Annotated in this window: 115 protein-coding genes and 1 riboswitch (2 of these 116 only partly in view); of the genes, 66 read left to right on the plus strand and 49 right to left on the minus strand. The window is 34.5% G+C overall.

All coding sequences use genetic code 11. From position 1 onward, the window contains the following. A protein-coding gene (locus U6A24_RS18950; protein WP_324181585.1) for a helix-turn-helix domain-containing protein crosses the window boundary here: on the plus strand, positions 1–1,650 show its 3' portion. The gene continues 51 nt to the left of window position 1, outside the view; the window shows 1,650 of its 1,701 coding nt (coding positions 52–1,701); its start codon lies beyond the left edge, outside the window; it ends in the stop codon at positions 1,648–1,650. A gap of 317 nt (positions 1,651–1,967) precedes the next feature. On the opposite strand, the gene U6A24_RS18955 is transcribed toward U6A24_RS18950, so the two are convergent. Beyond that, positions 1,968–2,240 carry a hypothetical protein gene (locus U6A24_RS18955; RefSeq protein WP_324181586.1) on the minus strand — a complete coding sequence of 91 codons (273 nt, stop codon included), beginning with the start codon at positions 2,238–2,240 and terminating at the stop codon, positions 1,968–1,970. 587 nt (positions 2,241–2,827) lie between these two features. On the opposite strand from U6A24_RS18955, the gene U6A24_RS18960 reads away from it, so the two are divergent. Both U6A24_RS18960 and U6A24_RS18965 read left to right on the plus strand, forming a co-directional pair. Beyond that, positions 2,828–4,528, plus strand: a complete 1,701-nt coding sequence (locus U6A24_RS18960) for a helix-turn-helix domain-containing protein (protein ID WP_324181587.1) — start codon at positions 2,828–2,830, stop codon at positions 4,526–4,528. A gap of 152 nt (positions 4,529–4,680) precedes the next feature. Continuing rightward, positions 4,681–4,878, plus strand: a complete 198-nt coding sequence (locus tag U6A24_RS18965; protein ID WP_324181588.1) for a hypothetical protein — start codon at positions 4,681–4,683, stop codon at positions 4,876–4,878. A 54-nt stretch (positions 4,879–4,932) separates the two neighbouring features. Here U6A24_RS18965 and U6A24_RS18970 read toward each other — a convergent pair whose 3' ends face one another. Then, a complete protein-coding gene (locus U6A24_RS18970) occupies positions 4,933–6,471 on the minus strand; it encodes a ribonuclease E/G (protein WP_324181589.1) in 1,539 nt (512 codons plus the stop codon). A 290-nt stretch (positions 6,472–6,761) separates the two neighbouring features. Continuing rightward, the gene (locus tag U6A24_RS18975) at positions 6,762–7,052 is read right to left on the minus strand and encodes an HU family DNA-binding protein (RefSeq protein WP_024768281.1); all 291 of its coding nucleotides are present in this window, start codon (positions 7,050–7,052) and stop codon (positions 6,762–6,764) included. 131 nt (positions 7,053–7,183) lie between these two features. Between U6A24_RS18975 and mutY the strand changes: the two genes are divergently transcribed. From mutY to U6A24_RS19000, 5 genes are all read left to right on the plus strand, one after another. Beyond that, complete coding sequence (gene mutY, locus U6A24_RS18980; RefSeq protein WP_324181590.1) at positions 7,184–8,236, plus strand: A/G-specific adenine glycosylase; 1,053 nt, start codon at positions 7,184–7,186, stop codon at positions 8,234–8,236. A 231-nt stretch (positions 8,237–8,467) separates the two neighbouring features. Then, positions 8,468–8,926 carry a single-stranded DNA-binding protein gene (locus U6A24_RS18985; protein WP_324181591.1) on the plus strand — a complete coding sequence of 153 codons (459 nt, stop codon included), beginning with the start codon at positions 8,468–8,470 and terminating at the stop codon, positions 8,924–8,926. Between the two features lie 24 nt (positions 8,927–8,950). Next, on the plus strand, positions 8,951–10,282 hold the full coding sequence (locus U6A24_RS18990) for a gliding motility-associated protein GldE (protein ID WP_324181592.1): 1,332 nt from the start codon (positions 8,951–8,953) through the stop codon (positions 10,280–10,282). Next, complete coding sequence (gene gldD / locus U6A24_RS18995) at positions 10,263–10,838, plus strand: gliding motility lipoprotein GldD (protein ID WP_324181593.1); 576 nt, start codon at positions 10,263–10,265, stop codon at positions 10,836–10,838. Before U6A24_RS18990 ends, gldD begins: the two co-directional genes overlap by 20 nt. Before the next feature lie 83 nt (positions 10,839–10,921). Continuing rightward, positions 10,922–11,797, plus strand: a complete 876-nt coding sequence (locus U6A24_RS19000) for a DMT family transporter (protein ID WP_324181594.1) — start codon at positions 10,922–10,924, stop codon at positions 11,795–11,797. A gap of 52 nt (positions 11,798–11,849) precedes the next feature. Here U6A24_RS19000 and U6A24_RS19005 read toward each other — a convergent pair whose 3' ends face one another. Beyond that, a complete protein-coding gene (locus U6A24_RS19005) occupies positions 11,850–13,913 on the minus strand; it encodes a M16 family metallopeptidase (protein ID WP_324181595.1) in 2,064 nt (687 codons plus the stop codon). A 14-nt stretch (positions 13,914–13,927) separates the two neighbouring features. Then, on the minus strand, positions 13,928–15,250 hold the full coding sequence (locus U6A24_RS19010; RefSeq protein ID WP_324181596.1) for a M16 family metallopeptidase: 1,323 nt from the start codon (positions 15,248–15,250) through the stop codon (positions 13,928–13,930). Positions 15,251–15,424: 174 nt separating this feature from the next. Between U6A24_RS19010 and U6A24_RS19015 the strand changes: the two genes are divergently transcribed. The 3 genes from U6A24_RS19015 to rpmA all read left to right on the plus strand — a co-directional run bounded on the left by U6A24_RS19015 (position 15,425) and on the right by rpmA (position 16,864). Beyond that, positions 15,425–15,898, plus strand: coding sequence for a DUF4199 domain-containing protein (locus U6A24_RS19015; protein WP_324181597.1), 474 nt, complete (start codon positions 15,425–15,427; stop codon positions 15,896–15,898). Positions 15,899–15,992: 94 nt separating this feature from the next. Then, on the plus strand, positions 15,993–16,553 hold the full coding sequence (gene rplU, locus U6A24_RS19020; protein WP_324181598.1) for a 50S ribosomal protein L21: 561 nt from the start codon (positions 15,993–15,995) through the stop codon (positions 16,551–16,553). 50 nt (positions 16,554–16,603) lie between these two features. Beyond that, positions 16,604–16,864, plus strand: a complete 261-nt coding sequence (gene rpmA, locus U6A24_RS19025; protein WP_324181599.1) for a 50S ribosomal protein L27 — start codon at positions 16,604–16,606, stop codon at positions 16,862–16,864. A gap of 69 nt (positions 16,865–16,933) precedes the next feature. On the opposite strand, the gene U6A24_RS19030 is transcribed toward rpmA, so the two are convergent. Then, positions 16,934–17,479, minus strand: coding sequence for a hypothetical protein (locus U6A24_RS19030; protein WP_324181600.1), 546 nt, complete (start codon positions 17,477–17,479; stop codon positions 16,934–16,936). Between the two features lie 150 nt (positions 17,480–17,629). Here U6A24_RS19030 and U6A24_RS19035 point away from each other — a divergent pair, with 150 nt between their 5' ends. Next, positions 17,630–17,956, plus strand: coding sequence for a hypothetical protein (locus U6A24_RS19035; RefSeq protein ID WP_324181601.1), 327 nt, complete (start codon positions 17,630–17,632; stop codon positions 17,954–17,956). Between the two features lie 57 nt (positions 17,957–18,013). Here U6A24_RS19035 and U6A24_RS19040 read toward each other — a convergent pair whose 3' ends face one another. From U6A24_RS19040 to ahcY, 3 genes are all read right to left on the minus strand, one after another. Next, positions 18,014–21,592, minus strand: a complete 3,579-nt coding sequence (locus tag U6A24_RS19040) for a M1 family aminopeptidase (RefSeq protein ID WP_324181602.1) — start codon at positions 21,590–21,592, stop codon at positions 18,014–18,016. A 17-nt stretch (positions 21,593–21,609) separates the two neighbouring features. Continuing rightward, positions 21,610–22,494: an ABC transporter ATP-binding protein gene (locus U6A24_RS19045; RefSeq protein WP_324181603.1), complete on the minus strand. Its 885-nt coding sequence runs from the start codon at positions 22,492–22,494 to the stop codon at positions 21,610–21,612. A gap of 187 nt (positions 22,495–22,681) precedes the next feature. Continuing rightward, positions 22,682–23,998 (minus strand): adenosylhomocysteinase, encoded by a 1,317-nt coding sequence (ahcY, locus tag U6A24_RS19050; RefSeq protein WP_324181604.1) that lies wholly within the window; start codon positions 23,996–23,998, stop codon positions 22,682–22,684. 137 nt (positions 23,999–24,135) lie between these two features. Here ahcY and U6A24_RS19055 point away from each other — a divergent pair, with 137 nt between their 5' ends. The 8 genes from U6A24_RS19055 (at position 24,136) to U6A24_RS19090 (ending at position 30,262) form a co-directional block, all read left to right on the plus strand. Continuing rightward, positions 24,136–24,786: a 4'-phosphopantetheinyl transferase family protein gene (locus tag U6A24_RS19055; RefSeq protein ID WP_324181605.1), complete on the plus strand. Its 651-nt coding sequence runs from the start codon at positions 24,136–24,138 to the stop codon at positions 24,784–24,786. Between the two features lie 68 nt (positions 24,787–24,854). Further along, on the plus strand, positions 24,855–25,115 hold the full coding sequence (locus tag U6A24_RS19060; protein WP_324181606.1) for a YkoF family thiamine/hydroxymethylpyrimidine-binding protein: 261 nt from the start codon (positions 24,855–24,857) through the stop codon (positions 25,113–25,115). Further along, positions 25,099–25,731: a nicotinamide riboside transporter PnuC gene (gene pnuC / locus U6A24_RS19065; protein WP_324181607.1), complete on the plus strand. Its 633-nt coding sequence runs from the start codon at positions 25,099–25,101 to the stop codon at positions 25,729–25,731. Before U6A24_RS19060 ends, pnuC begins: the two co-directional genes overlap by 17 nt. Continuing rightward, positions 25,692–26,273 carry an ATP-binding protein gene (locus tag U6A24_RS19070; RefSeq protein ID WP_324181608.1) on the plus strand — a complete coding sequence of 194 codons (582 nt, stop codon included), beginning with the start codon at positions 25,692–25,694 and terminating at the stop codon, positions 26,271–26,273. Before pnuC ends, U6A24_RS19070 begins: the two co-directional genes overlap by 40 nt. Further along, entirely contained in the window at positions 26,257–27,822 is a 1,566-nt protein-coding gene (locus tag U6A24_RS19075) for a DUF4301 family protein (protein ID WP_324181609.1), read from the plus strand. Before U6A24_RS19070 ends, U6A24_RS19075 begins: the two co-directional genes overlap by 17 nt. Further along, on the plus strand, positions 27,819–28,220 hold the full coding sequence (gene arfB, locus U6A24_RS19080; RefSeq protein WP_324181610.1) for an alternative ribosome rescue aminoacyl-tRNA hydrolase ArfB: 402 nt from the start codon (positions 27,819–27,821) through the stop codon (positions 28,218–28,220). Before U6A24_RS19075 ends, arfB begins: the two co-directional genes overlap by 4 nt. Positions 28,221–28,413: 193 nt before the next feature. Then, positions 28,414–28,743 (plus strand): hypothetical protein, encoded by a 330-nt coding sequence (locus U6A24_RS19085; protein WP_324181611.1) that lies wholly within the window; start codon positions 28,414–28,416, stop codon positions 28,741–28,743. Between the two features lie 172 nt (positions 28,744–28,915). Then, positions 28,916–30,262 carry a sigma-54-dependent transcriptional regulator gene (locus U6A24_RS19090; RefSeq protein WP_324181612.1) on the plus strand — a complete coding sequence of 449 codons (1,347 nt, stop codon included), beginning with the start codon at positions 28,916–28,918 and terminating at the stop codon, positions 30,260–30,262. Here the strand turns inward: U6A24_RS19090 and U6A24_RS19095 are convergent. Beyond that, positions 30,259–32,688, minus strand: coding sequence for an ATP-binding response regulator (locus U6A24_RS19095; protein ID WP_324181613.1), 2,430 nt, complete (start codon positions 32,686–32,688; stop codon positions 30,259–30,261). The genes U6A24_RS19090 and U6A24_RS19095 overlap by 4 nt on opposite strands. 400 nt (positions 32,689–33,088) lie before the next feature. On the opposite strand from U6A24_RS19095, the gene U6A24_RS19100 reads away from it, so the two are divergent. The 9 genes from U6A24_RS19100 (at position 33,089) to thiH (ending at position 41,970) form a co-directional block, all read left to right on the plus strand. Beyond that, the gene (locus tag U6A24_RS19100; protein WP_324181614.1) at positions 33,089–35,308 is read left to right on the plus strand and encodes a TonB-dependent receptor; all 2,220 of its coding nucleotides are present in this window, start codon (positions 33,089–33,091) and stop codon (positions 35,306–35,308) included. A gap of 65 nt (positions 35,309–35,373) precedes the next feature. Beyond that, a riboswitch (TPP riboswitch) is annotated at positions 35,374–35,475 on the plus strand. A gap of 68 nt (positions 35,476–35,543) precedes the next feature. Continuing rightward, entirely contained in the window at positions 35,544–35,744 is a 201-nt protein-coding gene (gene thiS / locus U6A24_RS19105) for a sulfur carrier protein ThiS (protein ID WP_324181615.1), read from the plus strand. A gap of 26 nt (positions 35,745–35,770) precedes the next feature. Continuing rightward, positions 35,771–37,630, plus strand: coding sequence for a phosphomethylpyrimidine synthase ThiC (thiC, locus tag U6A24_RS19110; protein WP_324181616.1), 1,860 nt, complete (start codon positions 35,771–35,773; stop codon positions 37,628–37,630). Between the two features lie 18 nt (positions 37,631–37,648). Beyond that, the gene (locus U6A24_RS19115; RefSeq protein ID WP_324181617.1) at positions 37,649–38,257 is read left to right on the plus strand and encodes a thiamine phosphate synthase; all 609 of its coding nucleotides are present in this window, start codon (positions 37,649–37,651) and stop codon (positions 38,255–38,257) included. Between the two features lies 1 nt (position 38,258). Next, a complete protein-coding gene (locus tag U6A24_RS19120; protein WP_324181618.1) occupies positions 38,259–39,029 on the plus strand; it encodes a hydroxymethylpyrimidine/phosphomethylpyrimidine kinase in 771 nt (256 codons plus the stop codon). Between the two features lie 55 nt (positions 39,030–39,084). Further along, positions 39,085–39,462 (plus strand): four helix bundle protein, encoded by a 378-nt coding sequence (locus U6A24_RS19125; RefSeq protein WP_324181619.1) that lies wholly within the window; start codon positions 39,085–39,087, stop codon positions 39,460–39,462. A 6-nt stretch (positions 39,463–39,468) separates the two neighbouring features. After that, complete coding sequence (locus U6A24_RS19130; RefSeq protein WP_324181620.1) at positions 39,469–40,107, plus strand: thiamine phosphate synthase; 639 nt, start codon at positions 39,469–39,471, stop codon at positions 40,105–40,107. After that, a complete protein-coding gene (locus tag U6A24_RS19135; protein ID WP_324181621.1) occupies positions 40,095–40,865 on the plus strand; it encodes a thiazole synthase in 771 nt (256 codons plus the stop codon). Before U6A24_RS19130 ends, U6A24_RS19135 begins: the two co-directional genes overlap by 13 nt. Beyond that, positions 40,858–41,970, plus strand: a complete 1,113-nt coding sequence (gene thiH, locus U6A24_RS19140) for a 2-iminoacetate synthase ThiH (protein ID WP_324181622.1) — start codon at positions 40,858–40,860, stop codon at positions 41,968–41,970. The genes U6A24_RS19135 and thiH overlap by 8 nt, the downstream gene beginning before the upstream one ends. 15 nt (positions 41,971–41,985) lie before the next feature. Here the strand turns inward: thiH and U6A24_RS19145 are convergent, their stop codons facing one another. Further along, entirely contained in the window at positions 41,986–42,423 is a 438-nt protein-coding gene (locus tag U6A24_RS19145) for a hypothetical protein (protein WP_324181623.1), read from the minus strand. Between the two features lie 120 nt (positions 42,424–42,543). Here U6A24_RS19145 and greA point away from each other — a divergent pair, with 120 nt between their 5' ends. The 3 genes from greA (at position 42,544) to U6A24_RS19160 (ending at position 43,944) form a co-directional block, all read left to right on the plus strand. Further along, a complete protein-coding gene (greA, locus tag U6A24_RS19150; RefSeq protein WP_324181624.1) occupies positions 42,544–43,020 on the plus strand; it encodes a transcription elongation factor GreA in 477 nt (158 codons plus the stop codon). A 120-nt stretch (positions 43,021–43,140) separates the two neighbouring features. Next, the gene (locus tag U6A24_RS19155; RefSeq protein ID WP_324181625.1) at positions 43,141–43,530 is read left to right on the plus strand and encodes an HIT family protein; all 390 of its coding nucleotides are present in this window, start codon (positions 43,141–43,143) and stop codon (positions 43,528–43,530) included. Between the two features lie 3 nt (positions 43,531–43,533). After that, the gene (locus U6A24_RS19160) at positions 43,534–43,944 is read left to right on the plus strand and encodes an acyl-CoA thioesterase (protein ID WP_324181626.1); all 411 of its coding nucleotides are present in this window, start codon (positions 43,534–43,536) and stop codon (positions 43,942–43,944) included. A 1-nt stretch (position 43,945) separates the two neighbouring features. Here U6A24_RS19160 and U6A24_RS19165 read toward each other — a convergent pair whose 3' ends face one another. Together U6A24_RS19165 and U6A24_RS19170 are read right to left on the minus strand one after the other, a co-directional pair. Then, positions 43,946–44,311: a hypothetical protein gene (locus U6A24_RS19165; RefSeq protein WP_324181627.1), complete on the minus strand. Its 366-nt coding sequence runs from the start codon at positions 44,309–44,311 to the stop codon at positions 43,946–43,948. 94 nt (positions 44,312–44,405) lie between these two features. After that, entirely contained in the window at positions 44,406–45,593 is a 1,188-nt protein-coding gene (locus U6A24_RS19170) for a sensor histidine kinase (RefSeq protein ID WP_324181628.1), read from the minus strand. A gap of 135 nt (positions 45,594–45,728) precedes the next feature. On the opposite strand from U6A24_RS19170, the gene U6A24_RS19175 reads away from it, so the two are divergent. From U6A24_RS19175 to upp, 4 genes are all read left to right on the plus strand, one after another. Further along, a complete protein-coding gene (locus U6A24_RS19175) occupies positions 45,729–46,604 on the plus strand; it encodes a flavin reductase family protein (RefSeq protein ID WP_324181629.1) in 876 nt (291 codons plus the stop codon). A 10-nt stretch (positions 46,605–46,614) separates the two neighbouring features. Beyond that, a complete protein-coding gene (locus tag U6A24_RS19180; RefSeq protein ID WP_324181630.1) occupies positions 46,615–46,995 on the plus strand; it encodes a DUF3127 domain-containing protein in 381 nt (126 codons plus the stop codon). A 235-nt stretch (positions 46,996–47,230) separates the two neighbouring features. Continuing rightward, entirely contained in the window at positions 47,231–47,869 is a 639-nt protein-coding gene (aat, locus tag U6A24_RS19185; RefSeq protein ID WP_324181631.1) for a leucyl/phenylalanyl-tRNA--protein transferase, read from the plus strand. A 6-nt stretch (positions 47,870–47,875) separates the two neighbouring features. Continuing rightward, positions 47,876–48,538 carry a uracil phosphoribosyltransferase gene (gene upp / locus U6A24_RS19190; RefSeq protein ID WP_324181632.1) on the plus strand — a complete coding sequence of 221 codons (663 nt, stop codon included), beginning with the start codon at positions 47,876–47,878 and terminating at the stop codon, positions 48,536–48,538. Between the two features lie 124 nt (positions 48,539–48,662). Here upp and U6A24_RS19195 read toward each other — a convergent pair whose 3' ends face one another. The 3 genes from U6A24_RS19195 to U6A24_RS19205 form a co-directional block, all read right to left on the minus strand. Beyond that, a complete protein-coding gene (locus U6A24_RS19195; RefSeq protein WP_324181633.1) occupies positions 48,663–49,118 on the minus strand; it encodes a nuclear transport factor 2 family protein in 456 nt (151 codons plus the stop codon). A 115-nt stretch (positions 49,119–49,233) separates the two neighbouring features. Beyond that, positions 49,234–49,644: a winged helix-turn-helix transcriptional regulator gene (locus U6A24_RS19200; protein ID WP_324181634.1), complete on the minus strand. Its 411-nt coding sequence runs from the start codon at positions 49,642–49,644 to the stop codon at positions 49,234–49,236. 66 nt (positions 49,645–49,710) lie between these two features. After that, positions 49,711–50,274: a DNA-3-methyladenine glycosylase I gene (locus tag U6A24_RS19205; RefSeq protein ID WP_324181635.1), complete on the minus strand. Its 564-nt coding sequence runs from the start codon at positions 50,272–50,274 to the stop codon at positions 49,711–49,713. A gap of 106 nt (positions 50,275–50,380) precedes the next feature. On the opposite strand from U6A24_RS19205, the gene U6A24_RS19210 reads away from it, so the two are divergent. Next, positions 50,381–50,989, plus strand: coding sequence for a thioredoxin family protein (locus U6A24_RS19210; RefSeq protein ID WP_324181636.1), 609 nt, complete (start codon positions 50,381–50,383; stop codon positions 50,987–50,989). Between the two features lie 7 nt (positions 50,990–50,996). Here the strand turns inward: U6A24_RS19210 and U6A24_RS19215 are convergent, their stop codons facing one another. The 9 genes from U6A24_RS19215 to U6A24_RS19255 form a co-directional block, all read right to left on the minus strand. Further along, positions 50,997–51,695: an energy transducer TonB gene (locus tag U6A24_RS19215; RefSeq protein WP_324181637.1), complete on the minus strand. Its 699-nt coding sequence runs from the start codon at positions 51,693–51,695 to the stop codon at positions 50,997–50,999. Positions 51,696–51,731: 36 nt separating this feature from the next. Further along, positions 51,732–52,439, minus strand: coding sequence for a tRNA pseudouridine(55) synthase TruB (gene truB / locus U6A24_RS19220; RefSeq protein ID WP_324181638.1), 708 nt, complete (start codon positions 52,437–52,439; stop codon positions 51,732–51,734). An 11-nt stretch (positions 52,440–52,450) separates the two neighbouring features. Then, positions 52,451–53,245, minus strand: a complete 795-nt coding sequence (locus U6A24_RS19225) for an undecaprenyl-diphosphate phosphatase (RefSeq protein ID WP_324181639.1) — start codon at positions 53,243–53,245, stop codon at positions 52,451–52,453. A gap of 99 nt (positions 53,246–53,344) precedes the next feature. After that, complete coding sequence (locus U6A24_RS19230) at positions 53,345–53,953, minus strand: hypothetical protein (protein WP_324181640.1); 609 nt, start codon at positions 53,951–53,953, stop codon at positions 53,345–53,347. After that, a complete protein-coding gene (locus U6A24_RS19235) occupies positions 53,937–54,422 on the minus strand; it encodes an RNA polymerase sigma factor (RefSeq protein ID WP_324181641.1) in 486 nt (161 codons plus the stop codon). Before U6A24_RS19235 ends, U6A24_RS19230 begins: the two co-directional genes overlap by 17 nt. A gap of 201 nt (positions 54,423–54,623) precedes the next feature. After that, a complete protein-coding gene (locus U6A24_RS19240; RefSeq protein ID WP_324181642.1) occupies positions 54,624–54,884 on the minus strand; it encodes a DUF3098 domain-containing protein in 261 nt (86 codons plus the stop codon). Next, a complete protein-coding gene (locus U6A24_RS19245) occupies positions 54,865–55,272 on the minus strand; it encodes a hypothetical protein (protein ID WP_324181643.1) in 408 nt (135 codons plus the stop codon). Before U6A24_RS19245 ends, U6A24_RS19240 begins: the two co-directional genes overlap by 20 nt. Before the next feature lie 2 nt (positions 55,273–55,274). Further along, on the minus strand, positions 55,275–56,099 hold the full coding sequence (gene lgt, locus U6A24_RS19250; RefSeq protein ID WP_324181644.1) for a prolipoprotein diacylglyceryl transferase: 825 nt from the start codon (positions 56,097–56,099) through the stop codon (positions 55,275–55,277). A 2-nt stretch (positions 56,100–56,101) separates the two neighbouring features. After that, positions 56,102–56,980, minus strand: coding sequence for a cell division protein FtsX (locus tag U6A24_RS19255; RefSeq protein WP_324181645.1), 879 nt, complete (start codon positions 56,978–56,980; stop codon positions 56,102–56,104). 199 nt (positions 56,981–57,179) lie between these two features. Here U6A24_RS19255 and U6A24_RS19260 point away from each other — a divergent pair, with 199 nt between their 5' ends. The 5 genes from U6A24_RS19260 (at position 57,180) to U6A24_RS19280 (ending at position 63,496) form a co-directional block, all read left to right on the plus strand. Beyond that, a complete protein-coding gene (locus U6A24_RS19260) occupies positions 57,180–58,109 on the plus strand; it encodes a ketopantoate reductase family protein (RefSeq protein ID WP_324181646.1) in 930 nt (309 codons plus the stop codon). 154 nt (positions 58,110–58,263) lie between these two features. Next, positions 58,264–61,095, plus strand: coding sequence for a leucine--tRNA ligase (gene leuS / locus U6A24_RS19265; RefSeq protein WP_324181647.1), 2,832 nt, complete (start codon positions 58,264–58,266; stop codon positions 61,093–61,095). An 89-nt stretch (positions 61,096–61,184) separates the two neighbouring features. Then, positions 61,185–61,445, plus strand: a complete 261-nt coding sequence (locus tag U6A24_RS19270) for a SemiSWEET transporter (protein ID WP_324181648.1) — start codon at positions 61,185–61,187, stop codon at positions 61,443–61,445. A 134-nt stretch (positions 61,446–61,579) separates the two neighbouring features. After that, a complete protein-coding gene (gene ald, locus U6A24_RS19275) occupies positions 61,580–62,695 on the plus strand; it encodes an alanine dehydrogenase (protein ID WP_324181649.1) in 1,116 nt (371 codons plus the stop codon). A 108-nt stretch (positions 62,696–62,803) separates the two neighbouring features. Beyond that, positions 62,804–63,496, plus strand: a complete 693-nt coding sequence (locus U6A24_RS19280) for a zinc metallopeptidase (RefSeq protein WP_324181650.1) — start codon at positions 62,804–62,806, stop codon at positions 63,494–63,496. Positions 63,497–63,555: 59 nt separating this feature from the next. Here U6A24_RS19280 and U6A24_RS19285 read toward each other — a convergent pair whose 3' ends face one another. After that, positions 63,556–64,020 (minus strand): Lrp/AsnC ligand binding domain-containing protein, encoded by a 465-nt coding sequence (locus tag U6A24_RS19285; RefSeq protein WP_324181651.1) that lies wholly within the window; start codon positions 64,018–64,020, stop codon positions 63,556–63,558. Between the two features lie 431 nt (positions 64,021–64,451). Here U6A24_RS19285 and U6A24_RS19290 point away from each other — a divergent pair, with 431 nt between their 5' ends. Together U6A24_RS19290 and U6A24_RS19295 are read left to right on the plus strand one after the other, a co-directional pair. After that, the gene (locus U6A24_RS19290; RefSeq protein WP_324181652.1) at positions 64,452–65,027 is read left to right on the plus strand and encodes a GDSL-type esterase/lipase family protein; all 576 of its coding nucleotides are present in this window, start codon (positions 64,452–64,454) and stop codon (positions 65,025–65,027) included. 97 nt (positions 65,028–65,124) lie between these two features. Continuing rightward, positions 65,125–66,228 carry an acyltransferase family protein gene (locus tag U6A24_RS19295; protein WP_324181653.1) on the plus strand — a complete coding sequence of 368 codons (1,104 nt, stop codon included), beginning with the start codon at positions 65,125–65,127 and terminating at the stop codon, positions 66,226–66,228. Between the two features lie 59 nt (positions 66,229–66,287). Here U6A24_RS19295 and U6A24_RS19300 read toward each other — a convergent pair whose 3' ends face one another. Further along, positions 66,288–67,658: a saccharopine dehydrogenase family protein gene (locus U6A24_RS19300; RefSeq protein ID WP_324181654.1), complete on the minus strand. Its 1,371-nt coding sequence runs from the start codon at positions 67,656–67,658 to the stop codon at positions 66,288–66,290. 137 nt (positions 67,659–67,795) lie between these two features. Between U6A24_RS19300 and U6A24_RS19305 the strand changes: the two genes are divergently transcribed. Both U6A24_RS19305 and pckA read left to right on the plus strand, forming a co-directional pair. After that, positions 67,796–68,194 (plus strand): DUF423 domain-containing protein, encoded by a 399-nt coding sequence (locus U6A24_RS19305; RefSeq protein WP_324181655.1) that lies wholly within the window; start codon positions 67,796–67,798, stop codon positions 68,192–68,194. A gap of 68 nt (positions 68,195–68,262) precedes the next feature. Continuing rightward, a complete protein-coding gene (gene pckA, locus U6A24_RS19310; RefSeq protein ID WP_324181656.1) occupies positions 68,263–69,876 on the plus strand; it encodes a phosphoenolpyruvate carboxykinase (ATP) in 1,614 nt (537 codons plus the stop codon). 105 nt (positions 69,877–69,981) lie between these two features. On the opposite strand, the gene U6A24_RS19315 is transcribed toward pckA, so the two are convergent. Together U6A24_RS19315 and U6A24_RS19320 are read right to left on the minus strand one after the other, a co-directional pair. Beyond that, positions 69,982–70,728, minus strand: a complete 747-nt coding sequence (locus tag U6A24_RS19315; RefSeq protein ID WP_324181657.1) for a uroporphyrinogen-III synthase — start codon at positions 70,726–70,728, stop codon at positions 69,982–69,984. A gap of 29 nt (positions 70,729–70,757) precedes the next feature. Then, positions 70,758–71,411, minus strand: coding sequence for a DUF4271 domain-containing protein (locus tag U6A24_RS19320; RefSeq protein ID WP_324181658.1), 654 nt, complete (start codon positions 71,409–71,411; stop codon positions 70,758–70,760). A 95-nt stretch (positions 71,412–71,506) separates the two neighbouring features. Between U6A24_RS19320 and U6A24_RS19325 the strand changes: the two genes are divergently transcribed. The 3 genes from U6A24_RS19325 to U6A24_RS19335 are packed head-to-tail and all read left to right on the plus strand — an operon-like array spanning position 71,507 to position 74,081. Further along, positions 71,507–72,238: a polyprenol monophosphomannose synthase gene (locus tag U6A24_RS19325; RefSeq protein WP_324181659.1), complete on the plus strand. Its 732-nt coding sequence runs from the start codon at positions 71,507–71,509 to the stop codon at positions 72,236–72,238. Positions 72,239–72,240: 2 nt separating this feature from the next. Further along, the gene (locus U6A24_RS19330) at positions 72,241–73,581 is read left to right on the plus strand and encodes a dihydroorotase (protein ID WP_324181660.1); all 1,341 of its coding nucleotides are present in this window, start codon (positions 72,241–72,243) and stop codon (positions 73,579–73,581) included. After that, positions 73,578–74,081, plus strand: a complete 504-nt coding sequence (locus tag U6A24_RS19335; RefSeq protein ID WP_324181661.1) for a DUF4296 domain-containing protein — start codon at positions 73,578–73,580, stop codon at positions 74,079–74,081. Before U6A24_RS19330 ends, U6A24_RS19335 begins: the two co-directional genes overlap by 4 nt. Here the strand turns inward: U6A24_RS19335 and U6A24_RS19340 are convergent. Continuing rightward, positions 74,056–75,066 carry an NAD-dependent epimerase/dehydratase family protein gene (locus U6A24_RS19340; RefSeq protein ID WP_324181662.1) on the minus strand — a complete coding sequence of 337 codons (1,011 nt, stop codon included), beginning with the start codon at positions 75,064–75,066 and terminating at the stop codon, positions 74,056–74,058. The two genes, U6A24_RS19335 and U6A24_RS19340, sit on opposite strands and share 26 nt — an antisense overlap. Positions 75,067–75,176: 110 nt before the next feature. On the opposite strand from U6A24_RS19340, the gene tyrS reads away from it, so the two are divergent. Beyond that, positions 75,177–76,472 carry a tyrosine--tRNA ligase gene (tyrS, locus tag U6A24_RS19345; RefSeq protein ID WP_324181663.1) on the plus strand — a complete coding sequence of 432 codons (1,296 nt, stop codon included), beginning with the start codon at positions 75,177–75,179 and terminating at the stop codon, positions 76,470–76,472. Between the two features lie 120 nt (positions 76,473–76,592). On the opposite strand, the gene U6A24_RS19350 is transcribed toward tyrS, so the two are convergent. Then, positions 76,593–78,989 carry a TonB-dependent receptor domain-containing protein gene (locus U6A24_RS19350; protein ID WP_324181664.1) on the minus strand — a complete coding sequence of 799 codons (2,397 nt, stop codon included), beginning with the start codon at positions 78,987–78,989 and terminating at the stop codon, positions 76,593–76,595. 285 nt (positions 78,990–79,274) lie between these two features. On the opposite strand from U6A24_RS19350, the gene U6A24_RS19355 reads away from it, so the two are divergent. Together U6A24_RS19355 and U6A24_RS19360 are read left to right on the plus strand one after the other, a co-directional pair. Beyond that, the gene (locus U6A24_RS19355) at positions 79,275–80,336 is read left to right on the plus strand and encodes a sensor histidine kinase (protein ID WP_324181665.1); all 1,062 of its coding nucleotides are present in this window, start codon (positions 79,275–79,277) and stop codon (positions 80,334–80,336) included. A gap of 25 nt (positions 80,337–80,361) precedes the next feature. Continuing rightward, the gene (locus U6A24_RS19360; protein ID WP_324181666.1) at positions 80,362–81,081 is read left to right on the plus strand and encodes a LytR/AlgR family response regulator transcription factor; all 720 of its coding nucleotides are present in this window, start codon (positions 80,362–80,364) and stop codon (positions 81,079–81,081) included. A gap of 170 nt (positions 81,082–81,251) precedes the next feature. Here the strand turns inward: U6A24_RS19360 and U6A24_RS19365 are convergent, their stop codons facing one another. The 3 genes from U6A24_RS19365 to U6A24_RS19375 form a co-directional block, all read right to left on the minus strand. Continuing rightward, positions 81,252–81,701 (minus strand): YHS domain-containing (seleno)protein, encoded by a 450-nt coding sequence (locus U6A24_RS19365; protein WP_324181667.1) that lies wholly within the window; start codon positions 81,699–81,701, stop codon positions 81,252–81,254. A gap of 121 nt (positions 81,702–81,822) precedes the next feature. Further along, entirely contained in the window at positions 81,823–82,803 is a 981-nt protein-coding gene (locus tag U6A24_RS19370) for a LuxE/PaaK family acyltransferase (RefSeq protein ID WP_324181668.1), read from the minus strand. A 132-nt stretch (positions 82,804–82,935) separates the two neighbouring features. Then, positions 82,936–83,283, minus strand: coding sequence for a T9SS type A sorting domain-containing protein (locus U6A24_RS19375; RefSeq protein WP_324181669.1), 348 nt, complete (start codon positions 83,281–83,283; stop codon positions 82,936–82,938). A gap of 291 nt (positions 83,284–83,574) precedes the next feature. Between U6A24_RS19375 and U6A24_RS19380 the strand changes: the two genes are divergently transcribed. Beyond that, a complete protein-coding gene (locus tag U6A24_RS19380) occupies positions 83,575–84,981 on the plus strand; it encodes an MATE family efflux transporter (protein WP_324181670.1) in 1,407 nt (468 codons plus the stop codon). A gap of 262 nt (positions 84,982–85,243) precedes the next feature. Here U6A24_RS19380 and U6A24_RS19385 read toward each other — a convergent pair whose 3' ends face one another. Both U6A24_RS19385 and U6A24_RS19390 read right to left on the minus strand, forming a co-directional pair. Next, the gene (locus tag U6A24_RS19385; protein ID WP_324181671.1) at positions 85,244–85,639 is read right to left on the minus strand and encodes an endonuclease domain-containing protein; all 396 of its coding nucleotides are present in this window, start codon (positions 85,637–85,639) and stop codon (positions 85,244–85,246) included. 189 nt (positions 85,640–85,828) lie between these two features. Then, entirely contained in the window at positions 85,829–86,209 is a 381-nt protein-coding gene (locus U6A24_RS19390; protein WP_324181710.1) for an endonuclease domain-containing protein, read from the minus strand. A gap of 664 nt (positions 86,210–86,873) precedes the next feature. Here U6A24_RS19390 and U6A24_RS19395 point away from each other — a divergent pair. After that, complete coding sequence (locus tag U6A24_RS19395; protein ID WP_324181672.1) at positions 86,874–87,521, plus strand: hypothetical protein; 648 nt, start codon at positions 86,874–86,876, stop codon at positions 87,519–87,521. 65 nt (positions 87,522–87,586) lie between these two features. On the opposite strand, the gene U6A24_RS19400 is transcribed toward U6A24_RS19395, so the two are convergent. The 5 genes from U6A24_RS19400 to U6A24_RS19420 form a co-directional block, all read right to left on the minus strand. Continuing rightward, entirely contained in the window at positions 87,587–89,500 is a 1,914-nt protein-coding gene (locus U6A24_RS19400) for a hypothetical protein (protein WP_324181673.1), read from the minus strand. A 16-nt stretch (positions 89,501–89,516) separates the two neighbouring features. Further along, on the minus strand, positions 89,517–92,369 hold the full coding sequence (locus U6A24_RS19405; protein WP_324181674.1) for a TonB-dependent receptor: 2,853 nt from the start codon (positions 92,367–92,369) through the stop codon (positions 89,517–89,519). A 506-nt stretch (positions 92,370–92,875) separates the two neighbouring features. Continuing rightward, complete coding sequence (locus U6A24_RS19410; protein ID WP_324181675.1) at positions 92,876–94,039, minus strand: multidrug transporter; 1,164 nt, start codon at positions 94,037–94,039, stop codon at positions 92,876–92,878. Between the two features lie 41 nt (positions 94,040–94,080). After that, positions 94,081–96,936 carry a TonB-dependent receptor gene (locus U6A24_RS19415; protein ID WP_324181676.1) on the minus strand — a complete coding sequence of 952 codons (2,856 nt, stop codon included), beginning with the start codon at positions 96,934–96,936 and terminating at the stop codon, positions 94,081–94,083. Positions 96,937–97,321: 385 nt separating this feature from the next. Then, positions 97,322–97,681 (minus strand): toxin-antitoxin system YwqK family antitoxin, encoded by a 360-nt coding sequence (locus U6A24_RS19420; protein ID WP_324181677.1) that lies wholly within the window; start codon positions 97,679–97,681, stop codon positions 97,322–97,324. Positions 97,682–98,169: 488 nt separating this feature from the next. Here U6A24_RS19420 and U6A24_RS19425 point away from each other — a divergent pair, with 488 nt between their 5' ends. From U6A24_RS19425 to U6A24_RS19435, 3 genes are all read left to right on the plus strand, one after another. Then, positions 98,170–100,566, plus strand: coding sequence for an inorganic phosphate transporter (locus tag U6A24_RS19425; RefSeq protein ID WP_324181678.1), 2,397 nt, complete (start codon positions 98,170–98,172; stop codon positions 100,564–100,566). Positions 100,567–100,710: 144 nt separating this feature from the next. Continuing rightward, positions 100,711–101,394 carry a response regulator transcription factor gene (locus tag U6A24_RS19430; RefSeq protein WP_324181679.1) on the plus strand — a complete coding sequence of 228 codons (684 nt, stop codon included), beginning with the start codon at positions 100,711–100,713 and terminating at the stop codon, positions 101,392–101,394. Beyond that, positions 101,394–102,473, plus strand: a complete 1,080-nt coding sequence (locus U6A24_RS19435; RefSeq protein ID WP_324181680.1) for a sensor histidine kinase — start codon at positions 101,394–101,396, stop codon at positions 102,471–102,473. The genes U6A24_RS19430 and U6A24_RS19435 overlap by 1 nt, the downstream gene beginning before the upstream one ends. On the opposite strand, the gene U6A24_RS19440 is transcribed toward U6A24_RS19435, so the two are convergent. Further along, positions 102,411–103,466, minus strand: coding sequence for a glycosyltransferase (locus U6A24_RS19440; RefSeq protein ID WP_324181681.1), 1,056 nt, complete (start codon positions 103,464–103,466; stop codon positions 102,411–102,413). The genes U6A24_RS19435 and U6A24_RS19440 overlap by 63 nt on opposite strands. 213 nt (positions 103,467–103,679) lie before the next feature. Between U6A24_RS19440 and trmB the strand changes: the two genes are divergently transcribed. From trmB to U6A24_RS19455, 3 genes are read left to right on the plus strand one after another with little or no spacing between them, the layout of a single operon-like run. Next, positions 103,680–104,354: a tRNA (guanosine(46)-N7)-methyltransferase TrmB gene (trmB, locus tag U6A24_RS19445; protein ID WP_324181682.1), complete on the plus strand. Its 675-nt coding sequence runs from the start codon at positions 103,680–103,682 to the stop codon at positions 104,352–104,354. Between the two features lie 13 nt (positions 104,355–104,367). After that, entirely contained in the window at positions 104,368–104,997 is a 630-nt protein-coding gene (locus U6A24_RS19450; RefSeq protein ID WP_324181683.1) for a LysE family translocator, read from the plus strand. Next, positions 104,988–105,326, plus strand: a complete 339-nt coding sequence (locus U6A24_RS19455) for an MGMT family protein (RefSeq protein ID WP_324181684.1) — start codon at positions 104,988–104,990, stop codon at positions 105,324–105,326. The genes U6A24_RS19450 and U6A24_RS19455 overlap by 10 nt, the downstream gene beginning before the upstream one ends. Positions 105,327–105,345: 19 nt before the next feature. On the opposite strand, the gene U6A24_RS19460 is transcribed toward U6A24_RS19455, so the two are convergent. Further along, positions 105,346–106,182, minus strand: coding sequence for a hypothetical protein (locus U6A24_RS19460; RefSeq protein ID WP_324181685.1), 837 nt, complete (start codon positions 106,180–106,182; stop codon positions 105,346–105,348). A gap of 195 nt (positions 106,183–106,377) precedes the next feature. Between U6A24_RS19460 and U6A24_RS19465 the strand changes: the two genes are divergently transcribed. Both U6A24_RS19465 and U6A24_RS19470 read left to right on the plus strand, forming a co-directional pair. Further along, entirely contained in the window at positions 106,378–107,517 is a 1,140-nt protein-coding gene (locus tag U6A24_RS19465; RefSeq protein ID WP_324181686.1) for an Mrp/NBP35 family ATP-binding protein, read from the plus strand. 4 nt (positions 107,518–107,521) lie between these two features. After that, positions 107,522–107,761 carry a NifU family protein gene (locus tag U6A24_RS19470; RefSeq protein WP_324181687.1) on the plus strand — a complete coding sequence of 80 codons (240 nt, stop codon included), beginning with the start codon at positions 107,522–107,524 and terminating at the stop codon, positions 107,759–107,761. A 44-nt stretch (positions 107,762–107,805) separates the two neighbouring features. On the opposite strand, the gene U6A24_RS19475 is transcribed toward U6A24_RS19470, so the two are convergent. The 5 genes from U6A24_RS19475 to U6A24_RS19495 form a co-directional block, all read right to left on the minus strand. After that, entirely contained in the window at positions 107,806–108,936 is a 1,131-nt protein-coding gene (locus U6A24_RS19475; protein ID WP_324181688.1) for an acyltransferase family protein, read from the minus strand. Between the two features lie 96 nt (positions 108,937–109,032). Then, positions 109,033–110,220, minus strand: coding sequence for a helix-turn-helix domain-containing protein (locus tag U6A24_RS19480; RefSeq protein ID WP_324181689.1), 1,188 nt, complete (start codon positions 110,218–110,220; stop codon positions 109,033–109,035). A 10-nt stretch (positions 110,221–110,230) separates the two neighbouring features. Then, positions 110,231–111,127, minus strand: a complete 897-nt coding sequence (locus U6A24_RS19485) for a metallophosphoesterase (protein WP_324181690.1) — start codon at positions 111,125–111,127, stop codon at positions 110,231–110,233. 100 nt (positions 111,128–111,227) lie between these two features. Continuing rightward, a complete protein-coding gene (locus U6A24_RS19490; protein ID WP_324181691.1) occupies positions 111,228–111,413 on the minus strand; it encodes a hypothetical protein in 186 nt (61 codons plus the stop codon). Positions 111,414–111,431: 18 nt separating this feature from the next. Beyond that, positions 111,432–111,701 carry a heavy-metal-associated domain-containing protein gene (locus tag U6A24_RS19495; protein ID WP_324181692.1) on the minus strand — a complete coding sequence of 90 codons (270 nt, stop codon included), beginning with the start codon at positions 111,699–111,701 and terminating at the stop codon, positions 111,432–111,434. A gap of 144 nt (positions 111,702–111,845) precedes the next feature. On the opposite strand from U6A24_RS19495, the gene U6A24_RS19500 reads away from it, so the two are divergent. From U6A24_RS19500 to U6A24_RS19515, 4 genes are read left to right on the plus strand one after another with little or no spacing between them, the layout of a single operon-like run. Next, a complete protein-coding gene (locus U6A24_RS19500) occupies positions 111,846–112,628 on the plus strand; it encodes an MlaE family ABC transporter permease (RefSeq protein WP_324181693.1) in 783 nt (260 codons plus the stop codon). Positions 112,629–112,630: 2 nt separating this feature from the next. After that, the gene (locus tag U6A24_RS19505; RefSeq protein WP_324181694.1) at positions 112,631–113,383 is read left to right on the plus strand and encodes an ABC transporter ATP-binding protein; all 753 of its coding nucleotides are present in this window, start codon (positions 112,631–112,633) and stop codon (positions 113,381–113,383) included. A 17-nt stretch (positions 113,384–113,400) separates the two neighbouring features. After that, entirely contained in the window at positions 113,401–114,381 is a 981-nt protein-coding gene (locus tag U6A24_RS19510) for an MlaD family protein (RefSeq protein WP_324181695.1), read from the plus strand. A gap of 11 nt (positions 114,382–114,392) precedes the next feature. After that, positions 114,393–114,881: a hypothetical protein gene (locus U6A24_RS19515; protein WP_324181696.1), complete on the plus strand. Its 489-nt coding sequence runs from the start codon at positions 114,393–114,395 to the stop codon at positions 114,879–114,881. Here U6A24_RS19515 and U6A24_RS19520 read toward each other — a convergent pair. Further along, a protein-coding gene (locus U6A24_RS19520; protein WP_324181697.1) for an LOG family protein crosses the window boundary here: on the minus strand, positions 114,878–115,343 show its 3' portion. It continues 290 nt past the right edge of the window; 466 of the gene's 756 nt are visible here — the last part of the coding sequence; its start codon lies beyond the right edge, outside the window; it ends in the stop codon at positions 114,878–114,880. The genes U6A24_RS19515 and U6A24_RS19520 overlap by 4 nt on opposite strands.

Here is a 115,343-nt window from a genome sequence, read left to right on the forward strand (position 1 = left end):
CAAGCCCAAAGGTTCACCATCCCAGATTCTTTGAAGGGAAAGAGTTATGAGGAGTTGTATCAGAATGTTTATGAAGCAAAAAATGATTCTACCTTAACTTTGATTTATATTAATACATATTTGGAAAAAGGAAAACAGGATAAAGATAATGTAGAAATTGCTTACGCCTATGGATTACTTTCACATTACCAGGAAGAAGATAAAGTAAAACTTCAATATTTAGATAGTGCAATAATGATAGGCAAAAATGCTGACCATTATTCTTTTCCTTCATTACCATACTCTCTAAAAGCAGGTTATTATTATCACAAGCTAAATTATGGAAAGGCACTTGAAAACTTGCTGTTCTCTTTGAAAGCTGCCGAAAAAAAGAAAAATGAAGCTCATATTAAGATGGCAAAACGTAATATTGCTGAGATTAAAAGTAAACTTGGTAAGTATGAAGAGGCAATGGAACTACATAGAAAAGTATTATTAAAAGATTCGAGAGTAGGGTTGGAGGGCGAAGTTGATACTATTAATTATTTATACCATGTTTTAAGAGTTGCGGAAGTTCATTCTAAAATGGGAGAAATTGATTCTTCATCTTTTTATATTAGAAGAGGAATAAAAATATCAAAGCTGGTAAAAGGATATGATTTATATCATAATTTTGTTCTCAAGGAGGGAGTGAATCATTACTATCGAAATAATTATCCTTTAGCGATTGATAGCATTAAGAAAACCTTGCCATTTCTTTCGAAATATATTGATAAAGATTATATTTTAAATGCCTACTTATACTTAGCAAAAGCACATAGCAAATTAGTTAACCGAGAAGAAGCTAAAAAATATTATCAAAAAGTAGATTCTATGGGGTTGGTTGAAGAAAATATGAGCCTAAACCTACGAGAAGCCTATAGCGGTTTAGCTAATTATTATAAAGACAAAGGTGATCTTAAAAACCAATTGGTCTATGTAAATAAACTTTTAAAATTCGATAGTATCTATCAAGAGAATTATAAACTCATGGATAAAAAGTTACTGGAAGAGTACGAGATCCCTAACGCTATCGCACAAAAAGAGGAAATTATAGCCACTCTAGAAGCAGAAAGAAGCACAAGTGCCACTCAAATTACCGTTATTTCTATGTTATTGGCACTTAGCTTAGGAGGGGTTGTGTATTACTATCGCAACCAACGGGTCTATAAAAAGCGGTTTGTACAATTGGTCAATACTACACAGCAAAAAACGGTAACTCCATCTGTAAAAGAAAATACAGTTAAAAATAAAACAGGTAGTACCGCCATAAGTGATGAAACTCGCAACCAATTGCTTGCGCAGCTCCAAAAATTTGAGGAAACGCAGGGCTATCTTAAACCCAAGATCAATGCCAAAGATCTGGCCAAGAGTTTTGGGTCCAATTCTAGTTACCTGTCTATTGTGGTGAATACCTATAAGCAAAAAAGTTTAAGTCAGTATCTTAATGATCTACGCATCGATTATGTGGTAGAGCGCTTACAGAGTGACACCAAATTCAGGAAATATACCATAAAGGCTATTGCCCAGGAGATTGGTTTTAATACCGCAGAGGCTTTTGCTAAAGCTTTTTGTAAAAAAACTGGGATTTATCCTTCGTATTTTATAAAGAAGTTGGAGGGGAGGAAATAAAGTAATGTAAGCTTGATAAAAGAAAATTTACGTCAGTCAGAGTGATTTTCGGTAGAAAATTGTATCGAAGACAAGTAAATTTTCTTTCAAAACTTATTCTCGATACTATTTTTTTCACGTTGTTTCAAAAAATCACTCGAATTGACGGTTTTTGATTTTCGATTTCTTTGCTTGCCCACCCTTCGGCTACGCTATTAGTTTAGCATTCTATATTTAGAGGAAGTTTAATCATGTTGAATTTCTGAAAAACCAGAAGGAAAAGGTGAACTATTTCGACTCTTAGATACTGCTCAGGAGAGGTCCGTCGAAGTGCAGGTTCACCCCACAAAAGGATTGATCTTATTGGGCTTCCTGTTTTTATGGTAAAACCCAAAGCTAAAGCCTACAGCTTCTTTATAAATAAAACTTTGCAGGCTTACATCATATACGATTGGGGCGTTTAATTCGCGCATAATGTTAAGGGCACGATATAATTTGGTTTTGGATATTTCTAATCGATGCGCCAATTCTTCCGGACTTCCAGTTGCCTGCATGCGTATCAATCGATCGATACGTTCGATAAGTTCGATTTGTTTGATTACAATGTTCATAATGAATTCCCTTACTTTTTTTAGTTTTTGTTTGCTGGTCGGGTCATGGTTCAAACAAATTATTCGGTTTTTGAGTGTGGGGTAAACCAAGACCTTTCATAGGATCAAATGTAGGGGGTAAACAGGGCAAAAAACAAGGCAAGAATGTCTGTTTTTATAAAATACGAGTCAAAAAATAAATATTAATAAATTGATAATCAAATAATTAATAAATATCACACCGAATTTGAGAGCCTATGTTTTTATAGGATAAAAAAGACGTCAAATCACTTGATTTTTGTTATTTATTATGAATTTTTCGAACCTTAATGGATTCAAAATTCTATCTAGTTTGTACGGGTGAAAACTTATAACCGGTCTAGAAAAAGATTAATAGTATATTTACTGCCTTTATAAAACTACCTTGCTTAAATCAACAAATACCAAGCTTGTTTTTAACACGTTTCAGGTTTGTGGGTTATTTAGGATGTTCTCGATAATCGAGATTTAAATGCTTCGAGGCTTGCGTCGAAATTAAAATTATTTTCCCACTTATGCGTTGAGGATTCACCTAAGGTAGTTTACTTTTTATATATGTTTAATGCAAAATGATGCACTATAAAAAATTATTTGTCTGTCTATTTCTCTTTCTGCTAGAGGGAGGTGTAGCCTTGGCTTTTCAGGATAATAATGAAAGTACCGATAAAAGCAGTTATGAATTCCTGGCCGGTGAGTTTTATAAAAACGAATCTGATTCTGCAAAGGCCGTAATCTATGCCAATGCCTATCTGGATAAAGCCAAAACCGAAAGAGATACCCTAAAGATGGCCGATGGGTATTATTTTTTGTCTTTCATTAATAAAGATGACGTGGCCCATGCGTATTATGATAGTATAATTGCTATTACTCAACATAAAAGTTCGGCCTATTATCCGCTGCATGGATATTATAACAAAGCCTACCTTTATTATTATGCTGGTGATTTTAAGCAGGCACTTGATTATTTACTTAAGACCAATAAAGAAGCAAAAAAACAAAACAACCGGGATTTTCAATATAAAAGTAAAAAGAGTATAGGGATTCTTAAAAGTAGAATAGGAGAACATCAAAGTGCGTTAAAAGCATTAAAAGAAAGTTATGAGTTTTATGCTCAAGATAAAGAAAGGAATCCATTTGGATATTTGACGACCCTTTTTGCATTGTCAGATTCGTATAATCTTAATAAAAAATTGGATTCGGCTTCCGTAATCAATAAACTGGGATACCAGGAGTCTATTCGTCTTAATAATGAGGATTATCGACATTACTTTGTCCTAAACGAAGGGATAAACCAATATAGCAAACAAAACTATGTTGTTGCCAAAGATAGCCTACAAAAAGCGATATCATTTATTCAAAATAATGATGATCAAGCCAATTTATCAATGGCATATTTTTATCTGGGCAAAACCCAGTCTTTTTTAGGAGAAAAAGTTGCTGCCATAGCTTCGCACAAAAAAGTAGATGACATATTTCAGGAGATTGGCGAAATCATGCCAAATAACAGGGAGAGTTATGAGATTTTAATAGATCATTATAAAAAAGCCGGTGATATCGATAACCAGTTACAGTATATAGAAAGGTTAATTAAAGTGGATAGTACATTACATACAAACTATAGGTATTTGATAAAAAATGTTGTACAACATTATGATACACCACAACTTCTTTCAGAAAAAGAAACGATTATCAGTTCCCTTGAAAAAAAGAAAAAATCATCATTTGCTACTATACTTATTTTGATTGTGATAAGTATAGTTTTGGGAACCCTATGGTTGCTCAATGAGCGAAAAAAGAAGATGTACAAAAAAAGGTTTGATGAATTGTATTTCTCTCAAACAACGAAAAAACCTGTGGTGAAAAAGAAATTGGACCCCAATGAGATTTATCAAATAGGAATTACTGAAGAAATGGTTCAGGATATTCTTGAGAAATTATCAGATTTTGAGCAAAGTAAAGGTTTCTTAAAACAAAACATTACTACAAATAGTTTGGCAAAAGAGTTTGATACAAATTATAAGTATTTATCCAAGGTTGTAAACGTATACAAGAACAAGAGATTTGGTATGTACATAAGAGACCTGCGTATCGAATATTCGGTAGAAAAACTTAAAACAGATCGTAAATTTAGAAACTATACCATACAGGCAATAGCCAAAGAATCTGGATTTAATACCGCCGAGGTATTTTCAAGATCTTTTCACAAGAAAAATGGAATACTTCCGTCTTACTTTATTAAACAATTAGAAAAACAAACCGCTGAAGGTTAAAACAGGTACTAGAGTTGACTGCAATGTATTTCTGAAAAACATTGTTTTATAATTGACTATTCTGGAAAACGGGTGATTACACGAGTAAAATCTATAGGTTTGGATAGAATAATTTCTAAGTTTGCCAATAGAAAACAAAAGTAAAGGACATCATGAAAAAAAGAAGCATTTCGAAATTGAGCTTTGAGAAGCTTACCATAGCAAAATTGTCTAACACCAATACTATTATGGGAGGAGCACCTATTCCTTTGACGAGTACAATTCCTGATGTGTGTACAGAAAAAACAGATCTTGAGAGAACGGGATCTGATAGGCCTACAGTTCCTCTCTCAGGTTTGTGTGCTGATTAAAAATTGTAATACCTATAAAAAACAAAAAACCCGGCTATTGGCCGGGTTTTATTTTTACTTTATCAATTCACCATCTTTATCGTGAAAATGATATTCTAAATACGTGTAAGCGTCTCTAGGTACAATCTTTACCCATCGTTTATGGTCAAAAAACCATTTTGATCGGGTAGATGGAAATCCTTTTGTTAAAAAAGCTGCAATAAAAGGATGCGCGCTTAGCGTGATCTTTTTATGATCTTTTTTGATTAATTTTTCTAATTCGACCTTTATTTTATCTACCAAAACAATAGGCGCCTCAATTTCGCCATTGATTCCGTTTGGATCTTCCTCTCGGGTTTTGATATTCATTTCTGGTCGCACGCGTTGTCGCGTGATTTGAATTAAGCCAAATTTACTTGGCGGTAAAATTTTATGCTTCGCTCTATCATCTTTCATCTCTTCTCGCAGATGATTAAAGAGGGTTCTTCGATTATCGGCGTTATTCATATCAATAAAATCGATTACGATAATACCTCCCATATCTCTAAGACGTAGTTGTCGAGCAACTTCAGTAGCACTAATAAGGTTAACCTCTAGTGCAGTATCTTCTTGATTTTTGGCTTTATTAGATCGGTTGCCGCTATTTACATCAATTACATGCATAGCTTCTGTATGCTCGATAACTAAATAGGCTCCCTTACTCATGGATACCGTCTTACCAAAACTTGTTTTGATTTGCCGTTCTATACCATATTTTTCAAAAATAGGCACTTTGGCATTGTGGAGTTTTACTATAGACTCCTTTTTAGGTGCAATTTCTTGCAGATACTCTCTGATTCTGTTGTAAAGATCTTCATCATCTACAACAATTGAAGTAAAGGTGTCATTAAATACATCTCTTAATATTGAAGATGCTCTATTCATTTCACCTAATACTTTTGATGGATGGTGTGCTTTATGTAATTTTTTACACATGGCTTTCCAACGATCCATCAGGTTTTGCAAATCTCTATCCAGTTCTGCTACTTTCTTGCCTTCTGCTACGGTACGAACAATAACTCCGAAACCTTTAGGTTTAATACTCTTAACGAGCCTTTTTAAACGTTCTTTTTCTTCTGATGATTCTATTTTTTGCGAAATAGAAATACGATTAGAAAACGGAACTAAAACTATATATCTACCGGCTATCGAAAGTTCTGAACTAATTCGAGGGCCTTTGGTAGAAATGGGTTCCTTTACTATTTGTACTAGCAGTGATTGATTTGATTTTAACACATTGGTAATAGTACCGTGTTTATCAATATCGTTCTCAAAAGGAAAATCCTTAAGAGAATAATTTTTTAATTTACCTGTGCTTACACGTTTAATGAATTTAAGTAAAGAAGATACTTGAGGACCAAGGTCATGATAATGCAAAAAGGCATCTTTTTCGTACCCTACATTAACAAATGCAGCATTAAGACCAGGGACAGATTTACGGATTTTGGCAATAAATATATCACCGACCGAAAAATTGCTGTCGTCTTCTTCCTTATGTAATTCAATAAGTTTTCCATCCTTTAATAAGGCAAAATCTGTAGAGGAACCAGATCTAATGATCAATTCTTTGTTCACTCTGATTAGATTTTTATCCCGGTTCCCTATAATTGAGGGGTGTCGGAATGGATTAAACAAATTTTTTCACAGGAATTTTTTATAATTCCATTGAAATAAAACAATTATATCGGTAGTAATGCTTGCTTTATTTCGATTTCAAAGAACTTAACTTTTTAAACAGAAAAAGTAGTTAGAAAACTACTTTTTCTTATGGCGGTTGGCTCTTCTACGCTTTTTACGCTTGTGCGTTGCTACCTTGTGTCTTTTACGTTTTTTACCACTTGGCATAGTGTTCTGTTTATTTATTATTATTTAACTTCTACGTTTGTTTTTACGCCTTCTACAAATACTTTAGCAGGCTTAAATGCAGGTATGTTATGCGCAGGAATCTTGATTGTCGTATTTTTTGAGATATTACGACCAGTTTTTTCTGCTCTAGTTTTGATGATAAAGCTTCCAAATCCTCTTAGATAAACGTTGTCTCCGCTCTCTAAAGAACTTTTTACTTCTTCCATAAATGTTTCAACAGTTGCTTGAACATCTCCTTTTTCTATTCCTAGCTTTTCTGAAATTTTTGCTACGATATCTGCTTTAGTCATTATATTACCTATTTAGGGGTTTCTAAATTTTCAAGGGGGCAAATATAAGAATTTAAATTCCAAAATATCAATACTTAAGATGAAATTATCTTCTTTATTCGCTTAATTTTACAAAACTAATCATTTTAGTTATGAAATTTCATAAAAAACTCATAACGTGGTACTTACAAAACAAAAGATCGATGCCATGGAGAGAAACAACCGACCCATATCGCATTTGGCTTAGCGAAATTATGTTACAACAGACCCGCGTAGCTCAAGGATTACCATATTATTTATCTTTTACCAAAACTTTTCCAACTGTTTTTGATCTGGCTAATGCAAAAGAAGATGAAGTGCTAAAATTATGGCAGGGATTAGGGTACTATTCAAGAGCCAGAAATCTGCATGCTACGGCAAAATATGTGGCTCATGAATTAGGAGGAGTGTTTCCTGATAATTATAAGGATCTTTTAAAACTGAAGGGAGTAGGAGATTATACTGCCAGTGCAATAGCATCTATATGTTATAATGAGGTTGTACCTGTAGTCGATGGTAATGTATATAGAGTGTTATCTAGATACTTTGGAGTCAAAACTCCAATTAATAGTACTGCGGGTATTAAAGAATTTAAAGAACTTGCAGTTACACTAATTGATCATAAAGACCCTGCGAATTATAACCAAGCAATTATGGAGTTTGGGGCCCTGCAATGCAAACCAAAAAAACCGTATTGTATCGTATGTCCAATCAATGAAGGGTGTGAAGCATTAAAAACTGGAAAAGTAGATGAGTTACCTGTAAAACTCAAAAAACAAAAGATTAAAAAACGATACTTTAATTATTTGGTTTTTTCTATCAATAACAACAAAACGATTATTCAACAAAGAACCGGGAATGGAATTTGGAAAGGACTATACGAGTTTCCTTTGATAGAAGATGAAAAACTGAGTATCGAGACCATTAAAACCAATTCGATTTTTAAAAACCTTCTGGTAAATAAAGATTTTGAAATTGTACCTTATTATGAAGAACCCTTGGTGCATAAATTGTCTCACCAACATTTGTATACCAGGTTTTACATCATAAAGCTACCTGAGGTCTCAGAAATTAATGGAGTACAAAAGACAGTAGATTTTCAGGAAGTGCATAAATATCCCGTTCCTATATTATTGGGTAATTTTATTGATGAGTTTTTTAAGTGATACTATGGTTTAAGTTTGTTTTAAAATAGCTTAACTCATATTTAACGTCATAAATAGTTTGATACCACAATCTGAAACTAAAATTTTTGTCAATTTTTTATTACATTTACTATATAGCAAAATTGATTTATAACACATTTTTGGAAAATAAGAAGTACTTAAATGGCGTTATCTAAAGGTTTATTATTTCTTTGCAAATTCTAAATCAAAAAAACAAACCAAAAGAATAGAATGTCTGGAACATTAAATAAAGTAATGCTAATTGGGCATACGGGAGATGAGGTGAAAATGCATTATTTTGAAGGAGGTAATTGTATTGGAAGATTTCCATTGGCAACCAATGATTCATATATAAATAAGAGCACCGGAGAACGTGTCACCACTACCGAGTGGCACAATATTGTTGTAAGAAATAAGGCTGCCGAAATTTGTGAAAAATACCTTAATAAGGGAGATAAGATTTATATAGAAGGTCGTCTCAAAACCAGGAAATGGCAAGATGAGCAAGGTAAAGACAGGTATAGCACCGAGATACAATGTACCGATTTCACCTTTTTGACACCCAAAAATGAGAACCAACCATCTGGGGCTACACCACAGAATACACCTCAAATGAATCCTCCTGCTGGCAATCCGCAGGGGAGTTCATCCGATACACCAGTAACCGAAGAAGATGATCTTCCGTTCTGATATGTTTAACTAAACAAAGATAATTTGGACCCTGATCCTGAACCGTTATATACTTCGTTATTAGTTTTTGATGTAATGCAAACCATTAACTTGATCATTTTGGTGGTTTTGTTGATTTTTTCTGCGCTTATTTCCGGTAGTGAAGTTGCCTTATTTTCTTTAACCTCAACAGACCTTAAGGACGAAGAAAATACTTCTAAAAGCCTTAGAATAATTTCTAGGTTGTTGGATAACCCCAAAAAATTATTGGCAACCATATTGGTGGCAAATAACTTTATCAATATTGCTATTGTATTACTGTTTGATTCTATTGGAGAAATATATTTTAAAGACCTTGATTATACATGGTTTGGATGGATTAACGTGCGATTTGTAGTCGAGGTCGGTGTAGCAACTTTTCTTATTCTGCTGTTTGGCGAGATTCTTCCAAAGATATATGCTAGCCGAAATAGAATAAAATTCTCAAAATTTATGGCCAAACCCTTGGCGATATTAGATTGGGGGCTTTCTCCGGTTAGCTTACCTATGAGAAAGATTACTGTTGGGATCCATAATCGATTAGGAAGGCAAAAATCAAATATTAGCGTCGATCAGCTGTCGCAGGCACTTGAGCTTACCTCTGATAAGGATACCACGGTCGAGGAGAAGAAAATACTTGAGGGGATTGTTTCGTTCGGAAATACTGATACCAAACAGGTCATGAAACCTAGAATGGACATTTTCGCCCTTAGCAATGCAGCTTCTTACAAAGAAATTCTTCCAGAAATTACAGAAAATGGGTATTCTCGCATTCCGGTGTATGAAGAAAGTATTGATAAAGTAGTTGGGATTTTATATGTAAAGGACCTTCTTCCGCATATCAATAAAACGAATTTTGATTGGCTTCCGCTATTAAGAGAGCCTTATTTTGTCCCCGAGAATAAAAAATTAGACGATCTGTTAAATGACTTTAAAGATAAAAAAAACCATTTGGCTATTGTTGTTGATGAGTATGGAGGTACAAGTGGATTGATTTCTTTGGAAGATATTATCGAAGAAATAGTAGGAGATATAAGCGATGAGTTTGATGATGAAGATTTGATATATTCCAAACTAGACGATAAAAATTATGTTTTTGAAGGTCGAACGGCACTCAAAGATTTTTATAAAGTTTTAAAGCTTGAAGATAATGGGATTTTTGAAGAAAAAAAGGGTGATGCCGAAACGATTGCAGGTCTTCTACTTGAGATATCAGGTAGTTTTCCGAAGCGAGGAGAAAAAATTGCTCTCGACCATTATTCATTTAAAATAGAGTCGTTGGATAATAAAAGAATAAAACAAGTGAAACTCACGATTAATGAAAAAGATAATGACTAGGTTTTTTATTTTGATTGGGCCCCTGTTACTACTATGCTCTTGCGGAGGTGAGGTGATTCCAAAACCGAAGGGAAAACTTCGATTAAGTTATCCAACGCCAAAATATATTGAAGTTGTGTCTGCGTGTCCATACACCTTCGAGAAAAATGATTTTTCTAAACTTCGAACGGCCCGAAGAAATAGAAGATGTTGGTACAATCTGGAGTACAACAAACTGAAGGCGACGATGTACATATCGTACTATGAAGTGCGAAACAATCTGGATTCATTATTACGAGATGCCCAAAATCTTACACAGGAACACGTTATTAAGGCTGATGGAATTTTACAGGAACCGTATGTCGACTCTGAAAATAAGGTATACGGAATGTTCTATGAGGTTACTGGAGATGCAGCTTCGCAATCGCAATTTTATCTTACCGATAGTCTAAAACATTTCATTGTGGGTTCGATATACTTTAATGTGAAACCTAACTATGATTCTATTCTTCCGGCAGCGGATTATCTTCGCAATGATATGAGACATCTTATGGAAACACTACGCTGGAAGGAATAAACAATAAATTATAGTTAATTTTTTTCCAAAAACATTTCGGCACAATAATAATTTTATAATTTTTGCAGCTCACGTAGAGGGAAATGCAAAACATAAAATTGAAATGGATTTATTTGATTATACTATCTCTTATATGGGGTAGTTCATTTATCCTTATCAAAAAATCTCTTATTGGTTTATCTCCATTGCAGTTAGGTGCTTTACGAACAGTATTCGCTGCTTTGTTTCTGTTTTCAATAGGATTTAAAAGTATTAAAACTATTCAGGGAAATGAGTGGAAATGGGTTGCTATTTCTGCTTTCGTAGGGACTTTTATACCAGCGTTTCTTTTCGCATTTGCCGAGACCGAGATCGACAGTGGTATCACTTCTATTCTAAATTCCCTAACGCCGCTAATTACTTTTGTGCTTGGAGTAGTTCTGTTTTCTATTCGGTTTAGCAAGAATCAGCTTATAGGAGTTATTATTGGGTTGATCGGTAGCATAGGACTTATTTGGGAAGGATCTATTATTAATCCACAACAAGATTATAGTTATGCTTTTTTGGTAATTATTGCAACTTTTGGATATGGGATTAATGTGAATATTATAAAGCGCCACTTACAACATGTTACTCCAATGGCAATTGCCAATGGTAATTTTATAGTTCTTGTTATACCGGCATTAATTGTATTGTATGCTTCGGATTTTTTTGCACTACGATTGTTTGTTGATCAAAGTGTGCAAAATAGTATTGCCTATATGGCAATATTGGCGGTACTAGGAACGGGTATTGCCAAACTCATGTTTAATAAGTTGATACAAATAAGCACTCCTGTATTTGCGAGTTCGGTTACTTATATAATGCCCATTGTCGCTTTAATATGGGGGTTATGGGATGGTGAGAAGTTCTCATTATACCAATTATTGGCTTCTTGTGTTATTATTTTTGGAGTTTATCTTACCAATAGAAATAAATAAAGGCCCGCTCTTTATTAAGAACAAGCCTCTATCATTATAAATTTGTTATTGTTTATTTGAAATCTTCGTCGGTTACCCCTTCATTGATTTTAATCTCTTTAATCTTAAATTCTAAAGCTTGAGGCCCAACAGTCATTTTGGTTACCTGCGGAAATTTAATGCCATTTACCTCTTTGTAATCACTATAAATTAATGTTGTAGTCATTTTTTGACCAGCCATTTCCTGAATAAGCTCATCTTTTATTTTTAAGCCACTTTCGGTATCAAAATAAGTAGTTTTTTTATCGCTCATTTTTAACTTATAGGCTTTTCCATCGCTGTAAGGCTCAACTCCTTCTAGAGTAGCTGTTGTGTTTTTTAACTCTGGAAACGGGAATACTTCTTTTTTAGCAGTATTCACTTGATCTTCGGTGTAATCAAGTTTTTGCCCTTGTTGCATGAAATAACCTTTACTTCCGTCAAAAACATTCTTACTCATAGAGTTTCCGTTAAACTGAACGTCGGTGATCGTTTGATTTTTACTTGTTACTTTCATCGTCATCATCAAAGCCATTCCATTCACAGAAGCATCAGAAGTTGAAAAGATAGATTTAACAGCTTCTAATTTGTCTTTACCCCCCATAGCTTTGAAGTAACTGTCAAGAACAGACTGTGCGGTTACCCCTTCTGGTGTTGCTGCATTATAATCGGGTTTTTCTGTTTTGTTACCGTACTTGTCGAAGTAGAAAACAGGTACTTTTTTTCCGTTGAAAGTAATCTTTTCAAGATTTTCGATCACATCACTTCCTTTGCCTGTTACAACCACACGTGCATTACTAGAGCTAAAATACTTTTGAGCTGCTTTTTGAACGTCTTGTGTAGTAATAGCATTTATATTTTCTAAATACTTTTTATAAAAATCTTTTGGTAGTCCTTCGGTCTCAATATTTAGAGCATATCTTGCAATAGTCTCTGGTTTTTCCAGATCCAGAACAAATCTACCAACGTATTTTGCTTTTGTATTTTTTAGTTCTTTATCTGAAACAGGTTCCTTGATGATACGGTCTACTTCTTTCAAAATTTCGACAACAGAACTATCTGTAACCATATTACGAACGCTTGCCGAAGCTCTGAATGTTGCTGGAGCATATTTGTCATCACCTAATCTAGAATATGATCCGTATGTGTATCCTTTATCTTCTCTTAGGTTTAAGAAAAGTCTGGCTTCACCACCACCCCCTAAAATCTGATTTGCCACGAATGCAGCAAGATAGTCTGGGTCCTTCATTTTAAGATCTACCAGATTTTGCACAGCAATTTCAGATTGTACTGCATTAGGAACATCAACAAAATTGATCTGTGTGTACTGAGTGTTAGCTGGTTTTGAAAAAGTAAAAGAAGGAACTGTTTTTTTGGTCCATGAAGTAAAGTTTTTGTTTATCAGTTTTTTTACTTCATCAAATTTTACATCCCCAACAATAATCATATAGGCATTGGTTGGCACAAAATAATTCGAATAGAATTTTTCTACATCTTCTAGAGTAACATTATTAACCGTCTCTTCATTAGTAAATTCTCCATAAGGGTGCTTTACTCCATAAGCTAAAACTCTTTGTACTCTAGAGGCAATTGATTTAACATCTTTCTCTTGGGTTTTTAGTCCGGTAAGTAGTTTTGCCTTCTCTTTTTCGAATTCTTCTTGAGTAAAATTAGGGTTAATAGCCGCATCTGCCATAAGTTCTAATATTCTTGGGAAATATTTTGATAAAGAAGATGCAAAAGCGCTTTGTGATCCAAAATTTATTCTAGCTCCTAGGAAATCTACCTCTTCATTAAAATCGTCTTTAGAAATTGATTTAGATCCGTTTCCTAAAAGACTCGAAGTTAGGATTGAAGTTCCGGACTTATCTCCTTCTAATATGGGTAAATTATCTATTTGTAATTGTACAGAAACTCTCGGAAGTTTATTGTTCTCTACAACTAGTACTTTTAATCCGTTGTCTAATTCAAAACGTTTTGCTTCTTTAAGATTTATTTCGGGAGAAGGTCCTGGTTTTGGCATCTTACTCCTATCTATTTGTGCATTTAGGTTTATGGTTATTAAAGCCAAAACCAATGTTATTATTATTCTTTTCATTTTGTTGATATTTCTTAGTTTTCAGCTTTTTTTCCTGGTAAATAATCGATAACGGCTCTTTGATTCGGTTTTAAATGTTTGTTTGCTACTTCTTTAATTTCTTCTCTTGTAATAGAACGATAAATGTCTATTTCTTTATTAATTAATGAAGTATCTCCGTATAACATATGGTATCTGGCCAATGAATTTGCAATTCCTTCAACGCTAGAATTAGAGTTTACGAACTGGTTTTCAAATTTGTTCTGTAATTTTTGATAATCTTTTTCAGAAATTAACTCATCTCTTACCTTTGCTACTTCCTCTTCCATTTCGGTCACCAAGGTTTCTAGTGGTACCTCTCCTACCGGGAGTGCAAAAACCAGATACATTCCATAATCTTCTTGTCCGATATTAAAAGCACCAACTTGCAGGGCTTGCTTTTGTTTATCGACCATCTTTTTATATAGTTTTGAACTTTTTCCGTCACTTAAATATGTAGAAATCATTTCTAATACATATGCATCTCGTTCTGTAAATCCAGGTGTTCTGTAAGCAATTGTTGCTGCTGGTACTTGTATATTGGGATCGTATGCCTTGGCATTAATTTGAGTTGTGATAGGTTCTTCTTTTGGATAATTTCGAACAATGTCTTCTCCTTTTGGGATAGCTCCAAAGTAGTCCTTAACAAGTTGTTTGGTTTTGTCAATCTCGATATCTCCAGCTACAACCAATACTGCATTATTTGGCACATAATACTTTTTATTATAAGCTATTACATCTTCTAGGGTTGCAGCATCCAAATCCTTCATGTATCCAATATTAGGATCCTTATAGGGGTGAACATTGAATAAATTTTTTCCTAAAACGGGCAAAATCTGACCGTATGGTGAGTTATCGTAACGTAGTCGTTTTTCTTCTTTTACAACTTCTTGTTGTGTGTCTACCCCTTTTTGGTCTATTACGGGATGTAGCATTCTTTCAGATTCCATCCACAAGCCAAGTTCAAGGTTGTTGGAAGGGAAGACTTCATAATAATAGGTTCTGTCTTGGGTTGTATTGGCATTGTTTTTTCCTCCATTAGAAGATACAATTTCAAACCATTTACCTCTTTCGATATTTTTCGTGCCTTCGAATAAAAGGTGCTCAAAGAAATGAGCAAATCCAGTTCTTCCTTCAGTTCGATCTTTTCCGCCTACATGATACATAACAGAAGTTGTTACTACAGGTGCAGTATTGTCTTGGTGCAAAATTACATGAAGACCATTATCTAGGTCGTACTCTGTATATTTTACTTCTTGTGCTCCTACAAATGCTGTCATCATAAGCCCACAAGCGATTGTGTAAAATTTATTTTTCATTAGTAAAATTTTGTTTTAGAAATATGTTTGTAAAGATCATACTTTGTTACAAATTTATCCAAAGAAATAATAAATTATGGATAGAAGACTGATAAACAATAAATTAACAAGCTTTTAAGGTTAAAAAACTCTTAATTTTCATACTTTTAATTGAGAATCTTTAAAGAAAAAATTATGAAAAAGTCTACTATCCCAGTAAAATATGGTGTTTTAATTGCTATCGGACTTATTGTTTATTTTTTAATTCTTTCACTTATTGGTGTTCAGACCAATCCTGTTTTCAGTTTAGGCAATGGTATTATAGTGGCATTTGGGCTTTATAAAGCTATGAAAGAGTACAAAAAAGAAAAAGGTAGTGATTTTGATTATCAAAAAGGGTTTATGGCTGGTTTATTTACAGGATTCAATGCAACTATTATATTCACAATTTTCTTTGCAATATATGTAACAAATATCAATACCAATTTTCTGCCAGAAATGCTGGCAAACTGGAGTTCTCATTATCATGTTGGCGTGGGAATAGTAGTATTTATTGCAGCAATTATGGGGTTTGCAACCACATTTGTACTTACCTTATCCTTTATGCAGTTATTTAAAGAAAGTTGGAATCCCAAAAAAAATCATAATTCTCCTCCTGTAGAAGCATAAAAAGATTTGTCTTTTAATTAATTAGCAGTATATTTGCACCCGCCTATTGAAAAATAGGAGATGTTCTAAAAAATAATTAATTAAACGTTACGCTATGTACGCAATTGTAGAGATAGCAGGGCAGCAATTTAAAGTTGCGAAAGACCAAAAAGTATTTGTACATCGTTTAGCAGGAGAAGAAGGAGACAAAGTTTCTTTTGACAAAGTTCTTCTTGCTGCAGATGGAGATAAAGTTACTTTAGGCGCCCCAGCTATAGATGGAGCTCAAGTAGGAGCGAAAATCACGAGACACCTAAAAGGTGATAAAGTTATTGTTTTCAAGAAAAAGAGACGTAAAGGATACCGTGTAAAAAATGGTCACCGTCAGGCTCTTACAGAAATCGTTATTGAAAGCATCGTAACTTCTGGAGCTAAAAAAGCTGCTCCAAAAGCAAAAGCTGTTCCAAAAGCAAAAGCTGAAAAAGAAGTGAAGGCTGCTCCAAAAGCAGAAACTAAAGCTGCTCCAAAAAAAGAAGCTGCTAAACCAAAAGCAAAAGCTGAAGATTTAAGCGCTAAAACAGTAGCTGAATTGAAGGAAATGGCTAAGGCTGCGGGAATTTCTGGAATTTCTTCTATGAAGAAAGCAGAATTAATCGAAGCTTTACAAGGAAAATAAAACAGCAACAGATAGCTCTGTTAGTATTAACAATATAAAACCTAAAGAAAATGGCTCATAAAAAAGGAGTTGGTAGTTCGAAGAACGGTAGAGAATCAGAATCGAAACGCTTAGGTGTAAAGATATTTGGTGGACAAGCTGCCGTGGCTGGTAACATCATTGTAAGACAAAGAGGTACAGCTCACAAACCAGGTGACAATGTTTACGCTGGTAAAGATCATACATTACATGCCAAAGTAGATGGTATTGTAAAGTTTACAAAAAAGAAAGATAATAAATCCTACGTTTCTGTAGTTCCTTTCGAGGCGTAAGGATCTTCCTTTGTAATATAAAAAAACCCTTTTCTACATTAGAAAAGGGTTTTTTTGTTGCTTAATTTCTTAATTGAAATCAATATCGCATATATTTTGTGTGGTATTCTTTTGATTTTCCAGTAATAGGTGATAGTTTTTTATGATGGTTGCCATTACACTTTTGTCACAATCTAACTCTTGGTTTTTTATAGTGCTCGATAATGTTTCTTTTCCTTCATAAGGTTGGTCGACAGATCTTTCGTCATAGGTTTTAAATAGGCATTTTATAGGTGTTTCATTATTAAAATAAACCCTATGTTCATCATAGGTCCAAATCTCGTTGGTAAAACCTTGATCTCGAGGTGTGCACTCATAATCCCAGGTCCAAGAGGTGTGTTCAAGGAAATAGAAAATTAATCTATTATCCCAGATATAGTAATGATAATTATAATTACTATGTCCTTGACTGAAGCTATAATTAATATATACTAAAGCATTATCGGTATAATAAAAACTCAGGTATGTTTCATGGAGTCCATTATCTTCACAATTGCCTTGAGTAATGATTTCACCAAGTTTCCTTTCTTCAAGTAATTCTGTAATAATGGCATACTTTTCTTTGATATCATTCATGCTGCCTTTTGTTTGGGCGCATAAAGGGATACTAAACAGAATTAATAGAAATAAATTTATGTTTAGTCTCATGTTCAAAAGTGTATTAAACGAATTTCCTAAATTTACAATACCAAATTCATAAATAGAATTAAAACCATGAAAACTTCAATGATCCATACACTATGGTGTACGCTTTTTTTTGTAGTTGTTAATTTTCAAGTTTCGGGACAAGAGATCCCTAAGTACGACTACCTTGAGGTAATTGTTATTCAAAAAGCAAACAATAGTGGAAAAGTGAAGAGAATAAAAGTCGAAGAACAACAATCTTTAGAAGGAAAACAAATTACGATTAAACAATTGGAAAAGTTAGGAAATACCTCTGATTTATTAAATTTCATGAATCAGGCCAACTGGGAGTTTGTAGACAGACAATCTATAGTCTCTGAAGAAAATGATCCTGTTTGGATGAGTTATATTTTTAGGAAGAAAAAGTAAAATAAAGCCCAAGATAGATAGAAACCTATCCTGGGCTTAAGTATAAAATTCAAGAATCTATTCTCCCTCTATATTTTTAATATTGTCGTCATAAACTCTATCGATAAGAAGTTTTCTGGGATCGATAGCTGCTTTTACAGGTAACGAATCTGTTTGAAAAGTGAATTTGGTCTGATTTTGATTTATTTTTACTCTCTTTTCATATATCAATTTTTCTTCGGCACCATCTGCGAAAACACCGATATCGATCCAGTCATTAATAGGTACCTTGGTCTCGTTTCCTAGGCTATCTGCTTTAATTTTATAGGATTCGATAGTCATGGATACTTCGTACTTTCCATTGTCCAGCTTCTTATAAGAAGATTCCTTCAAACGGTTATCATACAAGGTTATTTCTTTAAACCAATCTTTGATAAGATATTGTAGCGAATCAGGAACTTGGGGTTCTAAATACTCAAGAAAATCAAGTGAAGATGGATAAGGGGGATGTTGATATTTGTATTTATCAAGAAACTCTTTCATTGCAATATTTACTTTTTCTTCACCTATATAATCTTGTAATGCGTATAGAATTACGCTTCCTTTTCCGTAATGAATATAGGGTTGGTTTTCTACTTTGTATAATGGTAATTCTTTTTCTATTTCCCTACTACGGCCCGTTAGGTATCGATTGTGATCATACTTCAGGAACTCTCGCATTTTCATTGGGGTTTTGGCAATACTTTTTAAAGTCATAAGAGATGAATACTCTGCAAAACTCTCACTCATCAGGGTTCCTCCCTGCATATTTGCGCCAACCACCTGATGTGCCCACCATTGGTGACCCATTTCGTGTGCGATTACAGCGTCAACCACATTATTGCCGGTCTCATCTTCTAGATTAATTACAAAACCAATGGCTTCAGAATAAGGCATTGTTCCGGGAAATGCTTGGGCAAAACTGGCGTATCTTGGAAACTCTATTATTCTACATTGTTTATGATAATAGGGTCCAAAGTTTTTGGTGTAATACTCTAACGATCTTTGTACTGCATTCAACATCATTTCAACATTCCATGGGTGTTTAGAATCATAATAGACTTCAATATCAACACCGTTCCATTTTCTTGTGGCGATTTCATATCTGGCAGAGATGAAGGAATAAAAATTTTGAGATGGCTGATCTACCTTGTAATGATAATAATTTCTGTTGTTTTCTTTCCATTTTCGCTGTAATGAGCCAGGGGCAATTGCAACTTGATCATGTGCCGTAGAAATTATGGTTTCTACATTAATGTAATCCGAACGTCCATCGGTTAGATAATTGTTCATATGAAAATGATTAGGACCTTTCTGTAACTTGGGTGCTCTTGACTTGGGAGGTAAATCATATTTCTTACGAAGGTTTTTTTCAGATAATTCTATTCGTTCATTATAACCTAAAACAGGAAGTATTTCGAAATTGTTAAGGAATGTTCCGTTTTGTATAACTCTTGTATTTCCTCTGTTATTTTTAAAACCTTTGGTGGTATACTTATTATTAATTTCGATAGTAATAGTTTCTTTGGGAGCTAATGGTGTATCAAGTTTGTAAATTAGATACCCAAAATCTTTATCCTCAAGTACTAATTTGGACTTTGGAATGCTAAATGTGGTTTTCCATTCATCATCTATATTGAAATGTAATGAATCAATCGGAACGTCATTTTCATTAGTTAGCTTTATAATTGCTCTTGTATCTACATTTCTTTGATAAGGATAAATGTCTATGAAGTATTTTACATCTTTGACTTTTGGAAGTTTTATGTCTTTATACTTCTTGAACTTTTTCTCATAAGCTGCAGATAGCGCTTCTAGCTCATCAGATGTTTTATATGGATTTAATATCTGAGTATTGTAATACACAAATCCCGCAACGAGCATCCAAGCAAAAGTTGTAATCGCGATAGATAAGCGATATTTCTTAGGGACTTGTTTTTTGGCAATCTTTATTCTGTCTAGTAGTGAACTTGTTGCTCCACGGTTCCATAAAGCCCCTGCAACAAGAAGACATAGAAATGAGAATAATATCCAATAAATCCCGAACCAAAAAGCTCCTTTTACGCCAGGGCCAAACGCGTTCATATCAGAATATTCCAAAGAAGGTCTATCACCAATAGTAAGCATGTTTGTTTCAATATCAAAAATGCTTAATAGCAAGGCCAAAACGAAAATCATGAGGATTGATACAAAGTAACCAATGTACTTATTGTTAAGTAAGACTTGAATCATGATCATAACGCCACTCCAGACAATATAAATAGGTAGGTTGCTATAGATAAAATCTAGAAAATACACATCTAGTTCGATACGAGTATACCCGTTTACCACTTGATATATCACCCCGCATAAAATGAAGAAGATTTGTAAAATAACAGTAATTCCTACTAGAGATAGTGCTTTTGCTGCTAGCGAAATAAAGGATGTATGAGCGGTTGCGTCAATGACTTCATTAATCTTGCTTTCTCGATCTCTCCAGACCAATTCACCACTAAAAAAAACCAATATAATCACGGTATAGATAGCCGTATTATCATTAATTGAGTCAATTAATTTGTAAGTAAGAGGGTAAGATTTTAGTCCGAAGTATTCAAAACCTCCCGCAAGATCTGCAACCAAAATTATAGCACTAAATAAAAAAAGGATTTTGAAAGTTACGCTCTTTATAATACTTAGGAAATTTGTATAAAAGAAACTTCTGAACTGAATCCATTCTGTTTTTCCAGAGAATTGCGGGTTAATTTTTGGTAGCGAAAACACTTTCTTTTCTACAACGTCTTCTTTTTCTATCATTTTTACCTTCTTATTCTTTTCTTTAAATGAAAAAGTGAAGTAAGAAATCAAAAGAATGATAATACCAATTGTAGTCCATAATAGCCTATTTTGAACTAATATGCCATTAAAACCTGGACTAATCGTATTTTTTTCTGATGGTGTAAAGTATTTGGTATCTACCGAATAGGTTCTGATACCAAACATATCGGTAAGGGCAGCTATGGTTTCATTATCAATATCAGATGTAAGTGTTCCCGAGACAATATAGCCAATAATGATTATTAACGCGCCCACAAAGGAGATTACAGTACTTTTCCATTTATGTGCCATTGTATAAATTATGGTTCCGGCAAAAAACATATTTGGAAGAATAAATAATAGGTAATTATTTATAAAAGTTTGAAGGTGAAAATCACCAAATCGGTCAGCATCCATCCATCCTAAAGAAGGAGCAATTGCAGTTCCTATGATTGATCCTAAAAACACACCTAACATTGGTATGGTTGAAAGCAAAAGCGCGCCGAAGAATCTTCCAAAGAAATAACCCGGTTTACTTAAAGGTGTGCTAAATAGAATTTCATTAAAACCATTGTTGTGATCTCGTAAAGCGGCATTATTAAAAAATGCTGCAGCGATCATTAATCCAAAAATGGTCATAACTGAAGTATACAGCGTAATCGTGTAAGGGGAGTTTCTATAAATATTACCAATAGAACCGCCTATTTGTATGTTATCACTTGCTGTAGCTCCAAAAACCATTAAAGTCATCAATAATAGCATGATATACACCATAGGTTGTTTTAGTGTATATTTTAGTTCTGATATGAAGAAGTTTTTAAACATAATCTCGAATTTAATGGTTAAACGATAACATTATCTGTGTTGATTTTAGAAAAGAACACATCTTCGAGATTGGGCCTTACTTGTTCAAAACCATTAGCTGGATTAGAATCACTATAAACATGGATTAAAGGTTTTCCCCCGACCATTTTGTTCGAAATAATACTATATTCATTGGCATACCCTTCCAACTCTTCAAGTTTTATTATTTTTTGATATACTTTACCTTCTAATTCTTCTATGGCAGTATCCGGAGAACCTTGATATACTATTTCCCCAAAGTTCATAATTGCCATTTTTGTACAAAGTTCTCTTACATCGTCAACGATATGGGTAGAAAGAATGACGATCACATCCTTACCTACATTGGCCAAAAGATTGTAAAAGCGATTTCTTTCTCCAGGATCCAAACCAGCTGTAGGTTCATCTACAATAATTAACTTAGGATTACCAATAAGTGCCTGTGCGATCCCTATTCGTTGCTTCATTCCGCCAGAAAAACCTATTACACTTTTTTTGCGTTTATCATACAAATTAACCTTATCCAAAAGATATTTCACCATCTCTTTACGTTCACTGGATTTGGTAAATCCTTTAAGTATAGCTAAATGATCTAATAATTGCTCTGCAGTAATTCTTGGATACACTCCAAACTCTTGTGGTAAATATCCTAGTACTTTTCTAAGCTCTGCAGGCTGATTAATAATGTCAATATTATCAAGGGTTGCTGTTCCTGAGTCTGGTTCTTGTAACGTTGCCAGTGTACGCATTAGAGATGATTTCCCCGCTCCGTTTGGTCCCAACAATCCAAACATTCCATTTTCTAGTTCTATTGATACATTGTCTAATGCTTTTACTCCATTAGGATAGGTTTTGGAGAGATTTGTGATTTTTAGTGTGCCCATAAAATGTTACTTGTTTTTGATTGTTTTTAATATGACGATGTGTATGACATTTCGTTACAAGGTAATTTTTAGAAGTATGTGACTCAATATAAATACAAAAAAATGCATTCTGTCCATAAAGACAAGAATGCATTCTTTTAAAGCTAGTAAAGCAACCTAAAAACCTGAGATCACTTTATATATTATTTTAATATCGGTAATATTCTGGCTTGAATGGTCCTTCGACCGTTACACCAATATATTCGGCTTGTTCTGGCCTTAGCGTTTCTAATTCAGCTCCAAGACGTGCCAAGTGTAATTTTGCTACTTTTTCATCAAGATGTTTTGGTAGCATATATACTTCGTTTTTATAATTTTGGGAATTGTTCCAAAGTTCAATCTGTGCCAATGTTTGGTTGGTGAAAGAGTTACTCATTACAAAACTTGGATGTCCCGTTGCACAACCAAGATTTACCAAACGACCTTCTGCAAGAATAATAATATCTTTACCATCAATAGTATATTTATCAACTTGCGGTTTAATTTCGTCCTTTGTGTTTCCGTAGTTGTCATTTAACCAAGCCATGTCAATCTCGTTATCAAAGTGACCGATATTACAGACAATAGCTTTATCCTTTAACGCTTTAAAGTGTTGCGATTGTACAATATCTTTGTTACCAGTAGTTGTGATTACGACATCAGCATTTCCAATTACAGTATCCAATTTTTTCACTTCATAACCATCCATTGCTGCTTGCAGAGCACATATCGGATCAATTTCAGTAACAGTAACGATAGATCCAGCACCTCTAAAAGAAGCGGCAGTACCTTTACCCACATCACCATATCCACAAACAACTATTCTCTTACCAGCAAGCATAGTATCGGTAGCACGACGAATGGCATCTACAGCACTCTCACGACATCCATATTTATTGTCAAACTTAGACTTGGTTACAGAGTCATTTACATTAATTGCGGGCATTGGTAAGGTTCCGTTTTTCATTCTTTCGTATAAACGGTGAACCCCTGTAGTCGTCTCTTCAGATAAACCTTTAATATCATCTACTAATTCTGGATATCTGTCAAGTACCATATTGGTAAGATCCCCACCATCATCAAGGATCATGTTTAGTGGTTTTCTATCTTCACCAAAAAACAATGTTTGTTCTATACACCAATCAAACTCTTCTTCGTTCATACCTTTCCAAGCATAAACAGGGATACCTGCATCAGCAATTGCGGCAGCAGCCTGATCCTGAGTCGAGAAAATATTACATGAACTCCAGGTGACCTCTGCTCCTAGTGCGACAAGAGTTTCGATTAGGACTGCAGTTTGGATGGTCATATGAAGACAACCAGCGATACGTGCACCTTTAAGAGGTTGCTCGTCTTTATATTCTTCACGAAGCGACATTAGTCCAGGCATTTCGGCTTCTGCCAATTCAATTTCTTTTCTTCCCCAAGCGGCTAATGAAATATCTTTCACTTTGTAAGGAACATAAGGTGCTGTTTTGGTACTCATAAATAGTTTATTTTATGTTTATCAATTGTGCTCTAGTATTTGGCACTAATTTGTTCTAAATTCGTTTTTCTGAAAAATAAAGAATTATTTTCTCAAATTTCAGTTTGCAAAGGTACGTAATAACTTTAAGAATCTAAATGCCTCTTTACAAAACTATAACAGTAGATAAAGGTACTAATGTGTTGATTTGGAAGATCGAAGAAACCTATGAGTCACTTTGTAAGGGAATCGAACTTACACAACATTGCCAGAATCGTGTTGATAACATGAAATCAGAAATACATCGCCGGGGTTTTATGAGTGTTCGGCATTTATTAGGTGTCATGGGGTACACAGATCACGATTTGTTTTATGATGAATTTGGGAAACCACATCTTAAAGATGGGAAACATATATCTATAACTCATTCTTTTGAATTCGCAGGGATTATTATAAGTGATAAAGAAATTGGGATTGATATTGAAAAACAGCGTGAAAAAATTCAAATAATTGCGCACAAGTTTGTTAACAAGGCAGAAAGCAATTATCTAGAAGAAAATGATCTCGATAAAATCAGGGCATTAACGATTCTTTGGGGAGCCAAAGAATCGTTGTATAAACTATACGCAACACCTGGATTAAGTTTTGAAGAGCATATTTATATTTCGGCATTTAAGTTGGACTATCCTTTTGTTTTTGGGACAATTAATTACCAAGATAAAATTAGTCATTATGGTCTTGCTTTTATAGAATTTGAAGGATATACGTGCGTATATGCGATGCCTTCTTTAAATGATGATTTTACATAGTTAATAGATCCGAAACAGGCAATAACATTTATCTTCGTATATTTTTAACAGTTAATTTATTTTGCGATATGCAAGTATCAATAGAACTTACGCTGACACCTCTTCAAAATGATTATGAATCACATATTATCAGGTTTATTAAGCGTTTAAGAGCTTCACAATTTAAGGTATTAGAAAATCCATTAAGTACACAGATTTACGGCGAGTATGATGAAGTAATGTCTTTCGTTACTAAAGAAATAAAAACAGCCTTTGGGGATATGGATCATGTTTTGGTATATATGAAAATGGTAAAAAGTAATCGAAGTGACTATGAGCCACATTTTTGATTATCTTTTTGGTCAGTATGAAGCATACTCGACTATAGACATTTCTTTAGAAGTAATTGCTGTAATTTTTGGTATTACTAGTGTCTTATGTGCATGGTTCAACAAAGTTTGGGTATACCCGACAGGAATAGTGAGTACAGCTATTTATGTTTATTTGCTATTGAAATGGTCGCTCTTAGGGGATATGATGATCAATGCATATTATTTTATAATGAGCATCTACGGCTGGTACATTTGGACACGTAAAATAGATGAAACTCATGTAACTCCAATTACACGTACAACTACAATAGAAAAAATAGTAGAAGTATTAATTTTTATGGGGACACTAATTTTTGTTTATGTGGTATATATTACTTTTGATAAATGGAATGATTGGACCGCTTATGTCGATACAGTAACTACAGCAATATTTTTTGTAGGAATGTGGTTAATGGCTCGACGAAAAATTGAAAATTGGATATTTTGGATTATAGGCGATATTATTTCTATTCCCTTATATTTCTATAAAGGCTTTACATTCACAAGCCTTCAATATGTAATTTTTACTATCATGGCAATTTTTGGATATCTGGCATGGAAGAAAACCTTAGACAACAGAGTAGTAATTGCATAAAGGTCGTACTTTTTGGACCCGAATCTACCGGTAAAACAACACTGGCAAAGCAATTGGCGAAACATTATGAAACTAATTGGGTTCCCGAATATATGCGTGAATATCTTCAGGAAAAATGGAATAAGAAAAAAGAAGTTTGTACATACAGCGATCTTCTGCCTATTGCTACAGGTCAGATGAGTTTGGAAAACGAATATGCAAAAACGGTAGATAAGCTGTTATTTTGTGATACTAACCTTTTGGAAATAAAAGTATATGCCGAAGTATACTATCATGGCAAAGTGCCCGAAACCTTAAATAAAATTTCATTAGAAAATGTTTATGATTTGTATCTTTTAACTTATATTGACACCCCTTGGATCGCTGATGATTTAAGGGACAAACCCCACCATAGAGAAGAAATGTTTTCAAGATTTAAAGAATCTTTGGATAAACATGATATTCCTTATATAACTTTGAAGGGAGACAAAAACTCTCGATTACAAGAAGCAATAAAGATCATTGATCAATTAATAGAACAAAAAAGTGAACATAACAGATAAAGATATTAAGTTAATTAAGTCAAAAGGACTAACAGTAGATAAAGTACTTTCTCAAATTGAAATTTTTAAAAACGGAATTCCTTTTGTTGCCCTGCGAAGTGCTGCAACTTTGGATAATGGTATTTTAAAATTTACCGAACACTACCAGTCCGAATTAACCAAACTTTATGATGCCAGGGTTTCAAATTTGGAGACCATCAAATTTGTTCCGGCTTCTGGAGCAGCCACACGTATGTTTAAGGAGTTATTTAAATTTCTTGATAATTATGATTTTGAGAAAGAGAGTCTGAACTCATATACCAATCATGAAAAAGCGAATGCTATAAGACTTTTCTTAATAGGTCTTGAAAAGTTTCCTTTTTATGATACAGTTATGGAAAAAATAAAAAGTGCCTATCCTAAGTTCGAATCTTTAACTGAAGGTAGACAGTTGCATATTTTTGTTGAAATGATGCTCAAAGAGAAAGGGTTGAACTATGGTGATTTTCCAAAAGGGTTGCTGCCCTTTCATAAATATAGCTCTAGCACGGCAACTTCATTCGAAGAACATCTTTATGAAGCAGCGGGATATAACACAAATGATAAAGGAGAGTCGAAACTTCATTTTACAATTTCCAAGGACCATTTAAGTGGTTTCAAAGATGAATTTGAGCGAATTAAGAAAAAGGTAGAGGAAAAAACCAATACTCGATTTAGTATCACATATTCTTTTCAAAAAGCCGAAACCGATACAATTGCAGTTACCGAAGACAACGAACCTTTCAGAACAGAAGATGAGTCATTGTTGTTTAGACCAGGAGGGCATGGTGCACTTATCGAGAACCTTAATGACCTCGATGCAGATATAATTTATATTAAAAACATTGATAATGTGGTGGTGCGCAAATATCAAGATGAAGTTTCTGGTTATAAGAAAGTATTGGCAGGGAAATTACTCGAAACTCAAGATGAAGTATTTAGAATTTTAAATGCCTTAGACCAAAATAACCCTACAAATGCAGAATTAAAAGATATTAAGAAATTTTTGGTACAGCAGCTTAATGTTCGATTGCCGCTGGACTTTGATAAATTCTCTGAAAAATTTAAACTAGAATTTTTAAGAGAATCTTTGAATAGACCAATAAGAGTTTGTGGTATGGTAATTAATGAAGGAGAACCGGGAGGGGGTCCCTTTTGGATCAAAAAAGAGAATGGAAGATTGGTATTACAAATTATTGAGTCTCCTCAAATTAATAAAAGAGATAATCGACAAAGAGAGATATTAGCAAGCTCTACTCATTTTAATCCGGTTGATTTGATTTGTGGGGTTAGAGATTATAAGGGAAATAAATTCAATTTGCTAGATTATATTGATCCCGATGCAGGATTTATTACTAAAAAAAGTATGAATGGGAGAGTGCTTAAAGCATTAGAGCTTCCAGGTCTTTGGAACGGAGCTATGGCCAATTGGATTAGTGTATTTGTTGAAGTTCCTCTTACAACATTTAATCCTGTAAAAACGGTGAACGATTTACTAAAATCTGCACATCAGGTAAAACTCTTTTCGTGAATACTTCAAAAGTCATAAACGAGTTAAAATTTAAAGCGATAAGAAGCTCTGGAGCCGGAGGGCAACATGTTAATAAAGTGTCATCAAAAGTCGAGGTTAGTTTTGATGTAACAACCTCAAAAGGACTTACCGAAGATGAAAAGCTACTTCTTATACAAAAGTTGGCATCGCGATTAACCAAATCAGGAGTGTTGGTTATACAGTGCAGTGATACCAGAAGTCAACATCGAAATAAAGAATTGGTGTTACAAAGAATACTTGATACACTTTCTGCGAATCTTCAGAAACCTAAAAAAAGAATACCTACCAAACCCTCAAAAGCGTCAATCAATAAACGCCTGGAAGGCAAGCAAAAATTATCTCTCAAAAAAGCAAATCGTAAAAAACCACTTTGGTAAACTTAATTACCACACAAAAGTGTGTAGAAATTCTACGCTTTTGTGTAGAATCCACGGTTTTCAACACTTTATGAATTATTCGAATTAAAAATTAAAACATTGATTATCAATGTTTTATGTTTTTTACTATAAAACCATACGATTTGGAACAATTATTACTATTTATTATGTGTTGATGTAATTCAATAACCCAATGAAAAAGTTACCAATGATAGTAGCAATAGTAGTAAGTATCTTTTCTGCACAGGGTGCAATAGCTCAAGATGAATTGGCCATTAATAATGGTAGTAGGTATCTGGATTATGATGAGCAACATGAATATACTGAAATCAATACTGTAGATTTACCTTTGGCGTTACAAGAAGCAGCAGCCAGAGATTTTACAAAACTAAGAATAGCAGAAGCTTATATATCAAAGGACTATACATATAAAGTCTTTTTGAGAGATCATAACGATAATACAAAGATTGTATTTGCAAGCGCTAATGGCGAATGGATAGAGCCAAACGACAATAAATCTTAAATCTAGGGGTAGAAAAAGGATATCGTTTTGCAACCAAGGACGATATAAAGTTGTTTAGTGCTAAAAAAGAGACTCACTCCCAAGGGTCTCTTTTTTTATGTTTTTATCTATACAAAGTGTTTTTAAATTGTAATTTTATACTGTGGTTATTTGAGTAAATAAATTATAGGATATGTCTAAAATACTTATTATTGAAGATGACGTTGCTTTTTGTACAATGCTCAAGACTTTTTTGCAAAAAAAAGAATATGAAGTTGAAACTGCATTTTCTGGTAACGAAGCTATCCCTAAAATCAGACAAGACTTTTTTAATGTTGTATTAACCGATGTGAGATTACCAGACCATGACGGTATAACTTTACTAGAAGAAATATTAAAGCATAACCCCGGTACACAGGTAATTATTATGACTGGATATGCAGAGATTAATATGGCTGTTAATGCAATCAAACAAGGAGCATTTGATTATATATCCAAGCCATTTAATCCAGACACAATATTACAAACGATTGAAAAGGCCTTAGGGTCAAAAAGTAATACCACCGAGGTTAAAAAGGTAAAAACAGCTCCCAAAAAGACCAATAATGATAACCATTCGTTTGTGAGAGGAGTTAGCGATGCTTCCAAAAAACTTAATGAATATGTTGCCCTAGTAGCACCAACCAAGATGTCAGTTTTGGTTGTCGGTGATAGTGGTACAGGTAAAGAATATGTTGCCAGTAGTATTCACAAGGCCAGTAAAAGATCAGAAAAACCATTTGTAGCGGTAGATTGTGGTGCTGTACCTAAAGAAATAGCATCTAGTGAATTCTTTGGGCATATAAAAGGGTCCTTTACTGGTGCGGTAAATGATAAAGTTGGACATTTTGAAGCAGCCAATGGCGGAACCCTGTTTTTAGACGAGATTGGAAATCTAAGTTATGAACTACAGGTACAATTGTTAAGAGCGCTTCAGGAAAGAAGAATTAAACCAGTGGGTAGCAATAAAGAAATTGAGGTTGATATTAGAGTGATTGCGGCTACCAATGAAGATTTAAGTAATTCAGTAAAAGAAGGTGATTTCAGAGAAGATCTTTATCATAGACTTAATGAATTTACTATTAAGGTACCTCCTCTTAAAGATAGAATTGAGGATTTAATGCTTTTTGCTAATCATTTCCTTGAAGAGTCAAACATGGAATTAGATAAGAATGTAGTAGGATTTGCAGATGAAGTATTGGAGGTTTTTAAGAAGTATGAATGGCCGGGAAACCTGAGAGAGCTAAAAAACATTGTAAAACGTTCTGTTTTACTTTCACAAAAAGATATGATTACTCTCGATATTTTACCTAATGATATAGCCTATGCTACGCAAAATGCAAAACATACCTATGGGTTGTTTAAAAATCAAAATGAACAGGAACTTATTCTGGACGCATTAGAAAAAGCAAATGGAAATAAGGCCAAGGCTGCCAGAATGCTCTCTATTGATCGTAAAACATTATATAATAAGTTAAAACAATACGATATTAGCCTTTAGTGCTCTACTTTTAGTTTTCCGATTAGGTCTTCTATCTTTAATATCCCTTCTTTGGTTAACAATAGTGTAGATTTTTCATCAAGTTCATATTGATCCGGGTGTTCTAGTTTTTCTAATATAGGAACTACTTCTTTTGCTTTGATCTGTTTAAACATTGGAAGCATCTTATGTGCAATTTTTTTAATACTAAGAACATCTTTTTGTGAAATTCGGGTTTTTAACTCAGCCACGTTGTTAACGGTACTTTCATAAAATGTGTCCAAAATTGCGTATAAAGAGTCAGAGTCTCCATGTGCAAAAAGCATTAGATCACCAAGAGAATATGCTTGATTTGGGTCTTCCTCTTGAACATCAGCGTCCTGATATTTTACCAGATCTACGCTCAAAATATCGGCAATAAGGTCTATTAACTCTTTAGGGGCATACGGTTTTCTTAAACTTCCCGAAAACCCAGCTTCTTGGTATTCGGTAAAAGATGTATCGGTTCTTCCAGACAATGCAATTACAGGCAAATCTTTATAAGTAGTATTATTTTTTATTGCTTTCAGAAACTCAAAGCCATCCATTTTTGGCATCTGAATATCGGTAAGAACCAAATCATACATATTCTTTTGTAAAAGCGAAATAGCTTTAAGCCCATTTTCACAAACATCATAGGTTAATCCTGCAAGAGTGGCTACTTCACTTGTTAGTGCTAATTGACTAGGGTCATCATCTACGATAAGCACCTTTTTATTTGAGAAATTTTGTATTTCCAAGACTTCATTTTCTTCTTCTGGAGCTAAAGAATTTGAAAGTTTGATAGGAATGTAAATTGTAAATTCACTGCCAATGTTTGGCTCACTTTTCAGTGTAATTTTACCATTAAGGAGCTTTATTATTTTTTTTGTGATAGCAAGACCAAGTCCAAAACCTCCATACCTTTTCTCGGTGTCTTCGTCTCCTTGAGAAAACTCTTCAAAAATACGCTGTTGTTGTTCTTTTGTGATACCAATACCAGTGTCTTTTACCGCGATTACTAATTGCTTTTCTGCCAGTCCATTTTCTATTATTTTACTTTCGATAGTTATAGACCCTTCATCAGTAAATTTGTAAGCATTGTTTACAAGATTTGTTAATACTTGTTTAATTCTAAAAGGATCGCTTAGGTATTGCTTTTTTAATTGATCATCTGTATTTATAAAAACATCCAGATTTTTTTTGTCATTGATTGGAATGACACTCGAGATGGTGTTTTCAATTAACTTTTTAGGAGAAAAAGGTAGTTCTTCAATCACCATGCGACCAGCTTCTAATTTCGATAAATCAAGTAAGTCATTTACCAGGTGAAGGATATAATCTGATGATTTTTTTAAATGCCCCAGATAATGCTTTTGTTTGTTATTTAATCCCGTTCTTTCTAATAAATCCGAGTAACCAATAACAGTATTTAATGGCGAGCGTAAATCATGTGTTACGGTATTTATTAACGATTCACGCGTTTTTAATAGTGATTCTGTATACGTTTTTTCGGCTTCAAGTTCATTACGATATTTTTGGCTTTTAGAAACATCTTTGGTAATCAAAAACAAGAAAATGATTGCAATAAATAAACTTATTCCAGCTATAATGATGATAATATTCGAAGTAGTTCTTAATACTTCACTAGAGGCATCCAGACGTGCAAAATATTGATTTCTTTCATTACGTTCTATTGCAGCCAGAAGGTCCCTTAATTGTTTTGTAATGATTTGATCATTCTTAAGAAGATTGTCTTCTTTTATGGATATCTCACGTTTATACTTTTTATCTTTTTGTTCGAGTTCTGCCAGGACTTGTTTAACAGATGTAGCAAGCGAGTCAACGGTTTGATTGGTTAATCGTTGGGCATTATCTTTTTTTGTATATTCTAGAATATCGATAAGAGCTCTTCGGGTACGGGCATCATACTTTTTGAATCTTTCATCATAGTTTTCATATCCTCCAAAGCTTTTATTTACTTTTTTTAACTCTTCAATTGCAGTTTCATAAAGCCCTTTTTGTTTTCGTTGCTCATAGATTTTTATGAGGGCTTCAAGGTTGTTGTTTTTACTATCAATTAGAAACTTGATGCTATCGATTTTTTTAGTTTGCAAGGTGTCGTCAGAAATTTCTGAAACTTTATTAATCGTTTTGAGTATTGTGTCTATTTTTGTTTTATAGGTTTTAAATTTTGCAACGTCGGAAGTTTGAATGATGTTTCTGGTTAAACTTTCTGCTTCGTACAATCCTGTAATTGCTTCTCCCACAAGGAATAGCTTTTCATTATTTTCACTTTTTATTTCAGTGATTTGAGTATAATTAGTTATTTGTTTATAAATCACCCAAAAAGCAGTAACGGCGAGTACTCCTGCAAGAAGATAACCTGCAATAATTTTAAAAGTAATCGATCTTTTTGTGTTTTTCATTTCTTAAGGTCCTTAATACTATAACTAAAAAAACTAAAAAGCATTGTTTATAGGTTATTATAGCAAATAAATTTACGATAAATCAATAAAACATAGTATTTTTGCGCCCAAATCTCAAAGGGGTGCTTTTTTGCAGTTTTGAATTTTAAGTTAAAAGTGTTGAGTGTTTTACTTTAACATTTAAAACTTATCACTTAAGACTTTTAAGGGCTGAGATCATACCCGATGAACCTGGGCGGGTAATGCTGCCAAGGGAGGCCGAGCGTGAAGAAAATGTCCACCGGACATTTTTAGCGAAGGAGCCAGACGGCGCGTAGGCATGTTAAATGCTTATATTTTTATCAATTAATTTTTAACAGTAGAATAATTACCCCTTTTATTCGTAATACATTTTTTACGAATGAAACGTTTATTATTTTATTCAATGTTTTTCCTGGCGGGTGTTACAATGCAGGCTCAAGAAACACAAAAAGATTCTATTCCTAACGGAATTGAAAAACTAGATGAGGTTTTAGTGAAATCTGTACGGGTAGATGCCGATTCGCCTATTACACACTCTAACCTGTCCAAAGAAGAACTAGCAGAGCGTAATCTAGGCCAGGATATAGCTACCCAGCTTAATTTTCTTCCAGGGGTTGTGACCACATCAGATGCCGGTGCAGGAATTGGATATACCGGATTTAGAGTAAGAGGAACAGGAAACCAGGGAATTAACGTCACTATCAATGGAATTCCATACAACGATGCAGAAAGTCTTACCACCTTCTTCGTTAATTTACAAGATTTTACTTCTTCTATAGAAAGTTTACAACTGCAACGGGGCGTTGGAACCTCTACAAATGGTCCCGGAGCTTTTGGGGCTAGTCTAAATATTCTTACAGATGCAATTTCCGATGAAGCCTATGGTGAAACTTCTCACTCTATAGGGTCATTTAATTCACGAAGGCACAATGTAAAATTCAGTACAGGGCTTTTAAACAATCATATCGAAATATCAGGACGTTTATCACAGATCAAATCTGATGGATATATAGATCGTGCATCATCAGATCTAAAATCGTATTTTTTACAAGGTGCATACAAAGATGAAAACACCTTGATTAAAGCAATTAATTTTGCAGGATCTGAAATTACCTATCAATCCTGGTTTGGCATTGATGGCACAACTTTAGAAAGTAATCGTACGTTTAATCCGGCAGGAGCCCGCTTTGACGATCAAGGAAATCCAGAGGGATTTCACGAACATCAGGTAGATAATTATAAACAAGATCATTATCAGTTACATTGGAATCAAAAATATAATAACAATTGGAGCTCACAACTCAGTTTGAACTATACGTATGGACGCGGTTTTTTCGAAGAATATGTCGATGATTGGTTTGAACAAAATGTCAATTTCGGTAATGAAAGTACACTGGCATTTTACGGGCTCGAAGACGTTGAAATAGGTGGAGAAACCATTACTACATCAGATATCATTAGAAGACGATGGTTGGATAATGATTTTTATGTGATAAATGCAAATGTTAATTATAAAGATACTTCCTGGGATGTGACATCCGGATTTTATGCGAGTCGCTATGATGGAGATCATTTTGGAGAAGTCATATGGGCACGTTTTGCCAGTGATTCAGAGTTGGGCGATCGGTATTACTTTGGAACAGGTGATAAGAGAGAAATGTCTGTATTTGCGAAAGGAGATTATCGTTTAAATGATCATTGGCAGTTGTATCTGGACTTACAAGGAAGGTTTATTGATTATACCACTAATGGGATCAACTCGGATATAGAAGAATTTATCATCGACGAAAATTACAGCTTTTTCAATCCCAAAGTTGGTGCAACCTACAAATTAAATGATAAAAATCAGTTTTATGCATCCTATGCACGTGCTAATCGTGAACCGAATAGAACTGATTTTGAAAACGGAAGTCCAAGACCAGAGCGGTTGGATGATTTTGAACTAGGATGGCGTCATAATAGCTCTAAACTTAACCTAAGTGTAAATGCGTATTACCTAAATTTTACAGATCAACTCGTGCTAACAGGAGCATTAGATAATGTGGGTGCACCAATACGAGCCAATAGTGGGAAAAGTTATAGGGCTGGGGTCGAAATAGATGCCGCGGTATCTTTAGGATCCAAATTTAGTATAGCGCCAAATGTGGCAATAAGCACTAATAAGAATAGAGACTTCTTTTTTCAACGAGATGGAGTACTTACAAATTTAGGAGATACAAACATTTCGTTTTCACCAAACCTCGTGGCGGCAAATACAATACAGTATCAACCTATTGATAATTTGAGAATAGGGTTTTTATCAAAATTTGTAGGCGAACAATATATGGGTAATATCGATAGTGAAACTTCTAAACTGGATAGCTTTTTTGTTAACGATCTTAATATTATTTATGAAATTAAAAACCTTCCTGTTTTCAAATCTATTGTGCTAACAGGATTAGTAAATAATGTCTTTGATGAAGAATACGTGTCCAATGGATACTTTTTTACATTTGATGATGATTTTACGAACCCAGGGACAGTTACTACGGTTGAAGGGGCTGGTTTCTATCCACAAGCCGGAATCAATTTTTTATTAGGAGCTACACTAAAATTTTAAGTAAAAAAGAGGTTAAAAATGTTTTTTTAACCTCTTTTTTTATATAAGTTCAGTACTTTTATACACATAAACTTTAGGGGTGTCCTTAAACTTTGGTTTAGGTCTGAGAAATACCCTTTGAACCTGATGCGGTTAGTACCGACGAAGGGAAAAGTTATAATCACATTTTTTATTTGTGGTTTCTCTTCTCTATGTAGATAACACTACCTAAAGTTTATGGAAATAGTTTTAAAATATGACCATAAACGTAAACAATCAACCTCGATCAATTTCAGAAAATAGTTCTATATCCAGCATGTTGGATCAGCTTGATACAACTAAGAATGGAATAGCCGTAGCCATAAATAACATCGTAATACGCAAAGACCAATGGTTAGAAACTGTACTTAAAGAAAATGATCAAGTAACCATTATTCAAGCAACACAAGGAGGCTAATAAACATTAAGTCTAAAACTCATACTATGAAGAAAAAAGATACAGCACCACAAGAAAATGTAGTAACAACCAAACCATTTCCTAATTCAAAAAAAATATATGTGCAAGGAAAAATACATCCCCAGGTTAATGTGGCGATGCGCGAAATTTTTCTTTCAGAAACAGTGGATAGCTTTACAGGGAAAAGAACTCCAAATCAACCTGTGATCGTTTATGATACCAGTGGCCCCTACACAGATCCTTCAAAAAAGATTGATGTGCATAACGGGATAGATCGAATATGTGAGCAGTGGATATTAGATAGAAACGATGTAGAAGAATTGGATAATTTTACGTCTAAATATTGTAATGAACGATTAAATGATGAGAGTTTAGACCATTTAAGATTTAATCATATTCGCAAACCCAAACGTGCAAAAAAAGGAAAAAATGTTTCGCAGATGTATTACGCCAAGCAGGGAATCATTACTCCCGAAATGGAATACGTAGCCATTCGCGAAAATCAAAAAATACAGGAGGCAAAACGATTATCAAAGCAACATCCAGGACAAGATTTTGGTGCTAATATCCCAGATGTGATTACTCCAGAGTTTGTAAGAGATGAAATAGCCAGAGGACGAGCTGTAATACCTTCAAATATTAACCATCCAGAAAGTGAACCAATGATTTTAGGAAGAAATTTTCTGGTTAAGATTAATGCCAATATTGGGAACTCGGCTACCACATCAAGTATCGAAGAAGAAGTAGAAAAAGCAGTTTGGGCATGCCGATGGGGAGCAGATAATATTATGGACCTTTCTACAGGAAAAAATATTCATGAAACAAGAGAGTGGATCATTCGAAACTCACCAGTACCAGTAGGTACAGTACCTATTTATCAAGCCCTAGAAAAAGTAAATGGTAAAGCCGAAGACCTTACTTGGGAGATTTTTAAAGATACCTTGATCGAACAAGCAGAACAAGGAGTGGATTATTTTACAATTCATGCCGGAGTTCGACTGGCATATGTGCCAATGACAGCAAAACGTATTACTGGGATTGTTTCCAGAGGAGGTTCAATAATGGCAAAATGGTGTTTGGCACATCATAAAGAAAGCTTTTTATACACACATTTTGAAGAAATATGTGAGATAATGAAAGCTTATGATGTAGCTTTTTCTTTGGGAGATGGTCTACGCCCAGGGTGTATTGCAGATGCAAATGATGAAGCACAATTTGCAGAATTAGAAACTTTAGGAGAATTAACAAAAATAGCTTGGAAACATGACGTGCAAACCTTTATCGAAGGACCCGGACATGTGCCAATGCATATGATCAAAGCCAATATGGATAAACAATTAGAGGCTTGCGGCGAAGCTCCTTTTTATACTTTAGGACCATTAACCACAGATATAGCTCCAGGGTATGATCACATAACTTCTGGAATTGGTGCCGCTATGATTGGTTGGTATGGTACAGCAATGCTTTGTTATGTTACACCAAAGGAGCATTTAGGGTTGCCAAACAAAGAAGATGTAAGGACTGGGGTAATCACTTATAAACTGGCGGCACATGCAGCAGATTTGGCCAAGGGTCATCCTGGTGCACAACATCGTGATGATGCATTGAGCAAAGCAAGATTTGAGTTTCGTTGGGAGGATCAATTTAATCTTTCACTAGATCCCGAATTGGCTAGAGAGTATCATGATGAAACACTACCTGCTGAGGGAGCAAAAATTGCACATTTTTGCAGTATGTGTGGACCTAAATTTTGTTCAATGAAAATCTCTCAAGAGGTAAGGGATTATGCTGCAAAAAAAGAAATAGATGATCAAAAAGCCCTCGAGGAAGGAATGCAAGAAAAAGCACAAGAGTTTAAAGAAAAAGGAAGCGAAGTTTATTTATAAGAAATAAAAAGATTCACGATGTTAATCATACTTACTTCAGAACGAGCGATAGAAAATGAAGCTGAACTGATCAATTTACTGTTTTCAGAAGGATTAGAACGCTTACACCTGCGGAAACCTGAATTTAGCATCAATGGCTATCGCGGGCTTTTGGATCAGATTAAGGCACAGTATTATGACCGGATTATGTTACATGAACATCATGAACTATTGCAGGAATATTCGTTACGCGGAATTCATTTGCAAGAACAAGCAAGGTTGGATTTAGGTGATGCTTTAGAAGTAACGTTGAAAGTTTATGAAAACAAAGGATTAAAAGTGTCTAGCTCTTTTCATTCAAAAGAAGATATCGTGAAATGTATGGGTCATTTTGAATACGTTTTATTAAGCCCCGTTTTTGGATCAATTTCAAAAGCAGGATACAAAGGAAAAGGATTTGATGTTACAGATCTTGATGAATATGTAATAGGTATGGGAGGCATCAATGAAAACACATTACAAGCAGCATGCGATCTTGGTTTTAAGGGTGTTGGAGTTTTGGGAGGTGTTTGGAATTCTGGAGATGTTATAGAGAGTTTCAAGATAATTTATGATAAACTAATGCAGGTAAAAAAATCATTAACATAAAGTGAAAGATCGACCTTTTGTATTAACGATTGCTGGTTTTGATCCTTCTAGTGGAGCTGGACTTACTGCCGATATTAAGACTTTTGAGGCATTGAAAGTATATGGATTGTCGGTGTGTACAACCAATACAATCCAAAATGATATTGATTTTATAGCATGTCATTGGGTTGATATAAAAGTAATCAAAACGCAAATCGAAATTCTTTTTAGTCGTTTTGAAATAGATTTTGTAAAAATTGGAATAGTGAAGGATTGGCAGGTATTGAACACGATCATTAATGTACTTTTTGAGAAGAATCCCGATATAAAGATTGTCCTGGACCCTGTATTGAAATCTAGTTCTGGTTTTGATTTTCGGAAACCTAATTCAGATGCAAAACAAAAATTCAAGATTCAATTTGAAGAGATTTTAAACAAAGTTTATTTGTTAACACCAAATTTTCAGGAGATTGAGAAATTATTTCCAGAAAAAAGCATTGCAGAAACGATAAAGCATATTAGTAGTAAAACCAATATTTTACTTAAAGGAGGACATAGAGAAAATCAAATAGGAGTTGACGAATTGTTTGTGCAAAACGATAATCATTTCATGCTAAACCCTAATGGGAAAAATATATCTGAAAAACATGGTAGCGGTTGCATACTTTCTTCGGCAATAACGGCATATTTGGCTTTGGGCTTTCCTATTCTGAAGGCTTGTTATAGGGGAAAACGATATACCGAGAAAGTTCTTAGTTCTAATAAAACCCTTCTTGGGTATCATAGAATATAGGAGTTAAGAATACAGAAGTTATGAGTAGATGAGGTAAAAAGTTAAATGTAATACAATGAATACATCAAAATCTTTTGAAGATCTAATTGTTTGGCAAAAAACACATCAGTTTGTCCTGAAAGTTTATGAACTGACACAAAATTTTCCCAATTCTGAAGTATATGGTTTATCGAATCAATTTAGAAGAGCTTCAGTTTCTATCGCAGCTAATATTGCAGAGGAGGGATATAAAAAGAAGGGAACGAAAGATAAATTAAGATTTTTTAATATAGCTCAAGGTTCTTTGGAAGAATGTAGATATTATTTAATACTTACAAGAGATTTGTCATATCAAGAAAACATAAATGAAGAGGCTGATTTGTTAGTTGAAGTTAGTGAACTTCTTAATGCTTACTGTAAAAAGATTCTTAACTCATCTACTCTTAACTCCTGAATTTTTATGGAAAAATTACAATATATATCACAGGGAAAAACACCCGATGAGCATCTTCATAATATTGAAGAAGTCTGCAAAGCAGGAGGTAAATGGATTCAACTTAGACTAAAAGATATAGACCTTGCTACAAGTGTCAATACGGCAATTAGATGTAAGGAAATTTGTGATCAATTTGGGGCAATAATGATTGTAAACGATGAGGTCGATGTTGCTAAAATTGCACGAGCACACGGTGTTCATTTGGGTTTACAAGATATGAATCCGAAAGATGCCAGGGATATGCTTGGTGACAACTTTATTATCGGAGGAACAGCAAATAACGTTAACGATTGCTTAAAGCATATTGAAGCTGGAGTTGATTATATAGGCCTGGGACCATTTAGATATACAACTACCAAGAAGAACTTAAGTCCCGTTTTGGGAGTTAAAGGGTATGAGCAAATTCTTGATACGTTTCAAAATAAAAATCTAAAGGTACCTATAGTAGCTATTGGAGGTATCGTTGAAAATGACATAAATGCCCTAATACAAACTGGGATTTCTGGAATTGCTGTTTCTGGCTTGCTTACCAATACCAAAAATTTAGAAGAAACGATTAAAAATATAAAAAACGCTTTGAGCTCTCAAGAATGGATACACTAAAAATTGCAGACAAAGAATTCTCATCTCGTTTATTTACGGGGACCGGAAAATTTAGCTCTTCAGAAATGATGAAAGAAGCTTTATTAGCTTCAGAAAGCGAATTGGTAACGGTTGCTTTAAAACGAGTTGATGTTACCGATAAAAATGATGATATTTTAAGCCACCTTGATCATTCGCGAATCAATTTATTACCTAATACTTCAGGGGTACGTGATACCAAGGAAGCTATTTTTGCAGCACAATTGGCTAGAGAAGCTTTAGAAACAAATTGGATTAAATTGGAAATTCATCCAGATCCTAAATATCTATTACCAGATCCAATAGAGACTTTAAAGGCGGCAGAAGAATTGGTAAAACTCGGCTTTATAGTAATGCCTTATATTCATGCCGATCCTGTTTTGTGTAAACGCCTAGAAGAAGTAGGAACCCAATGTGTTATGCCCTTGGGAGCTCCAATAGGTAGTAACAAAGGCCTAAAAACCTTGGATTTTCTTGAAATTATTATCGATCAGAGTAATGTACCGGTAATTGTAGATGCGGGTATAGGTAGCCCATCACATGCTGCTCAAGCAATGGAAATAGGTGCCGATGCGGTTTTAATTAATACGGCAATCGCAGTATCTCAACAACCCATTGAGATGGCAAATGCGTTTAAAATGGCTGTCGAAGCAGGGAGAATAGCTTTCAAAGCAAAGCTTGCTCCAATAAAGCAACATGCCGAAGCCAGTAGCCCCTTAACAAGTTTTTTAAATGAATAGCTTTAAAGATATATTTGATCAATATAGCTGGAATGAAACACTTTTTAGTATTCTTTCTAAGACAGAAGATGATGTAATTAGTGCTTTAAACAACCAAAAACGTAATCTTGAAGATTTCAAAGCATTAGTTTCTCCTGCTGCAAAACCCTATTTAGAAGATATGGCCCGGCAAAGTAAGAGTATTACAAAAAAACGTTTTGGAAATACAATCCAGATGTATGCGCCTATGTATTTGAGTAACGAATGTCAAAATATATGTACATACTGCGGTTTTAGTATAACCAACAAAATTCCTAGAAGAACATTAACCAATGAAGAAATTCTAAAGGAGGTTGATTTCCTGAAATCCAAAGGATATAATCATATTCTTTTGGTTACGGGAGAAGCAAATAAAACTGTTGGAGTTGAATATATCAACAATGCTATTCAGCTTATACAATCAAAATTTGCGAATATCACGATAGAAGTGCAACCCCTGGATAAGGAAGATTATGAGTTATTAATAGAAAGTGGCTTATATGCTGTGTTAGTCTATCAAGAGACTTATCACAAGTCAGCATATAAAAAACATCACCCTAAAGGAAAAAAATCCAATTTCGATTATAGGTTAGAAACCCCCGATAGATTAGGTCGCGCAGGTATTCATAAAATAGGATTAGGAGCTCTTTTTGGACTTGAAGATTGGAGAGTGGATAGCTTTTATACTGCTTTACATCTTCAATACTTGCAAAAAACCTATTGGAAGACTAAATATTCTATATCATTTCCAAGATTGAGACCTTTTAGTGGGGGATTAGAACCTAAGGTTGAGATGACCGATAGCGATCTTGTTCAATTGATTTGCGCATATCGATTATTGGATGAGGATGTCGAATTATCGATATCAACTCGAGAAAGCGAAGTGTTCAGAGAAAACATTGTCAATTTGGGGATAACTTCTATAAGTGCAGAATCAAAAACAAATCCTGGGGGATATAGTGTGGAACCACAATCTTTGGAACAGTTTGAAATTTCCGATCAGAGACCAACAGAAACGATCGTAGAAATGCTAAAGGCCAAAGGACTTGAGGTGGTGTGGAAAGATTGGGCCCATAACTGGCAATAGATATTCGGTGCTGTATTAATTTGTGATTGTTAATACATTGCCACTTTTTGATATTCTATATGCTAATAAGGGGAACCCACCTTCACCTTGGATTTGCTGTCCAAATGAAGTGATTTCATAAATATTTTCATTCCCATCGCAATTAGAAGAAGCTCTAGAACCTTCAACAGTTAAAGTAGAACAAGACAGATTGGGATCTACATTAGGGTCACTAAGCTCATAAGCAAAAAACTGCCTGTCATCCTGGTTATAAATAATCACTCCTTTGATACCTCTACCTTCTGTTCTTTCTACAAAAATTCCTCCCGGAAACCCAAGGTTGTCATATTGAGGTAGGTTAAGGTTGATTTGAAAGTTTACAGATACATTTGGTAAAAAAGGATTGACCTGGCGATCATCACTACTACATGACAATATTAAAGTAATACATATCAAAAACACTATCTTTTTCATAACGCTGTTATTGTTTTGCCAAATTACGTAAATTTGTATTCTTCAGTAAATTTTTTGTTATCTTTGAATAACAAATCCCATTTCTATGGGATTTTTTGTATTTATATAAACGATGAAGTTATGAGCAAAGTATCTTATTACACTGCAGAGGGGCTAAAAAAATTAAGAGACGAATTAAATCATCTTAAAGATATTGAACGCCCAAAGGCATCACAGGCTATTGCCGAGGCAAGAGATAAAGGAGACTTAAGTGAAAATGCCGAGTATGATGCTGCAAAAGAAGCTCAAGGTCTATTGGAAATGAGAATTTCTAAACTTGAGGAAACATTGGCCGGTGCACGTTTAATTGATGAATCCCAATTAGATACTTCTAAAGTATTAATTCACTCTACCGTGAAGATTAAAAATCAAATCAATGGGGCAGAGATGACCTATAAGCTAGTGGCGCAAAGTGAAGCAGATCTCAAGACCGGGAAAATTTCGGTAGACTCGCCAATTGGTAAGGGTTTATTGGGGAAAAGCGTAGGAGAGGTAGCCGAGATTCAGGTTCCTAACGGAATTATGAAGTTTGATGTCGTAGAGATTACAAGAGAATAAAGATTACTTATCACTAATGTTAAAAGCCTTTTTTGTACCAAAAAAAGGCTTTTTTATGATTTTTTCTTACAAATAAATAAACTATATTTCGAGACTAATAATCCAACTAAACTTTATTAAATGCCTACCCTATTCACTAAAATTATTAATGGTGAAATTCCTTCTTATAAAATTGCCGAAGATGAGAATTTCTATGCCTTTTTAGACATTCACCCAAATGCCAAGGGGCATACCCTATGCATTCCTAAAAAGGAAGAAGATAAATTATTCGACCTTGATGACGAAACGTATCTTGGTTTAATGAGTTTTTCCCGGAAAGTAGCCAAAGCTATAGAAAAAACAGTACCATGTAAACGTGTGGGTGTTGCTGTTGTGGGATTAGAAGTGCCGCATGTGCACGTACATCTAATACCTTTAAACCAAATGAAAGAAATGACCTTTGAACATAAAATTTCTATGTCCGCTTCAGATTTTGAAGCATTAGCTTTAGAAATTCAATCGAATTTTTAGGAGATGCCAAATTCTGAATTTAAACTGTCTTTAACGCTTCGAATTGATTGGAGCGAAATGGATACTTATATGCATGTAAATAATGTGAATTTTATGAAATACATGCAAAGTGCACGAGTTCAGTTTTGGGACGTTACAGGATTGGCGAAGCTTTATGAAGAAACCAAAAAAGGACCTATGCTTGTTTCTACTAAATGTGATTTTAGACATCCTCTGTTTTTTCCTGGAAACGTAATAATAAAAACGAAAGTAGAGTTCATAAAAAACTCAAGTTTTGGGTTGTATCATAAACTTTATAATGATGAAGGTGTGCTTTGTGCCGAAGGACATGATGTGGCAGTTTGCTTTGATTTTAATACTGATAAGACGTTTAAAATTACATCTGAGTTGCGCGAGATAATGGAAAAATATTAATTTAAGAAGGTAACCCTAATAATTCTGGATGATATAAATAGATATATCCAGCAGCCAAAATTAGAATTACGACTATAACTAAGAAATAGGACAAACCAGTGAATTTTAATGATCCAGGAAGGGCCGTAATTGTTTTTTTGTGGTAGTCATAAACACGTTCTATGTCTGTTGTCCATTGTCCAGGGTAGATAGTGTTTTCGCATTTTCCACATTCAATACTTTCGAATACATTTTTTTTTGTCCTAATCAAAAGTTTTGACTTTTGTTTTTCTTGTTTAAATGAAAGCACCATTCCGTCATTAGAGTAGCACTCTGGACAATTATTGGTAAGTTTTGTTTCTTTTAAAATAATATATTCACTTTTCACAATATCTTAATTTGGCATCTCAATGAGATATAACGTGTGGGAAGAAATATTGTTATATTATTTTGGGATAAATAAAACGGGGTTAAAAAGGTGATCAAACAGTTGTGCCAGATTTACGAAAAGTAATCTGAAAGGTAGTGCCCTTATTAATTTCTGATCGTAATACTTTAATTCTACCAAGATGATATTCTTCAATGATTCTCTTTGCAAGAGATAATCCAAGTCCCCAACCCCTACTTTTTGAGGTATACCCGGGCTCAAAGATTTTCGTAAATTTTCCTTTCGGAATTCCCTTACCTGTATCTTTTATATGTATAAATACACGTTTCGCATCATCGGTAAGGTCAATTTTTAGGTCTCCTTTACCCCTCATAGCATCAATTGCATTTTTTACCAGATTTTCTATAGTCCAACTGTATAATTGAGAATTAAGCGATACGTAAATAGGTTTTTCTGGTAACTCGAGTGAAAAATTAATGAGCTTTGAACTTCTTGATTGCAAATAGGTGTATGCATCTCTAGTTTCCTGAACAATATCAATTTCTTCTAGATTAGGAATAGAACCGATTTTAGAAAAGCGTTCGGTAATTACTTTTAATCGTGCGATGTCTTTTTCTATTTCAGTAATATATTCTGGATTCACATTTTCGGCTTTTAAAATTTCGTTCCATCCGACCAATGAGGATAGTGGTGTGCCGATTTGATGCGCTGTTTCCTTGGCCATACCCGCCCAAAGCTTATTTTGCTCACTAGCTTTTGAGGTAGTGAAAAAGAAATATATCACCCCGATTAATAGGAATAGAATTAAAGCAATGGCCAGGGGGTAGTATTTTAGTTTATTTAAAATATCCGAATGGCCATAATATATATATTGAACAGTTCCTTTCAGATCTAATTCGATAGGTTTGTTTTCCGATTTTAGTTTATTAAGATATGATTTTAACTTTCTCTCATTTTCGATTAGAGTTTCAGATAAATTTTGAAAGTAACTAGGATCGGGTTTACCAATAGAATCTCTAATAAAATCACCTTGGGAGTCTGTAATAATAATAGGGATTGATCTATTTGTAGCTCCAATTAAAATAGATAATTCGAGATAGTCATCAGATTGTTCGCTGTTTAATGCCTTTTGTGATTGGGCCCATATTTCTATCTTGGTACGTTCATCATCTTTTAGACGTTGAAGAAACAAAGATGTGCTCCATAATACAAGAGCAGTGATTACTACAACGGCAATGATTATAAAATAACTAGAGAAATTACGCTCGTCAGAGAAATTCATAAAAGATGTTAATCAAATCTTAATTATAAACGGTTTTAAACAATTTTATTGTCTACAAAATATAACATTAAAACTTGTTTTCACCGTAATTGGGAGACCAAACTTTAATTATCTTTGTTCAATATAAAACAAATTATGGTTACAATTAACCCTTCAGAGGTTTCTACAGGAAAATTACATGGTCTTATGTTGGGCGCAATTGGTCCCAGACCTATTGCTTTTGCAAGTACAATAGATAGTAATGGTAATCCAAATTTATCTCCTTTTAGTTTTTTTAATGTGTTTAGTGCAAATCCGCCGATTCTTATATTTTCGCCAGCCAGAAGAGTAAGAGATAACACTACAAAACATACATTAGAGAATGCAGCAATTACCAAAGAGGTTGTTGTAAATATCGTGAATTATGATATTGTTCAGCAAATGTCATTATCCAGTACAGAATACCCAAAGGGTATTAACGAATTTGTTAAGGCGGGACTTACTATGGTGCCTTCAGAAAGGATTAAACCTTCTCGTGTGGGAGAATCTCCTGTTCAGTTTGAATGTAAAGTAAACGATATTGTTCCTATGGGCAAAGAAGGAGGTGCCGGTAATCTTATTATTTGCGAAGTAGTGTTGATGCATATTAACGAAGATGTTTTAGATAAAGACGACAGAATCGATCAACACAAGATTGATCAGGTAGCACGTATGGGAGGCAATTGGTATACAAGAGCTAACAAGGGGATGTTTGAGGTCCCTAAACCGCTTAGTACAATAGGAATAGGTATAGATTCGTTACCAAAAGATATTAAGAATAGTTCTGTTTTTACTGGTAATGACTTGGGGAAACTAGCCAATGTACAGGCAATACCAACAAAGACTGATGCTTTGAATTTTGTTAATAACCAAGGGGATATAAAGACGAAAATCGAGCAGGCAAACCAGATAGAAATTCATAAATTTGCAAAGCAATATCTAGATCAGGATGATATAGATGTGGCATGGAATATTTTATCAGCAAAATTATAATACAGTATAGATGGAAGTACAAGGTAAAGTAAAGATGGTAGGTGAGACTCAAACCTTTGGTAGTAATGGTTTTAGAAAAAGAGAGATCGTTGTAACTACAGATGAGCAATATCCACAGCATATTATGGTAGAATTCATACAAGATAAGTGTGATTTGCTAAATAATTTTCAAGTAGGACAGGATGTAAAAATCAGCATTAATCTACGTGGTCGTGAATGGGTGAATCCGCAAGGAGAAACCAAGTATTTTAATTCAATTCAAGGTTGGAGAATTGAAAGCCTGCAACCAGCTGCTCCTGCCGCTGCTGCAATGCCTCCAACGCCTCCTGCTGATGCTTTCGAACCAGCAACCGATTTTTCTGAAGAAGATCATGACGATTTACCATTTTAGGTAAATAATAAATGTCATCCTAAGCTCGTCAAAGTATTGTCGAGGTATAAAGTAAAAAGTCCGATAGAAATATCGGACTTTTCATATTGTGGTTTTAGGTTAACCTTTTAATAAAACTCAAAAAAGCAATGATGAACAAAATTTATCTTAAAAGGTCCTAACAAATATTGCGATTTTTTTGGTCAATTCAAACAACTGATTGATATTTAACGTTGTATACTAATAGACATAGGTTTTGTATATTCTAACAGATGTAATACAGTTTCCGCCCGCCGATCATGCTGATATTGATGGATTATTAGCGATAGGAGGAGATTTGTCTGTAAACAGGCTATTAGAAGCTTACAACAACGGTGTTTTTCCCTGGTATAGTTCTGATCAACCCATATTATGGTTTAGTCCCAACCCAAGAATGGTACTCTTTCCAGAAGAACTGAAGATTAGCAAAAGTATGCGTCAGCTCATTAGGAAAGAGCAATTTGAGGTAACTTTTAATAAAGATTTTGAGAAGGTAATAGATAATTGCGCCACTATTAAACGCACAGATCAGGAAGGAACATGGATAACAAACGAAATGCAAATGGCATATGCCGAATTGCATAAATTGGGTTATGTGATCTCTGTTGAGGTATGGGAAAAAGAAGAACTGGTTGGGGGATTATATGGTGTTTGGCTTGCCGATAAAAAAGTTTTTTGTGGTGAAAGTATGTTTAGTAGGGTGAGTAATGCTTCAAAATATGGTTTTATAAAATTGGTAGAATGGTTAATACAAAAGCAAGTAAAATTAATTGACTGCCAAGTGTATACAGAGCATTTGGCAAGCTTAGGGGCTAGAGAAATCCCAAGAGAAGAGTTTTTAAAGTTTTTAAAATAAGATGGCATGTTTATTCATAATTTAGGATTAGAAAATTCGGTTTTAAATCAATTTGTATTAGAACTTAGAGATGTCGAAATACAAAAGGATAGTATGCGTTTCAGAAAAAATATTGAGCGCATAGGAGAAATATTAGGTTATGAACTTAGCAAAACATTGCATTATAAAGACAAAATTATACAAACACCCTTAGGGGCAAAAAAAGTGTCTATTCCTGAAGAAGAGCTTGTACTGTGTTCAATTCTAAGGGCGGGATTACCTTTACATCAAGGGTTGTTGAATTATTTTGACAAAGCCGAAAACGCCTATATCTCGGCATATCGAGATCATAAAGATAGTGAAGGGGATGAGGACCATTTTGAAGTGGTGGTAAACTATTTGGCTTCTCCCTCGCAACAAGACAAAACCTTGATTTTAGCCGATCCTATGTTGGCAACCGGAAAAACATTAGAGAATACATATCGAGCAATGAAAGGGCATGGAAAACCAAAACAAATACATATCGTTTCGGTAATTGGATCAGAACAAGGAGTATCATATGCAAAAAATGTATTTCCAGAAAATACACACTTATGGATAGCTGCAATAGACGAAAAATTAAGTAGTCGTAGTTATATCGTTCCTGGGTTGGGTGATGCGGGTGATTTGTCTTTTGGAGTAAAGTTATAAGTAATATGTTTATTGTCTTTCGACAATCTTTTGAGTGCTAACGAATTAATTATGCGCTAGATTCGAAAAAATCAGTTTTCTTTTCAATTCGTTAGCACTATAATAATATAAAAAAACAGACTTTTTAGTTTTCAGTAAAAGATTGAGTTAATTTCTCTCCGTTTACACTTGTGCCGAGTGCTTCCATTGCGACTATTGGATTCCAAAAATCTATATAACTAAAGATTTTTCCTTCATCTGTCGTTTTTACAATTGAAATGTATTTTTGTTGATATGGATTCCCTGTAGAAAGTGCAATACCATTACTCTCAAATTCTGCTATTACCAAATTAGGGTTCGCTGTAGGATGAAAGAAAAGGTTTATAAATTCTACTTTGAAATGCTTTGGGAAATTTTTCATGTACTCATACAAGGCCTTTTTTCCTTCTATTTTTTTAGGAAATCCTTGTGGTCCGTAAGGAAATTCAAGAATTCCGTTTTCTGTAAATAAATTAACCCATTCTCTTATTTTACCACTAGAGAGATAGGTTAAGTGACTTCTAAATGTTTGCTGTGCTGTGTTTTGAATTTCTGTGTTCATTTTGCAATTTATTTCTTGTTTATATAAACAAAAATAAATCGCAAAGTGCTATAAAACAATAGGTTACTGCAAAGTAAGGTAGTTACCTTTTGGTTGGAATTTGTAATAGATTTAGTTAATCAGCTGATTTTTTTTTACTATTTTTTTCATAAAGATCTCGAATCGTAGTTTCATTTTCCAAAGACCATATAAACAGACTGTCCAAAGGGTTAATCAAAGTCTTACCAAATTCTGTAAGAGAATACTCTACTTTTGGAGGTACAACAGGGTAGATTTTCTTGGTAACAATTTTAAATGACAATAGTTTTTTTAATGTCTGGGATAAAACTTTAGATGAAATTCCTATGACTTCTTCTTGTATTTGGTGTGTTCTCTTTTTTTCCTTAATTAGGGACATAATTACTAATAATGTCCATTTGTTTCCAATCAACTGTAGTGATTGGTGTATAATACAGTTTTTGTCAAACCTTGATTTGATATCTACAGCTTTTTCGATGCGACTTTTCTTTTTTTCTTCATTGGTCATAATTCAAAAAAAATTTTTAATTTAATCATTCCCCAGTTTTTCTTCAATTCGGTATAATCACCTTTATTATACTTCATTATACCTAAAACAATCAACAGCATGATCATTTACCATTCCTATGGCCTGCATAAAGGCATACATGACTGTGGAGCCTACAAACTTGAAGCCTCGTTTTTTTAGATCTTTACTAATTTTATCAGAAATCTCTGTAGTAGCAGGATTTTCCTTATGATGTTTCCAACTATTCTTGATAGGTATACCGTTAACAAAACTCCAGATATAGGTATCAAAACTGCCAAATTCTTCTTGAATTTTGATAAAGTTTTGCGCATTGGTGATTGCGGCATTAACTTTTAGCTTATTACGAATAATACCAGCATTTTGAAGCAGTTCTTCTTTTTTTCCTTCGTCATATTGGGCAATAATCTTGTAATCAAAATTATCAAAAGCTAGTCTGAAATTTTCTCTTTTTCGTAAAATAGTAATCCAGCTTAATCCTGCTTGAAAGGTTTCTAAAACCAAAAATTCGAATAGAAGTTGTTCATCATGCAAGGGAACACCCCATTCGTTATCATGATAAGATTCATAAAGCGAATCACCAACACACCAACCACATCTGACTTTTGTCATAGTTTAAATTTAGAGGCATAAATATATTACTTTCGCAATCAAAATTATGGTTCGTAAGTTTTAAAAATAAAAAACGTCTTATATCATAACATTTATGAAAAGGTCTATGAAAACAACTACAAAAGTAAACGAGTTAATCGAGCAAGGAATCAACAAATCATATACATATCAAGAATACAAAACACTAGTTAGTAGTCTATTGTCTGAAGGAAAATCTACTGGACATGAGCAATCTGAAGCCCTTACAAACTATAGTATGCTTAATGATCGCCGAATGAAACGATTGGACAAAACCCTGAAAATTGATGAAAAAGTAAAAGAAGCCTTTTCTAATGTAAACACCAAAGTCACATGGTTGGTTTTATCTGAAGGTTGGTGTGGCGATGCTGCACAATCATTACCTGTGATTAATAAACTTGCAGAGTTAAATGAAGGTATTAACCTAAGAATTGTTTCAAGAGACGATCATGATGAATTAATGAATAACTTTTTAACCAATGGTGGAAAAGCAATACCGAAACTTATCGCGTATGACACAGAAAGTAAAAAAGTACTAAATTCTTGGGGCCCCAGACCTTCTGTAGCCACCAAAGCAGTAAATACCTATAAGGCAAAATACGGGAAACTTGATCCAGAATTTAAACAAAACTTACAAGTTTGGTATAATAAGGATAAAGGAGTGAATATAGCAGAAGATTTATTAGAATTACTATAACACTCGCTTAATTACTATAATTGAAATAATAAGTAATAGATCCTTCTTGCTCCTCTATGGTTGTTCTAGAAAAAAGTGCTTGTCTGGCATATTCCATAGCATTATCAAAAAGACATTCATTACGCGTTGTTGATGCTTTTTTATCTACTTTTGCATCGATAACATATCCGTTTTTATTCACCTCAATTTTCACAACAACTTTTCCGTTTCCATTGCAAGTATATACAGGATTGGGTAATTCAAGGGCTTTTCTTCCTTTTAGGTTATAGGTAAGTGAGCTATTTCTATTATTAGTTTCTTCTTCCTCTAACTCTTTTTCTTCTTTTTTGGCTTCTTCATTTTCCTTGTCTTCCAAAGGAACCTCACTGTCTTCATTGGTCAATGTTTCTTCGCTTTGTGCCAATTCTTCAGATTCCATTAAGGACTTTATTCGCTCCTCGATCTCATCATGATCTTCAAAATCTTCATTGTAGGCATTATGGGTTCTTTGGGATGGGTCAAGTTGTCTGTTTTCCTGGGCGATTAGTTCTTCTTCAGGTTGTTGCTCTTCTTCCTGTTCAGCCAGGAACTCCTCAGGGATTTCCATTAAGATTTCAGATTGCTCCTTTTGCTTCTTAATCATGTTGATATTGTACAAGCTAAGAACAAAAATACCCATTAACATAGATGTGATAATCAAGGCTTTATGTTTTTCTATAAACTCCATAAGTGAATGTATAACTACTTTTTTTAAACAATATTATTACGTAGTTTCAATTTTTGTTGGTAACTGCTTTTCAAAAGAAGTTATAGTAACAGCATTTTCAACAGAAAATGCTCCTATTTTGGTCCTTCGTAAAGCAGTTAAGTGCCCCCCACTTTGTAAAGTTTTCCCGAAATCGTGTGCTAATGATCGTATGTATGTTCCTTTACTACAAACTACTCTGAAATCTACCTCAGGCAATGCTATTCTGGTAATTTCAAACTGGTTTATAGTAATTTTTCGTGCTTTTATTTCTACTTTTTCGCCTTCTCTGGCATATTCATATAATCGCTTCCCATCCTTTTTTAATGCTGAAAAGACGGGGGGATATTGTTCTATCTCACCAATGAATTGAGAAGTAGCTTCTTTAATATTTTGTTCAGAAATATGATCAATAGGAAAAGTTTGGTCAATTTCTGTCTCGAGGTCATAAGAAGGAGTAGTAGCTCCAAGGGTAATGGTACCCGTATATTCTTTTATTTGTCCTTGAAATTCGGGAATACGTTTTGTGAATTTTCCAGTACAGATCACCAAAAGTCCAGATGCCAATGGGTCTAAAGTTCCAGCATGCCCTACTTTAATTTTTTTGATTCTGAAGTTCTTTCGAATAAGCCAACGAAGTTTATTTACAACCTGGAAAGAAGTCCATTGTAACGGCTTATCGATCAAAATAATTTGACCGTCTCTATAATCTTGTTCGGTTAACATTATGTATGGGGCTATTTAATAAAACCAAAACCGATGGCCAGTAAGCCAACAAGAATACAATATACGGCAAAATAAGTTAATTTGCTCTTTTTTACCAGAGAAATCATCCATGTACAAGCAAAAAGACCAGAAATAAATGCAGCGACAAAACCTAGAGAAATGGCAACAGTGTTTTCTGACGAAAAACTAAGGTCGCCGCTTAAGATATCTTTGGCGATCTTTCCAAAAATCAACGGAATAACCATCAAAAAAGAAAAACGTGCTGCCTTGGTTTTGTCATTACCCAATAGCACCGATGTAGAAATGGTAGCACCACTTCTAGAGATTCCTGGTAGCATGGCAATAGCTTGTGCAATACCAATCACAAAAGCATTTGAAAAGCTTACAGGTTTACGAGTGCTCATGGCTTTGTCGGCAAACCAAAGCAAAGCTGCCGTAATAATAAGCATAAAACCAACAAACATTATATTGCCTCCAAAGAGCTTTTCTAATTGTTCTTCAAAAAATAATCCAACAATTACAGCTGGAATCATAGAGATAATGATTTTGATAGAGAAAAGAGTCTCTTCGTTTTTTTTGAATTGTAATAATCCACTTATAATCTCCCAAATATCTTTTCTGAAGACAACTATGGTGCTTAATGCCGTAGCAAAATGAAGCACAACCGTAAAAAGTAAAGATTCCTCGGGGATGCTAGTATCACCTAGGATAGCTTTTCCTAATTCTAAATGACCGCTAGACGAAACAGGTAAAAACTCTGTAAGGCCTTGTACAATTCCTAAAATGATTGCATCAATGATTTCCATGTGTATCTATTCTCAAAATGAGCGACAAAAGTACTCTTTTGAAACTAAATTCAGAAAAAATATCTTTTTCGCTCTTTTTTGAGAATGATACTTCAAAAATTACTTTTGTAATTCTTCCAGATCGGAAATAATAGCATTCAGATTTCTTAGATAATTTCCATACATTAATTCTGTGGTGACCCTGTATATTGATGTAAATAATAATGAAACCATTAACAAACAGCCTATAGAAACCAGTAAGGTTTTACCAATTTCCTGGTTAGATATCATTTCTTGAAACCAGGGGACATCTTTGAAATATATAAGACATCCAATTGCTACTGCAAAGGGGGCTGCAAAAGCAAACACTTTGGTGTATGATTTTATAATATTCCTGATACAGTTTTTATAACTTACGAGATAGGTATAACTGCTGGTATTGAGTTCAAGTTTTTCTAAAGGATTCAAAGCTCTTTTGTTTAAATAAAAAAGTGATATCAGTAATAAAAATAAATAGGCACCCAATGCTATTTTACCAAAGTATAAACATCCTAGCAAACCAATAATCGCTATTGGTATAATGGCTTGGTTATCATTTTTATACGTTTGCTTGATTTTTTCTACCAAAAGCATGGATTTTTTATTGTACAATGCTTCAATTTTTGGAGCTAGAATTGATTCTTGATTCAAAAAGCCCTCTTTCCAAATGTTTTCAATTGATTTTTCCATCTAATAATTTTTTTAATCGTTCTTTAATTCTGTTAATTCTTACACCTATATTATTTGCAGTGGCGCCTGTTATTTCTGCAATTTCTTTATAGGATTTTTCTTCTAAATAAAGTAGGATAACTGCTCTATCGATTTCAGATAATTTTTTGATTGCAGCATACAAAATATTAAGGGACTCATTAGAAAAAAAGGCGTTCTCATTTTCATCGATTACTACAGGTAAGTCTGAAACATGCTGAACTTTTTTCTTTTTTTTGAGTAATGTAAGACAAACATTAAGTGTTAATCTGTATACCCAAGTCGACCAGGTGGATTGCCTCCTGAAATTATTTTTGCTTTTCCATATTTGAAGACAAACTTCTTGAAAATAATCTTCAAAATCTTCTTGAGTGTCTGTATAGGCTCTGCAAATTTTGACAATAATCCCTTCACAGGGAATAATTGATTGCTTGTAAAAATCGTTGCTCACTACTTTGTTTTATTGATTTAGTGGCAGAGAAGGAAGATTATTACACCCTACAACAATAAAAATTTATTGGACAAGGGGAATATGGGTGTAAGTAATTGTTTTTCATTGCTTTAAAATCAAAATTTTTTATTTAAAAGCCTTACAGAAAGTATTAGGGATATGAAATTTCCGAGGTTTTATATCCAAAGTGAGGTGCTTAACCTACTTTTTCTTATCAGGATCTAAAAGAATTGCATAGACTTCGATACCAAAACCTATTAGAACGATCATGGGTGCAAGTCGTATTCTTCTGAAATTATAAATTTCAGGATTAAAAACATTAGGATCATCACTGCCTCCACCTGCCATAAGAATAAAACCTAGTGCAATTACTGCGATACCGATAGCCATTACGATATAATTTTTCTTACCAAATACATAATCTGGTTTGAAAGGTGTATTTTTATTTTGTTGTTTGCTCATGAATATCGTTGTTTATCTCGTTAAACAGAACCTTATCTTCAATCATTAATTTAGAAACATGCCCCATGTTTCCATCTCGGGTAAAGATAGTCCATCTTTTAATAGAATACAAAGTTGTTTTTTTATTCAAGATTTCTCTTTGTAATTCTTCTACGGTTAAATTAAATTCTAGCCCTCTATTTATGTAATAATAATGATCGTCATTTTCTAATGTAATAGCAATATCAAAACCTGGAGCTTCTTTTATATCGACAACAATACCTTCAATTTTCATTACATCAGTAGGTTGTACATTTCGGACTGGTTTAAAAGTTTGTATGACTACTGTAAGAAATGCAAAAAAAAGAATAGAAGCGCATATAAGCCATATTTTACCTGCTTTCCCCATTTTTATACCGTTAATTTATTTTTTTGAATACCGTAGATCAAAAAAGCTATTCCGCAAAGAACAAAAGGAATACTGAGCCATTGCCCCATATTTAATGTCATTGTATCTTCAAATGCAACTTGATTTTCTTTAAAGAATTCTATGATAAATCGAGCAGTGAATACGATGGATAAAACAATTCCAAAAAGAGCACCTTTATAGTTTTTAAAATTTGTCTTTTTGTAGAGATACCATACTAAAGCAAAGATCAATAAATAAGAAAAAGCTTCATATAACTGTGTTGGGTGTCTAGGGATCAAATCGTCTCTCATAAAAACAACACCATAACTCCCATCTGTAGGTTTTCCGTAGATTTCAGAATTCATAAAATTCCCTAAACGAATAAAAGCACCTGTAACTGGAGCGACCATTGCTATTCTATCAAAAATCCAAAGAAGAGGTGTTTTGTTTTTAACCGAAAATAGAATGACTGCTAATATGGCTCCTATGCTTCCTCCATGACTTGCCAATCCTGTAAACCCTGTGAAACTCCATTTTCCATCAATGATTTGAAAAGGTAAAAACATTTCTAAGGGGTGTTTTGAGAAGTAATCAAAATCATAAAATAAGCAATGACCAAGTCGCATCCCTACAAAAATGCCTACAAAAAGATAAGTAGATAGCTTTTCAAGATCTTTTAAAGGAACCGACTCAGATTTAAAGACATGTTTTACAATGTTATATGATAAAATAATGCCACTTAAAAAGAGGAGGCCGTAATATTTTAAAGGAAAAATACCGAATAGTTTAATGATTTCGGGATCAACATTCCATTCCAAAGGTCCCATAATTAGTAATATAATTCGTCTGTTCTAAGGTTAAGAAATCTTTGCGTGGCAAAAAAGGTGCTGATCCAGGTGATGAGAACACCAATACCAAAAACACCTACAAATAATATTACTAATAATAAGGTGTCTTCCAATAAGGCTAGTTCTGGAAAAGTTTTATTAAGATAATACAGAACTACACCAACACCAATTAGTGCAACGATGGCACCAATCATTCCCAGTCGAACACTTTTCCATACGAAAGGTTTGCGTATAAATTTTTTGGTAGCGCCCACCATTTGCATTGTCTTTATAATAAAACGTTTCGAATATACAGACAGGCGAATGGAACTATTGATAAGTAATACCGCTATAAAAGTAAAAATCGCACTAATAAGTAATACCCAAAAACTTATTTTTTTGATATTGTCATTAAGTAATGAAATCAAAGGCTTATCATAAATCACTTCGTCTACAAAGTTCTTTCTAGTGATAGATGCTGAAATATCTTCAATTTTTGCGGGGTCGACAAAATCTGCCTTCAAGTATACATCAATCGAATTTTGTAATGGATTATACCCCAAGAATTCCATAAAGTTTTCTCCTATATCCTTGCTATGTTCCTCTGCAGCTTCGTCTTTTGAAATAAAAGTAGTAGACTTGGTGTATTCTGCCAGTGCCAATGTTTTTTCTAATTGTTTTATTTCAACCTCTTTGGCAGAGTCCTTAAGGTAGATTGTTAGAGCGATTTTTTCTTTAAAATGATCGGCAACTTTTTTGGTGTTTAATACCAAAAGCCCCAGCAAGCCCAGTAAAAATAATACCAACGAAATACTAATTACTACAGAAAAATAAGAAGAAATTAGTCGGCGTTTTTGATATTTTTCAAAAGATGAGCTCATATATAATTCAATTTTTGGTAAAAATAATAAAGTTCATGAGACTTTTTCTTCTAAAATGAAACACATTAAGAAGAAATTAGTCGAATTAATCCCACTAAAGAGAGGGAACTTTTCAATCTGTTTTGTGTTTTCGTTAACTTTGGTTTGTACAGGAATAACGTATACTTAAAAACAATCTTATTTATCAAAGAATTTTAATATGCACATAGTCATCATAGGAGTAGGAGGTGTAGGAGGATATTTTGGAGGAAAAATAGCTAACTCAGGACAAAAAGTTACCTTGATTGCAAGAGGAAAACATCTTGAAGCCATACAGAAAAACGGATTACAAGTTAAAAGTATTAACGGAGATTTTGTTGCGAAGCCTTACATGACAACTGATAATATAGATGAAGTAGAAAAAGCCGATTTGATATTGATTTGCACAAAATCCTGGCAGGTTGCAGAAGCTGCAAATAAAATTATCCCAATTCTTAAAGAAGATACTATTGTTATTCCTTTGCAAAATGGAGCAGATAATGTGGAAAAAATACAGTCGATAATAGATCCAAAACATGTTGTTGGTGGATTATGTAAAATTTATAGTAAAATTGAAGCCCCTGGGATTATCTCTCATTTTGGGTATGATCCTGAAGTAGTTTTTGGTGAGGTAAATAAAGAACAAACGAGTAGGGTGCATCTTATTAAAAAAATGTTTAATTATGCAGGCTTTCGTAATACAATTTCTAAAGATATTACCGCCGATATATGGAAAAAATTTATGTTTATTGCTACTGTTAGTGGTCTGGGAGCCTTAACTAGAGCAACTCTAGGAGAAATGTATCGCCATGGACTCGTTGAAATATTAGAAGAAACGGCTCAAGAAATTTATACTATAGCTATTGCTAAAAATGTAAACCTCCCTAAAAATAGTGTTGGAAACACTATTAAATTTATCTCCAAACAGCCGCATGATTCAACAGCGTCTACACAAAGAGATATTATTGAAGGAAGACCTTCAGAATTAGATAACTTCAATGGGTTTATTGTAAAAGAAGGTCAAAAATTGGGGATACCTACTCCAGTAAATAAGTTTATTTACAGTTGTTTACAGCCTATGGAGGCTAAGGCAAGATTAACCAAAAACTAAAACAAAAAAACATAGTAAACTACCTCAGTGCAAGCCTACGAGGTATTAGATTTAAAGATTGTTTTGATTTTGAGGTAAGCCCAGGAGTATTTAAATCTCGATTATCGAGTAAACTCACATAAAATCGTAAATTTGCAATCTTAATTTTAGATTGATGAGCTACGATTTTAGAGATATTGAGGCCAAGTGGCAAAAATATTGGGCAGACAACGCAACATTTACTGCAGAGAATAACAGTATTAAACCAAAATATTATGTGTTGGATATGTTTCCATATCCATCGGGTGCAGGACTACACGTTGGACATCCTCTAGGATACATTGCCAGTGATATTTATGCAAGATATAAGCGCCATAAAGGGTTTAATGTGTTGCACCCACAAGGATATGATTCTTTCGGATTACCAGCAGAACAATATGCTATACAAACGGGTCAGCATCCGGCTATTACCACAAAAGACAACATCGCTAGATATCGTGAGCAGTTAGATAAAATCGGATTTTCTTTTGACTGGAGTCGCGAAGTGCGCACCAGTGATCCAAAATTTTATAAATGGACACAATGGATTTTTATTCAGCTTTTCAATTCATGGTATGATAATAATGAAGATAGAGCCAGAAAAATAGAAGATCTTGAAACCATTTTCTCTGCTGAAGGAAATACCAATGTAAATGTAGTTTGTGATGAAGATGTAACTGAATTTACAGCAGAAGAATGGAACAATTTCTCATCAAAAGAAAAGCAAGAAGTATTGTTAAAATATAGATTGACCTATTTGGCAGAGACCGAAGTGAACTGGTGTCCACAATTAGGAACTGTTTTGGCCAATGATGAAATTGTAAATGGAGTTTCAGAGCGTGGGGGGTATCCTGTAGTACGTAAAAAGATGACGCAATGGAGCATGCGCATCTCTGCCTATGCACAACGTTTGTTAGATGGTTTGGATACCATTGATTGGCCACAACCGCTAAAAGATTCTCAAACCAACTGGATAGGTCGATCTGAAGGAGCAAGTGTTACTTTCAATGTTAAGGATCATGACGCAACGATAGAAGTATTTACAACAAGACCCGATACAATTTTTGGAGTTAGTTTTATGACATTGGCCCCAGAACATGAGCTGGTACAAAAGATAATTACCAAAGCACAAAAAGCAGAGGTAGAAGCCTATATCGAAGCTACGGCAAAACGTAGTGAGCGTGAACGTATGGCTGATGTAAAAAACATTAGCGGTGTATTTACAGGAGCTTATGCAGAGCATCCTTTCACCAAAGAACCCGTGCCAATCTGGATTGGAGATTATGTGTTGGCCGGATATGGTACAGGAGCCGTAATGGCAGTGCCTTGTGGAGATCAGCGGGATTATGACTTTGCAAAGCATTTTGATATCCCAATCCCAAATATTTTTGAAGGTATTGATATTTCTGAAGAAGCCTTTGCAGACAAAGACAATACCGTTATTGCTAATTCAGACTTCTTAAATGGTCTAAACTATAAGAAAGCTACCAAAAGAGCGATTTACGAATTAGAGCAGTTGGGTCAGGGAGAAGGAAAGATCAATTACAGACTTCGTGATGCGGTATTTAGTCGTCAACGCTATTGGGGAGAACCCTTCCCGGTATATTATGTAGACGGAATGCCACAAATGATCGAAGCAAAACATTTGCCGATTGAACTACCAGAGGTCGAAAAATATTTACCAACCGAAACCGGAGAACCCCCATTAGGTCGTGCCACAGTTTGGGCTTGGGACACGGGGAGTAATACAGTAGTCGATAATGATAAAATCGATCACAAAGCCGTGTTTCCTTTAGAATTAAATACCATGCCGGGCTGGGCAGGAAGTTCGTATTACTTTAATAGGTATATGGATCCAAATAATGAGGAAGAAGTATTCTCAAAAGATGCGATTAATTATTGGAAAGAAGTTGATCTATATATAGGAGGAAGCGAACATGCTACAGGGCATCTTTTGTACGCACGTTTCTGGCAAAAATTCTTATTTGACCACGGTATTGTTCCCGTAGATGAATTTGCCAAAAAATTGATCAATCAAGGGATGATTTTGGGTACAAGTGCTATTGTATATAGAATTAGTGGCACCAATCAATATGTTTCTAAAGGATTAAAAGATCAATACGAAACAGAAGAACTACGAGTAGATGTTAGTCTTATAAATAACTCTAACGAGTTAAATCTTGAAGGATTAAGGAATTGGCAGCCTCAATATAAGGATGCAGAATTTATATTAGAAGAGAATAAATATATTGTAGGTCGTGAGGTTGAGAAAATGTCCAAAAGATGGTTTAATGTGGTTAACCCTGATGATATTTGTAATGATTACGGGGCGGACACCCTACGTTTATATGAAATGTTCCTTGGGCCATTAGAGCAGGCAAAACCCTGGAACACGGCTGGAATTACCGGAGTGCATTCGTTCCTTAAAAAATTATGGAAGTTATACCATTCCCCCCTTGAGGGGGGACAGGGGGGTGTTTTCAGCGTAAGCGAAACAGAACCCACAAAAGATAACTTAAAGACCTTGCATAAAACGATCAAAAAGGTAGAAGAAGATATCGAGAATTTCTCGTTCAATACCTCAGTAAGTACCTTTATGATTGCGGTGAATGAATTAACTGCTCAAAAATGTAATTCCAGAACGATTTTGGAGCCTTTGTTGGTTCTCATTTCACCGTATGCGCCACATATTGCCGAAGAGTTATGGCAAAAGTTAGGGAACAAAGAGTCGATCTCAACAGCGGCATTCCCTGTTTTTGAAGAAAAACACTTAGTAGAAAGCACCAAGCAGTACCCGATTTCTTTCAATGGTAAGATGCGCTTTACCCTAGAGCTGTCTTTGGATTTAAGTAAAGATGAAATCGAAGCCGCAGTAATGGCACACGAAAAAACACAACAACAATTGAATGGTCGAGAACCCAAAAAGGTGATCGTTGTACCTGGTAAGATTGTGAATGTAGTAGGGTAAGTAAGGAGTATGGAAGAAAGAACAAAGAGAAAAGATTTTCTTAGCTTATCTTTCCTCTTTGTTCTATTCTCTTTTATCTCAAAGTAAACATGATCAATCCAATAGAAATTCTGGGACTAGTGGCTGCAGTTTTAACTACAGCAGCATTTTTACCACAAGTCTATAAAACTTGGAAAACCAAATCTACCGAAAGTCTATCCTTAACAATGCTATTAACTTTTGTTCTGGGAGTGCTTTGTTGGTTGATTTACGGGTTTTTGATAGATAGTTTACCTATCATTTTGGCAAATTTTGTTACAGCCATTTCTGGGTTTATATTATTGTATTTTAAGTTTCGATATAAAAGGTGATTCAAATTTTTATGGTTTCTAATTTTTTAACAAATTCAGTAGAAACCTGATAAAATTATTAATAAGATATTTTTACCTATTATTTTTTTGTTTTATTTCAGTAAAAAATCTATTTTCGACCAAAAAATAAGAATATGATAATTGGTGTTCCCAAGGAAATCAAAAATAACGAGAACCGAGTAGGTGTTACACCTGCCGGAACGATGGAACTCGTTAGACATGGTCATACTGTTTATATTCAGCAAGGTGCTGGTGTTCAGAGTGGTTTTGCCGATGATGAGTATGTTAGTGCTGGGGGTAAAATTTTACCTACCATAGAAGACGTTTATCAGACGGCAGAGATGATTATCAAGGTAAAGGAACCCATTGAGCCTGAATATTCTTTAATTAAGAAAGATCAATTAGTATTTACATATTTTCATTTTGCATCCAGTGAACCGCTTACAAAAGCAATGATTGACAGTAGATCTGTTTGTATATCATATGAAACAGTAGAGGATCCAGATCGTAGTCTGCCGTTATTAACTCCTATGAGTGAGGTAGCTGGTCGCATGTCAATCCAACAAGGTGCAAAATATTTAGAAAAGCCATTAAAAGGACGAGGGATTCTTCTTGGCGGTGTTCCCGGTGTAGCTCCGGCCAAAGTTTTGATACTTGGTGGTGGAGTCGTAGGTACGCAAGCTGCAAAAATGGCTGCCGGAATGGGTGCCGATGTTACCATATTGGATATTAGCCCTAAAAGACTTAAATATCTTGACGATGTAATGCCGGCAAATGTAAATACCGAATATTCAAACGAATATACAATACGTAAGCATATCAAGACATCAGATCTAATCATTGGAGGAGTATTGATTCCTGGAGCGAAAGCACCAAAATTAATTACTCGAGATATGCTTAAGGATATGCGTCCTGGAACCGTATTGGTTGATGTAGCTGTAGATCAAGGAGGTTGTTTTGAGACTACAAAACCTACAACGCATCAGGACCCTGTATATATTATTGATGATGTAGTGCACTATTCTGTGGCAAATATGCCAGGAGCTGTGCCATTTACATCAACAATGGCATTAACTAATGTCACTTTGCCATATGCCGTACAATTGGCAAATAAAGGTTGGAAAGCTGCTTGTGCAGATAACGAACCGCTTAAAAAAGGATTAAATGTTATTAATGGAGATGTCGTGTACCCCGCAATATCAGAGGCTTTTAGCCTTCCGTTAAAAGATGTAAATACGTATTTAAAGTAAACTCGACTTATTGGCTAACTCAAGTTTATTTAACCAGAGACCTCGCTATTATGGCGAGGTTTTTGCTTTTTATGTTGTACATTTAACAAACATAAAAAGTATAAAGTTATGATGGGATATTATATCATTGCAGGAATTATATTTTTGGTAAGTTCATTTGTGAGCAACAGGCTTAAAAGTAAGTTTAAGAAATACTCAAACTTACATTTGCAAAACGGAATGAGTGGAGCAGAAATTGCGACCAAAATGCTGCAAGATCACGGAATAAGAGATGTACAGGTAATTTCAACCGCTGGAATGCTTACAGATCATTATAATCCACTTAAAAAAACAGTAAATCTAAGTGAAGGAGTATATAGTCAACGTAATGCGGCAGCTGCGGCAGTTGCGGCTCACGAAGTTGGACATGCAGTGCAGCATGCAACCGCATATGGTTGGTTAACAATGCGATCTAAAATTGTTCCTGCTGTTGGTGTGGCTAGCAAACTTTCAAATTTGGTAATCATGGCAGGATTGGTATTATCAGCATCAGGAATGGTGTTTGGAAATACAATTTTCCTGGTCGGAATTTTACTATTTGGAGTAACAACACTATTTGCATTTATTACGCTTCCGGTAGAGTATGACGCCAGTAACAGAGCATTGGCATGGTTAGAAAATAATCGAATGCTTACCAATCAAGAACATGCAGGAGCAAAAGACGCTCTTAAATGGGCGGCACGCACCTATGTAGTTGCAGCCTTAGGTTCGTTGGCAACATTGCTTTATTTTATTTCGATCTTTTTAGGAAGAAGAGATTAAGAATTGGCTTCGTATAGTATAATATCCCCAAGGGTTTTTAAAACCCTTGGGGATATTTTTTAAATTTTTATTTGTCTGTCAATTTGTTGATCCAATGATATAAAAGTTTCAGTTCTTGACACTCCTTCTATAGCCTGAATTTGTTTATTAAGAACATTCATTAAATGCTCATTATCTTTACATAAAACCTTAATAAAAATAGACCAGTTACCAGTGGTATAATGACATTCTATCACTTCAGGAATATCTTTAAGTTGCCTTACCGCCTTGGGATTGCTTACCGCTTTATCTAAAAACACTCCTACAAAAGCCATTGTTTTGTATCCAAGCACTTTTGGATCAATAATAAACTTAGATCCCGCTATGAGTCCAGAAGCCTCTAATTTACGAAGCCGTTGATGGATAGCAGCTCCAGATATTCCAACTTTTCTTGCGATCTCGAGGATTGGTCTACGGGCATCTTCCATCAGATTGCGTAATATCTCTTTGTCAATCCCGTCAATTTTGAATGTTGCACTTTTCATAGGAAGCAAAGTTACAAATGTTAATTAAAAACGCAGTTACTCTTTTCAATTGAAATTAAATTAAAGATAAATTTTTAATTATAAAAGAAAGATGCAGAATAGATAATTAAAATTAAAGAAAGGAGAATTGTAAAATTATTAGAATGTAAATCTAATCAAACAGCTAAGTTTGAAAGCGATCGTTGGGGAGTATGGTTTCATTACTTATGATGAAGACAGATGTTCGAAATGTTTCCAATATTTAGAATAAATAATTTTAAATTGCGAAAATTAAAATTCTTGAAATTAATTCCGGAATACTTATTATGAAGAGATATTTGGTTTGTTTTTTTCTATCAGTTTTTTTGAGCGGTTGTGCTGGATTTAAAAATCGTTACCCTTCAGAAAAAAAAGTAATTGAATGTCATACAGATTGGGGAAAAAAACATTATTTGAAGCGGATCAGAAAATTTAGGAAACGCCCTTTGAATTATGGGGATATTGTTATGCTGGGTAATAGTATTACAGAAGAAGGCAGGGATTGGAAAGCGAAATTGGGTGTTCCAAATGCGAGAAATAGAGGTGCTTCGGGAGATGTGACAGAGGGAGTATTACTAAGGTTGAAAGAAATTATCCACTTTAAGCCTAAGATGATATTTTTAATGATAGGAATCAATGACTTGTCTAATAGGTGTTCTCATAAAGCAATGTCTTCACCTGAGTATGTGGGATATAATATTTTAAAAATAACCAAAAAAATACATCGAAAAATACCAGATACAAAAATCTATTTGCAAACCATTTTACCAACTTCTCATGAGTTTATGAAGGATGATATTGATGCGGTCAATTCAATAATAAAATCGAATGAAAAAAATGGAACATATGAGGTCATTGATTTAAATGCTGTATTTTTGGACGAAGAAGGATTGTTAAGAAGTGATTTGACATATGATGGAATTCATCTCAACGTAAAAGGTTATGAAACTTGGGTAGATGTTATAAAGCCTTTTCTTGATATAGAATAATTTGTTATGGGCCATTAAATAAACTGAGATTACCTTCTTAAAAACCTGAAAAAATACAATAGAGATGTCTATTTTATTTTCAATATAAGAGCTATTTGTGTCTAGAGGAGTAACAAAAATAAAAGTATTAGATGGGTTAAGAGGATATGCAGCACTGATGATAGTTTTAGCACATATCCCGCAAATTTCAGATACTTCAATTGGCTATTTATTTAAGCAAGCTATTTTGGCCTCTAAAATGGGCTATTTAGGGGTAGATATTTTCTTCGTTTTGAGTGGATTTCTTATCACTCGTATTTTGATTATGGAAAAAAAGGAAAATATTTTTTCTCTCAAAATATTCTACATTAAACGTGCATTACGAATTTTTCCTATATATTATTTGGCAATTATTGTATGCGGATTTTTGTTTTCCTGGGAAGGACTTGGGTATGTTTCTGTGTATTTGTCAAACTACTACTTTTCGTTTACTTCAGACCCTAATCCCTTAAGGCACACATGGTCCTTGGCAGTAGAAGAACATTACTATCTGCTTTGGCCGATTATGTTATATAGTTTTAGATTAGAACGGGTAAGAAAGATAATTCAATTTGTTGTCCCAATTCTTGTAGTCGCAAGTCTTGTCATCACTTATGTGATCTTTGATAATACAATAGCCGATAATTTAGTATATCGAGGAACACAATTTAGGATGCTTTCCTTATCGATAGGTTCTGTTTTTGCATTTTATGAACCACAAATAAGAGGATTAAGTAAATCACTGAAAATAAAACTGTGTATAGGATTTGTTTTTATTTATATTTTATCAATTTTGGTTCATAAAACAATTATTATTGATGCTTTCCCAAAAGCAGCAATTCTTTTGGTATTGTTTTCTATTTGTTCATCCTTATTCTTTATGCTGATATTGTTACAAGAAGGAAGAAAAAATTTAATTAATTACTTGTTTACCAATAAAGTGGTTGGATTTGTGGGTAGGATAAGTTATGGGGTATATTTATATCATTATATTGTTTTTTACTTTTTTGGAATTACAGACTTACAACTAAACGATACTTCTATTCCTGTTTCTGGAATTGTTTTACCTGTTTTTTTCGTTTTCTTAATATCCACATCGTCCTATTATATATTTGAGAGACCGCTATTGCGTTATAAATCGAAGTTAATGCGATATAGGACAGATCAAGCAAGTATTTCTTGAATTTGTAATTGCGATGATTAGGGCGGAGAAAACACTTGTGTTTGCCAAAGAAATCCTAATTATCCTTTTACGCCATCGGGATTATAGCCCATATAGTCGCATTCTTGTTCATGAAATACAATGCCGTATTCTTCAAGCTCCTTAAGAATCGGTTCATAAATTTCTTTGTGAATAGGAATCTGAACACCAGTGGAAGTAATTTGTTTATTTAATATTCGCAATGTAGCCATAGCAACGGGTAATCCAACAGTTCTGGCCATAGCTGTATAAGTTTGATCTTCTCCAATACTTACCATAGTGGCATCAATTTGTTTACGTTCCCCATTAAGTTCGTATCCAAATTTATGATACATAACAATCATATCTTTATCTCCCTTATCCAGGGTCCATTTATCCATTAAGATTTTTTGGAGAATTTGAGCTGGAGTAGCATTTGGGATACCTACTTTTTTATCGGAATTAAAAAGATCCAGTTCAAGCAGTTTATCCCACATGATATCATCCTGATCAATTTTCAGATAATGCCTTAATTTTAGTTCTACCGAATCTGATGGTGAATAAGCCAAAAACGAATTTGTGAAATCCCGATAACTCATATTCTCAGAATTCGTGATAGTATAATCGTCTGCAGTCATTCCTAATTGGACAAAGGTGTTCCATGCTCTAGAGAAGCCAACCCTGCGTATTGTTCCACGATAAAGGGTTAAGATATTATCTAATCCATAAATACTTTGATATTTTAAGGAGTTTCGGTTGGCATAGGCTTCAAAGCGCCCATAGCCTTCAACCTCTAGAAACTCGGTCCTTCTGAATAGTTTATGATAGGGAATGTATTTATAAGTTCCTTCCTGAAGAAATTCTGCTGCACCACCTTGTCCCGCAATCACTACATTTCTGGGATTCCAGGTAAATTTATAGTTCCATAGGTTGGTGTCACTTTCAGGAGCAACCAAACCACCTGTAAAAGATTCAAATAAAATAATTTTACCACCCTGATTTCTAATGCGATCTATTACCTGCATTGCACTCATATGATCAATGCCAGGGTCAACACCTATTTCATTCATAAACACCAGCCCTTTTTCTTGAACCTGTTTGTCTAGTTGTTGCATTTTGGGGCTCACATAAGAAGCGGTAACCATGCATTTACCAAATAACAAGCAATCTTTGGCTACTTCTATATGAAATCGAGCTGGAAGCATAGAAACCACTATGTCGGCTTCTTGAATAGCTTTCTCTCTAGAGTTTTTGTCAAATACATCAAGAAGAATAGCTTTGGTATTTGGGTGGTTATTGGCAAGATGGTTTGCATTTTCAATTGAAATATCGCCAATCGTTATATGAAGTTTTTCAGAAATAGATTTGTCCTGAAAATATTTAATTAAAACGGCTGTAGACTTACCTGCACCAATAACCAGAATCTTTCGCATACCTGCTTATATTTTGATAACTTTGATACGAAAGTAGTAAATACTATAAGAAATAGAGCTTTGATTCTATAGGATTAATTCCTTTTAAGCGGAAAAAGTGTCTAATAGTTACAATGTGGCTTTTTATAAAATCAAATATGAATAAAATTAAAGAAAATAAAACAATCTTGATTACTGGTGCTGTTTTGGGATTGTTGGCTGTGCTTTTTGGTGCTTTTGGTGCTCATGGTTTAGAGAAGTTGGTCGATGTCAAAAGTGTTACCTCTTTTGAGACGGGAGTGCGATATCAAATGTATCACGCAATCGTTTGCATTATTCTGGGAAACATGACGGTTTTGAATTCTACTTTTAAGAAGCGTATATTTTATTTTTTCTTGGGGGGAATAACCCTTTTTTCGGGGTCAATATACCTTTTGGCGATAGATGAAGTATTGGGAATTTCTTTATCAAGCCTTGGTTTTATTACACCTTTGGGAGGTTTTTTGTTAATTTTTGGGTGGATTCTCTTTATTATTGCACTTACCAAGATTAAGTAGGTATTTTGGCTGATAGTGTAATTATTATTTATAATTTTGCACGTACATAACAAACATGATATATTTTTATGGAACCACTGTATCCAATTACGAAAACGTTTTCGTTAAAGCATTACGGTATTAATGATGCTACAATGCGTTACCAATTATCTCCTAAGGAATTACAGGAAGAAGCATTGCAAAAAGGTCAAGGGCAACTTACAAATTCTGGAACACTCGCTGTTAATACTGGTGAGTTTACAGGTCGTTCTCCTATGGATCGATTTATCGTAAAAGACCATATCACTAAAGACAAAATTTGGTGGGGTGATATTAATATCCCTTTTGAACCTGCGGCATTCGATGCATTGTACGACAAAGTAACAGACTATCTTTCTGGAAAGGAAGTTTTTGTACGTGACAGTTATGCATGTGCAGATCCCGAGTACAGATTAAATATACGAGTAATTAACGAGTATCCATGGTCGAACATGTTTGCATACAATATGTTTTTAAGACCAACCAATGAAGAACTTAAGGATTTTGATCCAGAGTGGGTTGTGATCAATGCACCTGGGTTTATGGCAGATCCTAAAGTTGATGGTACCAGACAGCATAATTTTGCTATTCTGAACTTTGATAGAAAAGTTGCACTTATTGGTGGCACAGGGTATACAGGAGAAATCAAGAAAGGGATTTTTTCTGCATTGAATTTCATTCTGCCTGTTCAGCGTGATTGTTTTCCAATGCACTGTTCTGCTAATATAGGAGAAGAAGGAGATACGGCGATTTTCTTTGGACTTTCGGGTACCGGTAAAACAACGTTGTCTACAGATCCAAAACGTAGGTTGATTGGCGACGACGAACATGGTTGGACCAAAGAAAATACAATCTTCAATTTTGAAGGAGGTTGTTATGCAAAAGTGATTGATCTATCTGCAGAAAAAGAACCAGAAATTTATGGAGCTATCAAAGAAGGAGCAATTCTGGAAAATGTGATTATTAAAGATGGAGAAGTAGATTATGCTGATACGTCTATTACACAAAATACACGAGTAAGCTATCCTATTTATCACATCGAGAATATTCAAACACCTTCCATTGGTGAAAATCCAAAGAATATATTCTTTCTTACTGCTGATGCCTTTGGAGTAATGCCTCCAATATCAAAACTTACGCCTAGTCAAGCCGCATATCACTTTATTTCTGGATATACGGCAAAAGTAGCTGGTACCGAAGCTGGGGTCGTAGAGCCTCAACCTTCGTTCTCGGCTTGTTTTGGAGCACCATTTATGCCATTACATCCTGCCGAATATGCAGAGATGCTTATTAAGAAAATGAAAGATACCGGTGTGAATGTATGGCTAGTAAATACTGGATGGACTGGTGGTCCCTATGGTGTTGGGAGCAGAATCAAACTGAAATATACTCGTGCAATGATCCAGGCAGTATTAAATGGTGATTTAGGATTGTATTCTTATGATGATTATCATATTCACTCTGTATTTGGAGTAGCACAGCCAAGAACATGTCCAGGAGTTCCCGATAGTGTATTGAGTCCTAGAGCCACTTGGAATGATGATGAAGCATACTATAAAACTGCTTTTAAGTTAACAAATGCATTTAGAGAGAATTTCAAGAAATTCGAATCTTATGCCAATGAAGAAATAAGACGAGGAGGCCCTCAGCGATATGGTTTTTAAGGAAATTATATCTTCATAAAACAAAAAGGTCTAAACAAAACGTTTAGACCTTTTTTATTTTTGTAACAGTCTTCTTTTTCTTTTTTAAGTATTGATTAGAAAACTTTATTTCTTGTTTACTTCTTTGATATACTTTTGAAGTGCCATTGTCATCGATGGTGTCTCAGGTGTAGGAGCCTGTATATTAACCACTAGATTATGCTCTTCAGCAGCTTTAACGGTCGAATTTCCGAAAACAGCAATTCTTGTATCGTTTTGCTTAAAATCTGGAAAGTTCTCAAATAATGATTGTATTCCAGAAGGACTAAAGAAAACCAGGATGTCATAAAAAACATCTCTCAGATTCGATAGATCACTCACTACAGTTTTGTAAAACACTCCCTGTTTCCATTCAACTTTAAGGTTGTTTAAGGTGTCTGGAATTAAAGGTTTTAACTTGTCTGAAGAAGGTAGTAAGAACTTTTCGTTTTTGTATTTCTTAATTAATGGTGCAAGCTCTTGAAAAGTACGTTTGCCAACATAGATTTTTCTTTTTCGGTATACTACATACTTCTGCAGATAATACGCTACGGCCTCACTTTGACAGAAATATTTAAGTGTATCCGGAACTTTATAACGCATTTCTTCTGCAATTCTGAAGAAATGATCTACAGAGTTACGGCTTGTAAGAATAATAGCAGTGTATTGTGATAAATCCACTTTTTGTAACCTTACTTCCTTTGCGTCAACGCCTTCTACATGAATGAAGGGGATAAAGTCAATTTTTACTTTTTCCTTTTCTTCTAAATCAAAATAAGGTGAATTTTCCACTTTAGGCTCTGGTTGTGAGACCAAAATTGTTTTCACTTTCATATATATTCTTTTTGTAACGGTCCTACTAATTACTTAATAAGCTTATACAGTATAAAATAGGGTGCGATTTCAAGTGCGCAAAGATACAAAATAAAATAAAATAAGTGGTTTAAAATGACATTTTCATTTTTTCGGTAAAAAGAGATAAGTACTATTAGGTTTAAAATCAGCAGTAAAGCAAATAAGACAATAAATATGATTTTTGTAGGTTGTAGCGCATATACAAATACAATATTAATGGGTAATAATATAACTCCCATAAAATTACGATAAGATATTTTGTAAAATAAATACTCATCAATAATATCATCAATAGAAAAAATAGTGGCAACGATTTTTTCTACTAATAATTTAAACATAATAGTCACACCATAAACTATTGTGATTTTAAAAAACAAAGTAATCTCAAAGGAAGCTAATTCTAGTTCAAAAACATGTAAGCATAGAAATATAAAAAGAGAAGCAGAAGCAATTTGTAAAATCAATAATACCGCATTAAAAGGCGAAGAGAGTTTATTGGGTTTTTGATATGATATTATGTACTTATTATTGTTAAATAACATCATAAAATCAGAAAACCTTAGGCTATTCAGTCCTTTTGCTGTTACTAGTAATCCAAGACTTATTAAAAATAGAATGGTAAGCCAGTTTGTTGATAGTATTTCTCTTGTAATAATTTCCATACTCAATAGTGGCGATAAAATTACGATCAATTAACTCATAAAAACAAAAAAATCGCTATGATTATTTAGTTATATTTGCTTGAAAAATAACATCGATGGCAGAAGCCTTAGTCATTATTCCAACTTATAATGAAATTGAAAATGTAGAGCGCATCATTAGAAATGTATTTTCGCTTCAGCGTGATTTTCATATACTTATCGTTGATGATAACTCTCCTGATGGTACGGGAACTAAGGTTAAAGAGCTACAATTAGAATATCCCGAAGGCCTTTTTTTATTGGAGCGGGAAGGTAAATTGGGATTGGGAACGGCTTATATAGCAGGGTTTAAATGGGCTTTAGAACGGTCTTATGCCTATATTTTTGAGATGGATGCCGATTTTTCTCATAATCCCAATGATTTGATAAGATTGTACAACGCCTGTTCAAAAGGGACTTCACAGGTTGCTATAGGTTCAAGATATGTTACCGGGGTAAATGTTGTAAACTGGCCTATGGGGAGGGTTTTGCTATCTTGGTTAGCTTCAAAATACGTGAGATTTATAACAGGAATGGATATTCATGACACAACGGCCGGATTTATCTGTTATAAAAGAGAGGTTCTTGAAAAGATAAATCTCGATAAAATTAGATTTGTAGGATATGCATTTCAGATTGAAATGAAATTTAAAGCGTATTTATTAAAATTTAAGATTAAAGAAATTCCGGTGGTCTTTACAGATAGAACTAAGGGTAACTCAAAAATGAGTAAAGGAATAATCTCTGAAGCCGTTTTTGGAGTAATAACAATGAAACTTAAAAGCTTGTTTAAGCGTTACGAAATATGATTATGAATACTGTGCTAATAAAAAACGCAAATATCGTTAATGAAGGAACGATTTTTAATGGAGATGTTTACATCGAAAATGGTATTTTTAAAGAAATAGCGTCACAAATAACTGTCAAGTCTCCAAATGTTCAGATTATTGATGCCAAAGGTAAATATTTGTTGCCGGGAGTAATTGATGATCAGGTACACTTTAGGGAACCAGGTTTAACGCATAAAGCTACTATAGAAACAGAGTCCAGAGCAGCCGTCGCAGGAGGAATTACCTCTTTTATTGAGATGCCAAATACGGTTCCGCAGACAACAACAATAGAAAAGCTTGAGGATAAATTCGAGATTGCATCAAAAACAAGTTATGCCAACTATTCTTTTATGTTTGGTGGTACCAATGATAATCTTGATGAAATTTTAAAGGTTGACCCCAGGAAGGTAGCTGGACTTAAGTTATTCTTAGGATCTTCAACCGGAAATATGCTTGTAGATAATCCCGAAGTACTAGAAAAAATATTTTCTTCTACAGACTTGGTGATTTCGGTGCATTGTGAAGATGAGCAAACTATAAGAGATAATACAGCTAAATATAAAGCTAAGTATGGAGATGATATCCCGATAGAAATGCATCCTGTGATTCGAAGTGAAGAAGCATGTTATATTTCTTCGTCAAACGCTGTGGCACTTGCCAAGAAAACCGGTGCTAGACTTCATGTTTTTCATCTTTCTACAGCAAAAGAACTAGAACTGTTTAGCAATGATATTCCTTTAAAAGATAAAAAAATAACCGCCGAGGTTTGTATTCACCACTTATGGTTTTCAGATGCTGATTATAAAGAAAAAGGTACTTTAATCAAATGGAATCCAGCCGTAAAGACAGCCAAAGATAGGTCGGCTTTGTTTGAAGCGTTATTGGATGATCGATTGGATGTTATAGCAACAGATCACGCTCCTCATACAACCGAAGAAAAAGAAAATGTGTATACCAAAGCACCTTCTGGTGGTCCACTTGTGCAACATGCACTTCCTGCAATGCTCGAGTTTTATCATAAGGATAAAATTAGTTTGGAGAAAATCGTTGAAAAAATGTGTCACAATCCGGCAATTTTGTTTCAAGTAGAAAAAAGAGGCTATATTAAAGAAGGGTATCATGCCGATGCAGTTTTGGTGGATCTTAATGCACCGTGGACAGTAGACAAGGATAATGTTGCATACAAATGTGGTTGGTCTCCTTTTGAAGGAACCACGTTTACGTCAAGAATCACCCATACTCTTATTAATGGAAGTTTGGTTTACGAAGATTTTAAATTCTATGATGTTAAAAACGGACAACGATTAACTTTTGACAGATGATAAAAAAAAATATCTATTTCGTTATTGTTCTAATCGTCTTTTCTTGTCAGAGTATCGAAAAACCAGAAAAGCCCGAGGTATTTATCGAAGAGGATAAAATGGTAGAAATCTTAACGGATATGGCATTTATTAAGGCGACAAAAACCTCTTATAGGAAAGTGCTGGAAACCAAAAAAATAAACCCCGAGAATTATATTTTAAATAAGCATGATATAGATAGTGCCGTATTCTCACAAAACAATATTTGGTACACTAGTCAATTAGAGAAATATGAAGAAATTTTCAAACGTGTAAAGGCGAATTTAGAGACTTCCAAAAACAAATACGAGAAACTTAAAATAAAAGAGGACTCAATAAAAAAAGTCAAGGACTCTATTAAAAAAGCAAAGGATACTTTAAATTCTAAGAAAGAGAAAGTGTCTAATATAGAAAAAGGGATTAATGAAGAAATAGAAAAGGCAAAAGCCAAACGGTTTAAAAATTCTTCAGAAAACGAGTAGCCGTTTCGTTAATAGCAATATCAACTGGAGAGAATGTATAATTAAGCTCTTCTTTTACTTTATCATTTTTATAAAACGAATTTGATAAAGCGCTACGAATCGAAGATTTAAATATAGATCGTTTTGTTCTAAACAAGAAGTGACTTACCAATTGAAGATAATAAGCAACATACAATAAAAAAGACGTTGCTTCTTTTGTTGGAGCAGGTTTATTTAAGGCTAAAGCAATTTTTGTAAAAGCATCTTTATAGCTTAAGTTTTCTGCAACTACAATATATCGTTGGTTTTGGTGATTCCCAGTCATAAGTTGATGCATGATATTTATGACATCGGTTACAGCTACATAGCCTGTGGTACCCGTAGTGTAATATTTCATGCCGGCATGTATCTTCTTAAACATAAAACCACTGCCACCATTAAAATATCCCGGTCCAATAATAATTCCAGGATTTACAATGACTACTTTTAGATTTTCTTGGGTTCCACGCCAAACTTCCATTTCTGCACCATACTTTGTAATAGCATAAACAGATTTTTGGGTTTCAGGATTCCATTCTGCAGTTTCGTCAATAAAAGATACGGCTGGATCTTCTTCCAAAGTTGCGATGGAGCTTACATAACATAACTTTTTGACATGATGAACTAAACAAAGATTGACAATATTTGCGGTTCCTTCAATATTAACCTTTCGAAGGTTTTTGTAATGTTTTGCATTAAAGGTGATCCAGGCAGCACAGTGATATACATGAGTTACTCCTTCAAAAGCATCTGTAAGAGAAGGAATATCTGTAATATCTCCTTTTACCCAATCTATAGTATCAAAAACTGTTTGGTCCTTTTTTGCGAAGTAATAAGAAAATACTTCTCGGGCATGTTCTTTTTTAGTTTCAGACCGATATAGGGCACGAATTGGCTGTTTTTCCTGAACTAGCTTTACTAATAAGTGAGTTCCTACTAAACCTGTTGCTCCTGTAACTAATATCATGATTTATGTAATGCGTTACTAAAGTAAGTATATTTTGGATTTCTGAAGTATTCATAGCTCAATATTATTCAGATTTTTATCTTTGTCGCTTCTAAAGGAAATCGATAAAAATGACCAAGAATTTTATAGAAGAGTTAGGTTGGAGAGGCATGTTACACGATGCAATGCCAGGAACAGAAGAATACTTAATGGAGCAAATGAGATCGGCTTATGTGGGATTTGATCCTACGGCAGATTCATTACACATTGGTAACCTTGTGCCTATTATGCTATTGGCTCATTATCAAAGAGCAGGACACAAACCTTTTGCTTTGGTGGGTGGTGCGACTGGTATGATTGGGGATCCATCTGGAAAGTCGGCAGAGCGTAACCTTCTTGATGAAAAGACATTACGCCACAATCAAGAAGCTATAAAGGAACAATTATCAAGATTTTTAGATTTTGAAAGCAATGCTCCCAATGCTGCCGTTTTGGTGAATAATTATGATTGGATGAAGGAGTTTTCATTTCTTGGATTCATAAGAGATGTGGGTAAGCATATCACTGTAAACTATATGATGGCCAAAGATTCTGTAAAAAATAGAATTTCATCAGAATCATCTGAAGGGATGTCATTTACAGAATTTACATATCAACTTGTGCAGGGTTATGATTTTCTTCACTTATATCAAAACCATGACTGTACTTTACAAATGGGAGGTAGTGACCAATGGGGAAATATTACCACCGGGACCGAGTTGATAAGAAGAATAGGAGGAGGTAAGGGGTATGCACTTACATGCCCATTAATTACCAAATCTGATGGTTCAAAATTTGGTAAATCTGAAGGCGGAAATGTATGGCTAGATGCCAATAGAACTTCACCGTATAAATTTTATCAGTATTGGTTAAACACTAGTGATGAGGATGCCGAGAAATACATCAAGATTTTTACGTTCCTGAATAAAGAGGAGATTGAAAACCTGATAGCAGAGCACAAAGAGGCACCACATATGCGAATTTTACAAAAGAGATTGGCAGATGAGGTTACAGTGATTGTTCATTCTCAAGAGGATTTGGATAATGCAATTAAAGCTTCGAATATCTTATTTGGTAAATCAACTTCCGAAGATCTAAAACAACTGGATGAAGCTACCTTTTTGGATGTTTTTGATGGAGTGCCACAAGCCGAAATATCAAAAGAAGCAATTTCAAACGGATTGGATATTATTGGCGCATTGGCAGAGCATACAGGTTTTTTAAAGTCAAATGGAGAAGCAAGACGCGCTTTAAAAGAAAACTCTATTTCTGTAAATAAAGAAAAGGTAAAAGAAGGTTTTTCGATTACCAAAGATGACTTGATTAACAATCAATTTGTTCTTTTGCAACGTGGTAAGAAAAACTATTTTGTGATAAGAGTGGTTTAAGCCGTTATTTTAAACCAAAAACATTAAATCTCTTGAGATCTGAAATAAGATATTAAATCAGGAATCAAGAGATTTTTTTAATTAATAGAACAAAGTTTTTTGATTGATGAGTGCCTTCGGTTAATTCTCTATACGGTCTTGCTCATCTTCTAGACCCGATTTGCGCTGTTTTTTGGACTTAACGTCTTTGTTACCAAAAGAATGACTGATATAAAATTGCACGGTTCGACTATCATTACCACCTCTTCCATCAATAAAAAGATCTCCAAATTGGGTGGTTCCTCTCCAGGGAATGGTATATAAGATATCGTTTCCGGTAAGTTTGACTGTCCAATTGTCCCATTTCTTTTGTAGTCCAATATTTAAGGCTCCAAGAGAATCAGTATTATAGGTGCCACCCCAAATAGATGGGCTACTATACCAACCGCTCACCTCAAAAGTTAACCCTTTACCCAGCGTAAATGTACTTTGTGCATACCCACCATAGGTTGTCTGGTCTACTGCGATGAATGAAGGGTCTGTGGGTTTGAAATTACTGTAAAATACGTATCCACTCATATAAACGCTCCACCAATCATTAATTTTCTTAGGGTAAGAAATACTCAAATTAATAACCTCTTGATTGGCAACGTTACGAGTATTAATAAAGTTTCTGTTTTCACCTTCTGCTTCAGTCACTTGTGCAAAAAAGTCGTTTATAAAAGAATAGCTTAAGCTGGTTGTAAGCGTGTATTTGTAGGTATGAGATAACTTTAGGTTATCTGTGTACTGAGGTTGTAAGAAGGGGTTACCTCTTCTAAAACTTAATTCATCCAATTGAAATTCGAAAGGGTTTAATGCCTGGTAGTTTGGTCGTTGTATTCTACGGCTATATATTAAGGCTAGAGAATGATTTCTAGAAGCTTGATAAGTAAGGCCACCAGACGGAAACCAATCTGTATAATTTCGTTCTACAACTCTGTCATCATTTTGACTTGTGGCAGTAAGTTCTCCTTTAGAATCGGTGTTTTCCATGCGCAATCCTGCCTGTATCTTAAATTTATTAATTCCAAAATTATAATTTACATAACCGGCGGTAACGATTTCATCATATACAAAGGTATTGCTTCGGTTTTCATCCAAAGAACGAACTCCATTCTGGATGGTAAAGAAGTCAAACGTATTATCAGTTTTTACAAAAGAAAGCTTTGATCCAAAAGATAGTGTTCCTTTTCCTAAGGATTGTTCATAATCAGCTTTGGCTACATAAATGTCTATATCGATAGGGGTATCTTGTGCAGTAATATTTTCATTCAAAGGATTTCCTTCTGAGGTGACATAAAAGTTAGGCTGATTGTTAAAACGATCTCTTTCATAACGCCCATAGTTTAGATCAATTAGTAAGCTTCTGCCTAGTGTGTCTTTATAGCGGTAGTTAAGATTAGTGTTTAGGTTCAAGCTTTCATTTTTGTTGCTATTTGGTGCGAGTAATATACTGTCGATCACACCTGTATTTCTTTGGATGATTGGGGTTCTGGAATTTGTTTCCGAAGAAGCATCTCTCAAAGAGAGGTTGGCAGAAACCCCAATTGTATTTTTGGTATTGATTACATAATCTGCCGAGGCACGAATATTGTGATTGGTTACATCATTTTCAGAGTTAGAACGGGCATCAAAAATATTATCTCCTTGAATGCGATATAGATTAATAAAACTAGTAGACTTTCCAATAAAATTACTGTAGTTGGCATTTAGTGTCCACTTTTTGGTCTTTGTTGTAATTCCTATTTGACTATTATTTCTTAAAAAATCACCATAGGTTAACGTATTCGAAAAACTACCTACGGTACCTATTCCTTTTTCTCTCTTAAGGCGTATGTTGATGATTCCAGCATTTCCTGCAGCATCATATTGTGAAGAAGGTTGCGTAATGATCTCTATACTTTCTATTTCATCTGCTTGTAACGATTGTAAAAATGTAGTAAGATCATCACCCTGAAGAAAGCTCTGGCGGTCATCAATGTATATAAGGACTCCATTTTTGCCTTCTACTACAATATCATCATTATTATCAACACGAACCCCAGGAGCTTTGCGTAGCACATCCAAACTATTGTTCCCAGAAGATGTGATTGTTTCGGCTACATTAAATACTGTTTTGTCGGGCTTTACCTCTACAATAGGTTTTGTGGCAGTAACGGTAACTTCCTCAAGAGTTTCTGTGTTCTGTTCCAGGGTAATAGTTCCTAATGCTATAGCACTATTTGAAAAAGTAAAAGTTTTAGTATACGATTTAAAACCTATACTGCTAATTGTGAGTTGATAGGTGTTGTTTTTAATGTTTTTTAATATAAAAACCCCTTTCTCATTGGTAATACCGGCTTTGATTAGTTTTTGATTGGTATCTTTTAAAATAACATTGGCATATGGCACTGGTTGATTGGTAAAATCTTCAACACTTCCACTAATAGTTTGGGCACAAAGAAGATTAATAGTGCTTACTACTAGATAGATAAAAATAAATAACAATGATCTCATGACTTCTTAATTTCTAATTTTGATTCAAAGGTGAAGACTTTTAAAAACTGTTGAAAGAGGTTTTGGTCGAGTGGTCCAATAGATCGATCAATGGACCAGGGGCTGTTTAACTTCGTATAGGGCCACTCGTCTGGAAATTCTTGATCAGTATAAGGTTTACGAGTAGTTTTGTGAACACCCATGCGGGGATACTATCATTAGCTTTGGCAACTATCTATATAATGGTATCTTAGTTTAAAAGAATAGCGAAGTAATGCTACGTTCAATGTTGAAAGATCAAATACTATGTGGAACAAAACAGTTTACGGAATAAAAGTTGGCGAGATTGCAGCGGCTATAGGTTTGTATCTAATGCTATCCTTTGCCTACAGATTTACACTTTGGACAATTTATTGGGATAAACCAGATCGATGGGAAAGGCTATTTAGTTTATGGAAATGGTTTGATAACGGAGGACTTCAGTATAGCTTGATGTTTATGGCTACAGCATTGATTTGGTGGTTAGTTTTTAGGGTTTTTAGAAAATGGCCACTTCGGTATCGTTTCTCGTTACACTTTATCATGCTACCTTTTTTTATACTTGTCGCCTGGAAAGGATATTACTGGGTGTGTGAGCGCTTTGGCTTGATGCATTTAGAAGGTAACCCTGAAAAATGGGATATTTATATTCCGGCACTTATCTATATGATTCAGTTTGCTATGTTTCATGCATATGAATATTATACAAGTAATCAACGCAAAATTCGTTATGAGATTGAACTGAAGAATACGGCTTTAAAAAGTGAATTGAGTGCAATCAAGGCACAACTAAATCCTCATTTTTTATATAATGTGTTTAATACAATTAATGCTAGTATCCCTAAAGAAATGGAAGGCACCCGAGAAATGGTTGCCGATTTAGCAGATTTATTTCGATATCAGCTTCGTGCCAGTAGAGAAGACTTGGTTCCTCTTAAAGATGAGCTAGATTTTGTGCGAAAATATTTGGATTTGGAGCAGAAACGATTTGAAGACCGCTTACAAATCACTATTAATGTGGATAAGGATTTACTTTCAAGGCAAGTTCCTCCAATGTTGCTACAACCTTTGGTAGAAAATTCTGTGAAACATGGTATTTCTCCTCTTACCGATGGGGGGCGCATTGATATTACTATAAAAGAAAAAGAAAAAGGAACTTTATTATTTGAAATCAAAGATACTGGTGTAGGGGTTTCTGATAAAGCCTCTATTATGGAGACTGGTGTAGGCCTAAGTAACACACAAAAAAGATTGGAGAAAATGTACAACTCAGGGCTTTTTTTAATGGACAATCAGCCAAGAGGCTTAATAGTACAGTTTAGTATTTAGGAAAAACAGTAATAATTGTATACACGTGAAGAAAGTAGTTATAGTAGATGATGAAAAAGCAGGTCGAACCTTGATCAAAGAATATTTGGAATCGTATTCTGATTTGGTCTTGTTGGGAGAAGCTAATAATGGTGTTGATGCCATCAAGATTATTAATGAGTTTAAACCTGACCTGGTATTTATGGATATTCAAATGCCGGGGATGAACGGTTTTGATGTGTTGCAACACCTAGAAGAACTTCCGCAGATTGTGTTTAGTACTGCCTATGATCAGTATGCACTTAAAGCTTTTGAGGTGCACGCAGTAGATTATTTGCTAAAACCGTATACCAAGGATCGTTTTGATACAGCTATCTCTCGTATTGGAGAGATAAAACAAATTGTACCTTTGGCTGAGGAGCACATACAAAAAAAGCATGAATTTCCTGAACGAATCATTGTACAAAAAGGAACAAAGTATGTTACCCTGGCGACAAGTGAAATCTATCATATAGAAGCCTATGGCGATTATTCAAAGCTGCATACTGTATCAGATACTTTTATAAGTAATCATGGGATTAGTACATTGGAAGAAAAACTGGATCCGAAGCAATTTTTAAGAATTCACCGCAGCACTATTGTGCATCTGGATAAGATCAAAGAAGTGGCAAAATACGGTAAAAGCTATATGCTTATTCTCTTAAATCAGGAAAATGTAAAGGTAAGTAGGGGCTATGCCGATAAGATCAAAGCGTTGATGTTTTAAAATATTGTTGACCAGACCACTTAATTTGATATTAAAAGCTTAACAGGTATTTAATATTCTGTAATCACAAAAAATAAAGCCTACCAGGATGTATCCTATGTAGGCTTTATCAACTAACCAATCAATTATTGAAAAAACTTAGCATTCAAATACAGTTCGATGCAACTGTATTACTTTTTTATTTTAATTTTTTGCCAATTCGTATCTGCTTTTTCTTGCAATGTTTTTGGATCTTCTTTAATCCACTTTTCTAATGTATTTATTCCCCAAGAATTATAAAATAAATACAGTTTACCATTTCTTATTTCGAACGTTTTGGGGTTAATGTCAACTTTTTCATTATTCACCGCTATTGCATAAGCGCAATAACCTCCATACTGTGGTATAAATTGTTTAGGGTTACTTTTAAACTTTTCCAAGTTTTCTTTGCTGGCAAACTTATACTTTACATTATCATAGGTGGCTATAAATTTGCTATCTCCTTTTACCGTTTTATTATTAAAATATTCGGTTACATCATATCCTTCGGCAACAAAGCTTTTTTTGGTATTGTAATCAATTTGCTGTGCACTTATTGTACTTACGAAAACAAATAAAATTATGGCTAATCTTTTTCCCATCATATACTTTTATAATGTGCTTTGATAATTAAGTCGTAAAAAAATCTAATCATTACAACTTTAACACAATTATAAGAATTTAAGCAAGTTATAATAAAAAGACAGGCTTTTTTTGAAGATGTTACAGAGCCATCAAATTACATCCTCTAATATCACTATTGTCAAATCGACCTAAGATTTCAAAGTGGTCATTATCAATAATTTTCCCTAGATCTTGGGTGGCAATAAATGAACAAGAATTTGTATTGGCCAGATCTATAATATTGATCCCACCGGTTCTATTTGACCCTAATGTAGTAAGAGCATCTTCAGGATTTCTAATAACGACTTTCATCCATGGTGGACATTGAAATATTCCATCTCCTTTAGAATAAGCTTGGGATAATAACTCTGTCATTCCGTACTCACTATGAATAGAAGAAACGTTAAAACCTTTTTTTAGAATCTCATGAAGTTCTTGTCGAATCATTTCTTTTCTTCTTCCCTTCATCCCGCCAGTCTCCATAACGATAACATTATCGTTCAAAGTGAGCGAATGCTTTTCTACCAAGTCTAACAAAGCAAAGGAAACGCCTAAAAGAAGTACTTTTTTGTTTTCTGAAATACATTTTTTCAAGACAGATACCAATACTTCTGTTTCATTAAGATAGAAGCCACTTTCTGGGTGATTACTATCCTGTATTAACTTTTCTGCCATGTACACAAGTGAAGAGCCTTCTCTTTCTAGGTAAGATGGGAGTAATGCAAGAATGATATATTCTGAAACGTCTCCATAAAAATATTGAAATCCTAATTTGAAACTTTTTTCGTAAATGGATAGATCACTAACATAATGTTTGCTGGTAATGCTCCCTGTTGTGCCACTACTGGTAAAAATTTTGGATATAGAAGATGTCGTGCTCACTACCTTTTCTTGTTTAAAGAATTGTATAGGTAGGTATGGGATATCTTCAATTTTTTTAACAGAGGTTTTGGTCCTTCCCAGAAGATTACAAAATCTTTGATAGACTTTGTTGTTGATATATTGATGGTTAAAAACTCGCAGTGCTGCCTTCTCAAAATCAGAATCATTTTGAATAGAAAAAATAGTATGGGCAAGCATAAGAATTGTTCAACAAAGTTAGTAGAACAAAGGTATAAAAAGAGTTTTCTTTTTTACACAAGAATTCAAGGATAAAAAGAAAAGGAAATTGATTAAATTAGTTGAGAATAGGGCATACCAATCCTAGCAGTATTAACTTTTAATGAATTTTACAGTGGCAACTTTATTTCCTTCTTTGATTTTTGCCACATATACACCAGCATTTAGGCTACTGATATCTAGTTCTGTTCCAAAAAGCACTTCAAACATTACTTTTTTACCAAGTACGGTATAAATAGTGACTGTTTTGGTAAGTTGTTTTGCAGATGTAATATATAAAACATTTCTCGCAGCGGGATTCTGGAAAACACGCAATCCATCAATCTTGTGTTGTACGATTTTCTCTTGTTTTTGGGTTGTGCTAACTTGAGCCTGAATTCCTGAAGTGAAGGAAAAGCAAGCTAAACCAATAAATATGACTAGCAAGTAGATTTTTTTCATACAAAATTATTTTGGGGCAATAAAGATACAATATTAAAATTAAAAAAAATGAAAAATAGTAGCATACTTTTATGTTAAATTAGAATTTAAAGGTTGAAAGGTAAATAAATTACGGTTTTTACTTAAAGTATTACTTTGAAAATCAAAAATAATGCCGCATCTTTGTACCATTATGAAGTTATAAAGAATTATGTACATAATTGTGCAAATAATCACCCCCCGATTTAGAAGCTAAAGACTCCTTTAGCGATTTCCCTATTCATATTTTTCTAATTCATAATTCTTTACATAATGGCTCAAAATAAACTTACTTTAAGTCGCCTATTTTCTTATTTTAAAATCGCAGTTACCGGCAAGGAGCAGGAATTTACCTCGGGTAGTATTCGAAGAGCAATTTTTATGCTTTCTGTACCCATGGTTCTTGAAATGATGATGGAATCTGTATTCTTTTTGGTAGATGCATATTTTGTTTCCAGTCTTGGTGCCAATGCAATAGCTACTGTTGGTCTTACCGAATCTGTACTTACCTTGGTGTATGCCATTGCCATCGGACTAAGTATGGGTGTAACTGCAATTGTTGCACGCAGAGTTGGCGAGCAAGATATTCCAGGTGCTTCTCAGGCAGCAATACAATCAATATTTTTGGGAATTGCAGTTGCATTAATTATTAGCGTAATTGGTATTTTATTTCCTAGAGAGATTCTTGCACTTATGGGTGCCGAACCTGATTTAATAGCTGAGGGATATGGCTATACCCAGGTATTATTAGGGGGTAATGTAACCATCATGCTTTTGTTTTTGATTAATGCAGTTTTTCGTGGTGCTGGAGATGCTTCTGTTGCCATGCGGGTATTGATCTTTTCCAACCTGTTAAATATCGTTCTGGATCCCATGTTTATATTTGGCTTTGGCCCAATACCGGCATTTGGGGTACAAGGAGCCGCTATCGCTACAACGATTGGTAGAGGTAGTGCAGTGATTTTTCAATTATTAATACTCTTTTATGGTTGGAGTAAGATTAAAGTAACTTTCAGAGATTTAATCTTTCGAGCGAGTATTATGTTTAACCTAATTAGAGTTTCGCTGGGAGGGATTGGTCAATTCATTATCGGCACCTCAAGCTGGGTATTTCTTATGAGAATAATGGCAGAGTTTGGTAGCGAGGTATTGGCTGGTTATACGATTGCTATTAGGGTACTCATGTTTACCTTAATGCCTTCGTGGGGAATGAGCAATGCTGCGGCCACTTTGGTAGGTCAAAATTTGGGAGCACAAAAACCCGAACGGGCGGAAAAATCGGTATGGAAAACCGGGAAATATAATGCCTATTTTATGCTAGCGGTATCTATATTTTATCTATTGTTTGCAGAGCTGATTATAAAAATATTTAGTGATGAAGCGATGGTAATAGAATATGGCGCTTTAAGCCTGCGTGTTATTGCCGCAGGGTATGTGTTTTACGCCTACGGAATGGTGATTATACAATCCTTTAATGGTGCAGGAGATACCAAAACACCAACAATTATTAACTTCTTTTGCTTTTGGGTTTTTCAATTGCCTTTTGCATACTTGATGGCATTAGTGTTTGACTGGGGCGCTATGGGTGTATTTTTGGCGATAACCTTTGCCGAAGTACTCATTGCGATCATTGGTATTGCATGGTTTAGGAAAGGCAAATGGAAAGAAGTGAAGGTTTAGTTTGTAAGAGGTGAGTTAATGAGTTTTTGAGTATAGCTATCCAAAATTCTCCCCTTTATGGAGGGGAGAATGAATTGAAGTTTTCTTTGAAAACTTCAAGAAAGAAGGGTTCACTTACACGTGAAGTTTAAACATAGTACCTTCTATTTGATCAAGGTAACAGTGTTTGAGCATGTTTGAGAACCCTCCGACTATATGTTTTTTGCAAAAAACATATAGTCACCTCCCTATAGCTAAAGGAGGTGTTTTTAGGAATATAATATCATTTCTGTAAATTGAAATGATCCTGAATCTCGGATAATACAGAGGGTAGATGATCAAAAACCATTTTGTTCTCAAATCGAATTACTGTAAAACCTAAAGCATTTAATCGTGCAGTGCGTATTGTGTCTTTTTCGATAGCTTCAGGATGATTATGTATTTCACCATCCAATTCGATGATTAGTTTTTCTGAGGCGCAATAAAAATCTACTATATAGTATTCAATACTATGTTGCCGCTGAAATCGTCTTCCTTCTAGCTGTTTAGACTTCAAATGTTTCCAAAGAAAAGCTTCAGCAGGGGTCATGTTTTTTCGAAGTTCTCTACGGTAGTCTTGTAATTCTTTTTTAGTATGTATTTGTTTCTTTTTGATACATAAACATACTAAAAATACCATAAAAGGCTCTCCCCTTTATGGAAGGGGAGAATGAATTCAGATACTATGTTATCTGAAGAAAGAGGGGCAACTACATGTCAGGTTTAGGTTTTATAACTTCTTTTAATCAATACAGGAGTATTTAAACCTGTTTCAAACCCTCGGGCTTTATACTTTTCTTGGGAAAAGCATAAAGCTACCTCCCTTTAGCTAAAGGGAGGAACTTTTTTGAGGTTTATTTTTAATATTAAAATACTGTTGTATTGCTGATAGTACAGAGGGTAAATGATCAAAAACCATTCTGTTTTCAAATCGGATCACGGTAAAACCCAAGGTATTTAGTTGGGTAGTGCGTACCTCATTTTTTTCGACAGTTTCAGGATGGTTGTGTACCTCACCACCTAATTCGATGATTAGTTTTTTTGAAGCACAATAAAAATCCACAATATAATTTTTTATACTAGGCTGTCTCTGAAATCTCTTTCCATTCAATTTCTTTGATTTCAAATGTTTCCAAAGAAAAGCTTCAGCAGGGGTCATGTTTTTTCGTAAGATCCTTCTGTTTTCTTGCAGCTCTTTTTTAGTATGGATTTGTTTTTTTTATACATAAACATACTAAAAATACCATAAAAGGCTCTCCCCTTTATGGAAGGGGAGAATGAATTGAAGTTTTCAAAGAAAACTTCAAGAAAGAGGGGTTTACTTACACGTGAAGTTTAAACATAGTACCTTCTATTTGATCAAGGTAACAGTGTTTGAGCATGTTTGAGAACCCTCCGACTATATGTTTTTTGCAAAAAACATATAGTCACCTCCCTTTATCAAAGGAGAAAGCTTTTTTTATAAAAAATTCTCTCAGTCTCAAAAAATGAAACTGACACGTGATATCATTGTACAATGATAGTTTATCAGAAAGTATTTTTAACAGGCCAAAAAGTATTTGATAGAGAATGGAATCTCTTTTGACGAGATAGTTTGTTGCTTGAATACATGTTGTCGATATATTGATAGCAAAATAAACTTTTTGAATTTGATTCGGCGCTCCTTGGATAAGGTTAGATGACCTTTGGATACACTTGGTCGATCTTTGGATAAGGTTAGATGGTCTTTGAATGCATTTCGTCAATCCTTGGATGCGATTAGGTTAGGTTTGGATACACTTCGTCGATGTTTGAATGAAGTTGAGTTTTATTTGGATGAATAAAAAGTTAACTATTGTAAAAATCATTGTTTAATTAATTAAAAAGTAAATTTTATGAACAAAAATCAATTAAAGAATTACCGTATGTTTCTGGCGGTACAAAATACCTTGGATCACAATACCACGACATGGTGTGGCAACCCAAAGTTTACAGAAACCAAAAAAATGTTGGATATCGAGATCGATGGTATCGAAATATTAGGAGAAGAAGCCTCAAAGACTACCAAAGGAATGACGCGTGACAAAAACATGATTCGCAGTGCTCTTGAGAAAAAAAGTATCGCATTGGCTGGCACCATGTCTGCCCATGCATCAATTACCGAGAATGAAACCTTGAAAAGTATTTTAATTACCTCAAAAGGTGCTTTAGAGAATAAAAAAGAAACCGATTTGGTGGTGTACAGTAAGACACTTACAAAACATGCCGAAAGCATTCAAAAAGTACTGATGTCTGAATATGGAGTTACGAGTTCTGAGATCGAAGATGTTAACACAACCATTGCAGAGTTTCAACCTTTGATTGGTAATGCAAAGCCAGAGCAATCGGCTATCAATGCTGCTAAGCGTGATATAGACGACCATATAAAACAAGGGAAGTTTTTATTAAAAGATGTTTTGGATAAGCTCATGATACGATATCAATTTACTGATATTACTTTTTATAATGAATATCAGCAATCTAGAACGATTGTAGATGTTTAATATTGAAGGTAAAAAAAGCTGCCAATCGGCAGCTTTTAGGATGATATAAAAAAATTACTTAAGTCTTAATTAGTAGCCCAAGCAAAATCAGCTGCTTCAGTTGTTGAAGTGGTGTATGATGTAGCTTCATCAGCATTAGCACCATCTGCTTGTAAATTAGAAGCAGGAGCACTATCCCTGAAATCAAATTGAGTATCAAATCCTGTTAAAGTAAGTCCGTTAATAGTACAACCAGAATCATTTTTAATTTGAATTCCAGTTCCACCCATAGTAGACACTGCAGTAAAGTTAACTAGCGTAGGATTATTATTAACTCCATCTGCTTCGATAGCCGTAGAGAAATCTGCTATTGTAATATTTACAAATGCATTTGTAAGTGTTCCATTCCATCCTTCAGTCCAGTCTACAGCATCATCTTCTAAGTTCTCAGCATAGAAATTAGTTACAGATACGGTACCTCCGAAGAATTCAACTCCATCATCAGAACCTCCAATTACTGCTACGTTAGAGATAGTTGTTTCACTACCTACAGCATAAAGTGTCAAACCATTAAATTGTGAATCTGCATTGATCTGTGCTCCGGTATTTTTAAGGATAAGATAGTTGATGTTACCAGAATTATCATTATCGACATTTCCTCCATAAACAAGTCCACCTACTTCTGCAATGGCATCAACACCTTCGGTAGTAGTAGCATTACCACAAATAAGTAATCCACCCCAAGCTGCACCATCATTTGATTCCATTACTACCGGATCAGTCATGGTTCCCTGGATGTTTATAGAAGCTCCTTTTAATACTGCTACATAGTTTGCAGTTCCAGATTCAGATACAATTCTTGTACCTGCAGGAATAGTTAAAGTTGCGCCATTACTTACTAGTACAGGTCCGTTTACTATATACTCCACAGAAGCTTCAAGAGTAAGATCACTAGAAATAGTGGCTGGAAGTAATGTATCAGAACCGCTTCCTGCATTGATTACCCATGCAAATAAGCTAGCGTTTGTTGAAGATGAACTAAATACGGCATCTGCAGCAGTATCTGCATCTGCACCATCAATTTGAAGGTTAGAAGCAGGAGCGCTGTCTCTGAAGTCGAAAGATGTATCAAAACCAGTTAAAGTTAGGCCGTTGATGGTAGCTCCAGAATCATTTTTAAGTTGGATAGCAGTACCACCTGTAGAAGAGATTGCTGTAAAATTAACAAGGGTAGGGTTGTTATTGACACCATCTGCTTCTATAGCAGTCGAGAAATCTGAAATTGTGTTTGTCACATATCCGTTAGTAAGTGTACCATTCCAACCTTCGGTCCAGTCTACGGCATCATCTTCATTATTCTCAAGATAAATATTTGTTACAGACACTGTTCCTCCAAAAAATTCTACTCCGTCATCAGTACCATTAATGATACCAACATTATCAATAGTAGTTCCAGAACCAACGGCATAAAGGGTAAGACCATTAAACTGCGAATCTGCGTTAATTTGTGCACCTGCATCTCTTATGATTAAATAATCAATGTTACCAGAACTATCTGTATCATTGGTCCCACCATAAATAAGACCACCAACTTCGGCAACGGCATCTGTTCCTTCTGTAGTGGTTGCATCTCCACAAATTACCAATCCACCCCAAGCACCTGCCTGACCGTTAGAACGCATAATAACTGGGTTTGTAGCTGTTCCTTGAATATCTATATCGGCACCTTTTAATATGGCTAGATACTTATCTGTTCCTGTTTCTGAAACAATTTCTGTACCCGCAGGTATGGTAAGTGTTACTCCTGAGGCAACAGTTACAGTTCCGGTAATTTTATATTGGATACTAGGATCCAAAGTAAGATTGGCAGTAATAATACCAGAGAGTTCGTCTGGATTACCTCCTCCTGTATCAGGTCCGTTATCATCGTCATCACTACAGGATACAAAAACTAATCCCGTAATTAATAAAAGGCTTAATAATTTACTTAGCGTTTTCATCATTGTTTAATTTTAATTAAAATTTATAGCTTAAATTCAAAGAAGTTTCTACTCCTGTAGAATAGGATAATATGGCGCTTTCGAATTGGTTTCCACTTACTACTTCTTGTACGAACTGTGTTCGTTCTATTGTTGGGTTTAATAGGTTTTTAGCAGTCAAACCTAAGCTCCAATGGTTATTAATCTCTTTATTGATTATAAAGTCTAATGTTACAAAGCCTTTCTCGATAATTTCACCATTAAAGAAAACATCGGGTTGTTGTTGATTTCGCGGAGCACCTAATGCAAAAATCTTGTCAGAGGTATAATTGCCGGTAAGAGTAAATTCGTAGGGAAATTCTTTACCAGAGTTGAAAGTAAGAGAAAGGTTAGTGATCCAGTCTGATGCGCCTTCTAATCCAATTTCGGTTCTATCACCGTACTTAAAGGTTTGTTCAAGAATTCCATCAGGTCTGATCACATCTTTTAGATCTTGAATATGGTCCAGATAAGAAATATTACCACTTATGCGTAAATTAGGATAGGATTCTCGTTTCTTTATGATGTAAAGTCTTCCCTCAAGCTCAAAACCTATAATACGTGCTCTATCACCTGTATTGAAATAAGAAAAGATGTCTTCTCCTCCTCTTTGTAATCCACGATTGATAGGATCATTAATTCGCTTATAGAAGGCACTAAAAGATAATAATTCATCATTTTCTGGGAAAAACTCTACCTTGAAATCTATGTTGTAGTTTTGAGATCTTTCTACATCAGGATTACCTTGAAATACTTGCCCAACTTGAGAAACATATTGAAAAGGAGCAATTTCCTTAAATTCTGGCAATGTTTGACCCACGCTTCCAGAAAGACGTAAAGCTAACTTTTCGTTTACCTCATACTTTAGGTTAACATAAGGATAAAAATTATCGTAATCTTTGTTTGCCGATCCTATTCTTGCCAGACCTGTTTCGCGATCAACAAAGTTTCCTACATCAAAGTTAACGTCAATTTCGTCTTTTTGGTAGCGAACACCAACTTGAGCAGTGAATTTGTTAAACTTTCCTGTAAAGTTGGCAAACCCTGCATACGAAAGGAGCTCGGCATCATAGGTGTCCAGGGGTTGTATATTAAGTTGCAATAACCCATTGTCAAAATTTTGTTGTGTAAAGATATCTCCAATGGCATCTATAGATGGTGGATTGATATCTGAACCATTTCCTTCTTCGATACCGAAAAATTGAGATGAAAAATCTCTTGTTTTATTTCTAAAATCTCCACCAATATTTACAACAAAGATATCCTCTTCATCTTCGTTCTGCTTGAGAATTAGTTTGTCGGATAAACGAGCATTGATTTCCTCGTCTGTAATCTCTTGAACAGACTTTCTTTGTTGAAATCCACCTGTAAAACCAAGTTCAATAATTCCATCTTCGTTCTCAACTGTGTTTGGATTATCATTAAGAATATTTACCTCATTACGAATTCTGTTGGGCTCGTTGGCTACCAAATAATTGAACCCTGCTGCCCATTCTAATGTGTTCTTTTTGGATATATTATGCTCTCCGATAAGTTGTGTAGCAGATAATAAAGTGTTCTTTATATTTTGATCTCGTATAAATTGAGACCCTTCTTCAATGTTATCTAATTCTTCGAATATTTCTGTAGTACCTTCGCGTCCTGCTTCTAGAGTTTCTTCAGAAACCTTATTAATAACAAAAGAGTTGAAAGAGAGGCTATTGTTATCATTAAAGCTATATTGGCTATGTAACATTGCCGTTGTGTTAATGGTTCTTAACCAACGTCTTAGGTCATCACCTGGTACAAAATCTCTCAGGTTTCCTTGATCATATTCCCTGAATAAACCCTCTCTATATTCGTTGTCTAGAGATTGCCCTCCACTAAAATAGAGTTTTAGTTTTCTGTCCTCACCTAATATGCCTCCAATATTAAATCCAAATCCGTAATTGATAGGTGTAGAAATTTCTACCGGATTCCAGGATTGTTGTGTCAAAGCATTAACAAGATTCCCAGACTCATAGGCGCGACTATAAATTCCTAGTGAGAGATCTTCATTATTTGCAGTAGCCTTAAAATCGTTAAAAATATCACTATCGGTAACATTAGAGTTGACACCACTAGAAATGCTCAGACCGATATCTCTTCTTTTAGAAACTTTTTTTGATACAATATCTATATTTCCTGAAGATAGATCGGCCGAGTTGACAGGAGAAAATGTTTTACTTATGGAAACATTTCCTATAAATCTTGACGGGAATAACTCCAGATCAATATTTTTCTTATCAATATTATCTGATGGTATTGGCAACCCGTTAAGGGTAGTGCTTAAATAGCGATCCCCAAGGCCGCGTACATAAATTTGACCAGATCCTTCTGCTTTAGAAACCCCAGATATTTTTGTCGTTGCAGCAGAAGCATTTGAAACACCAAGTCTGGCTAGTTGCTCTGCACCAATACTTTCTTTAACAGTAACGGCTTCTTTTTGGTCCAACAGTAACGCTTCTTCTCGTTCCTTATTGGTAACTACTTTAATTACCACTTCTTCTAGATTGGCAGCAGTGGCCCCCATCGTAGCATCTACAACTGCAACTTTACCAGCTTCTACCAATACATTAGGTATTTCTACCGTTTGATATCCTGTAAAACTAAATTCCAAAGTGTAAGTTCCTACAGGAACATCTGTAATTTCATACAAACCATTAAAATCTGTAGAGGACCCCTTGGTGGTTCCTTTTACTAAAACATTGGCAAAAGGCAGGGGTTGATTGTTTGACTCTTTGTCTAATAATTTACCGGCAATGGTCCCGGTTTGTTGTGCATTGATAGCTCCTATCAATAGTAGTGCAAGTGCTGTAAAAATTTTTCTCATTTCCTATTATCAAAATCTGATACAAATAAATACGGTTTTACAGTAATTGATTTTATCCCACTATTATTCTTAGTTTAAGGGATTGTGATGTAGGAAAAACAAAAATTTGAGTAAAATTTGTAGCTCTTTTGGGGGAGTTATTCTCTTTTTTGAATGGATCAAATACGTTAAATATCCTTTTGTTTTATAATGTTTTAAGGTGGATATTTATAATTAGAATTGTGCTCAATCGATATCTTTTAGAGGATAGATAGAAGAAGAATAAATATTTTTTAAAATATTACAGAATTGTTATCTAATGGTTAAAAGGTGTATTCTCTTTAAATATCAGTTAACAATACCGTAAAGTAGAAGAGAGAGTTGTGAGGTTTTTGTGCTATTTTTCTTTAATTTTATAAGCTTTTAACTTGATCTTTAAGGATTTATAAATTTTCAAATATAAAAAATCACCAAAAAAATAAGCCTGACTATTAAGCCAGGCTCTTGTATTTCAGGGGTATATCGTATTAGTTACGAGTCCATCCAGAGTTCCATGAGTTGTAATCTGCGCCGGTACCGTTACCTATACCAGAGATTACATCGGCTTCTCCAAAAGTAGCTCCAGTATCGTTTTTAAGGTTAAGCGTGATATCTTCAAAAGTAATATCGGTTACAGAAGTTTCTCCATCTAAAACACCATTTCCAGTCTCAGTATCGTCAAGATCAAAACCTTCTGCAAATCCTTGTAAAGAAACATTGGTAAATACAGCTCTTGTTCCGGCACGTAGTCTAATAGCCTCATTCTGGTTAGAAGATCCGATTCCGTTAATAGTAAGGTTGGTTACTCTTGGAGCAGACCAAAACACCGGGTTAGAGTTGTTTCCTATATCAGTGTTAAACCCATCACCTTCTATTCCTTTATCATGAGTTTGTCTATGCTCGATATATACATTTGTTAATGTTCCTGTAAATCCTTCCGTCCAGTCTACAGAGTCATCTTGCGCTCCAACTACGGATATAAATGCAGCATCTACGGTTCCTCCAAAAAACTCTACTCCATCATCAGCTCCTTCAAAAGCTTGTATATACTCGATAGTAGTTCCGTTTCCTATCGCATAAAAAGAGAATCCATTATTTTCTGACGCTGCATCTGCTGCACCTCCAGAATACTCAATACGTACATATCTAAGGATACCAGAATTATCATCTACAACACTACCACCATATGGTAATCCTCCGATTTCAGAAGTAGAAGTAGCATCACCGCCTACAACAGAGTTTATGGGAGCTCTACCTAGGATAATCAAACCTCCCCAATCTCCAGGATTTGGAGTTGCTGTTGCAGAAGTAAATACAATAGGGTTTGATGAAGTTCCTTCAGCATTAATCATCCCTCCTTGTAATACTGCAATATATACATCAGATCCGGTAGCTGCTCTTACTACTACACCTGGCTCTACAGTAAGTGTAAAACCTTCAGGTACGATTAAAGCGCTAGTAAGCGAATACTCAGTTCCTGTTACCAAAGTTAAATCTTCTGTTAAGGTACCCCCTATCACTAAATCTGAAGGATCTACATTTGATCCACCATCACCAAGGTCAATATTAACATCTGCCGTGTCGTCATTTGCGCATCCTACAAAAAGCATAGCAATCGCAAATATGTTTAAAATGAATATGTTTGCTTTCATGTGTGTTATTTTTATTGAATTTTGTTCTTTTCTTAATTGGGTTAAAATGTGTATTTAAATTGTAATCCGATATTCACCCCTCTTTTATAACTAGAGAGTGCAAACTCATCTATTGGATTGATTTCATTATTTGCGTTCCTGGTAAATGGGATATTAAATGTAGTAAGTACATCTTCTGATATCGTAGCATTTTCTCTTACTCTTTCAATAGTAGGGTTTAACAGGTTTTTGACGCTTACATTGATTTCAAAATTGTCACGTACTTTATTTTTCCAAACAAAATCAAGTGTTGGCACTCCTTTTTCTACAATATTTCCTAATTGTCCAGCTCCTAATGCATCGATTCTATCAGAAAAATAGGAGAACACAAGGTTTGCCACCGGTTTATATCCCCCAAAAGTTGGAGTATAACTTACATCGGCGTTTACCAAGAATGGTGATGCTCCTTGCAATTCGTCGGAATCTCTATTAAAGTTTGTGTTGAAAGTTCCCGAAACCGTTTTTAAATCTTGTTTTGTAGAAGTATAAGTAACGTTTATACCTGCAGAAAGAAGACTTTCTTCTTCAGCGTCTAATAAAAGGGCTTTACGTGCTTCTAGCTCAATACCAAATACTTCAGCTTTATCACCGGTTCTAAAGAAACGCTGCGTTCCTGTAGCATCATTTGCAGATACTAAGTTTACAGGATCGTTAATTTGCTTGGCAAAGGCAGCTAGAGAAAATACCTGACCTCGTTCAAAGAACCATTCGTATTTTAAATCTAAATTGATAATTGAAGAGAACGCAGGATCATTTAATAAGTCTGGGTTACCACCTATACGATCGGTTACATTTTCATAAACAAAAGGTGCAACTTCTTTAAATTCTGGATTAGAAACTGTTCTACTGGCAGAAAAACGTATGTTTTGATCCTCGTTTAATGCGTATTTCACATTTAAACTAGGTAAGAAAAAAGTTTCACTTGCTTCATTACGTCCAGGATTATTAAAAACAAGGTTGATCACATCGTATTCGATACTTTGATTGAAAGATTCTACGCGTAATCCTGGCACAAATGTCCACTTTTCTCCAACCTTATAAACTGCATTGGCATACGCGGCATGGATATCAAGCTCTCCTGTATAAGTGTTTTCGGGAAGTCCAGGAAGGTTAGTGTCTCCTAATCCATTTGCAGGATCCAGAGGGTTTATAACAACCGTATTGTATACAACACCTAAATTATCTCTATTAAAAATGTTGTTTAGATTATTTACATCAGTAACTTCTGTTCTTGGTTCGATGATACTTAATCCAAAACGTTGGTTGTCGAATTCACGTTTTTTTATACGTCCGTTATATCCAAAATTGAAAGAAAGATTTTCTGAATGCTCATATGCTAGATTTATTCTACCGTTCCATTCTTCATCTTCAATATTTTGAAAATAACGTTGGTTATCAAAATCTACATTGCGAAAAAGGATAGGGTTGGTATTGGAGTCATTATCCAAGGCAAGATCAAACTGCTCTAGTGCAATACGCTTTCTGTCTGGTTGGCGTGCTAGCACATTGTTGAATCCAATCCCGTAATCTAACTTTATTTTATCATTAACTTTACTGGTACCAGATAGTTGGTTAACAAAGATCATATCTTGCTCAAACTGCACGTTTTGAGTAAAAAAACCAAAGTCGTCTATATCGGCAATTGTATTTCTGTTAAAACCATTTCCATCTATTCCGAAACGTCCTACTTCATCTGTAGCGTCATTAATAAATAAGGAAGTAAATTTTACTTTATGATCTGTATTAATGCGGTATGCAATATTTGCCATTGCCGTTGTGGTACGACTATATTCAAAGATTTCAGAATCTCTAAATATTTGATTCTCTGCAGCGGTTACATTTGCTGCCTGTCCTCTTTTATATTCGTAGTTACTTCCAAAAGAGGCGGTTGCAAACACACTCAATTTTGATTCTTCTCCTATTTCCCAGGATTTACCTCCTGTAATAGATCCAGAAAGACCTACAGGACCTTCAGATGAGATAGGATCTACACCATGAGATAAGATAACCGCAAATGGGTCATTACTATATCGGTTATAAAAACCAAAGAGTCCGGTTCCTTCACTCTTTAAAAAGTTTTTTCCGACAGAAGCAGTATTGATATTACTTCCTAGGTCTGCATCAATAAATGCATCTCCGCTATGTTCTTTTGCTATAATATCTACATTACCTGCCGCAAAATCTCCGTAAAAATTAGCCGCATAGGTTTTACTAACACCAATATTTTGAATAACATCAGACGAGAAAAGACTAAGATCTAAGTTTTTCTTATCTACATTATTTGCAGGAAGCGATAAGCCATTAAAAGTAGTGTTTAAGTATCTATCCCCAAGACCTCGTACATAAACATTACCTCCGCCTTCTTGTTTTGAGATTCCCGATATTTTTGTAACTGCTGCAGCGGCATTACTTACTGCCTTGTTTGAAAGTTCTTGGGCTCCAATACTTTGCTTTTGAACTACCGCATTTTGCTGGTCTAGAAGCAGTGCTTGAACACTTTCTTTCTTGGCGCTTGTTCCTTTAACAATCACTTCTTCTAATGCTGCCGCACTTGCACCTATAGATGCATTTACCGTTGTTGTTTGATCAGCCGTGATTATTACCTCTTTGTCTAGTGTTTCATAACCAACAAAGCTGAATTCTAACGTATAGGTTCCAGGTTCAAGGTTCTCGATCGTGTATAAACCATCAAAATCTGTGGTTGTTCCTTTTGTGGTTCCTTTTATTATAACATTGGCAAAAGGAAGGGGTTGATTACCAGATTCTTTATCCAATAATGTTCCGGTAACCGAACCGGTTTCTTGCGCCATAAGTATTCCAACAAAAAACAGCGCAAATAGGGTAACAATTTTTCTCATTTAATTTGTTCTCAAATTCCGGGCAAAGAACGAAACAGAGTGTTAAATGTGTGTTATTCCAAAATTAATTATGTGTGATTATAATGTTAGATAATTGTTACGGGGTATTGTTTATGGATTGTTTTCTTAACATTACCTAGTTGTTAAGGAGTTATTTAAGGTGTTGAAAATAAAAAAATAATAAGCACTATAACGATTTATTGTGCTAATAGTCTTTGAGTTAAGGAAATATTAATTGATAGTCGAATGTAAAAAATGTATTAAGCTGTTTAGTTTGTATAAAGTCAAGTTGGAGTCTAAGACTTTGAATTTTTTGCACCTTTTTTAAACAAAAAAACGCCTCAAGTATACTTGAGGCGTTTTTCCTATATTTTGTTGAGAAAATCTAATTATTATAGTTTACGACCACATTGTCTTTATTGGACCATGTAGTTACTTCTGCGATTTGGTTGTTTGAATAATTTACCTCAGAAAGTTTATCAGCCGCCCAGAAAAACCATTTTCCAGTTTTTACACCATTAGTGTATTGACCCATAGCGATTTTCTTTCCGGTTCTGTCATAAGATTTCCACTCACCATGTAGTTTTCCTTCTTTATTGTAGAAACCATACTGTCTTACAGTACCATCTTCATAATAATAGGTTCCTTTAATCTGATCTCCTTGTTTCTCGAAAGTAGGTTTTACTTCTTGAGCAAATATAGTTGCCGAAAACATCAGTGCTAATATCATTACTAAATTTCTCATATCTTCTATTACTTTTATTGGGGTTCTTGATAATTACCTTACAAAGGTAACATTAATTTTACTTTCAAACAACAATTAGGTAACATTTAATTAACATTAAAACTATAATATATTGATAATCAAATATATAACATTGTAAATTTTTGATAACATTAAGTCTTTCAATTTATTTAAAAAGAGCAGCTTTATCGGTATTGCTATTGAAAAATCGCAAGATTGAATTGATTTTAAAGTATTTTTTTATTCTTTTTGTTTTGTAATTATTTGATAATCAAAATAATAAGTAATCATTGCTTAAAAGGTGTTCTTAAAGCTGTTATGAAAAAGTAGTTAAACAAAAGGGGTTAATAGGGTGTGGTATTTATCAAATTTGAATTATGTAAGTGTATAGAATTAACCGTTAAAGAGGTGTAAAAAGATAACATTTCAATAACATATGACTTGAATTTTAGTAACATTTTTGTGGTCAATAAGTACGTAAGGAATATATGAGTGATATTTACATATGGATGATCGTTGCTTTGGCGGTTTTGGCTATTGCAGATCTTATTGTTGGGGTAAGTAACGACGCCGTAAATTTTTTGAATTCTGCTATTGGTTCTAAGGCAATTTCTTTTAGAACTATTATGATAGTTGCCAGTATTGGGATTGCTGCTGGTGCTATTTTTTCTAGTGGACTGATGGAGGTGGCCCGAAAAGGAATTTTTGTTCCGGGAGAATTCTATTTTGATGAGATCATGATCATTTTTATGGCCGTGATGATTACCGATATTTTACTTCTCGATTTCTTTAATACCCTAGGAATGCCTACATCAACTACCGTTTCTATTGTCTTCGAATTATTAGGGGCAGCGGTTTGTGTTGCACTTTTAAAAATATCTGCCGATGCTGATCTTTCGGTATCCGATCTGGGTCACTTTATTAATACCAAAAAAGCGGGCGAAATTATTGCTGGAATCTTATTATCTGTAGTAGTAGCATTTTCTATAGGTGCTATTGTGCAATATGTTTCACGATTGCTATTATCTTTTAATTTTGAAAAGAAGGCCAAGTGGGTTGGAGCTTTTTTCGGAGGAATTGCACTTACTTCAATTTTATATTTCATCTTTATAAAAGGAATCAAAGGAACCAATTATGCAAATTCTATAGTAGAAGTATTGTATGATGGTGGAGCAGAAGGACTTTTAGATTGGGCGAATGCTACTTTTAATAGTTCTTATGAAAGCACAAAAGAATTAATCAAAGCAAAAAAAGATCTATTTAAAATAAATGTAGAGTCGGGAACAGTAGCTTTAACACTCAGAGGTTTTTTAGAAACCAATGTATTGTTGATTGTTCTCGCTGGTTTTGCTTTTTTATCACTTTTATCATACCTAATTATTGCTGTATTTAAAACCAGTATTTATCGACTTATTATTATCGTTGGTACCTTTGCTTTGGCACTAGCCTTTGCAGGTAATGATCTAGTAAATTTTATCGGGGTTCCTATTGCAGCATGGCAATCATATGAAGCCTGGGCGGCATCTGGTGTTGCTGCAGAATCTTTTACTATGGGAGTTTTAGCTTCAAAAGTCGCAACGCCAACTTATTTACTATTAGCAGCTGGTTTGATTATGGTGCTAACACTATGGTTTTCTGCAAAGGCTCGAAATGTTGTTAAAACGTCTATTGATTTATCACGTCAGGGAGATGGAGATGAGAAATTTAGGCCTAATTTCTTATCTAGAGAAATTGTAAGACTTACTATAGTAACTTCAAATGCTATCACTGCAATTATGCCAAAATCCTTTAGGAAGTTGAGTGAAAATCAATTTGATGAAACTGAAGTGATGGCTGCAAATGCTTTTGTTAAAAAAGAAGATTTACCAGCATTTGATTTGGTTAGGGCAGCAGTCAATTTAATGGTAGCTGGTATTTTGATATCTATAGCTACTTCTATGAAATTACCTCTGTCTACTACCTATGTAACTTTTATGGTAGCCATGGGTACTTCTTTGGCAGATAGAGCTTGGGGCAGTGAAAGTGCTGTATATCGCGTTGCCGGAGTGTTAAATGTTATTGGAGGTTGGTTCTTTACTGCGATAAGCGCGTTTATCGCGGCAGCGACCATTGCATTTCTTATTAATATAGATCAACCAATTATGACGGGTGTTTTATTACTTGTCGCCCTATTATTATTAATAAGAAGTACAATAAAATACCGTAATAAAACTAGAGCAGAAAAGGCAGAAGATAGACTCAAGAAGTCTGAAAGCAGCTCTATACAAGGAGTTATCGAAGAAAGTGCAGATAACATCAAATCTTTTGTAAATCGTGGAAATAAAATTTATGGCAATACTATAGAAAGCTTGGCTAAATATGATTTATCGGCTTTGAAGAAAAGCAGAAAAGGAATTGCCAAATTAGAAAATGAAGTAGAAGAACTTAGGGATAGTATTTTTTATTTTATCAAAAACCTGGATGAGTCTAGTGTTGGGGCCAGTAATTTCTATATTTCAATTTTAGGATATTTAGAGGATATAACGCAATCATTAGAATATATATCCAAAGCGAGCCACAAGCACGTTAATAATAATCATAAAAGACTTAGATTCAATCAGATTAAGGATCTAAAAGAAATTGAAGACCAACTAGGTCAATTTTTTGCACATATTAAAGCTGTTTTTGATCAGAGAGAATTCAATACTCTCAATGGTATTATAAGTGAAAAACAAGAATTGTTCACATTGGTAAATGATAAAATCAATAAGCAGGTTGCCAGAACAAGAACCGAAGAAAGCAGCCCAAAAAATACTACTTTGTATTTTGGGTTATTGATGGAAACCAAGGATTTGATTACTGCCACGATGAACTTATTGGCAACCTATAGAGATCATCAGGATTAATCTTTGTAGCTGTTTTTTACAAGGTTAAGGAATTGTTATCCGTATAAGATTTTTACGTTAGATTATTGTTTCCTTGATAGATAGTGTTAAAATTTTCATTGTAACATAGTATATTTACCTGTCGTGATATAACTTTAGGAAAACATGAACAAAAAAGATATTACAATTTTATTGGTAGACGATGAACCAGATATTTTGGAAATCGTAGGATACAACCTTACTGCAGAAGGATATAATGTTATTACTGCAGAAAATGGAGTAGATGCCGTAAAAATTGCTAAAAAGAAAAAACCTCATTTGATAATTCTGGATGTTATGATGCCCGAAATGGATGGTATCGAAGCATGTGAGCAAATACGTAAGTTGCCCGATATGCAAAATACTATCATTACGTTTCTTACTGCCAGAGGCGAGGACTATTCTCAGGTAGCTGGTTTTGACGCAGGAGCAGATGATTACATTACAAAACCAATTCGACCAAAAGTATTGGTAAGCAAAGTAAAAGCATTATTGCGCCGACTTAAAGAAGAAGAGTCATCAGATAACGTTGTAAAGATTGGAACTCTTGTTATCAATAGAGACGAGTATAAGATTATTAAGGATAAAAAAGAAATCGTTTTACCAAGAAAAGAGTTTGAATTATTATCTTTATTGGCCTCTAAACCTGGTAAGGTATTTAAGCGAGAAGATATCTTGGATAAGGTTTGGGGTAACGAGGTTATCGTTGGAGGCCGAACTATCGATGTTCATATTAGAAAATTAAGAGAAAAAATCGGCGATACTAGTTTTAAAACTATTAAAGGAGTTGGATACAAGTTTGTAGTTTAATGGCAGAAAATTTTAAAAAGTCGTATCGGTTTGCATACCTTTCGTCTTTATACATAACGGTTTTATTAACGCTCGCTTTGAGCGTTTTTTTATACTTTCAGTCTGTACTTAACCCATTATTTATAATTGGTTTTGTTATAGTTTGCTACGCAATTTGTTTTTTGATCGTTCAATACAGGGTTGAAAAATTTATTTACCGTAGGGTACGTAGAATCTATGATGATATCGAAATGCTTGATGTCGAAAAGATTGGTGACAGTCCTGTTACTACAGATATGCGAACACTTATTAAGGAAGTCGAGAAATTTGCGCAAAAACGTAAAACAGAAATTGAAACCTTAAAGATTAGAGAAACCTATCGAAAAGAATTTATGGGTAACGTTTCTCATGAGTTAAAAACCCCTTTGTTTACAGTGCAAGGGTATATCCTTACGTTATTAGACGGAGCCAAAGATGATCCCAAAATTTTAGAGAAATATCTCAATCGAGCTAGCAAAGGTGTAGATCGCCTTATTTATATAGTAAACGATCTGGATATGATCACCAAGTTGGAAACAGGGGATCTTAATCTTAATTATACTAATTTTGATATAGTAGAATTGGTACAAAGCGTTTTCGATTTGTATGAAATGAAAGCCTCAAAAAAGAACATCGCGCTTACCTTTGATATGAATTATACAGACCCCATAATGGTCAATGCGGATAAAGAACGTATACAACAGGTACTTTCAAATCTAATTGTCAATTCTATTAAGTACGGAAAAGAAGATGGAACTACCGAAGTAAGTATTGAAGATTTGATCCGTAATAAGACTATTGTTAGAATTACAGATAACGGAGAAGGAATAGCACAAGCACACATCCCTCGACTTTTTGAACGTTTTTATCGTGTAGATAAAAGTGGTTCGCGCAAAGAAGGGGGGTCAGGTTTAGGGCTTGCGATTGTAAAGCATATTATCGAAGCTCACCACGAACGTATTTATGTAGAGAGTGATTATCGGGTGGGAAGCGAATTCTCATTTACCCTGGAAAAAGTGAAAAAGTTCCCCGTAGTCGATATCGGTACTAAAACTGCTTAGACCTCTATACATATTTAAATCTCGTAATTTTTTAAGTGTAAATTCATCTTGGTTACAACTGGGTACCAATTTATTCACCGTTAATCGTTGTGCCAAATATTCTTGTTCAAATTGACCCGGTGTTGGGATAAAGAAAGCTTTCTTTTTGAGCTTGGCCAAATCCATTACAGTAGTATATCCCGACCTTGAAATAATCAAATTACTGCTATTTATAGTGTCTTCTAGCTCTTTTCCAGTAAGATAGTTATGAATAGTAATGTTGTTTTTTACATAAGTCTTTTGAGTTTCTTCTATCAATCCGCGAACAAATACTATTTTCTTGTCGCTTTGTTCAAACTCCTGAAATAGCTTTTGTTCTAATAAAGTTCGTTGTGGCTCGGGTCCAGAAAGAAGTACCATAATATCATACTTTTTAGGAATGATCTGATATTCAAACCTGCTTAAAGGACCTAGGTATGTCACGGGGACACTACTTTTTTTGGGATGTCCTAATTCCCCACTTAAATTAGGATCATCTGCCATATCAGGAACCCAACATACATCAAACTTCTTGATGTATTTATTATGTAGTTTTGTGCTAAAAGATGTTGTATTGCCACTTAAAACAGTTAATTGATGGGTTATAAATACTGAAGGTACATTTTTGTGTCGCACTCCCATTCTGTTGTCAGAAATAATTCCACAATAGTTTTCTTCCTCGATAATCTTTTTGATGATCTTTTTTTCTGAACTAATTGCATGAGCAATTTTAGGGCTGTTTAACAACATCTTAAACTTAAAATTATTTGCCTTTTTGGAGTATTCGATATTATATGAAGGAAGTGTTTTAGTCTGAAGCTCTGGAAACTCCTTTTTTAATAAAGAAAGAGCAGCGCCATCAGAAGCGATAACAGGTTCTATACCTTGATCAATTAAAGCGTTAATAATTGGTATACAGCGTGTTGCATGTCCTAGGCCCCAATTCAGAGGAGCTACAAGTACTTTTTTGTCCAAATGTCCTAGTTTTTAGTTTGTTAGAGCGACTGACTAATTCATCATAATTATAAAATTAATCCTATTTCCTTGTGGCGATATTTCCTTAATTTTACCAAAAAATTATCTTTAGTGAAACTTGATGTAGAAAAGTATATAAGCATATAAGCATTAGGCAGTAATTGTAACAGATATAGATTTAAGAAGACTAGTATATAAGAAACAGAAGAATACGTGGGAAGCAAGAATAAGTTAAAGCGATTTAATGAAAATAAAACCTTTCATAATGTGGTGGAACCTACTAGAGATGAAGTGTTAACCAATGCATTAGGCTTAAAAGGAAAATGGAACGAAAAGTTCTTTAAAAATTCGAACCCGGTCGTTCTCGAATTGGGATGTGGTAAGGGTGAATATACCGTGGGATTGGCAGAAAAATATCCTGACAAAAACTTTATTGGTATTGATATTAAGGGTGCCAGATTCTGGCGCGGTGCCAAAACAGCCATAGAAAGTGAAATGAATAATGTTGGGTTTATAAGAACCCAAATAGAGCTTATTGAGCATATATTCAATAAAGGAGAGATTGATGAGATTTGGATCACGTTTCCCGATCCACAGATTAAATACAAGCGCACAAAGCATAGATTAACCAATCATCAATTTTTACAACGCTATAAAAAAATTTTAAAACCCGATGGGATTGTTCATCTCAAAACCGATAGCGAGTTTATGCATGGGTATACATTGGGATTATTGCATGGCGAAGGGCATCAGGTACTCTATGCCAATCATAACGTGTATCATAATGAAGGATCTCCGGAAGAAGTGACATCCATTCAAACTTTTTATGAAAAACAATATTTAGAAGAAAATAAACCTATAACTTACATCCAGTTTAAGATCTCTTAATTGCACCTCAATTTTGGAAACTACGAAACTTTTTCTAGTCACTTTTTTTGCTTCGCTGGTAGGGGTGATTCCTCCCGGACTGGTAAATATGACCGTGGCCAGAACATGTCTGGAAAGAGGTAAAAACAATGGAATTTTGGTAGCCATTGGTGCATCGATCATTGTGTTGTTACAATCATTAATAGCCATTCTTCTGGCCAAGTATATTTTTTTTAACCCTTTTGTGAAAAATATACTACTTAGAACCGGTGCCGTAATCTTTTTCCTCATGGCAATTTATTTCTTTGCCAAAGCAAAACAACGTGAGACAAAAATTAAAGTGTATCGAAATAATAATACTCGAAGTTTCTTTAAGGGAATGATGATGTCTGCCATTAATGTATTGCCTATACCCTATTTTGTGGCTATTGCAGCAGGGATGAGTGTAAGTGGCAAGATAGAGTATGATGCTCCAAGAATTATTGCATTTGTAATAGCAGCAGGAAGTGGAACTTTTGTTACACTTTATTTTTATGTGCTATCCTTTTTAAAAATTGAAAAGAAAACAGCCTCTATTACCAAATATTCTAATTATTTTATGGGAATTTTAATGTTAATTTTGGTAATCATTACCCTGGCAAGAATTGTATACACATGGGAATAAAAAAAGAAGAAGCAAATTTCTTTGATCGGGTCTATGAAGTGACAAGACGTATACCTTATGGTCGAGTTACTTCCTATGGGGCTATAGCCAAATATTTAGGTGCGGCCAGAAGTGCTCGTATGGTGGGTTGGGCGATGAATGCCTGCGATGGCCGTGAAGATGTTCCTGCCCATCGTGTTGTAAATCGAAAAGGTGTTCTAACGGGGAAGCATCATTTTCAAGGGACCAACTTAATGCAACAACTATTAGAAAGTGAAGGGATTGAAGTGATTGATAACCAAATTCAAGACTTTAATACTGTGTTTTGGGACCCTGCTACTAATTTATGATTTATAAAGGAATCAATAATTAAAAAGAAACCCCAACTCCTACAGAAAAGGTAGAAAGATCCAAAGAACCTATTTTTAAATGTTCATACCCTCCCGAAACTTTATAGCGATTTACGTGGTAGTTTAAAAGTATAGTAAATTTATTTACGGTTTCTTCATTAATAAAGGTTTGGTTAAAAGTAGTTTCCAGACTAAAAGGCTTTGTAAAAAACAACTCTGCTCCAAGCCCATAGGTGAATCCCCATTCATCTATTTCACCATCAACATAAGCCGCACCTAATCCCCACCAGGCATTAAAACGTTCTGTGCGTACGCGATGATATTTTCCTAGGGCCGTATATATAGCAAGAGAATTACTACCAAAATTGGTGTTTTCTTCCCACAGTTGTAGGTAATCGATTTCTAAACCGGCTCTTTGAAGAAATCGCATATCAAGATTCATATGATTTCCATACAATTTACTGTTTTCAGAAATAAACCTACTAGATAAAGTGGTTCTAAACACTTGTGTATCCTCACCCCATTCATAGGCATAGTTTCCTTTGGTAGCATTGAAATAGGGATATTTTGTAATTGATGCAGTACTTGCTGCGTATTCTGTTTCAATTGGTATTTCTATAATGGTATAGTAAGATGTGTACAAAACGGCTTCAACCAGCAGAGCGCCAAATGTTTCGGCAAGAAAATTATTTTCAGAAAAGTCATCATCATTATCATTATTTCCAGACCTTGAATTTCGATTATTACGCTGCTCTTTTTTGGCCAAACTTTCTTCTGCTTTTTCGAGTTTTCCTTGTGCCTGAGTGATGTTGAAACTTAAAACTAATGTTGTAAATAATAGAGTCGCCCTTTTCATGTTTGTTGATTGTAAAAATTCAAAATTGGGTAAGCACATAAATTGTACCAGATTTTGAAAAGGGGTTTATTATTAAAGACAATATTGGTATAAATCATTTCGATTTTCAGACTTTAGAATGTGAACTTTTCGACCTATCTTTGTATTTAGAATAGATTTATACAGATTTGTTCTTCAGAAAAAGAAAAAATACGCATGAAGCTAGAAAAATCAGATATATTAAAAGCACTAGAAACCATTACAGTTGCAGGAGAAGGAAAGAATATGGTAGAAAGTGGTGCAGTAAAAAATGTGATTACTTTTGGAGATGAGATTGTGGTTGATTTGGTATTGTCAACACCAGCATTGCACATTCGTAAACGTGCTGAAGTAGATGTTATGAAAGCGATCCATGATAAGGTTTATGAAAAAGCAAAGGTAACGGTCAATGTAAAAGTTGAAGCTCCGGAAACTCAAACACCAAAAAATGAAATAAAAGGGAAGCCAATTCCTGGGATTACCAATATAATTGCGGTAGCTTCAGGTAAAGGTGGTGTTGGGAAATCTACAGTTACTTCAAATTTGGCAGTGACTTTGGCCAAAATGGGTTTTAATGTTGGGCTTCTTGATGCCGATATTTATGGTCCTTCGGCACCTATTATGTTTGATGTTGAAACAGAAAGACCACTTTCGGTAAAGGTTGGTGATAAATCCAAAATGAAGCCTATAGAAAATTACGGAGTAAAAATCTTATCAATAGGATTTTTTACACAGCCAAATCAAGCAGTAGTTTGGAGAGGGCCTATGGCAGCCAAAGCATTAAATCAAATGATTTTTGATGCAGCTTGGGGAGAGTTGGATTTTCTTCTTCTAGATTTACCACCGGGTACAGGAGATATTCATTTATCGATTATGCAGTCCTTGCCAATAACAGGAGCTGTAGTAGTGAGTACTCCACAAAATGTGGCATTGGCAGATGCCAGAAAAGGGGTGGCAATGTTTCAGCAGGAAAGTATAAATGTACCTGTATTAGGTATTATCGAAAACATGGCGTATTTTACACCAGAAGAGCTTCCTAACAATAAATATTATATCTTTGGAAAAGAAGGTGCTAAGCATTTATCCGAGGATCTTGAAGTACCATTTTTGGGAGAGATTCCTCTTGTGCAAAGTATCCGTGAAGCTGGAGATGTGGGTAGGCCAGCTGCCCTGCAAACGGCCACAGCAATAGAAAAGGCATTTGAAGAGTTGACTAAAAATGTCGTTCAGGAGGTAGTGAACAGAAACGAAAATTTACCCCCTACTGAAGCAATTAAAATAACAACCATGGCAGGATGTTCTGCCATAAAAAAATAGAGAGATGACATCTGAAGAGTTAAAAGCAAATGTAGAAAAGGCTTTGGAAGAGATCCGACCTTTTTTAGAAAGTGATGGAGGTAATATCTCTTTGATCGCAATTGAAGATGACAAAAGAGTCAAAGTTCAGCTAGAGGGAGCATGTGTAGGTTGTAGTGTAAATCAGATGACCTTAAAATCGGGAGTTGAAATGACTATTAAAAAATATGCTCCGCAGATCGAAGAAGTATTAAATATAGCTTAAATAAAGCATTATACTTTTGAAGCCCTACAATCCTAGGAATAATCCTAGTGATTGTAGGGTTTTTTAATTCCAAAAAATGGATGCAATATTGGTATTCGTAGAATAATCAGATCATAAATAAGCCAACTTCCCAAGAAAGTTCCGACGGTTAAGATTAAAAACTTAGGTAAAAAAGCCCACTTAAGATTCATGATATAATATGCTATAACTATAGTAATGGTTTGATGCAATATGTAAAAAGGATATACTGCACGATTACAATATGCCAATAGGTTGCTTTTCTTGTTTAAGTACTTGGCTCCAAAACCAAAAATTACCAATATCCATGACCATAAGTTGGTTACTTTTATTAACCCCTCGGTTAAGTGAATATAAATATTATCTTTTCCTATGATCCAAATTATTAATTGCATGGTAAAAGTGGTAATTCCTATAAGTAAAGCGTTATTTTTTATTCGCTCTACGCTATTCCAAAATTCCTTTCCAGAAGCTATAAGTATAAATCCGAAGAAGAATAAAACAAGAGAATTGAAAAAATTGAACCAGTCATCAATTAATGCATGTGTCACTGGAAAAAAAGGCTCAACCAAAACTTCAAGAAAGTATAAAGGAATTATAAATAGATACAGGCCATAATGCTTTTGTGTTTTTTCTTTAATCCAATTCACAAATAGTGATGGTTTTCTTTTTAAACGAATAAATACCGGTGAAAGTAGTATTGAAAATATAAGGAGATAAGGTAAAAACCAAAGATGGTGCCAGCTTATATTACCTTTGGGGTATACACCAATAAAAGCTTGCGTTTTAAAATATGTAAAATAAGAGCCCACAAACTCGGCTTCATGTAGTCGCTCAAAATAAATTTGTGGCGGGACTATAAATATCATTCCAAAGATAAGTGGAATAAGCAATCTTTTGATTCGCTCCCCATTGAATTGCAAAGTGTTTCTATAAGAAAGAGCATAATATGTTCCCATACCAGAGATCACAAATAGAATAGGCAATCGCCATTGATTTAAAAATAACATGGGCCAACGAATCCATTCTACAAGAACGTTGTTTTTAAGGTGCCAGCCCCAGGGTACAAAAAACATACCCACATGATAAAATATTAACAATCCAAATACGATTACACGTAACCAATCTAGGTCATACCTTCGAATTTTCGCTTCCATAATTTTTTGGTTTTATGGAATCAAATTTGAATGTTTTCAAAAGAAAAAGCCTATAAAACAAGGTGAAGTATGTCCAAAATTACAATTTTGGACAGGTTATTCAGATACTATTCTGTCCTGAAGAGCGAGAAATGCCTTTGGAGACATTTTTACATGTTTTTTGAAAGCATTATAAAATGAAGATCTTGATTTAAAACCTACAGAGTTACCAATACCTTCTATAGTCAATTGTTGATAATTGGGATCCATTAATCTTTTTTTGGAAAGATCAATTCGGTAGGAATTAATAAAATCATTAAAGTTTAATCCCATAGAGGTATTGATAATTTGCGAAATATAATTTGAGGTTGAACCTAATGAAGTTGCCAGATTTTTTAACGAGGCAGACTCTGAAAGATAAAATTGTTCATGCTCGACAAAGTCCTTTATCTGTTGCATAGAGATACTATCAGGTTTAAAACGTGTGGTTTCATATTTATCTGCAAGCCAAGAATGTTCAAAGAATCTAGATTCCGAGAGCAGCACAAAGGATGTAATAGTTACTATTAAGGTATGAAATATAAAAATATAGTGATCTCCAGCATCATCTTCAAAATTCAGAAATACAACAAAAATCAATACAAAAGCACCCAAAAGAAGTAATAAGGTATTTCTTGAAAAGTTATATTTATTAAGCCTTAAATTTTCAGCATTGCTAATGTTGCGTGTAGAAGCATGTCTCCATATAATGCGTAAAGAAAGTAGAATATAAATAACAAAACTAAATAAGATAAACCATCGTAACTCATCTTTAACAATCAAATAGGTGTAATCGATATTATCGGGTACGCTTATGCGTTTAATATTTGGAAAGTATGCGCCTAGGTAAGCATTAATTTTTATTGAAATAGGTTGCAGATAATATTGTATTTGAGAAATAAAATACAAAATAGCTGGTAGTAGATGAATATATAATTTATTGAAAGAGATTGATTTTCGTTCTAATAAAGTATAAACAAATAAATATATAGACGGAGCCAGAAGAAGCACTAAAGGCTCGGTACTGTCATTTAGATGCGGGGCATATTTGATAAGACCTGTATAGCATAAAAAAACATCGGTAGCAATAAGGGTCTGAATAAGTAAGGACCACCCAAATATTTTAAAGGCAGTTCCTTTTTTTGAGGTTCTAAAAAGAATAACCGAACTTAACAAGAAACCTACAAAAATGCCCATAAAAATGAAGTATGATACTGCATTATGTCGTATAGGAATTTGATCTATTATACTTTGCACGGTTTCCATAATAATGGTATTATGATATAATAAAATCTGTAAGTTTTTTGGGTCCTACCAAAGGAGTTCTAATAATTTTAAGAGTACCATCTTCAATAGTAGATATATGCCATTTAATTAATGTGATATTGCCGTTTTCAATTTCCATTCCTGTAATACAACGAGGATGTACACAACTTCCGTCATTAAACAAAGGTAATTTTCCTGCTTCAGGAAATCTAGGGCGATGTGTGTGGCCAAAAATAGTGAGCAAGTTATTATTATTTGCGATCCATTTTTTAAGTCTACGCTCGACCCTAATCGTTTCTTTATAATTTTGAGCCGGACTAGTAGGATCGGATATACCTATTACTTGTAATGGTTTCCATAAAATACGAACCAAAAATCTATGAATACGCCATCCAGTATAATTCATAAAATCTGCCTGATGTCCGTGTAATAAAAAAACCTCCTGATGTGTGTCTTTATGCTTTAAAACGATGGCTTCTTCAAATTTAATATTGGGAAATAGAGGAACTTCTTTGTTTGTTTTGTGGTCCAAATAGTAGCTAAGATGCTTTCTTACGTATTTTGGATCCCTATAAACCATATCATGATTACCCCAAATCATCTCCAACCTATTCTCTTTATAAAATAATTGAAGTAATTCATACGCATTTTTGTGAGCCCTTAAAATCATATTAAAACTATGATTTTCCCAGAGTTCATCTCCATCTCCTAACTCACAATACGTAAAACCTTCATTATAATAGTGGGTAAGCGCATGAATGTAAATATTCCTGTTATTGGCAAATTCGTCGGCAAAGCTGTTATCCCCACGGTGACAATCACTAAAAAGTATAAACTTAGACTGATCATCAAACGGTATTATTTTGGCATTTTTATAAGCACGATCCAGACGGGATTGAGAGGACATATACTAGGTTTTTGGTAAATAAAGATACAATAGTATATGTTTTATTGAGAATAGTTTTTGAAAATTAGATAATAACCTGGTCAGGTAGTATCAAAAGGTATTATTGTACCCCAATGAATTTAAAAACTTCATACACCAAAATAGCTGGCCAGACAATCGCCTTGAGAACCCCTAAAACACCCATCCAGAAACTTGTGGCATTACTAATGAAATAAATAATTGCTCCAATACACCCAAGCCCATACACTTTACTGGAAGAAGCCTCTCTTTTTGCTGTTTCTTTCATGCTAAAATATTTCTGTGCCTACTTATTTATTCTTCCGATTGCACAACTTACATAAGATTTGGCCTTTGTGGTTAGGTTGTTTTTATCTCCATGAATAGGATACCCAAGTCTTGTGAGTTCTTTTTGCACAGTTTCTATACCGTCTTCAGTTTCATAATTAAATGAGACCGTGCAATCTTCAGTGTTTACTGCAATATTTTTTATCCCTTTAAGGGTATGAAGTTTCTTTGCGATGGTACTTTCACAACCACTACATTTTAAATTTTGTATTGTTACCGTTGTTTTCATTGTCTGGATTTTAAGAGCTAAACGTATTAAAATTTCATGATTTGGATTATGATAAATATCAGGAATAACAAATAATATAGCTGATTTATGTCATTTTTATTGGAGAAAGCTACTTCTATATTTGAGTAATTAAGAGAAAAAGCTATGACACAGTCACTTCGTATAGTAGAAAGAACAAAAGCTTTTTTTATAGAAGTTGGGGATTTGTCATTTTTTGCCGGACGCTTTTTTAAAGAAGTGTTTACCCGACCATTTGAGTTTCAGGAATTACTTCGGCAATGTTATCATATTGGTAATCGTTCTCTACTCTTGGTAGGTGTCACAGGATTTATTCTTGGTTTGGTGTTTACATTGCAATCCCGACCCACACTTATGGAGTTTGGAGCAGAATCATGGATGCCTTCTATGGTTGGAATTTCGATAGTAAGAGAGATAGGCCCCGTGATTACTGCATTAATTTGTGCAGGGCGAATTGGCTCGGGGATTGGTGCAGAATTGGGATCTATGCGTGTAACAGAGCAAATAGATGCTATGGAGGTTTCGGGTACAAACCCTTTCAAGTATTTGGTGATTACCAGGATTACTGCCACCACACTTATGCTGCCTATTCTTATCGTTTTTGGAGATACAATAGCATTGTTTGGATCTGCCATTGTAGAAAATTTAAAGGGTGCAGTATCCTATCAATTGTATTTTAATCAGGTTTTTGATGCTATCGAATACAGTGATGTTATACCAGCTACCATAAAATCATTCTTTTTTGGCTTTGCTATTGGATTGGTGGGTTGCTATAAGGGGTATCATTGTAAAAAGGGTACAGCAGGAGTAGGAGAGGCTTCAAATTCTGCGGTGGTCTATACTTCAATGCTTTTGTTTATAATTGATTTTATAGCGGTGTTTTTGGCAGATATATTTTTTGAGATTTAAATATGAATGAAAAAGGTAAGATACTTCCTGTTTTAGAAATCAAAGATCTAAAAAAGAGCTTTGGAGATAACCATGTGCTAAAAGGATTTAGCCTGCAACTGTTCGAAGGTGAAAATTTGGTAGTTATGGGTAAGTCGGGATCTGGAAAATCAGTAATGATAAAATGCCTGGTAGGTTTGATGCAGGCCGACAGCGGAAGCATCAGAATAAAAGATCATGACATTACCATTTTGGGACAGACAGAATTAGATCTGTTACGAACAGAAATCGGGTTTTTATTTCAGGGAAGTGCTTTGTATGATTCGATGACGGTAAGAGAAAATCTTGAGTTTCCTTTGCGAAGGCATAAAGAAAAACTGAATATGACCGAACATACTGAAGCCCTGATCATTGAAGCTTTGGAAAATGTTGGTCTCGAGGATGCTATCGATTTAATGCCTGCAGAGTTATCGGGTGGAATGCAACGTCGTGTAGCTCTTGCAAGAGCGCTTATTCTAAAACCTAAAATCATTTTATATGATGAACCTACTACAGGATTAGACCCGATTACAGCCAAAGAGATTATTCAATTAATGCGAAGCATTCAGAAAAAATACGGTACATCATCATTAATCATTACCCATGATGTAGATTGTGCAAGAGTGATCTCTAATCGAATCATTTTATTGGTGGATGGCGTTAATTATGCTGAAGGGAGTTATGAGGAGTTATCCACATCAAATGATCCACAGGTAAAAGCATTTTTTAAACATTAGAAAGAAAAACGATAACTATGAAAAAAACAGCTTCACAAAAATTAAAAGTAGGCGTTTTTGTTGTGGTAGGAACATTGTTGCTTATCGCAGCATTATACTCTATCGGAAATCGACAAAACCTTTTTGGTAGCAATATCAGGATACTTTCTGTGTTTACCAATGTTAATGGACTTGAGTTGGGTAATAATGTACGCTATTCCGGGATTAATGTAGGAACAGTAAGTAAAATTAAAATGGTAAGTGACCACCAAATCATTGTCGAAATGCTGATTCAGGAGCATATTGGGCAACATATTAAAAAAGATGCAGTGGCTACCATTGGCTCTGATGGTCTTGTAGGGAATATGATTGTAAATATCATCCCGAGAGAAAGTAAAAAACTACCCGTTGTATCGGGAGACACGATTCAATCATACAGTAAGATTGGCACCGATGATATGTTGACCACCCTGAATGTTACCAATGAAAATGCAGCTCTATTAACCGCAGATCTACTCAAAATTACAACTCAAATACTTGAAGGAAAGGGCACTCTGGGATTATTGATAAACGATTCGATCATGGCCAATGATCTGAAAAGAACTATTTATGAATTACGAAAAGCAAGCTCTGGCGCTTCAATGGCTATTACCGAACTTAATGATATTATTTCATCAATAAACAACAATGAAAGTGTTGCAGGAGTCTTGTTAAATGACAGTATATCCGGACAAAAAATGAAAACAATTGTTACCAATTTAGAGCAGTCAAGCATAAACATAACCGAAGTTAGTCAAAACTTGAATACCGTTGTAAATGATATTAAGGAAGGAGAGGGTGCAATAAATTATTTATCCAATAATCCTGATTTGGTAAAACAAATTGATGCAACTATGAGTAATATCGAAGCAGGAACTCAACGCTTTAATGAGAACATGGAAGCTTTGAAGCATCATTTCCTTTTCAGAGGGTATTTTAGGAAAATAGAGAAAGAAAAGAAAAAAGAAAACAAGAATTAAATTCAATGGCCATGAAAATAGAACATCTTGAAGAACGAGTAAGTGATTATCGAAACTCTATACAAACTGTGGTCGACAAGCGAATGCTTTGGAAAAATACGACCAAAAATGTATTGCTAAAAACCTTGAAAGAGATTGCAAAACAATATGATATTGGGTGGAAAGTTCAGGAATTAAACTGGATACGAAACAATGAAGCGGTCAATATTACTTTTGATTCTTTTCCGCCAGAAATGATAGATTGTACCAATTTGATTCCGGCATATCAGTTTTTACCTGGCGGGGCACTTATTTTTTCGCAATCATATAATGGTGATGTTTTTATCTTTATGATACTACCCGAGATTGAAAATACACCACGAGATAATAACCTCAAGGAATTGGGGCAGTATACTCCCGATATGATCACAGAAAAAATGATTGTAGAAAAAGTAGACGAGTTTTTAAAAGAGATGATTAGATGGGAAGAGCCTTCATTAAAAAACAAAGTAGGATATTAATTGTTGGAAAAACGTGCATGATTTTGTTCCCAGAGCCACCATTTTCTTTTATAAGTAACTTTTTTTAAGCCATATTTTTTTACCGAGTATGTTTTAAGATAGTCTACCATTTCTTCAACAGAATCAGTGATAAAAAGGGAGCTCAATTCTTCGGCAGAGATCATTTCCTTTGTTTTCATTAATTCAATATGTTCAAGAAGTTCTTTATGGTATTCCTTTCCGAATAAAATTACTGGAAACTCTTTAATCATTTTGGTTTGCACGAGTAGCAGAGACTCAAAGAACTCATCCATAGTTCCAAACCCGCCTGGCATGACAATAAAAGCATAAGAATACTTTACCAGTAATACCTTTCTAATAAAAAAATAAGGAATATTGATCCATTTATGAAGATATGGATTTGGTTTTTGCTCTTTTGGAAGTAAAATTTTACATCCTACAGAGTATCCTCCCGCTTCATAA

Source organism: Aquimarina gracilis (assembly GCF_035285365.1).
Taxonomy (GTDB): Bacteria; Bacteroidota; Bacteroidia; order Flavobacteriales; family Flavobacteriaceae; genus Aquimarina; species Aquimarina gracilis.

Bases quoted from the DNA above. Each gene is read 5' to 3' on its own strand.
- rpmA (WP_324181599.1), top strand. From the start codon at position 16,604: ATGGCTCATAAAAAAGGAGTTGGTAGTTCGAAGAACGGTAGAGAATCA.
- U6A24_RS19380 (WP_324181670.1), top strand. From the start codon at position 83,575: ATGGCTCAAAATAAACTTACTTTAAGTCGCCTATTTTCTTATTTTAAA.
- U6A24_RS19355 (WP_324181665.1), top strand. From the start codon at position 79,275: ATGTGGAACAAAACAGTTTACGGAATAAAAGTTGGCGAGATTGCAGCG.
- U6A24_RS19055 (WP_324181605.1), top strand. From the start codon at position 24,136: ATGCCTCTTTACAAAACTATAACAGTAGATAAAGGTACTAATGTGTTG.
- U6A24_RS19420 (WP_324181677.1), bottom strand. From the start codon at position 97,681: ATGAGAAATTTAGTAATGATATTAGCACTGATGTTTTCGGCAACTATA.
- upp (WP_324181632.1), top strand. From the start codon at position 47,876: ATGTTTATTCATAATTTAGGATTAGAAAATTCGGTTTTAAATCAATTT.
- U6A24_RS19480 (WP_324181689.1), bottom strand. From the start codon at position 110,220: ATGGAAACCGTGCAAAGTATAATAGATCAAATTCCTATACGACATAAT.
- U6A24_RS19125 (WP_324181619.1), top strand. From the start codon at position 39,085: ATGAATACATCAAAATCTTTTGAAGATCTAATTGTTTGGCAAAAAACA.
- U6A24_RS19485 (WP_324181690.1), bottom strand. From the start codon at position 111,127: ATGTCCTCTCAATCCCGTCTGGATCGTGCTTATAAAAATGCCAAAATA.
- U6A24_RS19115 (WP_324181617.1), top strand. From the start codon at position 37,649: ATGTTAATCATACTTACTTCAGAACGAGCGATAGAAAATGAAGCTGAA.
- U6A24_RS19490 (WP_324181691.1), bottom strand. From the start codon at position 111,413: ATGAAAGAAACAGCAAAAAGAGAGGCTTCTTCCAGTAAAGTGTATGGG.
- U6A24_RS19030 (WP_324181600.1), bottom strand. From the start codon at position 17,479: ATGAATGATATCAAAGAAAAGTATGCCATTATTACAGAATTACTTGAA.
- U6A24_RS19365 (WP_324181667.1), bottom strand. From the start codon at position 81,701: ATGGGAAAAAGATTAGCCATAATTTTATTTGTTTTCGTAAGTACAATA.
- U6A24_RS19510 (WP_324181695.1), top strand. From the start codon at position 113,401: ATGAAAAAAACAGCTTCACAAAAATTAAAAGTAGGCGTTTTTGTTGTG.
- ahcY (WP_324181604.1), bottom strand. From the start codon at position 23,998: ATGAGTACCAAAACAGCACCTTATGTTCCTTACAAAGTGAAAGATATT.
- thiH (WP_324181622.1), top strand. From the start codon at position 40,858: ATGAATAGCTTTAAAGATATATTTGATCAATATAGCTGGAATGAAACA.
- U6A24_RS19415 (WP_324181676.1), bottom strand. From the start codon at position 96,936: ATGAGAAAAATTGTTACCCTATTTGCGCTGTTTTTTGTTGGAATACTT.
- U6A24_RS19460 (WP_324181685.1), bottom strand. From the start codon at position 106,182: ATGAAAAGGGCGACTCTATTATTTACAACATTAGTTTTAAGTTTCAAC.
- greA (WP_324181624.1), top strand. From the start codon at position 42,544: ATGAGCAAAGTATCTTATTACACTGCAGAGGGGCTAAAAAAATTAAGA.
- U6A24_RS19170 (WP_324181628.1), bottom strand. From the start codon at position 45,593: ATGAATTTCTCTGACGAGCGTAATTTCTCTAGTTATTTTATAATCATT.
- U6A24_RS19425 (WP_324181678.1), top strand. From the start codon at position 98,170: ATGAGTGATATTTACATATGGATGATCGTTGCTTTGGCGGTTTTGGCT.
- U6A24_RS19005 (WP_324181595.1), bottom strand. From the start codon at position 13,913: ATGAAAAGAATAATAATAACATTGGTTTTGGCTTTAATAACCATAAAC.
- U6A24_RS19255 (WP_324181645.1), bottom strand. From the start codon at position 56,980: ATGAGCTCATCTTTTGAAAAATATCAAAAACGCCGACTAATTTCTTCT.
- U6A24_RS19455 (WP_324181684.1), top strand. From the start codon at position 104,988: ATGGGAATAAAAAAAGAAGAAGCAAATTTCTTTGATCGGGTCTATGAA.
- U6A24_RS19180 (WP_324181630.1), top strand. From the start codon at position 46,615: ATGGAAGTACAAGGTAAAGTAAAGATGGTAGGTGAGACTCAAACCTTT.
- U6A24_RS19475 (WP_324181688.1), bottom strand. From the start codon at position 108,936: ATGGAAGCGAAAATTCGAAGGTATGACCTAGATTGGTTACGTGTAATC.
- U6A24_RS19010 (WP_324181596.1), bottom strand. From the start codon at position 15,250: ATGAAAAATAAATTTTACACAATCGCTTGTGGGCTTATGATGACAGCA.
- U6A24_RS19395 (WP_324181672.1), top strand. From the start codon at position 86,874: ATGAACAAAAATCAATTAAAGAATTACCGTATGTTTCTGGCGGTACAA.
- U6A24_RS19315 (WP_324181657.1), bottom strand. From the start codon at position 70,728: ATGAAAGTGAAAACAATTTTGGTCTCACAACCAGAGCCTAAAGTGGAA.
- U6A24_RS19205 (WP_324181635.1), bottom strand. From the start codon at position 50,274: ATGACAAAAGTCAGATGTGGTTGGTGTGTTGGTGATTCGCTTTATGAA.
- U6A24_RS19070 (WP_324181608.1), top strand. From the start codon at position 25,692: ATGGAAGAAAACCTTAGACAACAGAGTAGTAATTGCATAAAGGTCGTA.
- U6A24_RS19040 (WP_324181602.1), bottom strand. From the start codon at position 21,592: ATGTTTAAAAACTTCTTCATATCAGAACTAAAATATACACTAAAACAA.
- U6A24_RS19210 (WP_324181636.1), top strand. From the start codon at position 50,381: ATGAAAACAACTACAAAAGTAAACGAGTTAATCGAGCAAGGAATCAAC.
- U6A24_RS18975 (WP_024768281.1), bottom strand. From the start codon at position 7,052: ATGACTAAAGCAGATATCGTAGCAAAAATTTCAGAAAAGCTAGGAATA.
- U6A24_RS19370 (WP_324181668.1), bottom strand. From the start codon at position 82,803: ATGCTTGCCCATACTATTTTTTCTATTCAAAATGATTCTGATTTTGAG.
- U6A24_RS19035 (WP_324181601.1), top strand. From the start codon at position 17,630: ATGATCCATACACTATGGTGTACGCTTTTTTTTGTAGTTGTTAATTTT.
- truB (WP_324181638.1), bottom strand. From the start codon at position 52,439: ATGTTAACCGAACAAGATTATAGAGACGGTCAAATTATTTTGATCGAT.
- U6A24_RS19245 (WP_324181643.1), bottom strand. From the start codon at position 55,272: ATGGGGAAAGCAGGTAAAATATGGCTTATATGCGCTTCTATTCTTTTT.
- U6A24_RS19090 (WP_324181612.1), top strand. From the start codon at position 28,916: ATGTCTAAAATACTTATTATTGAAGATGACGTTGCTTTTTGTACAATG.
- U6A24_RS19135 (WP_324181621.1), top strand. From the start codon at position 40,095: ATGGATACACTAAAAATTGCAGACAAAGAATTCTCATCTCGTTTATTT.
- U6A24_RS19400 (WP_324181673.1), bottom strand. From the start codon at position 89,500: ATGAAAACGCTAAGTAAATTATTAAGCCTTTTATTAATTACGGGATTA.
- tyrS (WP_324181663.1), top strand. From the start codon at position 75,177: ATGACCAAGAATTTTATAGAAGAGTTAGGTTGGAGAGGCATGTTACAC.
- U6A24_RS19495 (WP_324181692.1), bottom strand. From the start codon at position 111,701: ATGAAAACAACGGTAACAATACAAAATTTAAAATGTAGTGGTTGTGAA.
- U6A24_RS19500 (WP_324181693.1), top strand. From the start codon at position 111,846: ATGACACAGTCACTTCGTATAGTAGAAAGAACAAAAGCTTTTTTTATA.
- U6A24_RS19060 (WP_324181606.1), top strand. From the start codon at position 24,855: ATGCAAGTATCAATAGAACTTACGCTGACACCTCTTCAAAATGATTAT.
- thiS (WP_324181615.1), top strand. From the start codon at position 35,544: ATGACCATAAACGTAAACAATCAACCTCGATCAATTTCAGAAAATAGT.
- U6A24_RS19095 (WP_324181613.1), bottom strand. From the start codon at position 32,688: ATGAAAAACACAAAAAGATCGATTACTTTTAAAATTATTGCAGGTTAT.
- U6A24_RS19230 (WP_324181640.1), bottom strand. From the start codon at position 53,953: ATGGAAAAATCAATTGAAAACATTTGGAAAGAGGGCTTTTTGAATCAA.
- U6A24_RS19215 (WP_324181637.1), bottom strand. From the start codon at position 51,695: ATGGAGTTTATAGAAAAACATAAAGCCTTGATTATCACATCTATGTTA.
- U6A24_RS18960 (WP_324181587.1), top strand. From the start codon at position 2,828: ATGATGCACTATAAAAAATTATTTGTCTGTCTATTTCTCTTTCTGCTA.
- U6A24_RS19305 (WP_324181655.1), top strand. From the start codon at position 67,796: ATGAATAAAATTAAAGAAAATAAAACAATCTTGATTACTGGTGCTGTT.
- U6A24_RS19145 (WP_324181623.1), bottom strand. From the start codon at position 42,423: ATGAAAAAGATAGTGTTTTTGATATGTATTACTTTAATATTGTCATGT.
- U6A24_RS19240 (WP_324181642.1), bottom strand. From the start codon at position 54,884: ATGAGCAAACAACAAAATAAAAATACACCTTTCAAACCAGATTATGTA.
- U6A24_RS19435 (WP_324181680.1), top strand. From the start codon at position 101,394: ATGGCAGAAAATTTTAAAAAGTCGTATCGGTTTGCATACCTTTCGTCT.
- U6A24_RS19410 (WP_324181675.1), bottom strand. From the start codon at position 94,039: ATGAAAGCAAACATATTCATTTTAAACATATTTGCGATTGCTATGCTT.
- U6A24_RS19515 (WP_324181696.1), top strand. From the start codon at position 114,393: ATGAAAATAGAACATCTTGAAGAACGAGTAAGTGATTATCGAAACTCT.
- U6A24_RS19405 (WP_324181674.1), bottom strand. From the start codon at position 92,369: ATGAGAAAAATTTTTACAGCACTTGCACTACTATTGATAGGAGCTATC.
- U6A24_RS19130 (WP_324181620.1), top strand. From the start codon at position 39,469: ATGGAAAAATTACAATATATATCACAGGGAAAAACACCCGATGAGCAT.
- U6A24_RS19270 (WP_324181648.1), top strand. From the start codon at position 61,185: ATGATCAATCCAATAGAAATTCTGGGACTAGTGGCTGCAGTTTTAACT.
- ald (WP_324181649.1), top strand. From the start codon at position 61,580: ATGATAATTGGTGTTCCCAAGGAAATCAAAAATAACGAGAACCGAGTA.
- U6A24_RS19505 (WP_324181694.1), top strand. From the start codon at position 112,631: ATGAATGAAAAAGGTAAGATACTTCCTGTTTTAGAAATCAAAGATCTA.
- U6A24_RS19160 (WP_324181626.1), top strand. From the start codon at position 43,534: ATGCCAAATTCTGAATTTAAACTGTCTTTAACGCTTCGAATTGATTGG.
- U6A24_RS19000 (WP_324181594.1), top strand. From the start codon at position 10,922: ATGCAAAACATAAAATTGAAATGGATTTATTTGATTATACTATCTCTT.
- pckA (WP_324181656.1), top strand. From the start codon at position 68,263: ATGGAACCACTGTATCCAATTACGAAAACGTTTTCGTTAAAGCATTAC.
- U6A24_RS19465 (WP_324181686.1), top strand. From the start codon at position 106,378: ATGAAGCTAGAAAAATCAGATATATTAAAAGCACTAGAAACCATTACA.
- thiC (WP_324181616.1), top strand. From the start codon at position 35,771: ATGAAGAAAAAAGATACAGCACCACAAGAAAATGTAGTAACAACCAAA.
- lgt (WP_324181644.1), bottom strand. From the start codon at position 56,099: ATGGGACCTTTGGAATGGAATGTTGATCCCGAAATCATTAAACTATTC.
- U6A24_RS18985 (WP_324181591.1), top strand. From the start codon at position 8,468: ATGTCTGGAACATTAAATAAAGTAATGCTAATTGGGCATACGGGAGAT.
- pnuC (WP_324181607.1), top strand. From the start codon at position 25,099: ATGAGCCACATTTTTGATTATCTTTTTGGTCAGTATGAAGCATACTCG.
- U6A24_RS19375 (WP_324181669.1), bottom strand. From the start codon at position 83,283: ATGAAAAAAATCTACTTGCTAGTCATATTTATTGGTTTAGCTTGCTTT.
- U6A24_RS19260 (WP_324181646.1), top strand. From the start codon at position 57,180: ATGCACATAGTCATCATAGGAGTAGGAGGTGTAGGAGGATATTTTGGA.
- U6A24_RS19285 (WP_324181651.1), bottom strand. From the start codon at position 64,020: ATGAAAAGTGCAACATTCAAAATTGACGGGATTGACAAAGAGATATTA.
- U6A24_RS19335 (WP_324181661.1), top strand. From the start codon at position 73,578: ATGATAAAAAAAAATATCTATTTCGTTATTGTTCTAATCGTCTTTTCT.
- U6A24_RS19200 (WP_324181634.1), bottom strand. From the start codon at position 49,644: ATGACCAATGAAGAAAAAAAGAAAAGTCGCATCGAAAAAGCTGTAGAT.
- U6A24_RS19470 (WP_324181687.1), top strand. From the start codon at position 107,522: ATGACATCTGAAGAGTTAAAAGCAAATGTAGAAAAGGCTTTGGAAGAG.
- U6A24_RS19340 (WP_324181662.1), bottom strand. From the start codon at position 75,066: ATGATATTAGTTACAGGAGCAACAGGTTTAGTAGGAACTCACTTATTA.
- U6A24_RS19325 (WP_324181659.1), top strand. From the start codon at position 71,507: ATGGCAGAAGCCTTAGTCATTATTCCAACTTATAATGAAATTGAAAAT.
- U6A24_RS19100 (WP_324181614.1), top strand. From the start codon at position 33,089: ATGAAACGTTTATTATTTTATTCAATGTTTTTCCTGGCGGGTGTTACA.
- U6A24_RS19085 (WP_324181611.1), top strand. From the start codon at position 28,414: ATGAAAAAGTTACCAATGATAGTAGCAATAGTAGTAAGTATCTTTTCT.
- U6A24_RS19320 (WP_324181658.1), bottom strand. From the start codon at position 71,411: ATGGAAATTATTACAAGAGAAATACTATCAACAAACTGGCTTACCATT.
- U6A24_RS19300 (WP_324181654.1), bottom strand. From the start codon at position 67,658: ATGCGAAAGATTCTGGTTATTGGTGCAGGTAAGTCTACAGCCGTTTTA.
- U6A24_RS19385 (WP_324181671.1), bottom strand. From the start codon at position 85,639: ATGGTATTTTTAGTATGTTTATGTATCAAAAAGAAACAAATACATACT.
- U6A24_RS19280 (WP_324181650.1), top strand. From the start codon at position 62,804: ATGATGGGATATTATATCATTGCAGGAATTATATTTTTGGTAAGTTCA.
- U6A24_RS18965 (WP_324181588.1), top strand. From the start codon at position 4,681: ATGAAAAAAAGAAGCATTTCGAAATTGAGCTTTGAGAAGCTTACCATA.
- U6A24_RS19045 (WP_324181603.1), bottom strand. From the start codon at position 22,494: ATGGGCACACTAAAAATCACAAATCTCTCCAAAACCTATCCTAATGGA.
- mutY (WP_324181590.1), top strand. From the start codon at position 7,184: ATGAAATTTCATAAAAAACTCATAACGTGGTACTTACAAAACAAAAGA.
- U6A24_RS19350 (WP_324181664.1), bottom strand. From the start codon at position 78,989: ATGAGATCATTGTTATTTATTTTTATCTATCTAGTAGTAAGCACTATT.
- U6A24_RS19225 (WP_324181639.1), bottom strand. From the start codon at position 53,245: ATGGAAATCATTGATGCAATCATTTTAGGAATTGTACAAGGCCTTACA.
- U6A24_RS19155 (WP_324181625.1), top strand. From the start codon at position 43,141: ATGCCTACCCTATTCACTAAAATTATTAATGGTGAAATTCCTTCTTAT.
- U6A24_RS19330 (WP_324181660.1), top strand. From the start codon at position 72,241: ATGAATACTGTGCTAATAAAAAACGCAAATATCGTTAATGAAGGAACG.
- U6A24_RS18955 (WP_324181586.1), bottom strand. From the start codon at position 2,240: ATGAACATTGTAATCAAACAAATCGAACTTATCGAACGTATCGATCGA.
- U6A24_RS19015 (WP_324181597.1), top strand. From the start codon at position 15,425: ATGAAAAAGTCTACTATCCCAGTAAAATATGGTGTTTTAATTGCTATC.
- rplU (WP_324181598.1), top strand. From the start codon at position 15,993: ATGTACGCAATTGTAGAGATAGCAGGGCAGCAATTTAAAGTTGCGAAA.
- leuS (WP_324181647.1), top strand. From the start codon at position 58,264: ATGAGCTACGATTTTAGAGATATTGAGGCCAAGTGGCAAAAATATTGG.
- gldD (WP_324181593.1), top strand. From the start codon at position 10,263: ATGAAAAAGATAATGACTAGGTTTTTTATTTTGATTGGGCCCCTGTTA.
- U6A24_RS19175 (WP_324181629.1), top strand. From the start codon at position 45,729: ATGGTTACAATTAACCCTTCAGAGGTTTCTACAGGAAAATTACATGGT.
- U6A24_RS19195 (WP_324181633.1), bottom strand. From the start codon at position 49,118: ATGAACACAGAAATTCAAAACACAGCACAGCAAACATTTAGAAGTCAC.
- U6A24_RS19430 (WP_324181679.1), top strand. From the start codon at position 100,711: ATGAACAAAAAAGATATTACAATTTTATTGGTAGACGATGAACCAGAT.